The organism is Rhodoferax sp. (assembly GCF_023700745.1).
Taxonomy (GTDB): domain Bacteria; phylum Pseudomonadota; class Gammaproteobacteria; order Burkholderiales; family Burkholderiaceae_C; genus Rhodoferax.
This window is the reverse complement of sequence record NZ_JAMPYG010000016.1, coordinates 1-82,702: the sequence shown is the minus strand read 5'-3', so window position 1 is coordinate 82,702 and position 82,702 is coordinate 1. Positions and strand designations below refer to the sequence as shown.

The following is an 82,702-nucleotide window of genomic DNA, read 5'->3' as shown; positions in this document are numbered from 1 at the left end:
TCAAGGATGTCCTGACGCGCCTGCCAACACAGCGGGCCAGTCAGATTCATGAGTTGTTGCCGCACCGCTGGCAACCACAAGTTCACGCTCTTTGATTCTCAGCCACAGTCGCTGCCCTGTGGTCAAGATGGGTTCGCTGCGCGCTTACGTTCAAGGTGCGGAATGTTTCATGCATAACGCATCTTTTGACACTGGGTTTATTGATTCTGAAATGAGCGCGGCAGGCAGAACTGAGCGCCTTCAAGATTTGGGGAGCATTGCCTGCACGGTCAGCATAGCCAAGTCTCGATTCCCTGGCGAGACCGCATCTCTTGATGCCCTGATTCTGAAATCAGGACTTTCAACAAAACGCAACAAGCATTCAGCATTGGAGGACGCTCAACTTCTAGCTGAGGTGTACCTCAAGTTGCTTACTAGCCCTCCATCAGAAGTTCATATTTCTATTTGTCAACCAGAGATTAAAAAACGAATGCAATTCACAACCACAAGTCAGAAAATTTCGCCAGAACAATTGGGTATGGAAAAGGTGATCGAGCTTACTGGCTCGCGGAAGGAGACGTTTTTTTACCGAGAAAAGCATAAACGCATCATCGACCATCGTGTCGTTAACGAGCGTAGGTGGAAAAAGGTTTGTGGACCCTTGTTGTACGCTGTGACAGATCACACTGACGAAGTTCGCTATATTGGGAAATGGGTAACAGCCAATGCTTTGTACAACCGCTGGGTTCGCCATGACACCATTCATCATGGCGAATGCACGCGCAACTTCTATCTGGCTGAGCTTGACGCTGGACGCGGGCCGTTGACAGTCTGGTCTATCTCGGTGGATGAACTCAAAAAGAAATTGCCTTCTACTGTGTCCGCCATGCATTCAAAAGATATTGCGGTGGGGTTAGAAGCACTCTGGATCAGTCGCTGGAAAACACAATTGAGGTGGAATACGAAATTGGAGCGACTAACTCCCGGATTTCTGGATGGGGAATACTGGCACGTATGAAAGTTACCCAGCCACACGAATTGACCACCAACTTGCTGCTGCATCTTCCTTGATCCGATATGGCGTTATGTCAAGCCTGATGTCGCAGCGGCATGCATGCGCCCACGTCACGCTCGACCGCTGCCATTCAACCTGGCGGGAGTCAATGTCAACAACAGTCACTTTGCGTGAATTCGTGATGCCAAGCTGTCTAACGGCACTCTGCCAAATCAGAGCCGTGCGCCGACGAAGAAAGGTGAAAATTTGCCCGCCGGTTAGCCGTCACTGGCGAGCGTCCGGACCTGGCCCAAAGTGACTGTCGAAATTGATCAACTGTATGGCAGCTATGGCCGAACAACTGACCAACCGCCTGAGCTTTTGCTTGAGCCCGCTTTGCGGGCATCGCCTCCTGCGATGCAAATCATAAAGCCTTTCTAAGTTTCGCTTCACCTGCCACTGAAACCGGACAACCAGAAATTGCTTACTTCAGGAGAAAAATTGGCTCGCACACCACACTCACGACAGGTGCCGTTATTAAGGCACAAGACCGATCGTCAGTTTTAAGAAACTTGCATATTTTGGTTCACTGTGCATGGCACAGCCGTGGCACACACAGGGCACAGAAACAAGGCCCATGCTTGCGGCGACCATTAGCTTTTCGTATGCTTGTGCCAAAAATTCCCAAGCGGAGAACCGTTTTTGGAAATTTTCGCTATTGCTTGTACGCGCCCAATTACGTGAAAAGCAAGGACTGGTGCGGCTGGCGGGGATCGAACCCACGACCCTCGGCTTCGGAGGCCGATACTCTATCCACTGAGCTACAGCCGCAACTCTAAAAAAGACCAATACTCACATTTTCGCCGCAAACCCGGATGACTATAGCCTTCGGAGGCCGATACTCTATCCACTGAGCTACAGCCGCATCCTGGAGTGGCGATTGTAGGGGGTTTAAACGCCCCAACCCTATAATCCAACGCTGCTTTCGTACCTAACATCCAACCAAGGCCATCATGAGCGACCGCCATCACACCGCAGACCACGACGCACACGCTGCACCCAGAGCCACTGGCATCAAGAAAATAACAACAATTCTCGTATTGGTAGGTCTTCCCATACTGGTCATTGGCTCTCTGGTGGCTTATTACAAGGCTCAAAACGGTGGCCAGGTGGCAGCCAGCATGTCTGAAGAAGCGGTGGCCAGGCGCATTCAAAAAGTGGGCATTCTGCAGTTGGGTGAGTCCAAGCGCGAGCCCAAAACCGGTGAAGAGGTGTACAACGTCCAATGCACCACCTGCCATGCGGCTGGACTGGTGGGTGCGCCCAAATTTGGCGATACCGCTGCCTGGGCACCGCGCATTGGCACTGGCTACAGCGCGTTGTTGAACTCTGCCCTGAAAGGCAAGGGCAACATGGCAGCCCAGGGCGGTGGTGCTTTTGCCGACTTTGAGGTAGGTCGGGCGGTGGCTTACATGGCCAATGCCGCCGGCGCCAAGTTCGAAGCGCCCGCAGCGCCCGAGGCCGCCGCTACGGCACCGGAAGCGGCAGCGTCTGTAGCCAAATAAACGCCGGCTCTACTTTTTTTGCCCGGCCTGCGGGCTTTTAACAAAGCCGAATTGACCGGGCAACTCGCTTTGCAATAGGGCTTGCGGCTGCCACAGGCCCTGTTCCACGGCTTCGGCAGCCAGGCCCATGTCCTGGGTATGGACCAGCCCCAGGCCGGCGGTTGATGCCAGGTACAAAAAACCCTGTTCATCGAGCCAGACGCCCCGTACCTCGGCGGCCCGCCTCAGGTGGTCCTTGACACCAAGGTCAGGCTGTACGCGCCAGATCAGCGGCGTCGCTTGCAGCTCCACATAAACGCGCTGCGGACCGTTCTGAAAAAACCATTGGCCTGACGCATCGGGCAGGTAGTTGCGGGCAATGAAATCAATCAGCTTCTCATGCGTCAGCAAGCTGCCTTTGCTGCCTGGCAGCCCGCTCTGAAATGACCCTGCGGCCTGGGCCCGGTCGTCGCGCAGGTACCAGTTGCCGCGCGCATCCAGCCCCAGCCAGCCATAACAGTTGGGTACGTTAGGCCATTTGGCCATGGCCTGTTTGACGATGTCGTCCATTTTTTCTCCAATCAAGTGTGCGCCATCAACCAGCCACCCACGGTCTGCGGCAGCGTTTGCAGATGGCCCGGCGGCGGTCCCGCCATAAATCCGGCATGGCCGCCCTGAGCGGGTTGCCAAAGGGTCACCATTGGGCCCACATCAGCTTGCCGGGGCAGACTGGTGGCGGGTACGAAAGGGTCGTTCAAGGCATTGACGACCAAGGCTGGCAGACGGATCTCGGCCAGGCGCGGCTTGGCCGAGGCGCGCTGCCAGTAGTCACGCGTGTTCTTGAAACCATGCAGTGGTGCGGTGAAAACGTTGTCAAAATCGTACAAGTCCTGTGCTCCGTGCAAGGCCTTCGCATCAAACAGGCCCGGGAACTGGGCCAGCTTTTGCAGTGCCTTGGGTTTCATGGTTTGCAGGAACATACGGGTATAGATCTGCCGGTTCATGCCCCGACCCATGGCCTGGCCGCTGGCCGCCAGGTCAACCGGTGCCGAGATGCTGGCCAGCGCCTGTAGCACCGTGGCCGCCGTACTACCCGCTTCCTGCGCCCAGCGCAACAAGGCATTACCGCCCAGGGATACGCCTACCGCGTAAAGCGGCCCGGCGTGGTAGGCGCGCAAAGCCGCCAGGATCCAGCCGATTTCTGCAAAATCTCCCGAGTGGTAGGCGCGCGGGGCGCGGTTGATCTCGCCACTACAGCCGCGAAAATGCGGCACCGCAAAGCGCCAGCCTTGCGCTCGTGCCCATTGACCCAGCGCCAGCGCGTAGTGGCTTTTTGAGGAACCCTCCAGCCCATGAAACAGCACCAGCAAGGGCACCGTGGCAGGTGCATCGAGCCAATCCACATCGACAAAATCGTCATCGGGGGTGGGCCAGCGCTCGCGCCGGTACAGCGTCATAGGCCAGCGGACGGAACAGCTTTGCAGGGCTGGCCAGATGGTTTGGGCATGGCCACCGGGCAGCCACCAGGGTGCTTGGTAGTTCAATGCAAGACCGGAGAAATCTCGGTGACATCATGCGGCTCGCGGGCATTGCCGGGACTGGCGTGGTGCGCCACCAGGCGCCAGCCTTGAGCCGTCTTGTGGTACACATTGGTGGCCATCACCACCGCATCCATCGGTCCCTCGGGGGTGAGCAGTTCAATGCGTTCGCGCACACTGTGCACGGCACTGCCCAGCGCTTCAATCTTGCGAACGCCCTCGGGATGCACACGGATGCTGCCGTTATTGAACATGGCCTCAAACGCCGAGCGGATCGCGCCCAGGCCAACCATGCGCGGGCCACCGGGATGCACGCACACCACCTCGTCTTCATCTGCCCAGCATGCCATCAAGCGCTCCAGGTCGGCGTTTTGCAGCGCCTCATAAAAGGCAGCCTCAACCTCATCAGAGGAGCCGCCCACGATGGCGGCAATTTTTTTGACTTTGGTCATGTTCACACTCTTTCAGTAGTGGGCCGATTTTGCCGTGCTTTCACAATACCACGGCGCACAAGCCCAAGATCGCCCACCGTGACAACTGCGAGAATCCCTGCTTCTGATGATTACGACGGACGACCCCTGTTTTTCATGCGCCTGCTTGCTTTTGCCCTCCTGATCACGCTGCCCTGGCTCAATCCATTTTCACCTGGCCCGGCTGCTGGCATGGTTCCGCTGCTATTTGCCTGGGGCTGCGTCGCCGGCTTGATGCTGCTGATCGCAAGCGCCGGCCAGCCAGCATCGCGCCAACACTGGGTGCGCGCCATGGCAGGGGCCTGGCTGATGGCGGCGAGCTTGAGTGCCTTGATCGGCTTGTTGCAATACTTTGGCGCCTCCGGCTGGCTTGGCATATGGGCCAACCACACCAACCTGGGCGAGGCCTTTGGCAACCTGCGCCAGCGTAACCAGTATGCCAGCCTGATGAACATCGGGCTGGCCGCCCTGTTGTGGTGGATCGCGCAGCCGTCGCCGCTGCGGCCCAGGTTACCGCCAAGCCAGATCGGCCTGGCACTGGCGCTGGCCGTGCTGCTGGGTGCCGGCAACGCCGCCTCGTCCTCGCGCACAGGTTTGTTGCAGTTGCTCATGGTGGTGGTTTTGAGCCTTTACTGGCAGCGTCGCGCACGACATCACCAGCCCGCGAATCAGGCTGCCTCGGCCTTGCCCTGGGTGTTGCTGGCTGCCGGGCTGAGCTACGCAGTAGCCACTTGGGCGCTGCCCTGGCTGGCGGGGCTGGACCCCATGAACAGCGGCGCCTGGGCCCGTTTGCGCGCGGGCGATTCCGTGTGCGGCAGCCGCCTCACCCTGTGGCGCAACGTGCTGTACCTGATTACCCAAAAGCCCTGGGGAGGCTGGGGCTGGGGTGAACTGGACTATGCCCACTTCATCACGCTCTATTCCGGCGCGCGCTTTTGCGACATTCTGGACAACGCCCACAACCTGCCCCTGCATCTGGCCGTGGAACTGGGCGTGCCGCTGGCTGTGGCGCTATGCGGCGGCGGGTTATGGCTGGTCTGGCGCGCCCGGCCCTGGGGCGAACTGGATACCGCACGCCACATGGCTTGGGCGATTCTGGCGGTGATCCTGCTGCACAGCCTGCTGGAATACCCGCTCTGGTACGGCCCGTTCCAGATGGCTGCCGGCCTGTGTGTGTGGCTGTTGCTGCCAGCAAACAGCAGAGGGACCAGGACACTGGTGCCTTACCTGCAAGCGGCCCTCGCGGGCATGCTGCTTACTTTCTGTGTCCTTGCCGGCTGGCAATACCATTTGGCGAGTCAAATCTATCTGAGCCCCAAACAGCGCGCCCCGGCATACCGCCATGACACGCTGGCCAAAACACGTCATGTCTGGTTGTTTCAGGACCATATCCGTTTCGCCGAGCTCACCACCACCGACCTGAGCGCTGCCAACGCGGCACAGATAAACCAGTTGGCCAAGGAAATACTGCATTTTTCTCCCGAGGCGCGCGTCGCCGAAATCGTGATCGACAGTGCCCGCCTGCTGGGTCGTGATGCAGAAGCCGACTTCTACCTGGCGCGCCTGCAGGCGGCCTTTGCGCAAGCCCATGCGGCGTGGCTCCAGACGCACGGCGTGCGTAAGCCGTGAGCGGCCTCGGCGGCGGGACCCATTGGCAAGAAGATATGTTTTGAATTTTGATCAGTAGCCGATCGTTATAGATGATTTGGTAATTCGCAAGTAGAAAATCAGTAGTTCCAGTTTTAATTGTTGACCCCCAGAATTCGCTTCATTGCATTTTGGCAATGAATTTTGAGGACTCCAGCATGACACAAAAAACTGTTTCCATTTCCCGCCGCACACGCCAATTCGCCGTGGCCGCCCTGCTGGCCGGCACCACTTGGGGCGCCAGCGCCCAGCAAGCGGTGACGCTGCTTAACGTGTCCTACGACCCAACGCGCGAGCTCTACACCGAGTTCAACGCCGCCTTCGTCAAACACTGGAAAACCAAGACCGGCCAGGACGTGACCATCAAACAGTCCCACGGTGGATCGGGCAAACAAGCCCGCAGCGTCATTGACGGGCTGGAGGCAGATGTGGTCACATTGGCACTGGCGGGTGACACCGACGCCCTCCACAAAAACGGCGGCTGGATTCCGGCTGACTGGCAAAAGCGCTTGCCGCACAATTCGTCGCCGTACGCCTCTACCATCGTCCTGGTGGTGCGCCAGGGCAACCCCAAAGGCATCAAGGACTGGGACGATCTGATCAAGCCCGGTATCAGCGTCATCACGCCCAACCCCAAGACCTCGGGAGGCGCGCGCTGGAACTACCTGGCGGCCTGGGAATTTGCCAAGCGCAAATTCGGCAGTGAAGCACACGCCAAGGACTTTGTCGGCAAACTGTATGCCAACGTGCCGGTGCTTGACAGCGGTGCGCGCGGCTCGTCCATCACCTTTGCCCAGCGCAATCAGGGCGATGTCTTCATCAGCTGGGAAAACGAAGCCCATCTGCTGGAGAAAGAGTTTGGCGGCAAGGTCGACATCATCTATCCGTCCCTGAGCATTCTGGCCGAGCCACCGGTCACCGTCGTGGATAAAAACGTCGACAAAAAAGGCACCCGCGCCGTGGCAACGGCCTATCTGGACTACCTGTACACCGACGAAGGCCAGAACATTGCCGGCAAAAACTTCTACCGCCCAATCGTCGAGAAGTTCCAGGCCAAATACGTCAAACAATTGCCCAAGATCAAACTGTTCACGATCGACGAAGCCTTTGGCGGCTGGGCCAAGGCGGCCAAAGACCATTTTGCAGATGGCGCTTACTTCGACCAGATTTACGCCAAGAAGTAAGCCAATGCCCTTGGCAGGACCCGTAGGCACTTCAACACAGAACAACTTCTATATATTCATACATGAATAATGAAATAGAAATAAAGTAGTTTGGGTTTTAATTAAGTTCTCCCACAATCTGCTCTCCTTCGACTTCATCACATCGCTGCAGCACCTCACCATGATCCCGATCATCATCATTCCCGGCTGGCGTGATTCGCCTCCTGGCCACTGGCAAAGCCTGTGGACCCATGAGCTGCCGGGCGCGGTGCGGGTGCAGCAGGATGACTGGGGCAGCCCGTCGCGCAAGGCTTGGGTGGCCTCCATCACGCACACCATCCTGGCACAAGCCCAACCGGTGGTGATCGCCGCGCACAGCCTGGGCTGCATTGCCACGGCCCATTTGCCGCCCGAGGCGATGGCGCGCATTGCCTCGGCGTTGCTGGTGGCGCCGGCAGATCCGGAACGCCGCAGTGTTCTGAATGACTTTGCCCCTGTGCCCTACCAAACCTTGCCATTCAAAAGCATCATTGTGGCCAGCAACAACGACCCCTTTTGCCCGGTGCGCACGGCGGGAGCCTACGCCCGGGCCTGGGGCAGCGAATTTGTGCGCTTGCAGAACGCCGGACACATCAACTTGGAGGCCGGTTTTGGACCCTGGCCACTGGGTCTGGCCCTGCTGCAGACCCTCGCGAACGAAGCGCGCTGTCGCAACCAGCCTGAGCTTGCCGCAGCCTGAAACCCCATTTAGCCACATTTCAAACCCCAACCCATTCAAGGACTTCTGATGAAATTCACACAAAAGATCAGCCTCGCCATCGCAGGTATCGCCCTGTCAACGACGCAACTGGCCTCCGCGCAAACCCTGCTCAATGCGTCCTACGACGTGGCGCGCGAGTTCTACAAAGACTTCAACGCCGCCTTTGTCGCCAACCACAAAAAAACCACAGGCAAGGAGCTCAAGATCGACCAGTCGCACGGTGGCTCCAGCGCCCAGGCACGCGCTGTCAACGACGGCCTGGATGCCGACGTGGTCACCATGAACACCACCACCGACATCGACTTTCTGGCCAATGCGGGCGTGGTCGCCAAAGACTGGACCAAGCGCTTCCCGCATAACGCTTCCCCGACCAGCTCGACCATGCTGTTCCTGGTGCGCAACGGCAACCCGAAAGGCATCAAGGACTGGAACGATCTGGTCAAACCCGACGTCAAGGTGATCGTGGTCAACCCCAAGACCGGTGGCAACGGCCGCATGGCCTACCTGGCCGCCTGGGGTTATGTGCGCAAGACCGGCGGCACCGACGCGCAGGCAGCCGAATTTGTCAGCAAGCTGTTCAAGAACGTGCCGGTGCTGGCCAAGGGCGGGCGCGACGCGACCACCATTTTTTTACAGCGCAACATTGGCGACGTGCTGATCACCTTTGAGTCCGAAGTGGTGTCGGTTGACCGTGAATTTGGCGTCGGCAAAGTGGATGCCATCCACCCGTCGATCAGCATCATTGCCGAGAACCCGGTCGCGATCGTCGAGCGCACCGTGGCCAAAAAAGGCACGGGCGAACTGGCCAAGGCCTACCTGAACTATCTGTACTCGGACGAAGCGCAGGAGATTGCCGCCAAACACGGCATTCGCCCCACCAACGCAAAGATCCTGGCCAAATACGCCAGCACCTTCAAGCCGCTGCAATTGTTCGCGGTGAGCGATTACTTTGGCTCCCTGACCGAAGCGCAAAAAGTGCACTTCAACGATGGCGGCCAGTTCGACAAGATTTACACCGTTAAATAAGGCTGCCACAGCACGCGTCAGGCCTTCTTTCAAATGAGCTCCCCTTCAATCGCACTTGACATCCAGCCCAAGCGCCCCACCCGGCGCGTCTTGCCAGGCTTTCACCTGACGCTGGGCTATACGCTGTTTTACCTCGGCCTGATCGTGCTGATTCCGCTGTCGGCCCTGCTGTTCAAGACCTTCACCCTGACCTGGGTCGAGTTCTGGTCGGCGGTGGCCAGCCCGCGCGTGCTGGCCTCGTACCGGCTGACCTTTGGAGCCTCGTTTCTGGCGGCCCTGTTCAACGTGTTCTTTGGTTTGCTGTTGGCCTGGGTGCTGGTGCGCTACGAATTCCCGGGCAAAAAAATCATCGACGCCCTGGTCGATTTGCCCTTTGCATTGCCCACCGCCGTGGCTGGCATCTCGCTCACCGCCTTACTGGCCGGTAACGGCTGGATTGGCCAGTACCTGGAGCCACTGGGTATCGAGCTGGCCTTCAACCGCAACGGCATCGTGATTGCACTGATCTTCATCAGCCTGCCGTTTGTGGTGCGCACCGTGCAGCCGGTGCTGGAAGATGCAGAGAAAGAACTCGAAGAAGCCGCCACCTGCTTGGGCGCCTCGCGCTGGCAAACTTTTCGCTACGTCATTTTTCCGAGCATCGCCCCGGCGCTGCTGACCGGCTTTGCCATGGCTTTTGCGCGCGCCGTGGGCGAATACGGCTCTGTCATTTTCATTGCCGGCAACATGCCCATGATTTCTGAAATCACACCGCTCATCATCATCGGCAAGCTCGAACAATACGACTACGCCGGTGCCACCGCCGTGGCCACCGTGATGTTGGGTATTTCGTTTGTGCTGCTGCTGATCATCAACGGTCTGCAAAGCTGGCAACGCCGCCGGGCCGGAGGCAAGTCATGAGCGCCCCCACGCTGCGCCACGCCCGGGCCGGCACCACCGAGCCCACCTGGGTGCGCTGGTCGCTGTTGACGCTGGCCCTCGGTCTGGTCGTGCTGTTCCTGCTCTTGCCGCTGGCCGCGGTATTTACCGAGGCCCTGCGCAAAGGCCTGCCCGCTGCGCTGGAGGCCTTGCACGAGCCCGATGCCTGGAGCGCCATTCGCCTGACGCTGCTCACCGCCGCGGTCGCGGTACCGCTGAACCTGGTGTTCGGCGTGGCCGCCGCCTGGGCCGTGGCCAAGTATGAATTCAAGGGCAAGGCGTTTCTGACCACGCTGATCGACCTGCCGTTCTCGGTGTCGCCGGTGGTGGCGGGTTTGATTTACGTGCTGATGTTTGGCGCCCAGGGCTGGATCGGGCCCTGGCTGGCCGAGCACGACATCAAGATCGTGTTTGCGGTGCCCGGCATCATTCTCGCCACGGTGTTTGTCACTTTTCCGTTCATTGCCCGTGAGCTGATTCCGCTGATGCAGGCCCAGGGCACCGACGAAGAGCAGGCTGCCATCGTGCTGGGCGCCACCGGCTGGCAGACCTTCTGGCACGTGACGCTGCCCAACATCAAGTGGGGACTGGTTTATGGCGTGATTTTGTGCAATGCGCGCGCCATGGGCGAATTTGGCGCAGTGTCGGTGGTGTCTGGCCACATCCGCGGCCAGACCAACACCCTGCCGCTGCACGTCGAGATTTTGTACAACGAATACCAGTCGGTGGCCGCCTTTGCCGTGGCCTCGCTGCTGGCCCTGCTGGCGCTGCTGACCCTGCTGATCAAGTCGGTGGTGGAATGGCAATTTGAGCGCGACCAAAAGGCCGCTGCTGCCTTGCCACCCGAACGCCCGATGGCCTGATACGACTACCTGGATGGCCACGCTTCGCTTTCCATGACAAACCTTGATGGAACAAACAAAATGAGCATAGAAATCCGCAACGTCAGCAAAGACTTTGGCTCCTTTCACGCCTTGCGTGACGTGTCACTGAACATCGATTCCGGTGAACTGGTGGCCCTGCTGGGGCCCTCGGGCTGCGGCAAGACCACCCTGCTACGCATCATCGCCGGATTGGAGACCGCCGACCGGGGGCACATTCTGTTCAACGGGCTTGATACCACCGACACCCATGTGCGGGAACGTAATGTCGGTTTTGTGTTTCAACATTACGCGCTGTTTCGCCACATGAGCGTGTTCGACAACGTGGCTTTTGGCCTGCGCATGAAACCCCGTGCCACGCGCCCGAGCGAGGCCGTGATCAAACAAAAAGTGCACGAGCTACTGGGTCTGGTGCAGCTCGATTGGTTGGCCGACCGCTACCCCTCGCAGCTTTCAGGCGGCCAACGCCAGCGTATCGCCCTGGCGCGTGCGCTGGCCGTGGAGCCACAGGTGCTGCTGCTCGACGAGCCGTTTGGCGCCTTGGATGCCAAGGTGCGCAAGGAACTGCGCCGCTGGTTGCGCCGCCTGCATGACGACCTGCATGTCACCAGCATTTTTGTCACCCACGACCAGGAGGAGGCGCTTGAAGTCTCTGACCGGGTGGTGCTGATGAACAACGGCGAAGTGGAGCAGATGGGCACACCGCAGGAGGTCTGGGACCACCCGGCGAGTCCTTTTGTTTATGGCTTTCTGGGTGACGTGAACCTGTTCCATGGCCGCGCCCACGAGGGCGAGATGCTGATCGGCGAGGACCACCATGGCTTGCGCCTGGCCACGCCGGAGCACAGCGAAGTGCAGGACAGCAAGGCCTTTGCCTATGTGCGCCCGCACGACCTTGATGTGCAACGTTACGTCGCCGGTGCCAGTGCCGCCGACCAGCCGCGCGGGATTGTCGCCAAACTCACCCGCGCCATGGTGATCGGGCCGATTGCGCGGCTGGAGTTGCTGCCTTTGGACAACACGGCCAGCGGCAGCAACGACATCATCGAAGCACAGATCCCGTCCCAGCATTACCGCGAGCTCGATTTCAAGGAAGGCGACACGCTGGTGCTCACGCCGCGCCGGGCCCGGGTGTTTGTGGCGCCCTGACAGCGGCTACCATCTGGCTTGTTCGCGCCACTATTTCATCAAGCCAAGGAGCTCCCTCATGTCCCAATCCTGGAAATTCGAAACCAAATCCGTCCATGCCGGTTACTCGCCCGATCCCACCACCAAGGCGGTGGCGGTACCCATTTATCAGACGGCGGCCTACGCCTTTGACAGCGCCCAGCATGGCGCCGACCTGTTTGACCTGAAGGTGCCGGGCAACATCTACACCCGCATCATGAACCCGACCAACGACGTGCTGGAGCAGCGCGTGGCCGCACTCGAAGGCGGCATTGCCGCGCTGGCGCTGGCCTCGGGCCAGGCCGCCGTGACCTATGCCATCCAGACCATTGCCGAGGCGGGTGACAACATCATCGCCAGCACCGCACTCTATGGCGGCACCTACAACCTGCTGGCACACACACTGCCGCTGTCGGGCATCAGCACCCGTTTTGCCGATCCGCGCGACCCGGCCAGCTTTGAGCCGCTGTTTGACGACAAGACCAAGGCGGTGTTCATCGAGTCCATCAGCAATCCGCAAGGCACTGTGACAGATATTGCCGCGCTGGCCGCCATCGCGCACCGCCACGGTGTGCCGCTGATTGTGGACAACACCGTGGCCACGCCCTACCTGCTGCGCCCGTTCGAGTACGGTGCCGACATCGTGGTGCATTCGCTGACCAAGTACATGGGCGGCCATGGCACCAGCATTGCCGGCGCGATTGTGGACTCGGGCAAGTTCCCCTGGGCCGAGCACAAGGCCAAATTCAAACGCCTCAACGAGCCCGACCAGAGCTACCACGGCGTGATTTACACCGAAGCCCTGGGGGCGGCGGCCTACATTGGCCGCGCCCGCGTGGTGCCGCTGCGCAATACCGGCGCGGCGCTGTCGCCGTTCAATGCGTTTTTGATTCTGCAAGGCATCGAAACCCTGAGCCTGCGCATGGACCGCATCAACGACAACACGCAGAAAATCGCGCAGTTCCTGCAAGCGCACCCGAAGGCGGCTTGGGTCAATTACGCCGGTTTGCCGAGCCACCCCGACCATGGTCTGGCGCAAAAATACCTCGGTGGCAAGGCCAGTGGCCTGCTCACGTTTGGCGTCAAGTCGGCGCCTGGCGAAGGCCGCAAGGCGGGTGCCGCCTTCCTTGATGCGCTGCAACTGTTCACCCGCCTGGTCAACATTGGCGACGCCAAGTCGCTGGCCACGCATCCGGCCTCCACCACCCACCGCCAGTTGTCACCGACGGAACTGGTGAAGGCCGGGGTGTCCGAGGACGCGGTGCGCTTGTCGATTGGCATCGAACACATTGACGATCTGCTGGCAGACCTGACGCAAGCCCTGGCGGCTGTCTAACACGCTGCCGCCAAGGGAGGCACCATGAATGACCGGATCAACCAGATATTGGCCCAAATGGCCGCGCTGGAGGCCGACCTGAAAGAGGCCGTTCATGCGCAGGAAAGCCGGATGTTTTTTCAGATCAAGGGCAAACGGGTCGAATTCGAGGGCTCAATCAAGGCGGCACACCGAAAGCTGAAAACCAGCTTTTTCCGCTGGCTGGTGACCAACCGTCCGCAGAACCTGATCACCGGCCCCATCATCTACAGCATGGTGGTGCCGCTCATGTTGCTCGACCTGTGCGTGAGCTTTTACCAGTGGAGCTGTTTCCCGATTTACGGCATCACCAAGGTGCGCCGCAGCGACTACCTGGTGTATGACCGTGCCCAGCTGCAGTACCTCAACTTCATCGAGAAATTCCACTGCTTTTACTGTGAGTACGGCAACGGGCTGATGGGCTACATGCGTGAAATTTTGGCGCGCACCGAAGCTTATTTTTGCCCCATCAAACATGCCCACAAGATCCTGGGCACCCATGGCCACTACAACCGGTTTCTGGACTACGGCGACGCCGCCGACTACGAGGCCCGGCTGGAAGAGTTTCGCCAGGCCCTGGGCAAGCTGAAATAAGCCGTCGCCGTCAACAACCAGGAGCCCGGTCGGCAGAGCGTTCTGCTGCGTGTCCCCCGCCCTGCGGGCTCCTCCTTTTACCTGCGCAGCACGCTCTGCCGCCCGGGCTCCTAGCGCATCTCAAAGGCTTCCTGGTGAAAGCGGGGGCGCCAACCCAGCGCCGCCAGGCCTTGGCGCAAGGCGTTGGCCAAGGCGGTAGGTCCGCAAAACCAGATCTCCGTATGGCTTGACACCCCCAATGCGCTGGCCGTCAATTTGGCACCCTGACGCGCGCCATGAACATGCAGCCGAACTGCTGGCAGCGCCGCACACAAAGCCCGCAGGCGCGGCACGAAGGCATCGTTGGCCTGGTCGCGGGTGCAGTAATGCAGCTCGGCCTCCGGGGCCTGGTCTGGCGTGGCCTGCATGGCCTCCAACCAGGCCAGGAAAGGTGTGACGCCAATGCCGCCGGCAATCCAGATCTGCCTGGCCCGGCGCTTGCGCCGACCCATGTCAAAGCGACCGTATGGCCCTTCCACACGCACGCTCTGGCCCGGCTGCAGGCGCTGCGCCAGACCGCGCGTGTAGTCGCCCAGCGCCTTGATCTGAAAGCGCACCAGGTGGTCGCCCTGATTGGCACTGGCAATGGTGAACGGATGCGCCCCCTCTGTGTCGTCAAAGCTGACAAAGGCAAACTGGCCCGGGCGGTGACCACGCCAGGCGGGCCCCAGGCGACAGACCACGGTGGTGACGTCGGGCGCCAGCTGTTCCACCGCCACGATCTCACCGCTGGTTTCGCGGGCCTTGCCGATCCGGCCCAGCAGGGTATGCACCGCCCCGTAAACGCCTGCGCTCAGCAGCACAAGCAGCAGGGCGCCAACCGGCTGGGCCCAATAGTTTGTGGGCGCAAGCAGTGCGGCATGAAAGGCCAGCATCAAATACAGCACCGGCATGGCACGGTGCAGAAAGCGCCAGGGCCGGTAGGGAAACCGCTTCCACAGGGTGATTAACAACATCGCCAGCAGCGCGTAAATGGCCCACTCGCCCATGTCTTCGGCCAGGTCACGCAACACATCGAGCAAGCCGCTGAACCCTTGTTCGGGGACGCGACCCTGACGGCCAATGGTGGCTTTCAGGATGTCGTCGGACATCTCGGTCAGCCAGTGCAGCGCAGCAAAGCCAACCGCCAGAATCCCGGCCCACTTGTGGCTGCGGTAAATACGGTCCATGCCGCCCAAAGGGGCTTCCAGCCACACCGGCCGTGTCGCCAAAAACATGGCCAGCGACAGCATCGCCACCGACAGCAGGCCGCTCAGGTAAAGCAGCTGCTGGCGCGCGTGCCACAGCGCATGGACATTCGGGTCCGCCGGGGTTTGGGCGATGTCCTGGCCCCAGGCCAGGGCAAGCAAAGCGATCAGGCTGGCGAATAAGGTTTTCATGGCGATTTCCTCAAAAACGGCAAAGATCAGTCCTCGTAATAGCCGCGCTCAGCCCCGGTATGGCAGGCTGCGCAATTGGCTTTGCTGCGCACCGCGCTCTGCTTCCACTCTGCTGGCGTCACTTCCCGGTGTTCCTTGACCCAGCGGGGCAATTCGGTGATGCGCAGCGGGGCCTGGCTTGGCGCGACGTCGCGCAGCAGCTTGTTGCCGTAGCGCGTGCCGTTCTGGTCGGCGGCGTGGGCCGTGAGGTAATCGGTGATTTTTTTGGCGGTCACAGGGTCCACGCTGGCGTCGTCACCAAAGTGATTTTTCAGGTCAGCCATCATGCGCGTCCAGGAGCGGGCCGGCAGCATGGACGGCGCAAACGCCAGATGGCAGCTGCCGCACTCTTCCTTGACCACGGCGTCGGTGACCGGCGCATAGAAGTGGCCGCCACCGGCCTGGGCACGGCCCAATACCAGGGCGGTAAAGCCAATCACTAGCAGGCCCAGGGCCAGCGGACGGTAGGGGATGTTCATAGGAAACTCCTTGAAAGCTAATGATGAAATTACTGACTGGCCATGAAGCTCAACCAGTCACCTTTTTCCCGGGCACTGCATTCACGGCCCATGACTTCGGTGCAGTTGCGCTTGAACCATTTCTCGACCTTGACGGGGTCGGTGTAACGTGTTGGTGAAGCCGACACCGCCACTGGCTCGATGCTCTTGCCGGTCAGGGTGCGCCCCGGTGCGCGGGGGTCGCGGCCATGGCAGCTGGTGCAGCTGGGGGTGTCGGGCTTGCCACCGGTAAAGGCCTGCAGGAAAAGGGCCTTGCCGCGCGCAGCAGTGAAGCCCGCAAACGTCGGGTCGGCCGCCTTGGCGGCGCTGGCATATTGCGCCATCAGCTCTTCACGGGGAGCGGCCGTGCTGGTACCGGCCAGGCTGAAGAACAGGGCCGCGGTCAGCAGCGTGATGGTGGGATGTGGGTGCATGTTCGCTTCCTTGTACGGTTGGGGTGGAGCGACTATGCACAGGGTCCACTGAACGCAAGGTGAATCCGTTGTTCATCCTGCGTTCAGCTTGGCAGGGTATAAAAGACCACTTCACCGTGTCCGGTCCACCCGCGCAAAACACCATGCCACACCAGCTTTCAGATCGTCTCCGCCGAACCCGGGCGCCACAACGGCGCGGGCTCTGGCTTGTGCTGTGCGCGGCGTCCATCCTCGGCGTCAGCGGCATGAGCCGGGCCGAAAGTGACCATGACCGGGCGCGTCAGGCGCTGGAAGCCGGCGAGGTGCTGCCGCTGGGCACCGTGCTGGAGCGCATTGGCCGCGACAACCCGGGCCAGGTACTTGATGTGGAACTGGAGCTTGACAAACACGGCGGCGTGGCGCGCTGGGTCTACGAGATCAAACTGCTGCGCACAGGCGGCGCACTGGTCAAGCTTGAAGTCGACGCACGCACTGGCAGCGTGATCAGCCGCAAAGTCAAGGACTGACATGATCGCAACACACAAGGGCCAAGCATGCGCATCCTGATCGTCGAAGACGAACCGACCTTGCTGGCGCAGCTGGCCGAAGCAACGCGCGCCGCGGGTTATGCGGTTGACTTGGCCGACAACGGGGTGGACGCCCACTTCATGGGCGACACCGAGCCCTACGACGCCGTGCTGCTGGACCTCGGCTTGCCCAAAATGGACGGCATTTCGGTGCTGCGCAAATGGCGTGCGGCGGGGCGTAACATGCCGGTGTTGATTTTGACCGCGCGCGATGGCTGGCATGAAAAAGTGGCTGGCATCGACGCCGGCGCCGACGACTACCTCAGCAAACCCTTTCACATGGAAGAGCTGCTGGCACGGCTGCGCGCGCTGATACGCCGGTCCGGTGGCCATGCCAGCGCCGAGCTGGTCTGTGGCCCGCTGAGCCTGGACACTCGCCACAGCCGCGTCATCTTGGCGGGCCAGGTGCTCGGCCTGACCAGCCACGAATACCGCGTGCTGGCCTACCTGATGCACCACCGCAATGAGGTGGTGTCGCGCAGCGTGCTGGTCGAGCATATTTATGCCCAAGATTTCGACCGTGACTCCAACACGGTCGAAGTCTTCATTGCCCGGCTGCGCAAGAAGCTCCCCGCCGGCATGATTGAAACCGTACGCGGCCTGGGCTACCGCCTGGGCGCACCGTCATGAACCTGTTGCAGCTGCGCCACTCGCTGCGTGTGCGACTGCTGGTGGGCACCCTGTGCTGGATTGCGGCCTCGATTCTGGTGGCCGGCTGGGGCCTGGGCGCCCTGTTTCGACAGCATGTCACGGCCCAGTTTCATGCCGAATTGGCCAGCCAGCTGGACCAGCTGAGCGCCCAGTTCACGCGCGATGAACAGGGCCGCCCGCAGCTCACCCAGCTGCCCGGTGACCCGCGCCTGACCCGGCCTTATTCGGGCTACTACTGGCAGATCGATCAGCTGGCCCGCGGCGCGCCCGCACAAGCAGGGGCCGTGGGCCAGCTGCGTTCGCGCTCGCTCTGGGACCATGTGCTGACCCTGCCCACAGACGTCCTGAGCGACGGCGCCACGCACCAACACCGGGTCATGGGGCCGCAAGGCCAGATGCTGGAGGTCGCCGAGCGCAGTTTGCGCATCGCGCAAGGCCCGGACGGTCCAGCCCGGACGTTTCGCCTGATCACCGCCGCCAACCAAGACTTGATGCTGGAACCCGTGGCGCGCTTCAACGGCATGTTGTGGCTGGCGCTTGGTGTGCTCGCCGCAGGCCTGATGCTGGCCGCCGTGGTGCAGGTGCGGGTTGGTCTGGCGCCCTTGCGCACGCTGCGAAGCGCGCTGGCAAAAGTGCGTCAGGCCGAGACGCAGCAACTCGAAGGGGCGTTTCCGGCAGAGATCATGCCGCTGATTGAGGACTTCAACAAGGTGCTGGCACAAAACGCCGAAGTGGTGGCCCGCGCGCGCACCCATGCCGGCAACCTGGCCCACGCGCTCAAGACCCCCTTGAGTGTGCTGGCCAATGCCGCCGATGCCGCACATCGGCAAGGTCCCGCCACGGCCACGCTGGCGCAATTGGTCACCGACCAGGTCGCCATCGCACGCCAGGAGGTGGACTACCACCTGACCCGTGCTCAAGTCGCTGCCAGCAGTCGCCTGCCCGGTGCCAGGACCGAATTGCAACCGGTGGTGGATGGCCTGATCCGGGCGATGCACCGCATTCATGCCGAGCGCCAGTTGACGCTCACAGCCGGCCCATTTGCGGCGGTGCTGGGCTTTCGCGGCGAAGCGCAGGATTTGCAGCAGATGCTCGGCAACCTGATTGACAACGCCTGCAAATGGGCCAGCCACCGCGTCGAGGTGCAGGCCCGGCGCCATGCCGGAACCTTGGTGATCACCGTCGACGACGATGGTCCGGGGCTGGCTGCCGACCAGCGCGACCGCGTGATGCAGCGCGGCGTGCGGACCGACGAGCAGGTGCCGGGATCGGGCCTGGGCCTGGCCATTGTGGACGATCTGGCCCGCCTGTATGGTGGCCAGGTGAGGCTGGCCGATTCGCCCCTGGGCGGGTTGCGGGCGGTACTGGAACTGCCCGCGCTGGCCTGATTCCTTGCGGGTCAGACCACTCGCAAACTACTTGAAACTTTGTGGATCAGACCACTCGCGCAACGACGTGCTCTGACCCCAACTGATTAGCGACCCCAACTGATTAGTTGGACGACCGGCGGTTCAGCAACGCATACAGCACAATCGCACCAAAGGTGGCGGTACCGATGCCACCCAGCGCGAAGTCGCCGAACTTGAGGGTGAAGTCGCCGGTACCCAGGATGAGGGTGATGGCGGCCACGATCAGGTTCTTGTTGTCAGAAAAGTCCACCTTGTTTTCGACCCAGATGCGCGCACCTGCCACCGCGATCAGGCCAAACACCACGATGCTGACGCCACCCATCACCGGCAGTGGAATGGTCTGAATCACAGCACCGAACTTGGGGCTAAAGCCCAGCACCACAGCCAGCAAGGCCGCCACCAGGAACATGGCGGTCGAATAAATCTTGGTGGCCGCCATGACGCCGATGTTCTCGGCGTAGGTGGTGACGCCGGTGCCGCCGGCACTGCCGCTGACCATGGTGGCGACGCCGTCGCCGATGAAGGCACGGCCCATGTAGACGTCGAGGTTTTTGCCGGTCATGGCCGTCACCGCCTTGATGTGGCCCAGGTTTTCAGCCACCAGGATGATGGCCACCGGCGCAATCATCAGCATCGCCTTGGAGTCAAACACCGGCGCGGTAAAGCCGGGCATGCCCAGCCAGGCGGCGTTGAACAGGCTGCTCAGGTCCATTGGCTTGCCCAGACCCAGACCGTTGGTCAGCACGGCATAAAGAAGACTGGCCACCAGCAGGCCGACCAGAATCAGCAGGCGCTGCACCATGCCGCGGGTAAACACTGCCACCAGCGCCACGCAAACAAAGGTAGCGGCCTGCATCCAGCTGTCAAAGTTGTTGGCCGCCATGTTCTTGATCGGCACACCGGCGAGGTTCAGGCCGATCACGGCCACCACCGAGCCGGTCACCACCGGCGGCATCAATTTCTCGATCCAGCCGGTGCCCGACATCTGCACCAGCAGGCCGATGACGGTGTACAGCGCACCGCAGGCGATGATGCCGCCCAGTGCCACGCCCATGTTGGCGTTGAGGCCCTGGCCCGCGTAACCCGTGGCGGCAATCACCACGCCAATGAAGGCAAAGCTCGAACCCAGGTAGCTGGGTACCTTGCCGCCGGTGATGACAAAAAAGATCAGCGTGCCGATGCCGCTCATCAGAATCGCCAGGTTGGGGTCAAACCCCATCAGGATCGGCGCCAGCACCGTGGCGCCAAACATGGCAATCACGTGCTGCATGCCCATCACGGTGGTTTGCGCCCAGGGCAGGCGCTCGTCGGGGGCGATCACGCCGCCTTGTCGCAGGATGTCAGGGCTCTTTTCGGTCCAGTCAAATAAGCGCATGGAGTTCCTTGGTTGTTGCGGTCAAAGTGAGCGCCAATGGCCATTTGGCGTGGCCACGCGGTCAGGGCTGAATTGTGTCACGCCCGCCAGCCGCTGCTGCGTCTGAATCCGGCCGCAGCGCGTGCCGAACCCCGGTCTGGGTGTATAACCTAGGCCCTTCTCAAACATCACCATCGGCGCCCTGGGGCGCCACACAAGGAATTTCAGTCATGGGCGCGCAGTGGAAAGCAAAAGGCAAGGAATTGGCGGCAAACGCCAAAGGTCGCATTTTTGGAAAATTGTCCAAAGACATCATGCTGGCGGCCCGCAGCGGCGCCGACCCCGCCGCCAACTCCCGGCTGCGGCTGCTGGTGGAGCAGGCGCGCAAGGTCTCCATGCCCAAGGACACGCTGGACCGCGCCATCAAAAAAGGGGCAGGGCTGACCGGCGAGGTGGTAAATTTTGAACGTGTAATTTACGAGGGTTTCGCGCCCCACCAGGTGGCCGTCATGGTCGAATGCCTGACCGATAACCTCAACCGCACGGCACCCGAGATGCGCGTGCTGTTTCGCAAAGGGCAGTTGGGTACGTCGGGCTCGGTGGCCTGGGACTTTGACCATGTGGGCATGATCGAGGCCGAGCCCAGCAGCCCGGACGCCGATGCCGAACTGGCCGCCATCGAGGCCGGCGCCCAGGACTTCGAGCCGGGCGAGGAAGACGGCAACACGCTGTTCCTGACCGACCCCACCGACCTCGACCTGGTGAGCCGGGCCTTACAAGCGCAGGGCTTCAACGTGCTGTCGGCCAAACTGGGCTACAAGCCCAGGAACCCGGTTGACCCGGCGAGCCTGAGCCCGGAACAACTGGCGGAAGTGGAAGCCTTCCTGGCCGCCATTGATGACAATGACGACGTGCAGAACGTCTACGTGAGCCTTACTTGAAGCCGACCCGGTCCAGCATTTGCTGCACCTTGATCTGGTTCATGCCGACCGCACTGATCGGCACCAGTTCACGCTTGAAACTGCCGCCCGACATGGCTTGCAGAGCCGGGTTGTCAAACTGCACCCCCTTAGCCACCGGCCACTCGTTGTTGCCGTCGGCAAAATGCTTTTGCGCTGACGGGCTCACCAGGTATTCCAGGAATTTGACGGCGTTGTCCTGGTTTTTGGCGTGGCGCGCCACGGCACCCCCGGCGATGTTGACGTGGGTGCCCCAGCTGGTCTGGTTCGGGAACACCACCTTGACTTTGCTGGCAACCGCCTGGTCTTCGGGTTTGGTGGAGCGCATCAGGCGCGCCAGGTAATAGGTGTTGGTCACGGCCACGCCGCATTCACCCGAGGCAACGCCCTTGATCTGGTCGGTGTCACCGCCTTTGGGCGAACGCGCCATGTTGTCAACCAAGCCCTTGAGCCAGACTTCGGTCTTGGCCGGACCGAGGTGTTCGGTCATGGCGCCAAACAGGCTCAGGTTGTAGGGGTGCGAGCCCGAGCGGATGCACAGCTTGCCCTTGAGCTTGGGGTCGGCGAGTTTTTCGTAGCTGTCAACGTCCGCGGCCCTGACCGTGGCCGGGTCGTAGACCACCACACGTGCGCGGGTCGACAGGCCAAACCAGGGCGTACCACCGTTGTCGGCCACCTTGGCGCGCAAATTGGCAGGGATGGCGTCTTCGAGCACCTTGGACTTGACCGGCTGGAACAAGCCATCAATTTCGGCGCGCCACAAACGCGAAGCGTCGACCAGCAAGATCACATCCGCCGGGGACGCGCTGCCCTCGGCCTTGAGACGCGCCAGAATGCCGGCATCGTCGGCGTCAACACGGTTGATCTTGATGCCCGTGGCTTGCGTGAACTGGCTGTACAGCGCCTCATCAGTGGGGTAGTGGCGTGCCGAATACAAATTCAGAACAGGGTCCGCCGCCTGGGCCACGCCCATGCTCAAACCCAGAATTGCCAGAGAAAATTTGCCAAAAGCTCGAACCATGGAAAAACTCCGCGAGTGAAAGAATGACACAAGTATATATCAAATACGAATCATTCTCATTATTAATGATCGCGGTGGTTTATTTTTTGAATGGGCACTGGTTTTTGATGCAGCGTGCATAAAGACTCAGTGAATGGTCTTCAATCTCATAGCCCTGGGCCTTGGCAATTTTTTTCTGACGCGCTTCAATCTCGGCGTCATAAAACTCCTCGACCCGGCCACAGTCCATGCAGACAATGTGGTCGTGGTGGTGGCCCTCGTTCAATTCAAAAACAGCTTTGCCGTTTTCAAAGTTGCTGCGGCTCAGAATACCCGCCTGTTCAAACTGCGTCAGCACGCGGTAGACCGTGGCGAGTCCAATGTTGGTGTGGTCGGCCAGCAGAATTTTGTACACGTCTTCAGCGCTCATATGCCGCTGCTGGGCGTTTTGAAACAGCGCCAGGATGGCTTGGCGTGGCCCGGTTACTTTAAGGCCCGTGTCTTTGAGCATGTGCGTTTTTTCGTTCATGGGAATGGTCTGTTTGGTTTGGTTGGTGGGTGAACGATCATCTTCGCTCGGCTCGGCCAGGTCAACTTATACCAAAATCCGGCAGGCTCGGCAGCATTGCGGTCGAAACTGGTCCTGCCAATCCGAGTGCGGCCCTGCACACGCCAAAGGGCGCAGTCGTACGGCAAGCTACGGCATTCAGCGATTTCTTTTGCGTTAAAAAATGTCGTCGCACGCCATCGTCGGGATTCGTCAAGACGGCTGGATCAGACTGGCATTTTTCCTGCTTTGCTGGCGACCAGTTGGGTCACGGCGCCTTGGCCGGTATGCAGACTTCCTTCTTCAACCCAACGTGCGCCTGACCATGCATGAATTAGGCGGCAGTCGGAGAAATCAAGGGCCACCTCGTCCAGCACCGGCAACAGAGCGGCATCCCGCGGTCCACCAGTTGCCAGCTGTAATTGGCCCGGGCCATAGGCTTCCCACAGGAACACCCCAGCGGGCTTGAGCGCCTGCACGGCGCGGCGATGCAGACCGCTGCGGGCGCGCGCCGGCAGGTGCAAAAAGATGGACACAATCGCATCCCATCGGTCCTGACCCAGATCGAGCTGGGTCACGTCCGCCACCATCGCACAGAGCGCCACGCCATGATGGGCGGCCAGACGACGCGCCTTGTCCACGCCCTGCGGCGACACATCGACCGAGGTCACATCAAAGCCCTGGCTTGCAAGCCAGACACCGTTGCGCCCTTCACCATCAGCCAGACACAGCACACGGCCACCAGCGGGCAGATGCTGCACCTGATCCATCAAAAAACTGTTGGGCTCAATGCCGTAAACAAAGCCGGGCGCTGCATAACGCTGGTCCCAGAACGCCCTGAGCTGTTCAAGTGCCGCACTCATGGCTGTTCTCCTGGCGCAGGCGGCCTGCTACGGGCCAGGGTGTGCTGCGCGAGCCGAACCACCGGCGCATCGACCATTCGGCCATCGAGACGGAACACGCCCTCACCTGCCGCGGCAAAAGCCGCCATCACGCGTTGCGCCCACGCCAGTTCGGCGGCGTCCGGTGCAAAGGCGGCATTCACCAGCCCCACCTGCGCCGGGTGAATACAGAGCTTGCCGCCAAAACCACCGCGGCGGCTGCGCGCCACATCGGCCTGCAACTGAGCGCTGTCCTGCGTGCCGGGCGTGACGCCGTCCACGGGCGCCGACAGCGCCGCGCGGCGCGAGGCCAGCAACAATGCCAGGCGCACCGGCATCAACTCGGCTTCGTCGGCATCACAGGCCAGGCCAGCATCGGCCTGGAAATCCAGGTTGCCGAAAGTCAGGCGCTGCACCTGCGGTCCCTTCGCCAGCGCGTTGACGCCATCGAGCCCAAGGACCGACTCAACCTGCGGCAGCAGGCCGCAGTCCGGCCCCACTGCCTCTGCAACGCGCTGAAGATCGGAAATAGTTTCGGCTTTCGGCACCATCACACCGGCCAGACCCTGCGACCCGAACAACTGGAGCAGCTTGAGGTCTTCTTCAAACCAGGGCGTACCGCTGGCATTGATGCGCACCAACAAACGCCCGCGCTCAGACCCGGCAAAACGATCGAATGCATCGGCCAGCTGATCACGTGCCGCCGCCTTATCGTCCGCCGCAACAGCGTCCTCCAGATCAATGATGACGGCATCCGCCCCCGCCGCCAGGGCCTTGGCAAACCGGTCGGGCCGGTTGGCTGGCACGAACAGGAACGAGCGCGCCAGCGCCAGCACAGACTGCGCGCTCATACCGGCGGCTCCAGCAAGTCGCCCACGCGCGGCCATTGCGCCACAGCCCACAATGCGTCCACAGCCGTCTGCATCTCGTCAGCGCTGGCAGCGCCGCTGAAAGCGGCCAGGCGCAAGGCTTTGGCGGTGATCTCATCGCGGCTCAGCGTGTTGCCAGGGTCACCCTTGGGCTCATCCACCCGACCCGTCAAAACACGCCCATCGCGGGTGTGTACCGTCACCTTGCCGATCCAGCGCCGGGGGTAGGCGCCGTCCACTTCGGCGTCGAGCGCCATCGTCACGCGGTCACGCAGGGCCTGGGTCAGGTCGTCGCTGAAATGCTGCTCAAACTCCACCAGTCCGGCATGACCAAAGCGCGCCACCAGGGCCAGCACCGTGCCCATGGAGAATTTGCTCTGGTGCACGGTGCTTGGGTTGACCACCGGTCCCAACACGTCGATCGCCCCCTGGTGCACATGCGTGACCACACGCACCAGATCATCGGGCGCCAAGCCGTGCCGCTGCATCACCTGCAGCAAGGCATCGGCCGCCGGGTGGGTGTGACGGCAGGAGGCGTGGTACTTGAACGAGGTCTCGGCCGTGGCCCATCGGCTGCCGAGCTCGTGGGTGAGCCGCGCCGGATCGGCGTCGCTCGACATGCCAGCCGCCATGCCCTGTGGGCCCTCGAAAATCTGCGCCGCACCGGTAAAACCGTCCTGCGCCAGATACGCTGCCATCAGGCCGGCGGCGGCCGCATGCGCGGTGTGCAGTTGCTTGCTGTCGGCCGCGGTGCGCAAAAATTCCCACAAGCCGGCTGACTGGGTACCGGCAGAACCAAAAGCGTGCTGCATTTGCGTCGCATCCAGTCCGAGCAGATTGCCGACCGCGGCGGCTGATGCCAGCGTGCCGGCGGTGCCGGTGGTGTGAAACACCTTGTAGTGTGAGCGGCCGAGAAACTCGCCGACCCGGATGCCAACCTCGTAACCGGCTACCGCCGCCGTCAGCAACTGCTGGCCACTGGCGCCGATGGCTTGCGCCACTGCCAGCGCGGCCGGAAACACCACCGTGGCCGGATGGAACACCGAGCCGTTGTGGACGTCGTCCTGTTCCGCCACATGCGAGGCGGCGGCATTGGCCATGGCCGCCAGATACGGGCTGCTGCGGCCGCGCCTGACGATCACCTCGCTCGGACCGGCGGCGGAAGTGTCGCAGCCGGGAATGTTTTGGGGCCCCATGCTGAGTGCAAAGCGCGTGATGCTGTCCACCGGCCGCGCGCCGTGGCCAGCCACAGCCGAGCCGAACCAGTCGACCAGGAGGTCCTCGGTCTTGCGCACCACGGCGACAGGAATGGCGGCAAAGCGCAGGTTGGCAGCAAAGGCGGCGAGTTGGGCGGTAGGGGAATTCATGGCGGTCTTCTTGTTCAAAAGCGGTCAAATCGCGCCGCAGGTGCGCAGGGCGGCGATGGCAGCCTCGTCCTGGCCCAACTCGCGCAGAATGGCCTCGGTGTGCTGACCCACGGCCGGGATCGGGTCCATACGAGGGTCAAAGGCGTTGCTGCGCCCCGGCGGCAGCAGTGCAGGAATGTCGCCGGCCGGTGTCTGCACAAGCTGCCAGCGCTGGCGCGCCTGGAGTTGCGGGTGCGCCCACAAACTGGCCATGTCGTTCATGCGGGCGTTGGCAATTTGCGCTTGGTCCAGCCGCGCCAGCACCTGCTCAGTGCTGAGTTTGGCAAAGACGGCCAAAATCAGGCCCCTGAGCGCCTCGCGGTGCGCATTGCGGCTGGCGTTGCTGTCAAAGCGTGGGTCGCTGGCCAGCGCAGCGTCCTGCAACACCAACTCGCAAAACAGCTTCCATTCGCGCTCGTTCTGCAGCCCCAGCATCACAGTGCCGCCGTCACCGGCCTGGAACGGACCATAGGGATAGATGCTGGCGTGCGCGGCACCGGTGCGCGGTGGCGGTGGCGCGCCGTCAAAGGCGTAATACAGCGGGTAGCCCATCCACTCGGCCAGCGATTCGAGCATCGACACGTCGATGTGTGAGCCGACTCCGGTCTTGTCGCGCAACAACAGCGCCGACAGCACGCCGGTGTAGGCGTACATGCCGGCGGCAATGTCGGCCACCGAATTGCCGGCCTTGCTGGGCGCATCGGGCGTGCCGGTCACCGAAAGAAAACCCGCCTCGCTCTGGATCAGCAGGTCATAGGCCTTTTTGTCGCGGTAGGGGCCGTCCTCGCCATAACCGGAGATGTCGCAAACAATCAGCTTCGGGTGGGCAAGCTTCAGCGCATCGAAGGCCAGGCCCATGCGCGCGGCTGCGCCGGGGGCCAGGTTTTGCACCAGCACGTCGGCCCGACCCAACAGTTGCATCAGCGCCGCCAACGCGCCCGGCTGCTTGAGGTCAAGCGTCAGACTTTCCTTGGAGCGGTTGGTCCAGACAAAGTGCGAGGCCTGGCCTTTGACGCGGGTGTCGTAGGCGCGGGCGAAATCCCCGCTGCCGGGTCGCTCGACCTTGATCACGCGGGCGCCGAGGTCGGCCAACTGGCGGGTGCAGAACGGTGCGGCGATGGCATGTTCCAGGGAGACGACGGTGATGCCGTCAAGCGGTCGTGTCATAGGGGCCTTTGGCAAGGTTTCAGAAGGAGCGCGGCAGGCCCAGGATGTGCTCGGCCACGTAGGAATAAATCAGGTTGGTCGAGATCGGCGCCACCTGGTACAAGCGCGTCTCGCGGAACTTGCGCTCGACGTCGTATTCGTTGGCAAAACCGAAGCCGCCATGAAACTGGATGCAGGCGTTGGCCGCTTCCCAGCTGGCCTTGGCCGCCAGGTACTTGGCCATGTTGGCCTGGGCGCCGCAGGGCTGGCCGGCGTCGAACAGTTCACAGGCCTTGTAGCGCATCAGGTTGGCGGCTTCGACTTCCATGTAGGCGTCGGCAATCGGAAACTGCACACCCTGGTTTTGCCCGATCGGGCGGCCGAACACCACGCGTTCGTTCACGTACTTGGTGACCCGGTCGAGGAACCAGTAGCCGTCGCCGATGCATTCGGCGGCGATCAGCGTGCGCTCGGCGTTGAGGCCGTCCAGGATGTACTTGAAGCCCTGGCCTTCCTGGCCGATCAGATTTTCTGCCGGGATTTCGAGGTTCTCGAAAAACAGCTCGTTGGTCTCGTGGTTGACCATATTGGGGATCGGGCGCACCGTCATCCCGGACTTTTCGGCTTGGCGCAGATCGACCATGAAGATCGACATGCCCTCGGACTTCTTCCTGACATCGGCCAGCGGCGTGGTGCGCGCCAGCAGGATCATCCAGTCGGAATGCTGCACCCGCGAGATCCAGACTTTCTGCCCGTTGACCACATAGCGGTCACCCTTTTTGACCGCCGTGGTTTTGATCTTGGTGGTGTCGGTGCCGGTGCTGGGCTCGGTCACGCCCATGGACTGCAGGCGCCATTGGCCACTGGCAATTTTGGGCAGATACAGCTCTTTCTGCGCCTTGGATCCATGGCGCAACAGGGTGCCCATGTTGTACATCTGACCGTGGCAGGCACCCGAATTGCCACCGCTGCGGTTGATCTCCTCCATGATCACTGAGGCTTCGGCGAGGCCCAGGCCGGAGCCGCCATACTCTGCCGGGATCAGCGCAGCCAGCCAGCCGGCCTGGGTCAGGGCATCAACAAATGTCTCCGGGTAGCCGCGCTTTTCGTCAATCTTGCGATGGTATTCGTCAGGAAATTCGGCGCACAGGGCACGCACGGCGTCGCGGATGTCCTGGTACTTATCGGGGGCGGTCTTGATCATGGCGTCTCTTGTTGGTTGTCGGTAAAAGTCGGTCAGGCGAGCTCAGTGCTGCCCTGCATGGTCAGCCAGCCCTCGTGGTCTTGCGCCCAGAGCCGGATGGTTTTGCCGTCGCCGGACGGCTCACCGTTAAGCCGAAACGGGTGCAGGTCAAACGTCGGGCGTACCGCCTTGAAATTGAATGACTTGATGAAGGCCCCAGGCGCGTGCCGGCGCACCAGATCAACCAACAGCGTGGCAATCAGCGGGCCGTGCACGATCAGGCCGGGATAGCCCTCGACTTCGGTCACGTATTGGCGGTCATAGTGGATACGGTGGCCGTTGAAGGTGAGCGCCGAGTAGCGGAACAGCAGCACGGCATCGGGCACGATCTCGCGCTGCCAGGGCGCGTCTGTTTCAGCGACGATGGGCGGCGGTACCGGGTCACCGGCCTGCGCTGCGGCGCGGTAGACGATGTCGTGCTCTTCGGTCAGGGCCAGGCCCTGCGCGTTATGGACCTCATGCTGCACCAGCACAAACAGCAGGTCGCCGCTGCGACCGGCCTTGTGCGTGACCGATGCGATACGCGAGATGCGCTTGACCGCATCGCCCACCACCAGCGGGTTCTCAGGTCGCCATTGCAGGCGGCCTCCGGCCCACATGCGCCGTGGCAGCGGCACCGGCGGCAGGAAGCCGCCGCGCCGGGCATGGCCATCGGGGCCAATCTCACTTTGCCGGTGCTGTGGCAAAAAATACAGCCAGTGCCACAACGGTGCCAACACCGTGCCAAGTGCGGGCTGGGCGTCGTCCCGGTCCAGCGTGGCGCTGAGCGCACGCACCGGCGTCGCCGTGATGTCATCGCTCAGGGTTTCAGTTTTCCCAACCCAGCGTTGCAGATGGGTCAGCGTGGCGGCGTCGAGGGTGCGGATGTCTTGGGTCATGGTGAAAGGCGGGCGTTTATCGGCTTCAGTGGGGGTATGGTCGCTCTTGCGATGGGCCAGCGCAATCACTGATTTCAGAACTGGCGCTTCGGATTTTTCGAAGGCTTTAGCCTGATCAGCGTTCGCTGCAACACCATTTCCGGCTACGGTTTCGCCAAAGGGTGAGTTACAAAAATACCAACACATCCCGACGCAGACAGGCCCTAAACTGTGCCGACTTGGCCATAGGAGAACGCTGTGAAGATTCGTGCCGCCGTGCTGGAAACCATTGGGGCGTCCGCGCCCTACGCCCAAAGTCTGCCACTCAGGATTCGCGATGTCGAACTCGACCCGCCAGGCCACGGCGAGGTGCTGGTCCGCATCCGCGCCGCCGGCTTGTGCCACTCCGACCTGTCGGTCATCTCGGGCGACCGGCCGCGACCCGTACCGATGGTGCTGGGCCATGAATCAGCCGGCGAAGTGGTCGAATGCGGCCCCGGCGTCACTGACTTGAAAGTCGGTGACCGGGTGGTGCTGGTGTTCATGCCCAGTTGCGGCTGCTGCATGCCGTGCATGGAAGGCCGGCCCGCCTTGTGTGAGCCAGGGGCAGCCAGCAACGGTGCCGGCACGCTGCTGTCGGGCGCACGCCGCCTGCACCTGGACGGACAGCCGGTCAACCACCATGTGGGCGTTTCCTGCTTTGCCGATTACGCCGTGGTCTCGCGCCGCTCCTGCGTCAAGCTCGACGCCGAACTCAGCTTTGCCGAAGCCTCGCTGTTTGGCTGCGCCGTGCTGACCGGCGTGGGCGCCGTCATCAACACCGCCCGCCTGCAGGCCGGCACCAGCGCTGCTGTGCTGGGTCTGGGCGGCGTGGGTTTTAGCGCGCTACTGGCGGCCGTGGCCAGCGGTGCACGCCAGGTGGTGGCGCTGGACCTGAACGAAGCCAAGCTGGCGCTGGCGCGTGAACTCGGCGCTACCGCCACCATCAACGCCGCCGACCCCGATGTCGCCGAGCAAGTTCGCGAATTAACCAAAGGCGGGGTTGACTGCGCGTTTGAAATGGCGGGCGCGATACCCGCCATGGAACTGGCCTGGCGCATCACCCGACGCGGCGGCAGCACCATCAGCGCGGGCCTGCCGCACCCCGACAAGCGCTTTGCGCTGCCCCCGGTGCAACTGGTCGCGGAAGAGCGCACGCTGCGCGGCAGCTACATCGGCTCGGCCGTGCCCGCCCGCGACATCCCGCGCTACATTGACCTGTACCAACGCGGCAAACTGCCGGTGGACCGCCTGATGGGTGAGCATCTGGCGCTGGAAGACATCAACCGCGGCTTTGACCGCATGGCCAGCGGCGTGGCCATGCGGGATGTGGTGATGCTATAGCCAGACCAACGCAAAAACAATGGCCAAAGCCGGTTTTGAATGACGCTTGCAGACGGCGGATTCAACCGTTCGATGCAACACCCCAACCACGGCGTAGGCGGCAGGAGTGTTGCAAATGAAACACCGACCACGGGTTGATTACCCAGATCGCCAAGAAAAGCTGGTGCGATCACCCTGCCCGAAGATCCATTTGACCTCTTTCTGCCTTTTGAAGTTCTTCGATCAACCAGTCCTCAAGTGCGATAGTCTCGGGCCTGGTGCTCTGATGCGCAGCGATCCAAAGTGAAACCTTGTTGGGTCCTGACACAAACCCAAACGGCGCGACAAGCGTGCCAGCGTTGAGGTCGTCTCGTACCAGCATTCTTGGAACATTCGCCACCCCGAGGCCACATTTTGCAGCCTGAATCATGAGATAGAAATGATCGAAGGAATCGGCAATTTTTATACGGTTGTTGGCGTGGCCGCATGTGCGGAACCATTCTGCCCAGGCCAAGGGCCTGGTCCTGGTCGCAAGTAAACGTGTTCGGCTTAAATCTTCGACCGATTGAATGCGCGCCGAATGCATGTATTCCGCTGTACAAACCGGCCCAATCCACTCTTCAACGACATCTATCTTCAACGCCTCCTTAGGAAGCTCTTTGGTCGAGAGGCGAATCGCCACGCTGATGTTTTCACGCGCGAAATCCTCCAGACTTGAACTCATATTGACGCGCAGATCCACCATCGGATGTGCTTGCCGAAACCGTGAAATTCGCGGGATCAACCAGTACATCATGATCGACTCCGAACATGAAAGCGTGATGGGGCCAGATATCAATTGTTCGATGCTTGTCTGTATTAGATTGAAGGCCGAAGACAAGCCTTCGGCAAGTCGGGCGCCCTGCGGCGTTGTATGGGTGGAATGCGCATTGCGATGAAGCAACTGGAGGCCGAGTAGCTCTTCAAGCGACCGCACATGCCGACTGACAGCCCCGTGAGTGACTGAAAGTTCATTGGCCGCTTCACTAAAACTGCGAAGCCGGGCCGTTGCCTCGAAGGCCCGCAGCGCGTTGAGTGAGGGTTTCGGTATTTTCATGATGCGTGAGTTGGTTCAACATGCACGCACAGTCTAAGCCGTCCCGGGAGCCGAGGGTTTTCCCTAGCGTATTGTGAGTTTTTTGCACAAATCACAGAATTCATATCGATTGATAAGTTGGGTTCTGAGCCATATTATTCGACACAAGTGAACGAAAGATCGAGAAAATAATTTTTTCTTATCAAACACTTGAGTTAACTAATATCACACAACATTTTCAAAAATGCAGAACAAAAAGGCCGACCGCCCCGAATTCACGGCACGTTACTTTATTGAAAGCTCCGTGCCGGTAGAGAAGGCGGCCGAAATTATTGCCGGCGAGCAATCGAGTGGAACCTTCATGTCCTTGCCTGGTGAAACCGATGCGCTCAAAGATCGATCGCGCGCTCGCGTAACGCGCATTGACACGCTGCCACCGGTGTTGGAGCCGTCACTGCGCAGCGCGTTTGTCGAGCGGCGCGGGCCAGCCGGGGTGTTTCATCGCGCTGAAATTGAAATCGCATTCCCAATCGCGAACGTAGGTCCCAACATGCCTGCCCTGTTGGCCACAGTGGCTGGCAATCTCTTTGAATTGGGTGAAATGACAGGTTTGAAGCTGCTCGATCTGGACATGCCATCGACCTACGCCCATCAGTTTCCCGGACCAAAGTTCGGGATTGAAGGCACACGTCAAAAAGCGGGTATCCAAGGCCGCCCATTAATTGGCACCATCATCAAGCCGAGCATCGGCCTCTCAGCCGCAGAAACCGCCGAGATGGTCGATGCCTTGTGCGCGGCAGACATCGATTTCATTAAAGATGACGAACTGCTGGCCGACCCGACGTATGCTCCTTTTAACGAGCGACTCCAGGCTGTCATGCCTGTATTGAAGCGGCACGCCGACCGACTCGGGCGGATGCCAATGTACGCCTTTAATATCTCGGGCAGCATCGACGAAATGCTGCGTCGGCACGATGCCGTGCTTGCCGCAGGCGGTACCTGCGTCATGGTCAGCGCGAATTGGGTTGGCTTCGCTGGTGTGGAACATCTGCGTCAATACACCGAGCTCCCAATTCACGGCCACAGAAACGGCTGGGGCGCGTTCTCGCGTCATCCGCAACTTGGGTTTTCATTTGCCGCTTATCAGAAACTTTGGCGGCTGGCTGGTGTCGATCATCTTCACGTCAACGGCATCCGTAGCAAATTCAGCGAATCAGACGATTCTGTCATCGCGTCTGCAAGGTCATGCCTGGCGCCATTTGCCGGTGTCACGCCCCTGATGCCGGTGTTTTCGTCGGGTCAGTGGGCCTCTCAGGCCCCTGATCTTTATGCCAAGCTCAAATCGACTGACCTGATGCACCTGGCCGGTGGCGGTATCTTGGGCCACCCGGATGGCATTGCGGCAGGTGTACAGAGCATGCGCGAAGGCTGGGAAGCCGCGGTTTCAGGCGTCAGCCTTGACGCCTACGCCAAGACGCACCCAGCCCTCCAAAAAGCCCTCATCAAGTTCAGTCACACCTGATCATGACGGAAATCTGTATGCGCGAATCCCCTCGCCTCGCTTTTTATGGCGATGACTTCACAGGCTCCACGGATGCGTTGGAAGTTCTTGCTTTTGCTGGCCTTCGCTGCGCGCTATTTCTTAACGCCCCGACACCCGAAACAATACAGGAATTCACGGGTTTTGATGCCATTGGCATCGCTGGCGATAGCCGGGGCATGTCGCCTTCAGAAATGGATGAAACACTTCCATCGATCTTCAAGTCACTTTCGGACCTCAAGGTTCCCATCGTGCACTACAAGGTCTGTTCCACGTTTGACAGCTCGCCGTCCATAGGCAGTATTGGGCGGGTCATGGAAATTGCTCGCCCGATTTTCGGTGCGGCGTTTATTCCAATCGTCGCGGGAACACCTGCACTTGCCAGGTACTGCCTGTTCGGAAACCTGTTCGCAAGATCGGGAACTGACGGGGTAACGTATCGCATTGACAAGCACCCCATCATGAGCGTGCATCCCGTCACACCAATTGACGAAAGCGACCTGACACAATTTATTGGTCGTCAAACCAGCCTGACCATCGATAAGTTTGCAGTGACGAACTTCGCAAGAAATCGAGCCGGAATGGATGAGCAATTGGAAACATTGCGCAGCGCGCAGCCCGACGCAGTGCTCTTTGACGGACTGACTGACGAGCACATGACAGAAGTCGGCAGACTGCTTGACGCTCATGCGCGCCGATTGGGAACAGCTTTCGTGGTCGGCTCCTCCGGCGTTGAGTACGCACTCACGCAGTGGTGGCGTGAAAGCAGTCGAAATACACTGCCAACACCAAAATACGAATCCTTTGCCGGTGTTGACTGTGTTCTCGCCATCTCGGGCAGTGCATCCTCGCTCAGTGCGCTTCAAATTGATGAGGCTATTGCTGCCGGCTTCGTCGACATGCCGATTGATGCCTGCGCACTCGTTGATGAATTTCGCTGGGAGTCGACAGCAGCCAAGTTGGTTTCGGATGCTCTTGAACAACTCCAGCAAGGCAGAAGCCTCATGTTACATACCGCGCGTGGATCACAGGACCCGCGCATTGAAGCCATGATCAGCTCACTGATGTCACTGGGCAAGTCAAGAGAAGACGCAAAACACGGTGGCGGTCGCTTGCTGGGCATGAGACTTGGCCTGATCGTCAAGGCGATCCTGCTGGCCACGCCTGTACGACGACTGTTGTTGTCCGGGGGTGACACGTCGAGCCAGATTACCCGCGTACTGGCACCTGAGGCCCTTGAGATCGAAGCCAGACTTGCACCTGGCGCCCCCCTGTGTCGGGTCATCTCGAAACAAGCTCATCTCAGCACTTTGCAAATTGCTTTAAAAGGTGGACAAATGGGCGACAAGTCTTATTTTGTAAAAGCACTGCGCGGCAATACATAGCACATATGGCTAATCATTAAATTTTGCAAAAATAAAATGCATGGGGCACGTAACTAGCAACCCATCAAGACAAATTTATAAACTTTGATTAAGTGTTTAGTTTAAGAAACGTCGTTTAATTTATACAGGAGAAATATGTAATGAAAGCAGCACTCGTGACAGATCTGGAAAAAGTTTCAATTCAGGAAGTAGATAAACCAAAAATAAAAGATGACGAAGTATTGATTAAAGTAAAGACCGTGGGTGTTTGCGGTTCTGATCTTCATTTGTTCAGAGGAACACATGCATTTCGTAAACCACCGGCCATTCTGGGGCATGAGGTTGCTGGAAATGTTGTTGAAATTGGTAAAAATGTTAAAACCGTAAAAATAGGAGATCGTGTTACGGTTGAACCACAATATGGTTGTGGCGTATGTGAATATTGCCAACAAGGTCTTGTAAATTTATGTAGCACCAAGATTGTTCCTGGAACTGCAAAGTGGATTGGCGTTTTTGTAGAGTATTTCAATGCGCCTGAGATCACCGTTCATAAATTGAATGATGAGGTGAGCTACAAAATGGGCACGATGATTGAGCCTCTTGCAGTAGCTGTAAGAGCACTCAGAAAATCCACGGTCAAGGAGAAGGATTGCCTGGTGATCCTGGGTTCTGGAACCATTGGACTTCTCACCTTGGTAGTTGCCAAACAAATGGGTTACAAACAAGTTGTTTGCACCGATACAGCTGAGTTTAACCGTGACATGGCACTCAAACATGGTGCCACGCTGGCCATCAATCCACTTGAATCAGATATCGTGGATGTCGTAAAAAAACTAACCCATGGCAGGGGAGCTGATCTGGCTCTCATTGCAGCGGGGGCCAACAATATTGTTGATCAAGCTACTGCATGTGTCAGAAAACGTGGGGAAGTTGGCATCATTGCCATGATTACCGAAAAAATCCCATTCTATTCGTACCAGATTGTTATCAATGAGCTCACCATGTATGGTGCCATGACCTACGAAACGAAAGACTTCAAGGAAGCTGCAGACATGATTAACAACGGTCTCGATCTAAGTGACTTTATCACTCAAACCATGGATCTTGAACATACGCAGGAAGGCCTTGACGTATTAAGTCAGAAAAAAGAACACGTTGTCAAAGTCATGATTGAGCTTTGATTCAATTGAATCATAAAGGAAACGTGTAGCGCAGCAGGGATTAATAATAAGAAGATATTATCAATCATTTGATAATTTTTGGTGATTTATATTGAATAACTAATCTTACTGGAGAAAATATGAAAAAGTTTGCTTTGTCTTTAATCGTTGGCATGGCAGTCGCCTGTACTGCATTTGCGGCAGATCCCGTTAAAAAACCCATTGTCATGAAACTGGGTCACGTACAAAATGAATCAGATTTATGGCAACTAGGCGCACTTAAGTTTGCTGAACTGGTTGATGCAAAAACCAAGGGGGAAGTACAAGTCAAGGTATTTCCCAACTCAACGATTGGCAACGATCGGGACATGGCTGAAGGCATGCAAATCGGCTCTGTCGATTTTGCTTTGATCGCAGGTGTTCTTGGAAATTTCGAGCCTTCAATTCAAATCATGGAATTGCCGTATCTGTTCAAAGACGAGACACATTTGCGCAAGGTTATGTATGGTCCGATCGGCGATCAACTTCTTGACAAGTTGTTGAAGAGTTCCGATATACGGGGACTGGCTTTCTGGGAGCGTGGTCCCCGGCAATTGACGACCAACAAACCAATCAACTCTTTGAGCGACATCAAAGGGCTCAAGATTCGGGTTCCTGAAATTCCACCTATCATTGCTGCCTGGAAAGCCATGGGAACCAATCCTACCCCCATGGCATGGGGTGAAGTGTATACAGGATTGCAACAAAACGTGATTGAGGCCCAAGAGAATCCAGTTCCGTTTATTCATGCTGGCAAAATATATGAAGTCCAAAAATATATTGCCATGACGAATCATAAATATGAGTATGTTCTCATTGCCATGAGTAATAAAGCGTGGTTAAAACTTAATTCTGAACAGCAGAAAGCAATTAAGGAAGCTGCTGATGAAGCCACAAAATATGAAAACAAACTTGTTTTCGAAAAATCCGATAACTTGCTCAAAGACTTGCAGGCAAAAGGCATGAAAGTGACCAAGCCGGATACCACAGAATGGGCCAAACAAGCTCGTACTGTGCACAAGCAGTTTGCAGAGAAATATGGAATCGATCTTTACAACAAGATTATTGAAGCTGGCAAGTAATGTAATTAGTAAAAAATATTGACGCCATCTTGAACACCATAGATGGTGTCAATTGTTTTTATTTGTCAAGGGGTAAAAATTGGAAAAAAGGTTTTTCTATATTTTAAGAACACTATGTTTCTTGCTGATGTTGGCTATGGTCACCATTATTTTCTCTCAAGTCATTGCAAGATACGCATTCTCTAATTCACTCTCGTGGTCCGAAGAAGCTGGGCGTTACATATTTGTCTGGATGACATTTTTAGGTGCAGCCATGGCGGTTCGAAACAGACAGCACGTTAGCTTAGATTTGATTTTAAAAAGTCTCCCGAATTTCATACAGAAAATTTTAATTTCAGTGAGTTATCTATCAATGATGATTTTCACTGCCGTCTTAATTTTTGGTGGTTTTAAATTTGTAGCACGTGGTTCTCATCAGGCCAGCTCGGCGTTGGAAATACCAATGCATTATGTTTACATCGTTTTACCTCTTGGTGGAATACTGATTTTTTCTTACCTAATAAAGAATTTCTATGAGGACGTCTTAGCCAGACGCTGATGCCATGACTTTAGTTTTGTTCAGTGTATTTGTCGTTCTTGTATTGATTGGAGTTCCTATCTCTTTTGTTTTAGGTATTTCCTCTTTGGCTGCGATGTTTTTTGTAGCCGATTATCCAATGCAGGTTGTTATTCAGAGAATGTTTGCAGGTGTGGATTCTTTTCCACTGATGGCGATACCCTTCTTCATGCTTGCAGGCTCAGTTATGGAAAAAGGGGGCATCACCAGTAGAATCATCAATTTTGCCCTATCACTCGTTGGTGGGCTCCGTGGTAGCTTGGCCCATGTGGTGTCTATATCTGGTGTCGTTATGGGTGGCATATCGGGATCCGGAGTTGCAGATACAGCAGCTATTGGTACCCTTATGGTTCCGGAAATGAAAAAACGCGGCTATGAACTTCCATTTTCAGCCGCATTGGTAGCCGCATCAGGAAGCATTGGTCTTATTATTCCACCTAGTATTGCAATGATACTTTATGGTGTATCTTCTGGTACATCTATAGGCGATTTGTTCATGGCTGGTTTTCTACCAGGTATATTGATTGCTGCCGGTTTCATGTTGGTATCCCATTTTCATGCAAAAAAAAGAAACTATCCGGCTGAACCAACGATGTCAAGAGCCCAAAAACTGGCATGCGTCAAAGAATCAGTATGGGCATTACTGCTTCCGATCATCATTATTGTTGGCATTCGCATGGGCGTTTTTACCCCGACTGAAGGAGGCGTTGTTGCGGCTGTATATGCAATTATTATCGGGAAATTTGTTTACAAAGAATTATCATGGAGCGATTTTCCAGAGATATTCAGTAGCTCAGTAAGTAATACAGCCGTCATCAGCTTTTTGATTGCTACGGCTTCCTTGTTCGGCTGGATATTGGCGAGTGAACAAATTCCACAACAAATCAGTGAAACAATCTTGAGTATTTCCAGCAATAAATATGCGATATTGCTCATGATCAATCTCCTTTTGCTGATTGTTGGCGTATTCATGGATCTTGGTCCCGCAATCATTATTCTGGTTCCCGTCCTTGTTCCAGTTGCGGTATCTTTAGACGTTAATTTAACTCAGTTCGGCCTCATGATGGTGATGAATCTGACGATCGGTTTATTGACACCACCAGTGGGGACTGCTCTTTATGTAGCCAGTAACATATCAAAAGTGCCTTTGTCCCGCTTGAGTTTTGCTGCGCTACCTTTCGTTGGCGTCATGTTATTCGTCCTGATGTTGGTCACTTTTATTCCGGGCTTGACGACTTGGGTTATCAAATAGAGTTACTCTTGTTTGTCTACCAACTTGATTTATATCAGTTTACCAATGTGTCATCTAAATTATTGGACGTCAGAAAATGACTCGTATCTGCTTTGTCCGCCATGGTGAGACGGACTGGAATGTTGAACTGCGATTGCAAGGCCAAATGGACTTGGCGCTTAACGCGAATGGTGAAGCACAAGCGACTGCTGTAGGACGCCGTTTTGCTGGTCTTGCTGCGGTCGCCTTGTACAGCAGCGACTTGCTGCGTGCACGTCAAACTGCGCAACCGATTTCTGAGATCCTGCATTTGCCTATGACACTTTTGCAAGCTTTGCGAGAACGACATTTCGGCCGTTGCGAAGGAATGACCCTTGAGGAGATTGCTCATCAGTATGAAAAAGACGCTCATGCAATTGCAATACACGATCCAGATTACGCATCTCCGGGCGGTGGGGAAAGCCGTCGAGAACACCAGGCCCGCGTACTGGACTGCATTGACCACTTGGTGCAAAAACACAAAGGGCAAACCGTCGTGGTTGTAACCCATGGAGGCGCACTTGACATCATTTACCGTAGAGCGCGCGGTCTGCCGCTCCAAGCGCCACGCGACTATCCGATTCCGAATGCCGGAATCAACTGGATAGCGATCAATAAGGGGCAGTGGACGATTGAAACCTGGGGTGATGATTCACATCTAAGATAGTTCAACATTGGTTATTTATTTTAAATAATTTATGATCACATGATTAAAAAATATCTTGATGTTGAACTCCGCTCTCATTTATCGAATTCAATTTGAGATTTTGAGATTTTGAGATTTTGAGATTTTGAGATTTTGAGAAATATTTAAATGCTCTCTGTTATTGACATGTACTGACTGGTACGACTATTTTTTGGAATCCCTTAATGACAACAAAAATCGCGTTTATCCATACTGTTGGATTTCTCTCTGATACATTTCGACAGCTCATGGGTACTGAGATGCCAGATGTCGAGTGCTTTCACGTCCTGAACGAGAGCCTGCTCAAAGATCTGTTGCGCGGAGGGCCGCAGGAGCCGGTATACCGGCGCGTTGTCGAACAAATACTGGTGACGTCAGACGCGCAACCTGATCTGATCGTTGTGACCTGTTCCTCGACCTCGCCAGCAGTCGACATAGCGCGTCGTCTGGTCCGTCAACCTGTGCTCAAAATCGATGACCCCATGGCAGCTCAAGCGGTGCGCGAAGGTGGGCGGATTGGCTTGCTGTGCACCGCAACCAGTACAGTTGGCCCTAGCACGGCACTGCTGCAGTCGCACGCCGCAGAGCAGGGTATGGCGGTCAGCATTCACCCCATGGTCAATTCCGAAGCGTACGCTGCGCTGATGGCAGGAGATCGTACGCGCCATGACCAATTGGTGCGGCTGTCCGCGGCAAATTTGGCACCCTCCGTCGACGTGATCGTGTTAGCACAGGCATCATTGGCGCATTTGCGGGATCTGCTCCAGGAAGAGTTGCCTTGCCCCGTACTGGCCAGTCCACCCCTGCTAATGCGCGATCTTGCACAACGTGTGGCGGCCCGACAGCGGGTGCAGTCATGAAACTCCGCAGCATTGCCGATGACTTTAGCGCGACCGATCAGGCCAAGTGACTGGCCTTGCCAATCGGGGTTTGTTTCCGCGCTCAGACCGTGCGCGCGCCGTCCACCGGAAACTCGACACCGCTGATGAATTCGGCGTCATCACTGCCCAGAAAGACCGCTGCGCGCGCAATGTCCTTGGGCTCCGACAGTCGTCCCAGCGGAATGGTGGCGATGAACTTCTTGCGGTTCTCCGGGGTATCGGCCATGCCCATGAAGGACTCGAGCAAGCCGGTGGCGCCCATCACCGGGCAGATGGCGTTGACGCGGATCTTGTCCGGTCCGAGTTCCACGGCCATCGATTTGGACAGCAGGTTGACCGCACCCTTGGAGCTGTTGTACCAGGTCAGTCCCGGGCGCGGGCGGATGCCGGCGGTGGAACCGATGTTCAGAATGACACCCCCGCCCTGTTGGCGCATCAGCGGCACCACCGCGTGCGTCATGTGAAAGATCGACTTGACGTTGATGTTGTAGACGCGGTCAAAGGTGGCCTCATCCACGTCCAGCAGCGGCTGGTTCTTGTGCGTCCAGCCGGCGTTGTTGACCACAATGTCAACCCGGCCAAATTGTGCCACCGTGGCGACAACCAGCGCGTCAATGTCGGCCCGTTTCGTCACGTCGCAGCTCACCGCGATGGCGTTGGCGCCCAAGGCATCGACCACGCTCTGCGCGCCGGCGGCGTTGATGTCGGCCACCGCCACTTTGGCGCCCTCGGCCACATACTGGCGTGCAATCTCTGCGCCGAAGCCGCTGGCGGCACCGGTCACGATGGCCACTTTGTCTTTCAGTCTCATGTTCATGGGGGTCTCTCTTTCATTCACCGTTATTGGCCGTGGTACTGCACCACGGTCTTGACATTGCAGAACTCTTCCAGCGCCAGGAAGCCTTTTTCACGGCCATGGCCGCTGCGTTTGACACCGCCAAACGGCAGTTCGACGCCGCCGCCGGCGCCATAACAGTTGAGGTAAACCTGACCGCACTGCATGCGTTTGGCCATGCGGATCTGGCGGCCGCCGTCGCGGGTCCAGATGCCGGCCAGCAAACCAAAATCCGTGGCATTGGCCAGCGCCACTGCGTCTTCCTCGTCCTCGAACGGAATCGCCGCCAGCACCGGGCCAAACACTTCTTCGCAGGCCAACCGGTGGTCGCGCGGCACCGGGCCAAACAGGGTTGGCGCCACGTAGAAACCACCGGCCGGTACGCCCTCGGCCACCGCGCCTTGCGCCAGCACCGGGATGCCGCTGTCGATGGCCTGGCGGATGAAGCCTTCCACCCGCCGTTTCTGGTCGGCATTGATCAGCGGGCCACAGTCGCGGTCCATCGCCGGCGTGCCGGCCGAGGCCTGGGCGAAGCGCGCGGCCACCATGCCGACGAAGCGGTCGTACACCGAGCGCTGCACCAGCAGTCGGCTGCCGGCAGAGCAGGTCTGGCCACCGTTTTGCGTGATCGCCTTCAGCACGAAGGTGGCGGCCCGCTCCAGGTCGGCGTCCTCGAAGACGATCTGCGGCGACTTGCCGCCCAGCTCCAGCACACACTTGAGGGTGCGCTCGGCAGCGGCTTTCTGCACCATGGTGCCCACTTCTGGCGAACCGGTGAAGGTCACAAAATCGATGTCGTGGTGGGCGGTCAGGGCGGCGCCGGCTTCTTCGCCCAGGCCGGTCACCACGTTGAGGGCGCCGTCCGGCAGACCGGCCTCGCGTGCCAGCTCACAAAACGCCAGCGGCGACAGGCAGGCATCTTCCGACGGTTTCAGCACCACCGCATTGCCCATCGCCAGCGAGGGCACGACCGAGCGGCCGAACATCTGCGCCGGGTAGTTCCACGGCAGGATGTGCGCGGTCACGCCGTAAGGCTCGCGCAACACCACCACGTGGTAGTCGGCCATGTAGGGAATCTGCTGGCCATGTACCTTGTCAGCAGCACCGCCATAGAACTCGCAATAACGCGCTGCCACCACGATGTCGTTGCGCGCCTGCGAATACGGCTTGCCGGTATCGCGCGCTTCCTGCAGCGCCAACGCTTCGACGCGCTCCAGCATGAGCTGCGACATCTTCATCAAAATTCGCCCGCGCTCGGTCGCCGTCAGCCGGCTCCAGGGGCCTGACAGGGCCGCGCGTGCCGCCGCCACAGCAAGGTCGACATCGGCGGCATTGCCGCGGGCCAGTTGGTCAAAGACTTCACCGGTACTGGGGTCAATCACGGGCAGGGTCTGCCCGCTGCTGGCGGCCACCCATTGGCCGTTGATGAAATGCTGAGCCATAAAAAATTCCTCAGGTTAAACAAAAATACAGGCAGCGCTCAGTGCACCGCGGCTGCAGCGGCTTCATCCGTCTGCAACTCGCCACGTTCGAGTACCAGGGTCTGGGTCGGGATGTCTTTGAGCAGGCTGCGGTTGGACTCGGTGATCACCACACACAACTCGGGTCGCGCCTGATGCAGACGCTCCAGTGACGCCCCGTACTGCTGCGCCAACACCGGTGCCAGGCCCTGGAACGGCTCGTCCAGCAAGACCAGTCGCTCGCCGGCCATGACGGCACGTCCCAGCGCCACCATCTTGCCCTGGCCACCCGACAGGGCGGCACCGGAGCGCGCCAGCATGAGCTCCAGCTCGGGCACGATGGTCAGGGTTTCGTCCAGCCGCTCATCAACAGCGCGCCGCGGCATGCCGATCACCTCGCAAGGAAAACGCAGGTTCTCCTCGACGCTGAAAGTGGGAAACAGGACCCGGTCTTCGGGGGCATAACCGATGCCCAGCCGGGCCCGGTGACGCGCCGGCGCATGGGCCAGGTCGGTGCCGTCAAGCAACACACGCCCGCCATGACCGGGCAAAAAACCCATGATCAGACGCAGCAAAGTGGTCTTGCCGGCGCCGTTGCGCCCCACCACGGCGACGATGGAGCCACGCGTGAGTTGCACCGTGATGCTGCGCAGCACCGAAATACCGGCAATGGAGGCGGAGATATTTTCAAGGCTCAACATGTCATTCACCAATCACGTTCTTGATCACGACTGGATCACGCAGTACCTCGTCAGGGGGACCATCGGCGGCAATGCGCCCGGCAATCCAGGCACACAGACGGGTGGCATAACGGCGCACGATGTCGATGTCGTGCTCGACAAAAATGCTCGTCACCTGGCGCTCGTCGAGCGCGCGCATCAGCACCGCCATCAGGCCATGTTTCTCGTCGGTGGACACGCCGCTGGTGGGCTCGTCCATGATCAACAGCTTGGGCCGGAGCACCAGCGCCATCGCCACATCGAGCAGCTTGCGCTGGCCCTCGGGCAGGGAGCCTGCCAAATCGTGCGCGCGTGCTGTCAGCTGGAGCAGCTCCAGGGTCTCGTCGATCTCATGTGCATCAATTGCATCCCCCAGCGGCAGCAGGAAACCGCGACGCTGTTTGACCGCGGAGGCCGCCAGCATCAGGCATTCGCGCACAGTGTGCTCGGTGAACACCTGCGGCAACTGAAACGAGCGTCCGATGCCGCGCCGGGTAATGGCGCGCGGACTCTGGCCGGTGATGTCAACGCCGTCAAACCGCACTTGCCCGGCACTGGGCGACAAGTAGCCGGTGCAGATGTTGATGAAGGTGGTTTTGCCGGCGCCGTTCTGCCCCACCACTGCCAGACGCTCGCCTTGATGCAAATCGAAGTCAATGACGTCAGCCGCCACGACACCGCCAAACGACAGCGACAGGCCGCGCGTTGACAACAGTCCATAGTCGCTCATGCACTTCTCCCGGAGCGCAGTCGCCGCTCGATCATGCCAAACACACCATGGGGTGCCAGGAACACCATCACCAGCAGCACCAGCCCCATGACCAATTGCCAGGCACCGGTCAACAGGGCGGCAGCGTACAGTTTCATGAACTCAAACACAAAGGCGCCAATGAAGGCCCCCAGCGCGTGGCCGGAGCCACCCAGAATGGCGATGAAAACCAGTTCGCCCGAGCGCACCCAGTAACCCATCTCCGGCGTCACCAGCCCTTGCGCCAGTGCAAACAGACTGCCGCCCAGGCCGCACAGCGTGGCAGCCAGCACATAGCCGCCCCAGAACACACGCCGCGCCGAGATGCCAAGGTATTCCAGCCGGGTCTCGTTGGTCTTGATGGCGGCCAGCGCCTGCCCCGAGACGCTGGCAAAGTAACGCTGAACCAGCCAGCCAGCCACGATCGCCATGAGCAGCGCCAACACCAGCAAGGCGGTCTCAAAGCCTTCACGTTCCAGGTGAACAAAACCCAGTGTCGGCCGGTCAAAGCGCAAACCGTCGGTGCCGCCGGTGACAGCGCCAAACTTGCCCAGCACGGAAAACAGCACCATCGACAGCGCCAGATTGAGCATGCCAAAGAAAATACCACGGTAGCGCACGATGAACAGCCCGATGACCGCACCGGCCAGCGCCGCCAATACAGCGCTCAGGCCAATCAGCAACAAGGCATCGAGGTGCCAGGCGCGTGCCATGAAGGCCGCCCCGTAGCCGGCCAGACAGGCGAACATGGCGTTGCCAAACGACACCTGCCCGGCGCGGATCAGCACAATCACACCGGCCACGGCCAGCCCATTGGCCAGCGCCAGCAACAGCGGCGTCTTGAGCCACGGAAAAACCAGGCCCAGCGCCAGTACCGCCAGCGCCAGCACCCCAACCAGTAATCGCAATCGCATCAAATCCTCCGGGCCGCAGCGGTCGAAAACAGGCCTTCAGGCCGGATCAGCAGCACCCCCACCATGATCAGGTAGGGCACCAGCACTTCGAGTTCGGGCAGCAGGTAAATGGCAAAGGAGCGCGCCAGCCCGATCATCAACGCCGCCAGCGCGGCGCCGCCAATCTGGCCCAAGCCGCCGGTCGCCACCACGGCAAACGACAGCACCATCATTTCAGCGCCGATGCCGGGCGTGAAGGACGTGGTGGGCGACGCCAGCGCACCGCCAAGCGCGCCGAGCGCACAACCCACCGAGATCGTCAACCAGGTGACGCGCCCGGTGTTGACCCCCATGGCAGTCGCCACCTCCCGGTGATGGGTGACGGCAGTCACCTGGCGACCCAGCGCGGTGCGACCCAGAAACCAGCGCAAGCCAAAAAATGCCAGCACGGCCATCGACGGCAACACCAGCAACTGGTAGCGGGTGTAGGTGACCCCTGCCACACTGAGCGTGCCCAATTGCGACACAACATCCGAAACAAAAACGGGTTGCACACCCCAGATCATGCGTTGCAAGTCTTCGAGCACCATGAAAGCAGCAAAGGTCACCAGCAACTGCAAGATCGGATCTTTGTCGAGAATACGACGCAGCAGGGCAAACTCCAGCACCGTGCCCAGCAAGCCGCCCAGCAGCACGGCGGCGACCACCAGCGCGGGCAGGGCCAGCAGCGGTGACAACTCGAAGCGGGTGATCAGCAGCCCGAGCGTGGCGGCGAAATAGCCACCCCAGGCATAGAGGCTGCCATGCGCAATATTGAGGATGCGCATGACACCAAAGATCAGCGTCAGCCCCAGCGCCACCAGAAACAACAGCGCCGCGTAGGAGACGCCATCCATCAGGGCGAGCGCAAATAGACTTGCATTCATGGGCAAAACCGGATGGAAAAATCAGCTTATTTGAAATCGTATGTCTTCAGGCGGTCGCTCTGCAGCACGTCCACCTTGAGCGTCTTGATCCAGGGCAGCGACTTCTGGCCCACCGGCGCCGTCACCAGATCGGCCGGTACCAGCATCATTTTGTCCATCACGGCAAAGGGGTACTGCGGGACATGCTTGGTGATGCCGAGCAACTGGTCTTCCAGCGCCTGGCCATCCTGGCGCATGCTGACCTTGCGACCGTAGGCCGTGAACGTCATCTTGCGCATGGCGTCAGCGACCTGCTCGGTGCTGGGCCACTTGCCGCCGTTGGCCTTGATGGCATCCTCATAGCCGGTTTTCAGACCGACCAGGGCTTGCGCCATGTGATAGGTCGGGTAAATCGGATACGCATTGGTTTTGGCCCGAAACTTGGCCACAAATTCCTTGTGAGCGGGGTCATCCCGGGTTTCCGGATGGAGGAAATAATGGTCGCCACGGCCACCCACGATCACCCCCGCCGGCAAGGCCGTACCGAGCCGCTCCAATGAACTTTCAGCCAGCGGCAGCACCATGGTCGCCCCTTGGGTGAATAAACCGCGCTGCGAGGCCTGGCGCACAAAGGTATCAAGGTCGCCACCCCAGGAGGTGTTGAGAATGACATCCGGGCGCAAGGCCTGCAGTCGGCTGATTTCGGTGGAGAAGTCAGAGGAACCGAATTTGGGGAACATTTCTGCCACCACCTTCACGTCCGGCTTCAGCGTTTTGAGCGTGTTGAGGAAAATCTCCCACGAATCGCGACCCCAGGCGTAGTCCTGGTTGACCACCGCAACCGTTGAAAAATTGGGTCGGGTTTTCAGCAAGTACAGCACCGTAGCCACCATTTCGGTGGTGGCATTGGCCTGCGTACGCACCACGTATTTATAGGGTTTTTCTTCCAGCACCTTTTCCGTGCCACAGTCCCACATCACGTTGAGCACTTTCAGGTCTTCTGCCACCGGTGCCACGATGTTGCAGTTGCCGCTGGAAATGGCCGACAGCATGGTACGAACGCCCTGCTCCTGCACCAACCGGCGGTATTCGCTGAGCAGCTTGTCGCCGCCAATGCCCTCGTCGATATAGGTCGCCACCACCTTGGCCCCGCCAATGCCGCCCTTGGCGTTCATGTCGGCAATCAACAAGTCGGCCGCTGCCTTGCCCGGCACGCCAAAAACCGAAGCCGGGCCGGATGTAAACGTTGAAATGCCGATTTTCAATTCTGCCGGCTTGTCCTGGGCCGATGCCAGACCGGCGCTCAACGCAAGCGCAATCATGGCCGTCAATGTCGTCAGTCGCTTCATGCTGTCTCCTGTTGGTTTAAGTAGGAGGCAATCGTCGCTTTTCGGGCTTGCGGGCACAATCACTCATTTTTAAACCAGCACTTCGGAAATTCCGAAGATTACAGGGTTTACGCTAGTATTCGATTTGACATGCACTTTGATCTGAAAGACCTGAAACTATTTGTCTGTGCCGCCGACGAAGGCAGTTTGACACGTGCTGCCGAGCGCCAGCATTTGTCGCTGGCAGCGGCCAGCACGCGCATCAAATCACTCGAAGCCCAGTCCGGGCAAACGCTGCTCTACCGGGAGGCGCGCGGCGTGCGCCTGACGCCGCCCGGTGAAGCGTTTCTGCACCATGCACGCGGCGTGCTGCGGCAAGTCGACCAGTTGCGCATCGACCTGCAGGAATACAGTGGCGGCCTGCGCGGCCACGTGCGGGTGTACGCCAATACCACGGCTGTGACAGATTTTCTGCCTGAAATCCTGCCCGGCTTCCTGTCAAACAACCCGCGCGTCAACGTCGACCTTCAGGAAAAACCAAACGCTGAAATCGCCCGCGGCGTACTTGATGGACGCGCCGACATTGGCATCGTGGCCGGCGCGGTCGACATGCTCAATCTGCAGGCAATCCACTTCAGCACCGACCGGCTGGTGCTGGTCACGCCGCGCAGCCACCCATTTGCCGGGCGCAAGTCGATCGCCTTTGCCGACACGCTGGACGAGGATGCCATCGGCATGAATCAGCAAAGCACCCTGCAAACTTTCCTGGCGCAGGTGACGGACAAGCTCGGCAAACCTTTAAAACTGCGCATCCAGCTCTCCAGTTTCGACGCCATGTGCCGCATGATCGGCGCCGGGGTGGGCGTGGGCATCGTGCCAGAAAGCGCCGCACGCCGCAACCAGAAGGCCATGGGTCTGGCGTTGATCGAGTTGACCGATGCCTGGTGCGTCCGCGAGCGTTACATCCTGGTGCGCGACCAGAACAAATTGCCGCCTTACGCCCAGTCCCTGATCGATACACTTTGTGCACATTACAGCCAAAGTGCCCCCAAGGTTTAAGAATTAGCCATTCCCATGAAACTGAAAATGTCCGAAAACTCGCTGTTTGCGATTTTGCTGCGCTCACCGTGGTGGATCAGCATGGCCATTGTGGTGGTGATCACGCTGTTGTCCTTCGCCCTGCTGCCCAAACCCTATGTCGCCTTTGGCGTGATGGGCGGCCTGCCGTTTCTGGTGATCGGCATCCTGGCAGCGCGCAAACAATGGCATACCCCCAGCCCGGCCCGCGTGACCGAGGCGCTGACGCGGGCAGGTGCCATGTCGTGGCGGGATTTTTCTGCCCTGATCGAGCAGGCTTTTCTCAAACAGGGCTACGCCGTCACCCGGCTCAACAACCCGGCGGCCGACTTCCAGCTGGTCAAGGGTGGCCGCGCCACGCTGGTGAGTTGCAAGCGCTGGAAAGCTGCCACCCATGGCATCGAGGCGCTGCGCGATCTGGTTGCAGCCAAAGAAGCACAGGAAGCGCAACAGTGCAGTTACCTCAGCCTGGGTCCCGTCAGCGACACCGCCCGCCGCTTTGCCAAGGCACAAGGTGTGGCGCTCGTTTTTGGCGTCGACCTGGCGCGCCTGCTGCTGCAAAAATAAGGGTGCGGGCCTGATCGTCGTGAGCTTGGCAGCTTATCGGCTTTCCCTGTTCACCAGCCAGATGCCCGAGCACACGAGCCCGAGGGCGAACACGTTCTTCCATTCAAGGATGCTCTCGCCCAGAAAGATGGCGGAAAGAACGGCGCCAAAAATCGGGATCAGGAAATTGAAGATGGTCACCATCCCGACGCGGTTGTATTTGAGCAGGATAGTCCATAAGGTAAAGGCCACGGAAGACAGCACGGCCAGGTAAACCAGCAAGGCGGTAGCTGCCGGCGTGAAACCGCTCAGCGTGCCGCCGGTCAGGTACCCGCCCAGCGTCAGTGCCAGGCCACCGATGGTCAGCTGGTAACCGGTCAACACCACCGAATCCATCGATTGCGAGACTTTCTTGCCGTAAATCGACGCCGCCGAGAGAATGAAGGCCGCAATCACCACAAAACCGTCCCCCAGCAGGCTGAAATCAAAATCCAGCAGATCCTTGTTGAAGTTGACCACCATCACGCCCACAAAGCCGACCAGGCAGCCGACTGCCTTGTTCAGACTCAAGCGGTCATTGTGGTAGATGAAATGGGCCAGCAGGACGCTGAAAAACGTACCCGTCGCGTTCATGATCGAGCCCTTGACCCCGGTGGTATAGGCCAGACCGACATAGAAAAAGATGTACTGGAGCGAGGTTTGCGTCAGCCCCAGCGTGGTGATCTGGCGCAGTTTTTTGCCGTCCAGATTGAAGATCGGCCGATGCGTCAACCTCGCCATGAGCAACAGCAATAAACCGGCGATCACAAACCGGTAGCCGGCAAAAACCATTTTGGACGGCACGTCGTCTGCGCCAATGGCAAACAGCGCATAGCCATTCTTGATGGCCGGGTAGGCACTGCCCCAAAGCAGGCAGCACAGGCAGGCCAGCAGGAAAACCACCTTGCGGCTGGAGAAAAAAGGATGTGTGTTCAAGCGTGGGTCCGGATCATGTAAGGTGAGAGGGCGCAACCGGCTGGCTGGCCTGAATCCGCGCCACCGCCGCGCGCAATTCCGGATCGGCCAGTGCCACGGCCGCAGCATCTGCTGCTGCGCTGCGCACCAGACGCTCCAAGGTTTGCGGCTGCGGCGTGAGCGGGCCAAAAAAGCGCGGCGCGTTATCGACGGCAATCAACAGCGTGGGAAAGTCATCCACATCGAGTGGATGCAACAGGTCAGCCTCGTCCTCCACATCCAGCCAGATAAACTGGGCCTGCGCAAAATCCGCCTGAATGGCCGCTTGCACCTGCGCAAAGCTGCTACGGTAGTCGCGGCAGACACCGCACCATTCAGCGCACAGGCAAACCACCAGCAAGCGCGGCGCGGCATTCCTGCCCTCGGTCAAAGCAGCCTCAATCACCAAAGCAGATCCCCAAGTCACGTCCGGTTTGCAAGGTGTCGCAGTCCAGCGGCACGTCCTTCATGCGACCGGCCACCTCTTCGAGCGCCACGTAATCGACACCGTGAAAACCTAGCGCCACCATGATGCCGCTCTGGCCTTCGTCCAGCGCCCGTACCGCCGCCGCGCCAAAACGCAAGGCCGACAGACGGTCAAACGAGGTCGGGCTGCCGCCGCGCAACAAATGGCCCAGCACCACCACACGGGCATCTTTGCCAGTGCGCTCGGCCAGCGCATGGGCAACGCGCTCGCCCATGCCGCCCAGACGCTCGGCATGGCCCATTTCTGCCGGCGCCTGCAACTCGCGATGGCCGTCTTGGGGCTGGGCGCCTTCGGCCACCACCACGATGGAATACAAACGCCCTTCGCTGTCACGGGCACGCAGTTTGGCCGCGATTTTGTCGAGGTCAAAAGGAATTTCAGGAATCAGAATGGCGTGCGCATTGCCGGCAATGCCGGTGTGCAGGGCAATCCAGCCGGCATAACGCCCCATCACCTCGACCACCATCACGCGCTGGTGGCTTTCGGCGGTGCTGTGCAACCGGTCCAGGCACTCGGTGGCAAAGCCCACGGCGGTATCAAAACCAAAGGTCGTGAATGTCTTATCGAGGTCGTTGTCGATGGTTTTGGGCACACCTACCACGCGCAGGCCTTTTTGGTGGAGCGCGTTGGCGATGGTGAGTGAGCCATCGCCGCCAATGGACACCAGCGCATCGATCTCGTGGGTGGCAAAGTAGGTCAGGATTTCATTGGAACGGTCAATCTCGCGCACGCTGCCATCAGGCATATTGACCGGAAAATGCAGCGGATTGCCTTTGTTGGTGGTGCCCAGAATGGTGCCGCCAAGGTGACCAATACCGCGCACCCGGTCGCGCGTGAGCCGCGCCACGCCGCCTTCCGAGTAGCGTTCGGGAAAAAGGATGCCGTTAAAGCCATCACGAATCCCGTAACAATCCCAGCCCCGGTTGGCGGCGGCAATCACCACCGACTGGATCACCGCATTGAGCCCGGGCGCGTCGCCGCCACCGGTATTGACCGCAATGCGTTTGATGGGTTTTGTCATGCCGATATCCTTGCCAAGATGAGCGCCTGCCGGCGTGTCCATGGATTGTGCCGCATCACGGCGCAAGGTCCATGGCACCGATGGCGATCGGCAGGTGCATCGCGCCAGCCCGGCTAGGCGCAACAACACGACCAACGAAGCCGACCCTTTGGCTTTCTTTCAGTTCGGAGACAGAAATCTTGCTTCAAACTCCTCGCACGGCACCGCTTTGCAGAACAGGAAGCCCTGAATTTCGTCGCAACCCAGTAAAGTTAACAAGCGCGACTGCTCCTCGGTTTCAACCCCCTCGGCCACCACCTTGAGCTTGAATGCATGGGCCAGCTTGATGATGGTCGACACCAGCGCCAGCCCCTCGGGCCCGACGGTCATCTCGATGATGAACGAACGGTCAATCTTCAGCGTGGTGACCGGCAATTTGGCCAAGTAGCTGAGCGACGAGAAACCGGTGCCGAAATCGTCGATGGCGATGCTAATGCCCATGGCGCGAACCGCCTGCAGGATGGCGATATTGCGCTCGACATCTTCCATGACCAAACTTTCGGTGATCTCCAGTTCCAATCCCTCTGCCGCATGGGGATCAACGGTGATCTTCCGCTCGATCTCGGCAATAAATCCGGGATTGCGCAGTTGCAGCGGCGACACGTTCACCGCGATGCGCACCGCAGGCCATCCCGCGCTGCGCCAGCGCAAGGAATCCGCGATGGCTTGGCGCAACGCCCAGCGCCCCACTTCGTAGATCAATCCGGTTTCTTCCAGTATGGGGATGAACTGGCCCGGCGGCACCAGGCCGGTGCGGGGATCGTTCCAGCGAATCAGCGCCTCGGCGCTGCTGACCTTGCCGCTGGCAAGGTTCACTTTAGGCTGGTAATGCAACACGAATTCCCCGTTGTCGATGGCCTGGCGCAGCTGGTTTTCCAGCGCGAGCTTGCCGGCCACCGCTTCGGTCATTTTTTTCGTATGGAACAGGTACCGGCTGCCACTCTTCTTGGCCAACTTGAGCGCGGCTTCGGCGTTTCTGAACAACACGTCAACATCGGTGCCGTCGTCTGGATATATCGCGATGCCCACCTTGGCAGCGATGCGCAAGGCGTGCATGTCATTGAGCTGAAAAGTATGGAGCAGCAAGGCTTCGGACATCTTGTCGAACAGCTTGGACAGTTCACCGTCCTGACGGATTTCGGGCAGCACCACCGCAAAATGGTCTGTCTCCAGCCGCGCCACCAGATGCTCGCCGTCGAAATGGCGCGCAAGCCATTGCGCTACCTGCTTCAGCAATGCGTCCCCGGCTTGTCGGCCCAGGCTGTCATTGATGTTCTTGAAGCGCTCCAGGTCAATCATCAGCAAGGCAAGTTGATGGCCTGCGCGTTTCGCACGGCTCATGAACTGCGACACACGATCAAGAAACAGGGTGCGATTGGCCAAGCCGGTGAGTTCATCGTGGTAAGCGAGGAAATTCAGCCGTTCCTGTTTGTCGAGGTGATTGACTGCAAACGCGATGTCCCCGGCCAGCTCTGTCAACAGCCTGATCTCATCCGCATGAAAAAAATCGATCTGGGTTGAGTACAGCGCAAACGCCCCGACCGCCTCCTGCTCGATCATCAGCGGCAAAATCATCAACGAGCGGACCCCGGCATCGGTGTATTTTTTGCCCAACAAAACCCTGGGGTCGTTTTGCGAATCGTTGGACACGATGGCGCTTTTTTCCCTGATGGCTGTTGCGACCATGGTGTTGGAGACATCCATTCCCCGCGACAACAGCTCGTGAATATTGGCCTTGAGTTCCGCGTCTTTACCCTCCGACACCACCGAGATCACTTGCTTCATGGCCGGATCCAGGATCACCAGCAAGGCCATGCTGAAGCCGCCCGTCTCGACCGCAATACGGCAAGCACCCCGGAACAGCTCGTCACGGTCCTGTACGTGCACAATCAGCGTGCTGATGCCGCTCAGCATGGCATGCACGCGGTTGAGATAGCTGATCCTGGCTTGCGCCGTCTGGCGCTCGGTGATGTCCTGGCAGGTCCCGATGGCTTTTTCCGCCTGCCCCTGGTCGTCAAATAATACCTGCCAGTTTTCTTCCACAAACTTGATCCGGCCATCCGGCGTCAGCAAACGGTGTTCGATGCTGCAAGGTGAAGGGCTGCCAGGTGCGGGCTGCCCAAGCGAATTGGTGAATGCCTTCGCCACCGCCTCGCGATCCTCCGGATGCACCCGTTCCAGAAAGGCCTGATGGGTGGGCTTGAGCTGCCGGGGATCGGTTTCAAAGATGCGATGTGTTTCTGCCGACCAGACGACGGCACCGGTGGACGGGTAGGACTCCCAGCTGCCCACTTTGGCGATGCGCTGAGCCGCCAGCAAACGGGATCGTTCGATCTCCAGCAACCCAGCCAGAGCGCGCTGCTCTTGTTCGCTGGTTTCCAGCGCTACCTTCGCCCGCTTTCTTTCGGTGATGTCGCGAAAATACCAGATGCGTCCATAGTACTTGCCGTCGGCTCCGACAGCCGGGGAGGAATACCGTTCGATGACCCTGCCGTCTTTCAGCGGGACTTCCTCAAGGCTCCGTTCGTCGCGGTGTTCGAACAAATACTTGACCCGGGCCAGAAACGCCTCCGGATTCTCGGTCTGATCTAAAACCGACTTGAGCACGGGCGTGTCCTTACCGGCGCTCACCAGCTGCGGCGATAAGCGCCAGAGGTCGATGAATTGATGGTTGTAGGAAATGATCTGGTCGTTTTCGCCGATCACCAAAATGCCATCCAGCGAGGTTTCCTGCTGCGTCTGCAGGATCGTGTTCTTGAACTTGATTTCGCGCGCGGCATGCAGCCGTTCCTCGTCGCGCGCAAGATTGTCGAGCGCGAAGGAAATATTGCTGGCAGCTTCTTCCAGCAACGCGATTTCCTTGTCGCGGAAAAAACCAGACTCGCTCGCATAAACACTGATCGTTCCGCATACCACGCCCTTCAAGCGCATCGGGAAAACCGCCAAGGCACGGAAACCGCGCGGCATAAACTCGTCCCGCCATGGCAGCATGGATGGATCGTTGGCCATATCGTTGCTGATATAGGGCTGCTCGTTACGGAATGCCATGCCACCCGGGCCGCGGCCTTCCGGCCGGTCATCCACATATACTTTTACGCTACACCGATAACCACTTTCATCACCGCACTCGGCCACGGGTACCAGCAATTGTGTTTCCGGGTCATGCCAGCCGATCCAGGCCATGCGAAAGCCGCCATGTTCAACCAGAACACCGCAGATTTTCCGGAATAACACGTCGCGACTCCTGGTTGTTACGATCGCCTTATTGATCTGGCTCAATGCCGCGTAGAGGCTGGAAATTCGCTCGATCTCTCGCTCATGCTCCTTCAGCACAGTGAAGTCGCGCGCGATCTTCGATGCGCCGATGATTTTGCCTGTGGCATCACGAACCGGGGATATGGTGATCATGACGTCAACCAGGCGTCCATCCTTGGTTTTCCTCAGCGTTTCAAAGTGATCAACCTTTTCGCCACGCTTGATCTTCGCCAGGATCCAAGCCTCTTCATCCTGTCGATCGGCAGGGATCAGGCGCAAAACGGAAGTGCCAACCATCTCTTCGGCGCTGTAGCCAAAAATCATTTCCGCGCCGATATTCCAATTGACGACAGTGCTGTTCAGGTCCTTGCCGATGATGGCGTCTTGCGAGGATTCGACGATCGCCGCAAGCCAGGTTGAAACCGATTGGGCCTGTTTGCGATCGGAAATGTCGCGAACCATCGCGAGCAAATTGCCTTCGGGCAAGGTGGTCGCAAACACTTCTGCACCAAAAGTCGAACCATTCTTGCGCCGGAACTGCCATTCGCGGCAGTAATTGAATCCGGCTTTGATATCGTCCAGTGCCGGCCCGATATGCTGGATCTCGTCTTGCGCAACGATGTCCGAGGCGTGCAACCCGATCAGCTCGTCGCGAACATATCCCAGCATCCGGCACATGCTGGGGTTAGCGTCGATGTAATAACTGTTCGGGTCGGCAATCAGAATGCCATCAGGTGAATGTTCGAACAGCGTCCGGTAGCGATTCTCGGCCACCGGCAAACGCAGTGTTTCAACTGCCCCGATATTCGAGTTATCGCTGGGGTGATTTGTCTTCATGGTGCTCGGTTTTCACGACTTATAGCACCAATTGAAAAGCACGATAGTCCGTTGTGCTGTGTGTGTTCCCTGGCATTCGCGGCAAAAAATTCGGCAGAGATTTTTTCAAAACACCTCCTGCTCGTATGTAAACCGGGTTTGATGACGTCCCGGTTACCACCATCGGGGGCACGGTCAGCCAGGGCGTCAGGCTCACATGCAGACAGGCGGCGTGGCGCCCGAAGGTTCAGCCCAGCGGCTGCAAACGCCCGAGTTTGTGCGCCAGTTCAACGGCTGAATCCACTCCCATTTTTTCAAAAATGTTGGCCCGGTGAAACTCCACCGTGCGCGGCGTGATGCCCAGGTGGTCGGCAATGTTCTTGTTGTAATGGCCGCGAATGAGTTCGTCGAGCACTTCGCGCTCGCGCGGACTCAAGCTGGCCAGCGCCTGGCGCAAGCGCTGCGTCTCTGAATCATCGTGCTGCGCAGCATGGGCTGCCGCCAGCGCCTGCTGCACACGATCCACCAGTTCGTTGTCCTGGAACGGCTTTTCCAGAAAATCCCAAGCACCCTGTTTGACGGCCGCCACTGCCGTACCGACATCGCCATGACCGGTCAGAAAAAGCACCGGCCAGGGGCAACCCAAGGCTTTGAGCTGGTCGAAGGTCACGCTGCCCGACAGCGGCGCCATGCGCATGTCGAGCAACACCACCGCCTGCCCCCAGTCGCCCTGCAAGGCACGCGCGGCCTCCAGAAAGGCCAGGCCGCCATCCCAGGTGGCGCTTTGAAAACCGCGTGAATCAAACAGCCAGGCCAGGCCGTCACGGATGTCGGGGTCGTCGTCGACGATGTGCACGCGGGGACGGGTCATGGCAGCTCCTTCCTTGAACGGGGTTTGGCCAGCGGCAGCTTGACAGTAAAACGGGCGCCGCCCAGCAGCGGGTCGCGGCTGACCTCGATGCTGCCGTGGTGAGCCTCCACAATCGAGCGGCAAATGGCCAGCCCCATGCCCATGCCGCCCTCCTTGCGGCTGACAAAGGCATTGAAGATGGTGGCCTGGGCCTCTTCGCTGACCCCCGGGCCGGTGTCGGCCACGCTCAGCACGGCCATGCCCTGGTCCAGCCGCAACCCCACCCAGACTTGCGCACGCTGGCCGCCATGGGGTGCCCAGTCTTGCGCGTTGGCCACCAGATTGTTGACCAAATGTTCAAACAGCAGTTCGTCAGCATCCACCCAGACCGGGTGATCGGGCAGCGCCCAGGCAGGGACAATGGCGCTGTCATCGTCAAACAGCACCAGCACGCGCTGCAAAAATGCCACCATGTCCAGGCGCTGCGGCGACAGCTCGCGCTTGCGCGCAAACGCATTGACACGCTGGATGATGCCGCCGGCGCGCTCGGCCAGCCGGGCCATGCGCGCCACCACCGGCAACAATTCGGCCAGGTCGATGTTGCCGTCATTGAGCCGGTTGAGCAGGCCATTGGCAAAGCTGCTCAAGGCGCCCAGCGGCTGATTCAGCTCGTGCGCCAGGGTGGAGGCCACTTCACCCACCGCCACCAGACGGCCCGAGGCCTCCAGTTTTTCCTGCTGCTGCGCTGCCATGCGCTGGGCGCGTTTGCGCTCGCTGATGTCAAGCACCGAGCTCATCCAGCCAATTTGCTCACCGGCAGCGGTATTCAGCGGCGCTTCGTGGATCAGCACATCAATCAAGTGGCCGTCGGCGTGCTGAAACTGCACCTCGACCCCTTCACCGCTGGTGCCCTGCGCCAGGATGTCGTCGTGCACCCGCTGCAAGGCATCGATTTGCTCGGCAGGCCAGTACGGAAACGGAAAGGTGTGGCCAATCAGTTCGGCCGCGCTGTAGCCAACCAGGCGGCAAAAGGCATCGTTCACATACAAGATATTTCCGCCCAGATCCCAGGCGCGCAGACCAATGGTGACCGAGTTTTCCATGGCCGTGCGCAGCGCGACCTGGGCCTGCAACAATGACTGCACCTGCTGGCGCTTGATAATGTCACGGCGCAGGGCATACAGACTCACCAGCATGCCTGACAAAAACAACAAGGCGACCAAAAAGAAAATACGCGGCACCGTGGTGGGTTGTGCCTGGGTCAGCGCCACCTGCACAAACAAATCAGTGCCGGGCAGGTCAAGCCCCGCGCGGTAAGCGCTATCTTGATCTGCTTCTGTGCTGGATTCATCCGTCAGCAATTGCACACGGTGATCCTGTTTGAACCAGCCCGGCACCACCGCCGTCAGCGCGTGCTTCAAAGACACAGCCACCAAATAATTGCCGGCGAACTGGCCGCGGTCAAAAAAGGGCACAGCCAGCCAGACCACATCGGTCGCGCTGCCATCCGCATGCAGCATCAAGCCGGCGTAAGCCGCGCGGCGCAAGCCCTGGCTGGTGCTTTGCATCAATGCCAAAGCCACTGCGTTATCGGGGTGGGCATCCCAGTCCATGGGCCAGCGTTCAGGGCCCACGCGGGGGTCATTCAACTGACCTGCCCCAATCCAGCCACTGGACAAAATCACGCCGGGTTCACGCCACAACAAACCGGCCTTCAGGTCAAGCGCGCGACCTGCCGACGGGTCTCCCACCCCCGCGCTCATTTGCACGGCCTGGCGCGACAGCACCAGCAGGTCATCTTCCAGCCGCCGAAAATGAAATTGCACGCTTTGCTCCAGCCACTGGGCTTCGGCAGCACGGCGGCGGGTTGCTTCTTCAGCCTCAAAGTTGTTCAGGTAGAGCAGCAAGGTGGCCACCGAAGCCAGCAACAGGGCCAGCAAGCCCAGCAGCCACCAGAGCGCACGCCGGTTGCGACTGCCCGTGCGCGCGGCTGACTGTTGCAACAGGGCAAAGTCAAACGAGAGGTCGGCGGGGATGGCAGTGGATTGGGTCATGGATAACCAGGAGGTGCGTGAGGCGCATGATAGTCTTTGGTGTACCCTAACAGGCTTGTGTCACAACTCTCGTCAGGAGCTCGCCATGCGTATCCGCAGTTTACTTTTGCTTTTGCTCATCACGCTCATTGCCGCTTTTACAGCGCTCAACTGGCATGTTTTTCTGGCCGACACGCCTTTGTCCTTGGGCGTCACCACCTGGCAGGCACCGCTGGGGCTGATCATGCTGGGTTTGCTGATATTTGTGGTCGCGTATTGCCTGATCTACGTGCTCTACCTGCAGTCCAATGTGCTGATGGAATCGCGCCGCAACGCCAAAGAGTTGCAAACCCACCGCGAGCTTGCCGACAAGGCCGAGGCCTCACGCTTTACCGAACTGCGCAACTTTTTGGAGGCCGGCATGAAGCAGCGCGATGCACAGGATAAAGCGACACAGCAAGCGCTGATGGCCCGACTCGACACCATGGAAAACACTTTGCGCACCAGCGTGGAACAATCAGGCAACTCGCTCAGCGCCTACATCGGCGAACTGGAAGACCGCCTGACACCCGATAAAAACGAGCCCGCCGCAACACGATAAGACCGACGACACACAGCTCCAAACCTCCTTCATCTCGGTTGGTGCATATCAACCCGGCTTGATATGCTTGCCTGAATATCAACAGGCGTTAAAATACATTTGTGCAAAAGTAATTTACTTGCTTTTCTCAAGCACAAACATCCCGCCCCCATGGTTTGAAACATCACGGCATGACTGCCGCGGCAGCGGTGTTTGTATTGATTTTTCACCCGTTTTCAGGAGCCGTCATGAAAAAACTCCCCAACCTCTTCGCCCTCTTGCTGGGTACCGCTGCGGCGGTGACCCTCATCCCGGGCGCCCAAGCCCAATCGTGCGGCCGCGTCACCGTGGCCAACATGAACTGGCAGTCCGCCGAAGTGCTGGCGCACATTGACAAGCTCATCCTGAGCCGCGGCTACGGTTGCGATGTGGAACTGGTGCCCGGTGACACCATGCCCACCCTGACCGCCATGATGGAAAAGGGCCGACCCGATGTGGCGCCCGAGGCCTGGATCAATGCGGTGCGCCAGCCACTCGATGCGGCCGTGCAAGAAGGGCGTCTGCATTACGCGGCGCGCTCGCTGAAAGATGGCGGCGTGGAGGGCTGGTGGATTCCCAAACACGTGGCCGATGCCCACCCTGACATCAAGACCATTGATGACGCCCTGAAGCACCCCGAACTGTTCCCGGCGCCAGAAGCCAAAGACAAGGGCGGCGTGCACAACTGTCCGGCCGGCTGGAACTGCCAATTGACGACAGGTGCCGCTTTCAAGGCATGGGATGCCGCCAACAAGGGCTTTGTGCTGGTCAATACCGGCTCGGCTGCCGGACTGGACGGCTCGATTGCCAAAGCGAATGAGCGCAAACAGGGCTGGCTGGGCTACTACTGGGCGCCCACCTCAATCCTGGGCAAGTACGACATGGTCAAGCTTGACGCAGGCGTGTCGCATGACAAGGCCAGCTTTGAGGGCTGCAACACCAAAGTCGATTGCGACCAACCGGTCAAAACCGACTGGGCCAAAGCCGAGGTGTTCACGGTGCTCACCGACCGCTTCAAAAAAACCGGCAGTCCGGCCATCGGCTACCTGGAAACGCGCAGCTGGGGCAACGACACCGTCAACAAATTGCTGGCCTGGATGAGCGACAACCAGGCCAACGGGCAAGACGGTGCCAGATATTTCCTGAAAAACAACCCCGACATCTGGACGGCCTGGGTCACGCCTGAGGTTGCCGCAAAAGTCCAGACCGGTCTTTGAGCAGCATGACTTCGCTCGCTGAATTTCCCGCGATGGGTGCTGAGCAGCTCAGTACCTTGCGCCGCTTCATTGATGGCGGTTTCAAGACCTTTTCGCGCGAGTATGGCGAAATGCTGGAACGCCTGTTTGACCCGCTACGCGAGTTTCTCATCTTCTCGGAGCGCTTGCTGACCGAGTCACCGTGGACGCTGGTGCTGGGGGCCATTGCCCTGATTGCCTGGCTGGCCTCACGCTCGTGGAAAATCACACTGGGCACCGTGCTGACGCTGCTGGCCATTGGCTACTTTGGCATGTGGGTCAACACCATGAAGACGATCTCGATGATCTTTGTCTGCACGGTGGTTGCACTGGCGCTTGGACTGCCCATTGGCATCGCCATGAGCCGCTGGGACCGGCTGCAAAAAAGCGTCAACCCGGTGCTCGACGTGATGCAAACCATGCCCAGTTTCGTCTACCTGATTCCGGTGGTGATGCTGCTCGGCATTGGCCGCGTGGCCGGCATGATTGCAGTGGTGGTGTATGCCATTCCGCCGGTGATCCGTTTTACCAACCTGGGCATCCGGCTGGTGGACGTGGATTTGCTCGAAGCGGCGGATGCCTTTGGCGCCTCAATCTGGCAAAAAATGCTCAAGGTGCAATTGCCGCTGGCACTGCCGACCATCATGGCCGGCATCAACCAGACCATCATGCTGTCGCTGGCAATGGTGGTGATTGCATCGATGATCGGCGTGCAAGGCCTGGGCGAACCCGTGCTCAAGGCCATTGGCAACCAGTATTTCACCATGGGTATGCTCAACGGCCTGGCGATTGTCGGCATTGCGATCATTTTTGACCGGGTGTCGCAAACCTACGGCAAACGCCTGCAAAAACACCTGGAGGTAGTACATGGTTGATGACCTCATGGCAGCCACAGCCAGCCCCGACACGCCCAGCGCGACGGTGGGCATTTCCATCAAGCATCTGTACAAGATCTTTGGCCCCAACCCGGCGCAGCACCTGGCGGCCGTGCAACAGGGCATGAGCAAGCAGGAGTTGCGCGACGTGCACGGCCATGTGCTGGGCCTGCGCGACATCAACATCGACATGCCCGGTGGCGGCATCCAGGTGGTGATGGGCCTGTCGGGTTCGGGCAAAAGCACCCTGATCCGGCACATCAATCGTCTGATTGAGCCTACTTCAGGCGGGGTATGGGCGGGAGATCAGAATGTAATGGCCATGCGCCACGGCGAGTTGCTGCGCTTCAGGCGCGAACGCACCGCCATGGTGTTCCAGAAATTCGCCCTGTTTCCGCACCTGACGGTGCAGGAAAACACCGAATACGGCCTGCAAGTGCAGCACGTGAAACACAAGGTGCGTCGCGAGGCGGCCGCGCGCTGGATTGAGCGCGTGGGCCTCAAGGGTTATGAAGACAGCTACCCCAACCAGCTCTCGGGCGGCATGCAGCAGCGTGTTGGCCTGGCCCGCGCCCTGGCCAACGATGCGCCCATCTTGCTGATGGACGAGGCCTTTTCTGCGCTTGACCCGATGATCCGCAGCGACATGCAAACGGTGCTGCTGGACTTGCAACAAGAGCTCGGCAAGACCATTGTCTTCATCACCCACGATCTCGAAGAAGCGCTGCGCCTGGGTGACCGCATTGCCATCCTGCGCGACGGCGAAGTGATTCAGCAAGGCACCGGACAGCAGATCGTGCTCAAACCGGCAGACGACTACATCATCAGCTTCACCAAGGACGTGAACCGCGGCCGCGTCATTCGCTGTCGCACCCTGATGACGCCCGGCACGACCGTGGAAGGGCCAACGGTAGATGCCAGTCTGGTGATCGAGGAAGTCGCCCGCCGACTCAGCGCCGAGGGCAAGGAAGCGGCCAACGTGGCCAACAGCCGCGGCAAGCTGCTGGGCAGCATCAGCATGGGCGACATCATTTCCGGGATGGTTCCCCCCAAGGTTGAAGAAGTCACCTGAGCCGCCGCCATTTCACCCTTGTTTTCAAAGCTACACAGGTAAAGGAATCTCATGTTGAATTTGAAGAAATGGTCGCGTGGACTCATTGCGCTTACGCTTTTTTCATCAGCCGCAGCGCTGCAAGCCAGGGAGATGGTGAGCGTGGCCCGACCCGAGGTCAATATGCGCGCTGGCGCGGGCACGCGACACGCCACACGGTGGGAACTCACCCAAGGTTATCCGCTGGAAGTCACCGGCCGTCATGGCAACTGGCTCCAGGTGCGCGACTTCGAAAACGATGCCGGCTGGGTTTACCGTCCGCTGGTCAACAAAACGCCCCATGTCATTGTCAAGTCGCGTGTGGCCAACGTACGCAGTACGCCCGGTACCCGTAGCCGTATTCTCGGCAAGGCTGACTACGGCGAAGTGCTGCGCAAGCTGGAGCAGCGCAAAGGCTGGGTTCAGGTGCAGCGCGAAAGCGGACTCAAGGGATGGATCGCACGCCATCTGCTGTGGGGCTGGTAAGGCATGACCAGCCTCGATTGATATCACTTTGGAATTGAACGCCCATGTTCCAACAACTTATCTCCCACAACGCCCTGCAGGATTGGTCTTATGCGCTGCTGGCGGCGGCCGCCTTCATGCTGCTGCTGTTCATGCTGCGCAAGCTGGTGCTGCGCCACCTGCAACGGGTTGCCAGAAACACCGACACGGTCATTGACGATTTCTTGATTGAGGTGCTGTCAGCGACCCGCGTCTTGCTCGCCAGCGCCATGGGCTTGTACTTGGGCAGCCACTTCTTGACCCTGCCCGCGGCCATGGAGACGCTGGTTAACCGCGCCTTTGGTGCGGCAATCCTCATTCAAGCAGGCTTCTGGGCCACGCGTGGCCTGATTTTCTGGCTGCGGCACCATTTCTCGCAAGGCGAACAAGATGACGCGGGCGCGCGCGCCATGACCCTGTCGCTGCTGTCATTCCTCGGGCGCGTGGTGATCTGGGTGCTGGTTCTGCTGATGATCATGGACAATCTGGGCATCAATGTCACCGCGCTGGTGGCCAGCCTGGGCATTGGCGGCATTGCCATCGCTTTGGCGGTGCAGAACATCCTGGGCGACCTGTTTGCCTCGCTGTCGATTGCCATTGACAAGCCGTTTGTGATTGGCGACTTCATCATTCTGGGCGAAGAGATGGGCACCGTGGAGCATGTCGGACTGAAAACCACGCGCATCCGCAGCCTGGGTGGTGAACAAATTATTTTGTCCAACAACGACCTGTTGAAAAGCCGCATCCGCAACTACAAGCGCATGCAGGAGCGCCGTATCGTGTTTGCCGTCGGCGTCACCTACGGCACACCGGCCGACAAACTTGAAATGATCCCGAAGTTGATCGAGCAAGCCGTCAGGACCCAAACCCATACGCGCTTCGACCGATCCCACTTCAAGAGCCTGGGCGCGTTTTCACTTGATTTTGAAACAGTCTTTTATGTGCTGTTGCCCGATTACGGTGTGTACATGAACGTGCAACAAGCCATCAACCTGCAACTGGTACGCAGCTTTGCCGCGCACGGTATCGAATTTGCTTTTCCAACCCAAACCCTGCACTTGCACAGTACCCCGGTCGCCGCCGCATAATCCCGGCCATGCCCACCTTGTCTGCCGCTGTCAGTCGCCGAACCTGGCTTGCCGCCCTGGCCGGGACTGCGGTCTTGTCCAGGCGTGCCGGCGCCATCGGCACGCCTGAGATCACGCTGCGCTTCTCCCATGTGGTGGCCGAGGAAACCCCCAAGGGCCTGGCGGCCAACCGCTTCAAGGTGCTGGTCGAGCAGCGCAGTGGCTCTCGCATCGGCGTGCAGGTCTTTCCCAACGCGCAGTTGTACGGCGACCATGACGAAATGCAGGCGCTACAACTGGGCGCGGTGGATCTGGTGGCGCCCTCGCTGTCCAAGTTTGGTCGCATCGGGCTGCCCGAGTTCGAGTTGTTTGACCTGCCGTTTCTATTTGACGACCTGGCTGCTGTGCGGCGCGTTACCCTGGGGCCGTTGGGGAAGAAACTGCTGCAAGGTTTGCCGCGCCAGGGGCTGGTGGGCCTGGGATTTTTTGACAATGGCTTCAAGCAGATGAGCGCCAACCGGCCGCTGCGGGAACCCGGGGATTTTGTCGGCTTGCGGATGCGGGTGCAGGCCTCCAGGGTGATTGCGGCGCAAATGCGGGCCCTGGGCGCGCATCCGGTGACGCTGCCCTTCAGTGAAACGCGCCGTGCGCTCGCCGCCGGCGTGGTCGACGGCACCGAAAATCCGGTGTCCAACTTCTGGACCCAGGCCATGCACGAAGTGCAGAGCGACATGAGCCTGACCAACCACGGCTACCTGGGCTACGCGGTAGTCACCAACCAGCGTTTCTGGCAACACCTGCAGCCCGACGACCGCACCCTGATTAACCAGGCGTTGCAGGAGGCGCTGGCCTTTGCCAACCAGATTGCCGACACCCAGAATGACCAGGCACTGCAAGCCTTGCGCCAGGCAGGCAGCACGCACATCCACAGTCTGACACCGGGTCAACGCACGCGCCTGCGCCAGGCCGTGCAACCGGTACAGCAGCAACTCGCCAGCCGCATCGGGCCGCACTGGATGAAAGATCTGGAACAGGCCTTGCGCCAGGCCTGATTCGAGTTTGAGGGTAAACCCTAGCTGTTGAACGCCACAGTTGTTGGCTCATGCGCAGCCATCTAAAGTCCGCTCGTCGTTCAAGACTTTTAACTACTCGAGGAGACTCTCATGAAATTGAAACTGGTTGCAGCTGGCGTTTTGTTGGCTTTCGGTCTGGGTGCCCAGGCTGCCCCGCTCATCATCAAATACAGCCACGTGGTGGCAGATGTCACCCCCAAGGGCCAGGCCGCCCTGAAGTTCAAGGAACTGGCTGAAAAGAAACTGCCGGGCAAGGTTGAGATCCAGGTGTTCCCCAACAGCCAGTTGTTTGGTGACGGCAAAGAGATGGAAGCCCTGCTGCTGGGCGACGTGCAGATTCTGGCACCTTCACTGTCCAAGTTCGGCAAGTACACCAAACAGATCGAGATTTTCGATTTGCCTTTCCTGTTCACCGACATCCAGGCCGTGGACCGCTTCCAGGCCAGCAAAGAAGGTCTGGGCCTGCTGAATTCCATGGAAAAAAAGGGGATCAAGGGCTTTGGCTTTTTGCACAACGGCATGAAACAACTCTCGGCCAACAAACCTTTGGGCATGCCGTCTGATGCCAAAGGCCTGAAGTTCCGTATCCAGGCGTCTGACGTGCTGGAAGCACAGTTCCACGCTGTGGGTGGCAATCCGCAAAAGCTGGCGTTCGCCGAGGTTTACCAGGCACTGCAAACCGGCGTGGTTGACGGCACCGAGAACCCCTGGTCCAACATCTACAGCAAGAAATTCCACGAAGTGCAAAAGTACATCATGGACAGCAACCACGGCGTGCTCGATTACATGGTGATTGGCAATGCCAAATGGTGGGCTGGCCTGCCACCCGACATCCAGAAAGGCCTGACCGAGGCCATGACCGAATCCATCAAATTCGGCAACAAGGTGGCATTTGAAGAAGACTTGGCTTTCCGTCAAAAAGTCATTGCAGACAACAAGGCCAAGGTCCTGCCCATGAGCAAGGAGCACCTGACGGCCTGGCGCACGGCCATGCAGCCGGTGTGGAAGAAATTTGAAGACAGCATCGGCAAAGACCTGATCAATGCCGCGCTCAAAGCCAACAAATAAACCACAGTCTTGACTTGATGCCAACACCCCGGCTAGCCCGGGGTTTTTTTGGGGTATGAAATGAAAATTCTGGATCACCTGGAAGAGTGGATCATTGGGCTGATGCTGGCCGCCATGACCGCTCTGACCTTTTTGCAAGTCGTGATGCGCTATGTGTTCAACAGCGGCTTTTCGTGGGCGCTGGAGCTCACCACCGTGTTTTTTGCCTTCATGATCTTTGTCGGCATTTCCTATGGCGTGCGTGTCGGTTCGCACATCGGTGTGGACGCGCTGGTCAAGATGATGCCGCACAACACGCGACGCAATGTGTCGATTCTGGCGGTGTTGCTGAGCCTGTTGTACGTGGGCTTTGTACTGACCGGCTCCACCATCTACGTTCTGAAAATGAAAGACGTCGGCATTGAATTTGAAGACATGCCGATTGAACGCTGGATGGTACTCATCATCATGCCGATTGGTTTTTTGCTCACCGGCTGGCGTTTTGTACAGATCCTGATCGGCCTGATCACCGGCAAGACCGACAGCCTGAGGCTGGCTGACGAAGCCGCCGAAGCCATGCGACTCAAATCAGACGAGGCCCAATCATGAATACCCTTTTGCTTTTTGCCGCCCTGTTTTTCTGCATGGCCATCGGCATGCCGATCGCGGTAAGCCTGGGCCTGTCGAGCCTGCTGACCATCTTTTTCTTCTCGCAGGACTCCTTGGCCTCGATGTCGATCAAGATGTTTGAGACCAGCGAGCACTACACGTTGATGTCAATCCCGTTCTTTGTGCTGGCCGGGGCCTTGATGAGCACCGGCGGCGTGGCCAAGCGCATGGTGGTGTTTGCCATTGCGGCCGTGGGCCACTTGCGCGGCGGACTGGCCATTGCGTCTATTCTGGCGTGTATGTTGTTTGCGGCCGTGTCGGGCTCCAGCCCGGCCACGGTGGTGGCGATTGGTTCGATCGTGATTGCCGGCATGGTGAAAAACGGCTATCCCAAAGAGTTTGCCGCGGGCGTCATCTGCAATGCGGGCACGCTGGGTATCCTGATTCCGCCATCGATCGTGATGGTGGTTTATGCCGCCGTGACCGAGGTGTCGGTGGGGCGCATGTTCATGGCAGGCGTGGTGCCGGGTCTGCTGCTGGGCCTGATGCTGATGGTCGCGGTATGGTGGCGCGCGGGCAAACTGGCCGTCAAACCACCGCCCAAGGCCAGCGTGCCTGAAGTGTTGCGCGCCTTCAAAGACTCGATGTGGGGGCTGGCGCTGCTGGTCATCATCATGGGCGGTATTTATGGCGGCATCTTCACCCCCACCGAGGCAGCTGCTGTGTCTGCCGTCTATGCGTTGGTGGTGGCGGTATTCATTTACCGTGATTTGTCTGTGAAGCAAGTGCCTCACGTGTTTCTGGAAGCCGGGCGCACCACCGTGATGCTGATGTTCATTGTGGCCAACGCGCTGCTGTTTGCCCACGTGCTCACCACCGAGCGCATTCCGCAAACCATTGCCGAGCAAATTGTGGGCATGGGCATGACACCGTGGATGTTCTTGCTGGTGGTCAACATCATTTTGCTGATTGCCGGCAACTTCATGGAACCCACCGGGATCATCCTGATTCTGGCACCGATCTTCTTCCCGATCTCGCAGCAACTGGGCATCGACCCAATCCACCTGGGTGTCATCATGGTGGTGAACATGGAGATTGGCATGGTGACGCCGCCGGTGGGGCTGAACCTGTTTGTGACGAGTGGCGTGACAGGCATGAACCTGGTGCAGGTCACCAAGGCGGCATTGCCGTGGCTGTCGGTGTTGCTGGTGTTTTTAGTGATCATCACCTATATCCCGCAAATCACGCTGTTCCTGCCCGACATGATTTTTGGTAAATAAGCCAGCAAGCGCCAAAGGCTGATTTTTAATCAGGTCAGCCTCTGGCTTTTACAGGAATTGCACAAGGCCACGCAAATCGACGGCATGATGTAACCCGCGCGACTGTCGCTACTACCGCTTGTTGCGATCACTGCGCATGCCCATCATCGCTATGCGCCAAGGGCCAGATAAGAAGTCATCGGCTGGTCATGGCACGCCGTGAACCCATAGTGTTCGTCAAAACTCTTGGCGGCCGGTGTTTTCGCGTCGACCACCAACGCATAGGCGGCAACGAGTTTGAGCGCTTCCAAGCAACGCTCTATCGTACAACTGATTCTGCGCGCAGGCTAATTTGCTTGAACTCACGCAGAATTCGTGCATACCTCCGCTCCCGCCATTAAGCACGGACAACCGCCTCGCGATGCAAGACTTTCATCTGATGGCGTCCGTCTTCAGTTGGATATTTACGAACTTGGGTGGATTTACCGCCAGTTTTTCAACAATCCCCATGAAAAAGCCCGTGGCGTACAGGAGGCGCCACGGGCTTTGCAAGGGCCGGAAAAAACGCTCAGTCGGCGATGGTCAGCACATTGCCGGCAAAGGTGATCTGGTCAGCAGCGGCCGGCGTCGTCTGGATCGGCGGCACGTTGGCAGCTGTGATCGGGTTGGCCACGGTGCCCGTCAGGCCGCGCGGCACGGTGCGCACCACCTGGCTGGCCGGCAGCGCGGCGCCGCTTTTCAGATTGGCATACATCATGTCCATCGCCTGGATGAAGTAGCGGTGCAGCGGCACCAGGCGTTCCGGATAACCCGGGATGGCCAAGAAGGCGTCGAAATGCTGGGCATTGGTCACCTCGATGTACGACAGCTTGCTGCTGGTGCCTTCAACGATCTTGTTCATGCCGTAGTAAGGCCGGCCGGTGAAGGCCACCGGCAGCAGCGTGTCGGCCCGGCCCTGCACGATCAGCGCCGGCTTGCCGCGCAGGTTGGCGCTGCGCACCACTTCCTTGATGCCCTGCTGCACGCGCAGCGCATTGGCGCTGGTGCCGGTAAACAGCTCGCGCATGCACAGCGCACCGGCGATGTTGTAGTCCTGCACATTGCCGGCCGACAGCGAGGCGGCGTCGACCAACGGCCCACCCACGCTGAGGTTGTTGACGATGTTGATGCCGATAGTCGGCGGCACGCCGTTGGAAGCGCCGAACGAGGTCGCCAGCGCGGCCGGAGCCAGCGCCACCGGTGCATTCGGCGTGGCCGATGCGGCGGCGCCGGTGGCGGCAAAGCTGTAGCCGCACAGGTTGTCCTTGACGCTGAAGCGGCCGTAGGTGTTGGCATAGGTCAGCCCGACCGACAGCGTGGCAAACGAGTAGTGCGACGCCTGCAGCACATTGCTTTCAGGCTGCCAGCCGGCCGCGATCAGCGCGGCCATGGCGCTGGCGGCCTGTTCAGCGGTTGTGGCGCCGGTGACCAGGCCGTTGGCCTGCAGCGCGGCGCAGCGGTTGGCGGCAATCGCCAGGTCGACGGTGCTGAACGCATTGGTGGCGGGCGACACCAGCGCCGCGCAAGGCTGCAGCAAATTGGCCAGCGTGAAATAGTCGTACAGCGGCTTGCCGGTACCGACCAGCGTGGTGCTGCCGCGCTTGACGCTCAGCCGGGTGTCGGGCGCGAGCTGGACTTCGGGTTCGGCCACGGCCACGCCGCTGATCAGGCCCTGCGTGTCCTGCTCGGCTGCCGCCAGCGCCGCGCCGGCGCCGTTGGACACGCTGGAGGCGATCACGATGGTGTTGGATGGCGTGAGCTTTTTCAGGCGTGTCACGCCATCCCTGGCCAGGTCGCCGTATTTTTCATTGAGTACGAAATAGGCGAACTCGACCGACTGCAGCGTCCACTTGCCCCAGTCCTTTTCAGGGTTCTGCTGCGAATGCGCGTGCTTGACGGCAAAGCGGTTGGGCGTGGCGGTGTTGAAGGCCGCGAGTTCGGCGGCGCTCAGATCGGCGGTGAAGATCGAGTTCTTGCCAGCCGTAGCGGCGTCCGTGCGCACGCCGTTCTGCCCATTGACGGTATTGTTCTGCAGGTCGTGGATGCCGGTGCCGGTGCCCTTGTCGGTGTAGGCGACGGCGCAACCGTTTTTCAGGCCCCACTCGCCGGACGAACCGATGGCGCCATAAACGCCGCGCGAGCCGCTGGACGTGCCAGTGACGATGCAGGCATTGGCCGGGTTGAAGGTGGCGGGTACCTGCACCATCATGGTGACGTTCTGCTTGCCGCTACCGTCATCCGAATAGGCGATGTATTCGGTGCCGGCGATCTTTCCTTCGCTGGTGGTAATGACGCCCTTGGCATCGACGTTCGGCCCGTACAGCGTGCCGTAGCCGCCGGCCGCGCTGATGTCGAGGATGGCGCGGTAGTTGTTGAAGATGGCGAGCTTGCGCAGTTCGGCCGCCGTGGGCTTCAGCGGATCGACCACAGCCGGTGCGACGCCGCCCAGCCCGGTCTTGCCCAGGCCGGCTGTCAGCAGGTCGTCGCTGCTGCCGTCATAGCTGGCGCTGGCGACGGCGCCCAGATAGCTTGGCTTGGTATTGATGCTCTCAACCGGGTCGCTGTTTCCGCCGCAGGCGCTTAACGCCAGTACGGCAGCGGCCAGTGTGGTCAGTTTCAAAGGGGTGTTCTTGCGTGGAATGCTCATGTCTCGCCTTTTTGTGTAGATTTGTTTGTCATCGAGTTTTCACGCACACCTGCTCCAAGCAATTTGACGCTTGGCGCCAGCTTTTCCCTCAGGGATGCGCGCCCTCAGCAGCCCGAGGCCACTCGGAGTCACGTGCTGAAGTGAGCTGGATGATGGTCTGTAATGTCTGGCGTTTCAACTCCGTATGACTACTTACCGGGGTAAGCGATCTTGACGGCTCCGTACAAAGCGGATATCAATTCCAACCGCATGAGGCCCGGTATGGCACTGAAAGTGCGTCGTCAAGCGTCGTACTTTCCCTGATGTGGCGATCTAAATTCCCAAGGTTTGCGCCCCCTGGCCCAACCGACATGAAAAGCCTGGAAATGGAACAAAACTCCTTTTAGACACTTCACAAGGCGTCACTTAGCAAATCGCGCCTTTCTTTTTGTCCGCTTCGTTAACTGCCATCTGCCACATAGGGGTTGCTGCGCCGCTCACGCCCGAACGTGCTCTCGGGGCCGTGACCGGGGATGAACACGGTGTCATCACCCATCGGCCACAAGCGATTCCTGATGCTGGCAATCAAGGTGTCGTGGTCGCCCTGCGGAAAATCGGTGCGGCCGATGGAGCCGGCAAACAACACATCACCGACAAAGGCCCGCTTGGCCTGTGCCGAATAAAACACCACATGGCCTGGCGTGTGACCCGGGCAGTGGCGTACCGCCAGCGTGCACTCACCAAGGGTCACGCTGTCACCATCGTGCAGCCAGCGCGTCGGCTTGAAGGATTTGGCCGGTGGAAAGCCAAACATTTTGCTTTGCCCGGGCAAGCCGTCAATCCAGAACTGATCGGCTTCATGCGGCCCGATGATGGGCAAGCCCAGTCGCTCGGCCAGTTCGCCGGCAGCCCCGGCGTGGTCGATGTGGGCATGGGTGAGCCAGATTTGCTCAAGCTGCAAACCCAGGCGTTCAACCTCTTCCAGCAGCAGGTCGAGGTCACCACCGGGATCAATGACGGCGGCTTTGAGTGTCTGGTCACACCAGACCAGGGAGCAATTTTGCGCAAAGGCGGTCACGGGGACGGTGAGGTAGCGAAACATGGTGGTGAAAGAATTTGCTGATGACAAGGTTTCGGAACCCAATTAAAAAAACAAGCCGGCCTGCACATTTACCCCCGCTGCTCTCGTGCCGTTAGCCATGTTCCCAAGGCACCACTGGCTGAGACGAGGGCAATCCCGGCCAAGGCCCAGGCGTCGGGCATGTGCGAAAAAATCAACCAGCCACCCAGTGTTGAAAAGCCAATCTGCAGGTACAGGTAAGGCGTCAAAACGGCAATTGGCGCGCGGGCATAGGCCAATATCAGAAGAAAGTGGCCCAGCGTGCCAAAGGCACCGATCAAAAGCAACAGCGCCCACACCGACCAGGGTATGGCTTGCCAGATCAAGGGCAATGCCAGCGAGGCAAGCACCAAACCGACCAGACCGGTATAAAAATGCATGGTCCCGGAATTGTCGGTCCTGGCAAGCCGACTCGTCAGCACCTGAAAAGCCGTGTTCGCCAGCACCAGCACACACGGCAGCAGCATGGCCCAGTGAAAGGATTCGCCGCCAGGCCGTATCACAGCCAACGATCCGGCAAAACCACCAACCACACACAACCATCGCAGTGCGGACACCCTGTCGTGCAGCTTCCAGGCCGAAATGGCCGTGATGATCAGAGGCGAAATCATGACAATGGCAGTGAACTCGCCCACCGGCATAAAACGCAGGCTCAAGAAGGCAATGACGCTGCAAGTGAGCAACAAAAAACCGCGCAGGAACTGCAAACCGGGCCGTCTGGTTTTCAGGAACGCGCTGCCACGCATCGGCCACAAGGCCATCCCGGTCACGACCGTCTGGAAAAGAAAGCGCACCCATATGGCCATCGCGACGGGGACGGCAGCGGCCAATTTCGTGATCGTATCAAGCGCTGAGAAACACAGTACCGCCACCACGATGAAGAAAATGCCCTGCAACGGATGTTGCGCCGGCAGGGACGCGGCACCCCTCACCATTGGTCACTCAAGGTGCGACACAAGTCATCGGGTTGTTCTTCCAGCATTTGCGCGGCACAGTGGGTCATGTGCCAAATCTTAGCAGCCATCGGCCCAGGTTACCCCGGTTCAACGCTGACCACCCGGTGCGCCACCAGATCAAGCGCGGGTTTGGTGTTGCCCTGCTTGTCGGTCCAGACCTTGGGGTTCAGATGGCCGGCGGCGGCCACCGAATCGCCGTCACGCAGCGCCAGCAGGACGGTGCAGGGCGCGTCATCAAAGGCAATCAGATTGACCATTAGATGCTCGCCCTCGCTGCTCTGCGCGCGCACCCGCGCCACCACGTAAGTGCTGTCGCCCTTGCCCTGGCGCCGCTCCGGGTCGCCGATCAACCTGCCGGCAATCAATCCATCAATCATTTTTTTACTCCTGCGCCACTCAATACGGCGCCTGCATGGTAGCCGCATGCGCAGGGTCGAATTCGGCGCTGGCTATAGTTCATGCCTGTTTTGTTTTTTGGAGTGGTGTATGCGCGTGTGGCAACAGCCCGTTTCTGCGGCAGAACTGACCCGTATCAGCCTGGACACGGCGGTCAGTCATCTGGGGATTGAGTTTCTGGAAGTCGGCGATGATTTCATCCGCGCCCGCGTGCCGGTGGATGCGCGCACCCGGCAACCCTTTGGCCTGCTGCACGGCGGCGTTAGCGTGGTGCTGGCCGAAACCCTGGGTTCGGTGGCCGCCAACTATGCCTGTCCTGCGGGTTACCGGGCCGTGGGGCTCGACATCAACGCCAACCACCTGCGCAGCGCCACCAGTGGCTGGGTCACCGGCACCACCCGCGCCGTGCACATTGGCCGAACCACCCAGGTCTGGCAGATTGACATGGTCAATGACGCCGGTGAACTCACCTGCGTGTCGCGCATCACCATGGCGGTGCTGGCACCGCGCTGAAGCATCACGCCAACGCAGCCGCCGCAATCACCTGGGCTACCGCAGCGGTGAGCTTCTTGGCATAGGGCACATGCAGGAATTCATTGGGGCCGTGGGCGTTGCTTTTGGGGCCGAGCACGCCGCACACCATCATTTGCGCCTTCGGGAAACCGGTGGACAGCATGTTCATCAGCGGAATGGTGCCACCCTGACCAATATAGCCGCAAGGGGCGCCAAAGTAGTCTTGTGACGCGGCATGGAGCGCCTGCTCGAACCAGGGCGCGGTGCCGGGCGCGTTCCAGCCGGTCGCGCCAGCGCCACCTTCAAATGTCACCTTGGCCTGGTAGGGGGCGTTGTCTTCAAGCAGGGTTTTGAGCTCGGCCACGGCACGGGCCGCGTCAACCAGGGGCGGCAGGCGCAGGCTGAGTTTGAACGCGGTGTAAGGGCGCAGCACATTGCCGGCGTTTTTGAGTTCGGGCAGGCCGTCGGCACCGGTCACGCTCAAGGTCGGCGTCCAGGTACGCGCCAGCAGGGCTTGCAGCGGGTCGCTGGTGGTGGGCAGCATGGTCTGGCTGCTGCCGCCACAGTCGGCATGCGCCCAGGGGAAGCGCTTGAACAGTTCTTCGCCCAGAATGGCGGCGGTGGCCCTGGCCTGGGCCAGGCGGTCGGCGGGTACCTCGCAATGGAAGCTGGCGGGCAGCAGGCGGCCGCTGGCGCTGTCTTCCAGCCGGTCCAGCAGATGGCGCAGGATGCGAAAGCTGGACGGCACCAACCCGCTGGCGTCACCCGAATGCACGCCTTCGGTGAGCACCTCCACCTTGAGCACGCCGGTGACGTTGCCGCGCAGGCTGTTGGTCATCCACAGCTGGTCGTAGTTGCCAGCCCCCGAGTCGAGGCAAATCACCAGACCGACATCACCCAGGCGCTGGCGCAAGGTGTCGATGTAGGGCAGCAGGTCATAAGAGCCACTTTCTTCGCAGGTTTCCACCAGTCCCACGATGCGCGGGTGCGCGGCCTGCTGGGTTTTGAGCGCCTGGATGGCGGTGATGGCGGCGTAAATGGCGTAACCGTCGTCGGCGCCGCCACGGCCATAGAGTTTGCCGTCCTCAAACTTGGGCGCCCACGGCCCCAGGTCTGAGCGCCAGCCGGTGAATTCGGGCTGCTTGTCCAGGTGGCCGTACATCAGCACGGTCTGGCTCGACACTGGCTGGCCGCCATTGCCGGTGGAAGCGGGCACTTCAAAAAACAGCACCGGCGTGCGACCCGGCAGGCGGATGATCTCCAGCGTCAGGCCCGCCACCTTTTGCGCCTGCACCCACTCAAAGGCGTTTTGCACCACTTTCTCGATCAGGCCATGCTGCGCCCAGTCGGCGTCAAACATGGGTGATTTGGCGGGAATGGCGATGTAATTGGTGAGCTGCTTGACCAGGTCGGCGTCCCAGGCCTGGCTGACCTGCGTCAGGGCCTGGGCGGAGTTCAGGAGCGAAGCGGAAATAGGTGCGTTCATTGGAGAATCCTTGCGTTCTGTGTGAAACGAAGGTCAGATCATGCCACGACTGGGCGGAGAGCTGATTGGCACCGGCCTCCAAACTGCCCGCAGTTGTGATCCCCCATGGCAGCGAAAGCATCGACGGGCGGGATGCTTTTTTTGTCACCCTTGAAATTTCCATGTTTCGCGGCACTGGCTTCTTTTTACTCCTTATGTTGGCAACATTCCCAAGTGGTAAGGACGACTATGGCACACCTGACTGGCCGCCGGATAAGCGGCCAGACTTTTGGCGTTGCGCTGATTTGTGCACCAACTTCCCGCACTTTGCGCAGGAATTTTGTACCCAGAGCTGGATTAGAAATAATCCAGCAGCGACGGCGTGTGAACCCTCGGCACGTAACCGCCAATCCATTCCAGCGGCCACAGAATCATCTCGGGTATCAAGGTCATCATGAAAAGCAGAATGCATTGGGCAATGAAGTACGGCATCGTCGGCCTGAGAATATCCTCCATTCTTATCTTGCCCGCAGCGCAGGCCACATTGAGCACCGGCCCGACAGGCGGGGTCAGCAGACCGAGCACATTGACAAGTGTAAAGATGATCCCGAAATAGACCGGATCGATCCCCCCGGCCTTGAGCAAGGGCAGGAAAATTGGGGTCAAGATGAGGATCGTCGGCACCACGTCCATCGCCATCCCGACCACCAGCACCACGGCCATCAGCATCACGTTCATCAGCAACGGCCGGTCGACCAGCCCGTCCAGAGCAGAAGTGATCAGTTGCGGCATGCGGGCGATGGTCATGATGTACGCAGCAACTTGGGCTGCCGCGGCGAGAAACATGACCACCGCCGAAGTCTTGGCTGCCGTGGTCAGGGCGCGAAACATATCTTTGCGGGTCAGTTCGCGGTACACAAAAACGCCTACGAATATGGCGTACACCACGGCAACGACACCTGCCTCTGTCGCCGTAAAAACGCCACCCCGCAGTCCCACGATGATGATCACCGGCAACAGCAGGGCCCACAGACCACTCATGAAAATCTTCAGTTTTTCTTTGCCTGTGAGATTCAGCGGGATGGCTGGGGGTGCATCCTTGCGCGAAACGAAAAACCAGACCACGCTCATGACGACGGTCAAATAAAGGGCGGGTGCAACGCCCCCAAGAAACAGGGACTTGATCGACACCCCGGCTGCGACGCCATAGACGATCATCGGCACCGAAGGCGGCATGATGGGTGCGACCATATTGCCGGCGGCCACCAGTCCCGCTGCTTTGGCGCGGTTGTAGCCGGAATTGGCCATCATTGGGATCAGGATCGCGCCCAGTGCCGCGGTGCTGGCCACGGCCGAGCCGACCAGACTGGCGAAAATCAAACAGGCGAGGATCGTCACATAACCGAGACCGCCTCGAACGCCACCCACAAAGATATTGCAGAAATAGATGATGCGTTTGGTCAGTCCGCCCCGATTCATCAACTCGCCGGCAATGATGAAAAATGGCAAGGCCATCATGCTTACGCTGTCCACGCCTCGCATCAGCTGGGTTGCCACAATCTGGGGGTTTGTGGCGGTTCCACCCATGTGGAGCGCGGTCGCCACAGAACCAAAGAGCAGGGAAAACGCAATCGGCAGTCCCAGCATCATGGAACCGCACAGATACACCATAAATAGAATGATCAGGGTCATGTTCGTCTCTTACTGAATATTGCCAGTTTGTTCCGAATCGGCCTCATGACGAACCGATATCAGCTCGCTCACGGATAACTTGAGTACGACAAGACGGTAGATGTTCGCCAATGAAAGGAGGATGATCGCAACACCAGTGACGAGGCCGACGCCAAAAATCAGAAAAACCGGGAACTGGGTAGCAACCCAACGGTCACCGAGGTTCTGAATGACGAGCTGCCAACTGCCCATACTCAAAACGACCATGACCCAGATGATGCCCGCCTGAACCAGAAGAAAAACGGCCTTCTGGGCAGCCGGCTGGATGCGGGTCAGAATGCTGTCGATGATCAGATGCTGGTTGTCCCGCATGGCCCCGATGGCGCCAAGATAGACCAGATAGATGAAGCAGAGGCGCGATATTTCTTCGGACCAGGCGAACCCCGTGGAAAAACCATAACGCAGAACCACGTTAACGAAAACCAGGGCAATCATGATCGCCAGAAAAAAAGCGATCAAAACCTCTATCCCCCGGAATAGTGTGTTGAATTTATTCATCCTAACCTTCGCAAAGCCCGGAAAAAATCCCCCGTGATGGCTGTTTCACGGGGGATTTCAAATGTTGCCAATCAGCTGTCCAATCTATTTACTTGATGGCACGAATCTTGTCGGTCAGCGGCTTGGCCCAGGCCTGTTCCGCATACATTTTGTCGGTCAGGGGCTTGATCATGTCGACAATCTTCTGCTGATCGGCAGGCGTCGGCGTGGTTACGGTCATGCCTTTGCCTTTAAGGAACTGGCGATCCTTGTCAACGCTGGCGATGTAGTCATCCCAGGCTTTTACTGACGCCGCCTTGGCCGCATCCCGGATCACTTTCTGGTGTTCGGCGCTGAGCTTGTCGAAGAACGGCGCATTCACCATGATTTCCAGCGTGGCGATGATGTGATTGGTTTCATAGAGGTATTTCTGAACCTCGTTGAGGGCCTGGCTGATCACCGTGACCATGCCGTTGTCCTGGCCGTCCACAACGCCGGTCTCCAGGGCACTGAACAACTCGCCAAGCGGAATGACCTGCGCGCTGGCGCCGAGGTTTTGCGCGATGCCCATATGGATAGGATTGCCAGGCATACGGAATTTCTGACCCTTGAAATCGGCGACCGAGGTCAGCTTTTTGTTACTGGTGAAGGTGCGAGCGCTGTTCGGCCCCCAACTCAGCATGTGCACGGAGGGGAACTTTTTATGAAATGCCGCATTGATTTCATCCGCGATGGGGCTCGTCCAAACCTTTTTCGCATGGGCGAGATCCCGGTACAGGAACGGCCAGTCGGAGATCATCATGGTGGGAAATTCCTGGTTCATCGGGGTGCCAACGATGGCCACCTCGATCGTCCCATTGCGCACGCCGCCCCACAAGTCACCTTCGTTGCCGAGCGTGCCGGAGTGATAAACGTCCACCTTGATCAAACCCTTGGTGCCCTTCTCGACCTGCGGCTTGAACACCGTGTCGATCGCTGCCGCCATCGGATGGGTGTTGTTCCAGTTATCGCCGACCTTGATCGTGATTGGATCGGCGGCGAATACGCTACTTGCCGCAACAAGCGTCAGACACGCCGCAAGAATCTTGCCGAGTTTCATTTTTGATTCCTAAATAAGGGTTTTAAGGCAACGGTTTTCTTGGCCGTTGAACACACCAAGGGCATTGCCCTTGTTCGTTTTGGCGCCAACTAAATTTACTACCATGGCACCATGTCGACAAATTGAGTATATGACCTCAATTGAGGTCAAAATATTCGGGTAAACACCTATTTAACGATTTAACTTAAGCTTACTACCATGGTGTAACATGGCATTTTTTAAGAACTGGCTGCTTTCATGTCTATCCAAGTCTCTGGTCGAGCTACCCGAAACAGTACCGTCATCATTGATGACGCGCTGGCATTGGCGCTTGGTGGATTCAAGCTTGACCCTGGAAAGTCCTACACAGCCCAGGTTCATGATGTGCTGCAAACGGCCATCGTGCGCGGCAAGCTTCTTCCCAAAACGGCACTGTCTGAAGCGACGATCGCGTCATTGATCGAGGTCAGCCGCACGCCTGTGCGCGAGGCCTTGGCACAGTTGGCCGATGAACAACTGGTTTTGATTTACCGGCAGGTGGGCACCTTCGTGGCGCCGGTACGCCTGTCTTTGCTCGAAGAAGGTCGCTTTGTGCGCAGCACGCTGGAATGCGCCAACCATGTGCAGTTGGCACAAAACATCACCTCCGAACAACTGACCGAGTTTGGTCAGATCATTCAGCGCCAGCGTGATGCCGTATCAAATGGCCAGCTGGAGCAGTATTCGGAGCTCGATGAGTTGATGCACAAGCGATTGTTCGAGTTTGCAGGCCGCGAACATGTCTGGCCCATGCTGGAGCCGTTCAAACGACAGTTTGACCGGGTGCGTTGGCTGCTGCTGGGCGTGTCGGGTCATGCCGAGCGGTCACTGCAAGAACATGAGCAAATGTTGGCGCAAATGGCGGCACGCGACGTGGCGGGTCTGGGCGCCACCGTGGCGGCACACATCAACCACATTACCCAGCACCTGGCGGCCTTGCGTGAGCAGGCGCCTGCAGCCTACTTTGTCGACTAATCAGAATTCAGGAGATACCGTTTGAAGATCGAGCGCATACAGACCATCGTGACCTGCCCGGGGCGTAATTTTGTCACCGTCAAGATCGTCACCGACGAAGGGGTTTGGGGGCTCGGAGATGCGACTCTCAACGGGCGCGAACTGGCAGTCCGGTCGTATCTGGAGGATCACGTCTTTCCCTGCCTCATTGGCCGTGATCCGCGCAACATCGAGGATATCTGGCAATACCTTTACCGCGGTGCCTACTGGCGTCGCGGACCGGTGACGATGACCGCGATTGCCGCCATCGACATGGCGCTATGGGACATCAAAGGCAAACTCGCGGGCATGCCCGTCTACCAACTGCTGGGCGGCAAGAGCCGCAACGGTGTCATGGTCTACGGCCACGCCAACGGGCGCGACCATGAGGAAGCCGTTGATGCGGTACACAAACACATCGAAGAGGGCTTCAAGGCCATTCGCGTGCAGTCCGGTGTGCCCGGGCTGGCCAAGACCTATGGCGTAGGCAAGAGCAAAGGCTTTTATGAGCCAGCCGAAAAGGGGCTGCCTCCTGAGGAACCGTGGGATACATCTCTGTATTTGCGCCATACGCCCGAGCTGTTTCGCAAGGTGCGTGAGGCTGTCGGTTTTGATCCCCATCTGTTGCACGACGCACACCATCGCCTGACACCCATTGAGGCGGGCCGGCTTGGCAAGGATCTGGAGCCCTACCGCATGTTCTGGGTTGAAGATGCCACCCCCGCAGAAAACCAGGAGGCGTTTCGCCTCATTCGCCAGCACACCACCACCCCGCTGGCAGTAGGTGAAATCTTCAACTCCATCTGGGATTGCAAGGACTTGATCAGTGAACAACTGGTCGATTACATCCGCTCAACCATCGTGCATGCCGGCGGCATCACCCATGTGCGGCGCATTGCCGACTTTGCCGCCTTGTACCAGGTGCGCACCGGCTTCCATGGTGCCACCGATCTGTCGCCGGTGTGTATGGCCGCTGCGGTCAATTTTGGTCTGTGGGTGCCCAACTTTGGCATACAGGAGTTGATGCCGCACACGCCGCTCACCGAAGAGGTGTTCCCGCATAACTACCGTTACGAAGACGGCTACCTGGTAATGGACGACGTGCCGGGCCTGGGCGTCGATATCGACGAGGAACTGGCCGCGAAATACCCCTACGAACGTGCCTACTTGCCCGTCGCGCGCTTGCAGGACGGATCCATGTGGAATTGGTGACATCCTCGTCAGTTGGGGTCAGAGCACGTCGTTGCGCGAGTGGTCTGACCCGCAAAATTTTTTCAATGCCCGCCAACCCACCGGCATTGCCGTCGATGACAAGGTTTGGGCCAGGATCCAGTCAACTTTGAATCAAAGGAATTGATATGCAAACACGCGCTTGTGTTCTCTACGCTCAGGAAGATGTCCGAATTGAAACTTATGAAATCGGCGAGGTAGGCCCGCAACAGGTTTTGGTGCGTATCGGCGCCGGGGGCATTTGCGGCTCTGACATCCACTATTACTGGGAGGGTGGCATCGGCACCATCCGCGTCACCGAGCCCATCACCATGGGCCACGAAGTGGCCGGTGTTGTCGAGGCGATTGGCGCCAACGTCACCCGGGTGCGTCCCGGTGACCGTATTGCGGTCTGCCCGAGTCGACCCTGCGGCAAGTGCAAATTCTGCCTGGACGGTGAGCAGCAGCACTGCCTGGAGATGCAATTTTTTGGTAGCGCCATGCGCAAGCCTCACACCCACGGTGGCTTTCGCGACCGCCTGATTGCCGAGGAATACCAATGCGAGCCCATGGGCAATAAGGTGTCGCTGGGCGAAGCCGCCTGCACCGAACCGCTGGCGGTGGGTGTGCATGCCGTCAATCAGGCCGGCAACCTGGTAGGCAAGCGGGTACTGGTAACAGGCGCCGGGCCGATTGGTGCCTTGCTGATTGGCGCGGTCCGCGTGGCAGGTGCCAGTGAGATTGTGGCCATGGACATCTCGGAAGCCCCGCTCAAGACCGCTCTGGCCATGGGTGCCCAGGTCGCCATCAATGCGGCACTGGAGCCCGATCGCCTCATGGCTGACTACTCGGCTGACAAGGGTTATTTCGACGTGGTGTTCGAGTGCACGGGTGTGGGTGCCGTCCTCAAGCAGGCTTTCCCGGTGATCCGTCCGCGTGGCACGATTGTTCAAGTGGGTGTGACCGGTAGCGCCGACATCCCGGTCAATGCACTGGTAGGCAAGGAAATCCGGCTGATTGGCACGCACCGCTTCCACCACGAGTACGCCGTGGCAGCCAGCCTCATCCGCGAGCAACGCATCGATGTCAAACCGGTCATCACCAAGACTTTGCCGATGGAACAGGTCGCCGAGGCCTTGACGATTGCCCGCGACCGGTCAACGCAAATGAAAGTGCAGTTGAGCTTTGCTGACTGACACGCCGGAACATATCGCTGAATTTGGATATGAGAACCCCGCCGCTCTCGATGTTGTGACGGTGGGCGAGGCCATGGCCTTGTTCATGGTATGACAGCCTGGCAAGCAGCTGCTGGAGTTCATGGATGTGCAAGGCATTGACCGCAGTCACGTCCGCATTGATCTTGAGCATCCCACAGGGCTCATGCTGAAGTCACTCGAATTGGACGGCAGCGACCCGCGCATCGAATACTTTCGCAGTCAATCAGGCGCCAGACGGGGAGCGGCAGGTGCTGGTGTATTGCCAGTCCGGGGTGCGCGCGGTGCACGCCTCGCATATCCCGACAAATTGCACATCGGCTTCCTGGTCACGAATCATGTGCGACGGCCCAACCCGTTGCCGACCTGTCCCTTATGCCCTGCAACGCTGTAACTCAGAGACAATCACCCACCAACTCCTCAGGAGAAGCATTTTGAGTCAGAACCTCGACACCCTCAACCGTCACTTCGGCCTGTCTGGCGCGCTGCATTTTGTCAATGGCAGCGGCGACTTGCCCATCGTCGAAATTCAGACGCCCCTGGCCAGCGCGCGCGTGGCGCTGCAGGGTGCGCATCTGCTGGCGTGGCAACCGGCGGGGGCTGCGCCGGTCATCTGGTTGTCGCAAGCCGCAGTCTTTGCGCCGGGTCAGCCGATTCGCGGCGGTGTGCCGGTGTGCTGGCCCTGGTTTGGCGCGCGTGAGGGTCTGCCAATGCATGGCTTTGTGCGCACCCGCATGTGGCAGGTGCGTGCAACCGCACTGGATGCGGACCAGCAAGTCGTGCTGCGCCTCGGCCTGCAGGACGACGCCGACACCCGCGCGCTGTGGGACCATGCCTTTGACCTGGAGCTGGAACTGACCGTCGGCACCACCCTGACCCTCAAGCTCACCAGCCGCAACACTGGCGACCAGCCCTTTACCCTGACCGATGCGCTGCACACTTATTTTTGCGTGTCAGACATCCATCAGACCACGGTACAGGGGCTCGACGGCTGTGACTACCTCGACAAGGTGCAAAACTTTGCCCGGGCCAGGCAGTCAGGTCCGGTCGAATTTACCGGCGAAACCGACCGCATTTACGTCAACACCACGGCCGATTGCGTCATTGACGACCGGGTGCAACAGCGTGCCATTCGGGT

General features: G+C 59.2%; 79 protein-coding genes and 1 tRNA gene. 41 read left to right on the top strand and 39 right to left on the bottom strand.

Going from position 1 to position 82,702, the window contains the following annotated elements:
• Positions 1–127 precede the first annotated feature (127 nt).
• Positions 128–997 (top strand): exonuclease domain-containing protein, encoded by an 870-nt coding sequence (locus NDJ10_RS12550; protein ID WP_363318714.1) that lies wholly within the window; start codon positions 128–130, stop codon positions 995–997.
• 731 nt (positions 998–1,728) lie between these two features.
• Here the strand turns inward: NDJ10_RS12550 and NDJ10_RS12545 are convergent.
• A tRNA-Arg gene (locus NDJ10_RS12545) sits at positions 1,729–1,804 on the bottom strand.
• A gap of 182 nt (positions 1,805–1,986) precedes the next feature.
• Here NDJ10_RS12545 and NDJ10_RS12540 point away from each other — a divergent pair.
• Positions 1,987–2,538, top strand: a complete 552-nt coding sequence (locus NDJ10_RS12540) for a c-type cytochrome (RefSeq protein WP_296162735.1) — start codon at positions 1,987–1,989, stop codon at positions 2,536–2,538.
• Between the two features lie 9 nt (positions 2,539–2,547).
• Here NDJ10_RS12540 and NDJ10_RS12535 read toward each other — a convergent pair whose 3' ends face one another.
• The 3 genes from NDJ10_RS12535 to NDJ10_RS12525 are packed head-to-tail and all read right to left on the bottom strand — an operon-like array spanning position 2,548 to position 4,507.
• Positions 2,548–3,087 (bottom strand): DUF2946 family protein, encoded by a 540-nt coding sequence (locus tag NDJ10_RS12535; RefSeq protein WP_296162733.1) that lies wholly within the window; start codon positions 3,085–3,087, stop codon positions 2,548–2,550.
• Positions 3,088–3,098: 11 nt separating this feature from the next.
• Positions 3,099–4,061 carry an alpha/beta fold hydrolase gene (locus NDJ10_RS12530; protein WP_296162731.1) on the bottom strand — a complete coding sequence of 321 codons (963 nt, stop codon included), beginning with the start codon at positions 4,059–4,061 and terminating at the stop codon, positions 3,099–3,101.
• Positions 4,058–4,507, bottom strand: a complete 450-nt coding sequence (locus NDJ10_RS12525) for a nuclear transport factor 2 family protein (RefSeq protein ID WP_296162727.1) — start codon at positions 4,505–4,507, stop codon at positions 4,058–4,060. The genes NDJ10_RS12530 and NDJ10_RS12525 overlap by 4 nt, the downstream gene beginning before the upstream one ends.
• A 135-nt stretch (positions 4,508–4,642) precedes the next feature.
• Here NDJ10_RS12525 and NDJ10_RS12520 point away from each other — a divergent pair, with 135 nt between their 5' ends.
• The 9 genes from NDJ10_RS12520 to NDJ10_RS12480 all read left to right on the top strand — a co-directional run bounded on the left by NDJ10_RS12520 (position 4,643) and on the right by NDJ10_RS12480 (position 14,035).
• Entirely contained in the window at positions 4,643–6,154 is a 1,512-nt protein-coding gene (locus tag NDJ10_RS12520; RefSeq protein WP_296162725.1) for a Wzy polymerase domain-containing protein, read from the top strand.
• Positions 6,155–6,330: 176 nt separating this feature from the next.
• Positions 6,331–7,356 carry a sulfate ABC transporter substrate-binding protein gene (locus NDJ10_RS12515; RefSeq protein ID WP_296162723.1) on the top strand — a complete coding sequence of 342 codons (1,026 nt, stop codon included), beginning with the start codon at positions 6,331–6,333 and terminating at the stop codon, positions 7,354–7,356.
• Between the two features lie 160 nt (positions 7,357–7,516).
• Positions 7,517–8,074 carry an alpha/beta hydrolase gene (locus NDJ10_RS12510; RefSeq protein WP_296162721.1) on the top strand — a complete coding sequence of 186 codons (558 nt, stop codon included), beginning with the start codon at positions 7,517–7,519 and terminating at the stop codon, positions 8,072–8,074.
• Positions 8,075–8,122: 48 nt separating this feature from the next.
• Positions 8,123–9,121 carry a sulfate ABC transporter substrate-binding protein gene (locus NDJ10_RS12505; protein WP_296162720.1) on the top strand — a complete coding sequence of 333 codons (999 nt, stop codon included), beginning with the start codon at positions 8,123–8,125 and terminating at the stop codon, positions 9,119–9,121.
• Positions 9,122–9,154: 33 nt separating this feature from the next.
• Positions 9,155–10,021 (top strand): sulfate ABC transporter permease subunit CysT, encoded by an 867-nt coding sequence (gene cysT, locus NDJ10_RS12500; RefSeq protein ID WP_296162719.1) that lies wholly within the window; start codon positions 9,155–9,157, stop codon positions 10,019–10,021.
• The gene (gene cysW / locus NDJ10_RS12495; RefSeq protein ID WP_296162716.1) at positions 10,018–10,902 is read left to right on the top strand and encodes a sulfate ABC transporter permease subunit CysW; all 885 of its coding nucleotides are present in this window, start codon (positions 10,018–10,020) and stop codon (positions 10,900–10,902) included. Before cysT ends, cysW begins: the two co-directional genes overlap by 4 nt.
• Positions 10,903–10,962: 60 nt before the next feature.
• Complete coding sequence (locus NDJ10_RS12490; protein WP_296162715.1) at positions 10,963–12,069, top strand: sulfate ABC transporter ATP-binding protein; 1,107 nt, start codon at positions 10,963–10,965, stop codon at positions 12,067–12,069.
• 58 nt (positions 12,070–12,127) lie between these two features.
• On the top strand, positions 12,128–13,423 hold the full coding sequence (locus NDJ10_RS12485; protein ID WP_296162712.1) for an aminotransferase class V-fold PLP-dependent enzyme: 1,296 nt from the start codon (positions 12,128–12,130) through the stop codon (positions 13,421–13,423).
• 24 nt (positions 13,424–13,447) lie between these two features.
• Positions 13,448–14,035: a hypothetical protein gene (locus tag NDJ10_RS12480; protein WP_296162710.1), complete on the top strand. Its 588-nt coding sequence runs from the start codon at positions 13,448–13,450 to the stop codon at positions 14,033–14,035.
• A gap of 110 nt (positions 14,036–14,145) precedes the next feature.
• On the opposite strand, the gene NDJ10_RS12475 is transcribed toward NDJ10_RS12480, so the two are convergent.
• The 3 genes from NDJ10_RS12475 to NDJ10_RS12465 are packed head-to-tail and all read right to left on the bottom strand — an operon-like array spanning position 14,146 to position 16,423.
• Complete coding sequence (locus NDJ10_RS12475; protein WP_296162707.1) at positions 14,146–15,453, bottom strand: ferric reductase-like transmembrane domain-containing protein; 1,308 nt, start codon at positions 15,451–15,453, stop codon at positions 14,146–14,148.
• Between the two features lie 26 nt (positions 15,454–15,479).
• A complete protein-coding gene (locus NDJ10_RS12470) occupies positions 15,480–15,971 on the bottom strand; it encodes a diheme cytochrome c (RefSeq protein WP_296162705.1) in 492 nt (163 codons plus the stop codon).
• A gap of 29 nt (positions 15,972–16,000) precedes the next feature.
• Positions 16,001–16,423: a DUF1924 domain-containing protein gene (locus NDJ10_RS12465; protein ID WP_296162702.1), complete on the bottom strand. Its 423-nt coding sequence runs from the start codon at positions 16,421–16,423 to the stop codon at positions 16,001–16,003.
• A 143-nt stretch (positions 16,424–16,566) separates the two neighbouring features.
• On the opposite strand from NDJ10_RS12465, the gene NDJ10_RS12460 reads away from it, so the two are divergent.
• Genes NDJ10_RS12460 through NDJ10_RS12450 form a run of 3 tightly spaced genes read left to right on the top strand, consistent with a single transcriptional unit; the run spans position 16,567 to position 19,028 of the window.
• The gene (locus NDJ10_RS12460; RefSeq protein ID WP_296162700.1) at positions 16,567–16,929 is read left to right on the top strand and encodes a PepSY domain-containing protein; all 363 of its coding nucleotides are present in this window, start codon (positions 16,567–16,569) and stop codon (positions 16,927–16,929) included.
• A gap of 27 nt (positions 16,930–16,956) precedes the next feature.
• Positions 16,957–17,619 (top strand): response regulator transcription factor, encoded by a 663-nt coding sequence (locus NDJ10_RS12455; protein WP_296162699.1) that lies wholly within the window; start codon positions 16,957–16,959, stop codon positions 17,617–17,619.
• Entirely contained in the window at positions 17,616–19,028 is a 1,413-nt protein-coding gene (locus tag NDJ10_RS12450) for an ATP-binding protein (RefSeq protein ID WP_296162697.1), read from the top strand. The genes NDJ10_RS12455 and NDJ10_RS12450 overlap by 4 nt, the downstream gene beginning before the upstream one ends.
• A gap of 103 nt (positions 19,029–19,131) precedes the next feature.
• Here the strand turns inward: NDJ10_RS12450 and NDJ10_RS12445 are convergent, their stop codons facing one another.
• Entirely contained in the window at positions 19,132–20,424 is a 1,293-nt protein-coding gene (locus tag NDJ10_RS12445) for a solute carrier family 23 protein (RefSeq protein ID WP_296162695.1), read from the bottom strand.
• Between the two features lie 209 nt (positions 20,425–20,633).
• Here NDJ10_RS12445 and NDJ10_RS12440 point away from each other — a divergent pair, with 209 nt between their 5' ends.
• Complete coding sequence (locus NDJ10_RS12440; RefSeq protein ID WP_296162692.1) at positions 20,634–21,344, top strand: YebC/PmpR family DNA-binding transcriptional regulator; 711 nt, start codon at positions 20,634–20,636, stop codon at positions 21,342–21,344.
• Here NDJ10_RS12440 and NDJ10_RS12435 read toward each other — a convergent pair.
• The 8 genes from NDJ10_RS12435 to NDJ10_RS12400 all read right to left on the bottom strand — a co-directional run bounded on the left by NDJ10_RS12435 (position 21,337) and on the right by NDJ10_RS12400 (position 29,332).
• Complete coding sequence (locus tag NDJ10_RS12435; protein WP_296162741.1) at positions 21,337–22,335, bottom strand: extracellular solute-binding protein; 999 nt, start codon at positions 22,333–22,335, stop codon at positions 21,337–21,339. The genes NDJ10_RS12440 and NDJ10_RS12435 overlap by 8 nt on opposite strands.
• A gap of 127 nt (positions 22,336–22,462) precedes the next feature.
• A complete protein-coding gene (gene fur / locus NDJ10_RS12430; protein WP_296162690.1) occupies positions 22,463–22,891 on the bottom strand; it encodes a ferric iron uptake transcriptional regulator in 429 nt (142 codons plus the stop codon).
• Between the two features lie 245 nt (positions 22,892–23,136).
• Positions 23,137–23,772, bottom strand: coding sequence for a class I SAM-dependent methyltransferase (locus NDJ10_RS12425; protein ID WP_296162688.1), 636 nt, complete (start codon positions 23,770–23,772; stop codon positions 23,137–23,139).
• Positions 23,769–24,641, bottom strand: coding sequence for a CoA ester lyase (locus NDJ10_RS12420; RefSeq protein ID WP_296162686.1), 873 nt, complete (start codon positions 24,639–24,641; stop codon positions 23,769–23,771). The genes NDJ10_RS12425 and NDJ10_RS12420 overlap by 4 nt, the downstream gene beginning before the upstream one ends.
• Positions 24,638–26,026: an MmgE/PrpD family protein gene (locus NDJ10_RS12415; RefSeq protein ID WP_296162685.1), complete on the bottom strand. Its 1,389-nt coding sequence runs from the start codon at positions 26,024–26,026 to the stop codon at positions 24,638–24,640. Before NDJ10_RS12415 ends, NDJ10_RS12420 begins: the two co-directional genes overlap by 4 nt.
• A 24-nt stretch (positions 26,027–26,050) precedes the next feature.
• Complete coding sequence (locus NDJ10_RS12410; RefSeq protein ID WP_296162682.1) at positions 26,051–27,232, bottom strand: CaiB/BaiF CoA-transferase family protein; 1,182 nt, start codon at positions 27,230–27,232, stop codon at positions 26,051–26,053.
• A gap of 19 nt (positions 27,233–27,251) precedes the next feature.
• The gene (locus NDJ10_RS12405) at positions 27,252–28,415 is read right to left on the bottom strand and encodes an acyl-CoA dehydrogenase family protein (RefSeq protein WP_296162677.1); all 1,164 of its coding nucleotides are present in this window, start codon (positions 28,413–28,415) and stop codon (positions 27,252–27,254) included.
• A 32-nt stretch (positions 28,416–28,447) separates the two neighbouring features.
• A complete protein-coding gene (locus NDJ10_RS12400; protein WP_296162675.1) occupies positions 28,448–29,332 on the bottom strand; it encodes a MaoC family dehydratase N-terminal domain-containing protein in 885 nt (294 codons plus the stop codon).
• Positions 29,333–29,569: 237 nt separating this feature from the next.
• Between NDJ10_RS12400 and NDJ10_RS12395 the strand changes: the two genes are divergently transcribed.
• Positions 29,570–30,694 (top strand): zinc-dependent alcohol dehydrogenase family protein, encoded by a 1,125-nt coding sequence (locus NDJ10_RS12395; protein WP_296162673.1) that lies wholly within the window; start codon positions 29,570–29,572, stop codon positions 30,692–30,694.
• Between the two features lie 169 nt (positions 30,695–30,863).
• Here NDJ10_RS12395 and NDJ10_RS12390 read toward each other — a convergent pair whose 3' ends face one another.
• On the bottom strand, positions 30,864–31,769 hold the full coding sequence (locus NDJ10_RS12390; protein WP_296162672.1) for a LysR substrate-binding domain-containing protein: 906 nt from the start codon (positions 31,767–31,769) through the stop codon (positions 30,864–30,866).
• Positions 31,770–31,992: 223 nt separating this feature from the next.
• On the opposite strand from NDJ10_RS12390, the gene NDJ10_RS12385 reads away from it, so the two are divergent.
• The 8 genes from NDJ10_RS12385 (at position 31,993) to NDJ10_RS12350 (ending at position 40,304) form a co-directional block, all read left to right on the top strand.
• Entirely contained in the window at positions 31,993–33,270 is a 1,278-nt protein-coding gene (locus tag NDJ10_RS12385) for a ribulose-bisphosphate carboxylase large subunit family protein (protein ID WP_296162669.1), read from the top strand.
• Between the two features lie 17 nt (positions 33,271–33,287).
• Positions 33,288–34,673, top strand: a complete 1,386-nt coding sequence (locus tag NDJ10_RS12380; RefSeq protein WP_296162667.1) for a four-carbon acid sugar kinase family protein — start codon at positions 33,288–33,290, stop codon at positions 34,671–34,673.
• Between the two features lie 140 nt (positions 34,674–34,813).
• Complete coding sequence (locus NDJ10_RS12375; RefSeq protein ID WP_296162664.1) at positions 34,814–35,833, top strand: alcohol dehydrogenase catalytic domain-containing protein; 1,020 nt, start codon at positions 34,814–34,816, stop codon at positions 35,831–35,833.
• Positions 35,834–35,952: 119 nt separating this feature from the next.
• Complete coding sequence (locus NDJ10_RS12370; RefSeq protein WP_296162662.1) at positions 35,953–36,933, top strand: TRAP transporter substrate-binding protein; 981 nt, start codon at positions 35,953–35,955, stop codon at positions 36,931–36,933.
• Positions 36,934–37,060: 127 nt separating this feature from the next.
• Entirely contained in the window at positions 37,061–37,471 is a 411-nt protein-coding gene (locus NDJ10_RS12365) for a TRAP transporter small permease (RefSeq protein ID WP_296162659.1), read from the top strand.
• A gap of 4 nt (positions 37,472–37,475) precedes the next feature.
• Complete coding sequence (locus tag NDJ10_RS12360; RefSeq protein ID WP_296162657.1) at positions 37,476–38,741, top strand: TRAP transporter large permease subunit; 1,266 nt, start codon at positions 37,476–37,478, stop codon at positions 38,739–38,741.
• 76 nt (positions 38,742–38,817) lie between these two features.
• Positions 38,818–39,426, top strand: a complete 609-nt coding sequence (locus NDJ10_RS12355) for a histidine phosphatase family protein (RefSeq protein WP_296162654.1) — start codon at positions 38,818–38,820, stop codon at positions 39,424–39,426.
• 203 nt (positions 39,427–39,629) lie between these two features.
• Positions 39,630–40,304, top strand: coding sequence for an aspartate/glutamate racemase family protein (locus tag NDJ10_RS12350; RefSeq protein ID WP_296162652.1), 675 nt, complete (start codon positions 39,630–39,632; stop codon positions 40,302–40,304).
• Positions 40,305–40,386: 82 nt separating this feature from the next.
• Here the strand turns inward: NDJ10_RS12350 and NDJ10_RS12345 are convergent, their stop codons facing one another.
• The 7 genes from NDJ10_RS12345 to NDJ10_RS12315 are packed head-to-tail and all read right to left on the bottom strand — an operon-like array spanning position 40,387 to position 47,234.
• A complete protein-coding gene (locus NDJ10_RS12345) occupies positions 40,387–41,136 on the bottom strand; it encodes an SDR family oxidoreductase (protein WP_296162739.1) in 750 nt (249 codons plus the stop codon).
• 29 nt (positions 41,137–41,165) lie between these two features.
• Entirely contained in the window at positions 41,166–42,602 is a 1,437-nt protein-coding gene (locus NDJ10_RS12340; protein ID WP_296162650.1) for an aldehyde dehydrogenase family protein, read from the bottom strand.
• A 38-nt stretch (positions 42,603–42,640) separates the two neighbouring features.
• Positions 42,641–43,321: an ATP-binding cassette domain-containing protein gene (locus NDJ10_RS12335; protein WP_296162648.1), complete on the bottom strand. Its 681-nt coding sequence runs from the start codon at positions 43,319–43,321 to the stop codon at positions 42,641–42,643.
• 1 nt (position 43,322) lies between these two features.
• Positions 43,323–44,069, bottom strand: a complete 747-nt coding sequence (locus NDJ10_RS12330) for an ABC transporter ATP-binding protein (protein WP_296162644.1) — start codon at positions 44,067–44,069, stop codon at positions 43,323–43,325.
• Complete coding sequence (locus NDJ10_RS12325; RefSeq protein WP_296162642.1) at positions 44,066–45,001, bottom strand: branched-chain amino acid ABC transporter permease; 936 nt, start codon at positions 44,999–45,001, stop codon at positions 44,066–44,068. The genes NDJ10_RS12330 and NDJ10_RS12325 overlap by 4 nt, the downstream gene beginning before the upstream one ends.
• Positions 45,001–45,906 carry a branched-chain amino acid ABC transporter permease gene (locus NDJ10_RS12320; protein WP_296162639.1) on the bottom strand — a complete coding sequence of 302 codons (906 nt, stop codon included), beginning with the start codon at positions 45,904–45,906 and terminating at the stop codon, positions 45,001–45,003. The genes NDJ10_RS12325 and NDJ10_RS12320 overlap by 1 nt, the downstream gene beginning before the upstream one ends.
• Before the next feature lie 26 nt (positions 45,907–45,932).
• Positions 45,933–47,234, bottom strand: coding sequence for an ABC transporter substrate-binding protein (locus NDJ10_RS12315; protein WP_296162637.1), 1,302 nt, complete (start codon positions 47,232–47,234; stop codon positions 45,933–45,935).
• Between the two features lie 129 nt (positions 47,235–47,363).
• Here NDJ10_RS12315 and NDJ10_RS12310 point away from each other — a divergent pair, with 129 nt between their 5' ends.
• Positions 47,364–48,272 carry a LysR family transcriptional regulator gene (locus NDJ10_RS12310; protein ID WP_296162635.1) on the top strand — a complete coding sequence of 303 codons (909 nt, stop codon included), beginning with the start codon at positions 47,364–47,366 and terminating at the stop codon, positions 48,270–48,272.
• A gap of 15 nt (positions 48,273–48,287) precedes the next feature.
• On the top strand, positions 48,288–48,857 hold the full coding sequence (locus NDJ10_RS12305) for a restriction endonuclease (protein ID WP_296162633.1): 570 nt from the start codon (positions 48,288–48,290) through the stop codon (positions 48,855–48,857).
• A 33-nt stretch (positions 48,858–48,890) separates the two neighbouring features.
• Here the strand turns inward: NDJ10_RS12305 and NDJ10_RS12300 are convergent, their stop codons facing one another.
• The 6 genes from NDJ10_RS12300 to NDJ10_RS12275 all read right to left on the bottom strand — a co-directional run bounded on the left by NDJ10_RS12300 (position 48,891) and on the right by NDJ10_RS12275 (position 58,351).
• On the bottom strand, positions 48,891–49,811 hold the full coding sequence (locus NDJ10_RS12300) for a DMT family transporter (protein WP_296162630.1): 921 nt from the start codon (positions 49,809–49,811) through the stop codon (positions 48,891–48,893).
• A 13-nt stretch (positions 49,812–49,824) separates the two neighbouring features.
• Positions 49,825–50,256 carry a thioredoxin family protein gene (locus NDJ10_RS12295; protein WP_296162628.1) on the bottom strand — a complete coding sequence of 144 codons (432 nt, stop codon included), beginning with the start codon at positions 50,254–50,256 and terminating at the stop codon, positions 49,825–49,827.
• On the bottom strand, positions 50,228–51,337 hold the full coding sequence (locus tag NDJ10_RS12290) for an ATP-dependent 6-phosphofructokinase (RefSeq protein WP_296162627.1): 1,110 nt from the start codon (positions 51,335–51,337) through the stop codon (positions 50,228–50,230). Before NDJ10_RS12290 ends, NDJ10_RS12295 begins: the two co-directional genes overlap by 29 nt.
• A 159-nt stretch (positions 51,338–51,496) precedes the next feature.
• Positions 51,497–55,468, bottom strand: coding sequence for an EAL domain-containing protein (locus tag NDJ10_RS12285; protein ID WP_296162625.1), 3,972 nt, complete (start codon positions 55,466–55,468; stop codon positions 51,497–51,499).
• Positions 55,469–55,694: 226 nt separating this feature from the next.
• Entirely contained in the window at positions 55,695–56,318 is a 624-nt protein-coding gene (locus NDJ10_RS12280) for a response regulator (protein WP_296162621.1), read from the bottom strand.
• Positions 56,315–58,351 carry a PAS domain S-box protein gene (locus NDJ10_RS12275; RefSeq protein WP_296162619.1) on the bottom strand — a complete coding sequence of 679 codons (2,037 nt, stop codon included), beginning with the start codon at positions 58,349–58,351 and terminating at the stop codon, positions 56,315–56,317. The genes NDJ10_RS12280 and NDJ10_RS12275 overlap by 4 nt, the downstream gene beginning before the upstream one ends.
• An 85-nt stretch (positions 58,352–58,436) precedes the next feature.
• Between NDJ10_RS12275 and NDJ10_RS12270 the strand changes: the two genes are divergently transcribed.
• The 10 genes from NDJ10_RS12270 (at position 58,437) to NDJ10_RS12225 (ending at position 67,729) form a co-directional block, all read left to right on the top strand.
• On the top strand, positions 58,437–58,931 hold the full coding sequence (locus NDJ10_RS12270) for a LapA family protein (RefSeq protein WP_296162617.1): 495 nt from the start codon (positions 58,437–58,439) through the stop codon (positions 58,929–58,931).
• Positions 58,932–59,158: 227 nt separating this feature from the next.
• Positions 59,159–60,166 (top strand): ABC transporter substrate-binding protein, encoded by a 1,008-nt coding sequence (locus tag NDJ10_RS12265; protein ID WP_296162615.1) that lies wholly within the window; start codon positions 59,159–59,161, stop codon positions 60,164–60,166.
• A gap of 5 nt (positions 60,167–60,171) precedes the next feature.
• Positions 60,172–61,059: a proline/glycine betaine ABC transporter permease gene (locus NDJ10_RS12260; protein WP_296162612.1), complete on the top strand. Its 888-nt coding sequence runs from the start codon at positions 60,172–60,174 to the stop codon at positions 61,057–61,059.
• Positions 61,052–62,131: an ATP-binding cassette domain-containing protein gene (locus NDJ10_RS12255; RefSeq protein WP_296162610.1), complete on the top strand. Its 1,080-nt coding sequence runs from the start codon at positions 61,052–61,054 to the stop codon at positions 62,129–62,131. The genes NDJ10_RS12260 and NDJ10_RS12255 overlap by 8 nt, the downstream gene beginning before the upstream one ends.
• 51 nt (positions 62,132–62,182) lie before the next feature.
• Positions 62,183–62,635 (top strand): SH3 domain-containing protein, encoded by a 453-nt coding sequence (locus NDJ10_RS12250; RefSeq protein ID WP_296162607.1) that lies wholly within the window; start codon positions 62,183–62,185, stop codon positions 62,633–62,635.
• A gap of 44 nt (positions 62,636–62,679) precedes the next feature.
• Positions 62,680–63,741 (top strand): mechanosensitive ion channel family protein, encoded by a 1,062-nt coding sequence (locus tag NDJ10_RS12245; RefSeq protein WP_296162605.1) that lies wholly within the window; start codon positions 62,680–62,682, stop codon positions 63,739–63,741.
• Positions 63,742–63,749: 8 nt separating this feature from the next.
• Positions 63,750–64,772, top strand: a complete 1,023-nt coding sequence (locus NDJ10_RS12240) for a TRAP transporter substrate-binding protein (RefSeq protein WP_296162602.1) — start codon at positions 63,750–63,752, stop codon at positions 64,770–64,772.
• A gap of 111 nt (positions 64,773–64,883) precedes the next feature.
• A complete protein-coding gene (locus NDJ10_RS12235; RefSeq protein ID WP_296162600.1) occupies positions 64,884–65,861 on the top strand; it encodes a TRAP transporter substrate-binding protein in 978 nt (325 codons plus the stop codon).
• Positions 65,862–65,921: 60 nt separating this feature from the next.
• On the top strand, positions 65,922–66,449 hold the full coding sequence (locus NDJ10_RS12230) for a TRAP transporter small permease (protein WP_296162598.1): 528 nt from the start codon (positions 65,922–65,924) through the stop codon (positions 66,447–66,449).
• Entirely contained in the window at positions 66,446–67,729 is a 1,284-nt protein-coding gene (locus NDJ10_RS12225; protein ID WP_296162596.1) for a TRAP transporter large permease subunit, read from the top strand. The genes NDJ10_RS12230 and NDJ10_RS12225 overlap by 4 nt, the downstream gene beginning before the upstream one ends.
• Positions 67,730–67,878: 149 nt before the next feature.
• On the opposite strand, the gene NDJ10_RS12220 is transcribed toward NDJ10_RS12225, so the two are convergent.
• The 5 genes from NDJ10_RS12220 to NDJ10_RS12200 all read right to left on the bottom strand — a co-directional run bounded on the left by NDJ10_RS12220 (position 67,879) and on the right by NDJ10_RS12200 (position 72,826).
• Positions 67,879–68,019, bottom strand: a complete 141-nt coding sequence (locus NDJ10_RS12220; RefSeq protein WP_296162595.1) for a hypothetical protein — start codon at positions 68,017–68,019, stop codon at positions 67,879–67,881.
• A gap of 257 nt (positions 68,020–68,276) precedes the next feature.
• Entirely contained in the window at positions 68,277–70,394 is a 2,118-nt protein-coding gene (locus NDJ10_RS12215) for a D-(-)-3-hydroxybutyrate oligomer hydrolase (protein ID WP_296162593.1), read from the bottom strand.
• A 439-nt stretch (positions 70,395–70,833) separates the two neighbouring features.
• Positions 70,834–71,475 (bottom strand): MBL fold metallo-hydrolase, encoded by a 642-nt coding sequence (locus NDJ10_RS12210; protein ID WP_296162591.1) that lies wholly within the window; start codon positions 71,473–71,475, stop codon positions 70,834–70,836.
• Positions 71,476–71,543: 68 nt separating this feature from the next.
• A complete protein-coding gene (locus tag NDJ10_RS12205) occupies positions 71,544–72,428 on the bottom strand; it encodes a DMT family transporter (protein WP_296162588.1) in 885 nt (294 codons plus the stop codon).
• A gap of 98 nt (positions 72,429–72,526) precedes the next feature.
• A complete protein-coding gene (locus NDJ10_RS12200; RefSeq protein ID WP_296162586.1) occupies positions 72,527–72,826 on the bottom strand; it encodes a single-stranded DNA-binding protein in 300 nt (99 codons plus the stop codon).
• A gap of 109 nt (positions 72,827–72,935) precedes the next feature.
• Between NDJ10_RS12200 and NDJ10_RS12195 the strand changes: the two genes are divergently transcribed.
• The gene (locus NDJ10_RS12195; protein WP_296162583.1) at positions 72,936–73,358 is read left to right on the top strand and encodes a hotdog fold thioesterase; all 423 of its coding nucleotides are present in this window, start codon (positions 72,936–72,938) and stop codon (positions 73,356–73,358) included.
• 4 nt (positions 73,359–73,362) lie between these two features.
• On the opposite strand, the gene NDJ10_RS12190 is transcribed toward NDJ10_RS12195, so the two are convergent.
• The 4 genes from NDJ10_RS12190 to NDJ10_RS12175 all read right to left on the bottom strand — a co-directional run bounded on the left by NDJ10_RS12190 (position 73,363) and on the right by NDJ10_RS12175 (position 78,130).
• Positions 73,363–74,844 (bottom strand): M20 family metallopeptidase, encoded by a 1,482-nt coding sequence (locus tag NDJ10_RS12190; RefSeq protein WP_296162580.1) that lies wholly within the window; start codon positions 74,842–74,844, stop codon positions 73,363–73,365.
• Between the two features lie 336 nt (positions 74,845–75,180).
• Entirely contained in the window at positions 75,181–76,515 is a 1,335-nt protein-coding gene (locus NDJ10_RS12185) for a TRAP transporter large permease (RefSeq protein ID WP_296162578.1), read from the bottom strand.
• A gap of 9 nt (positions 76,516–76,524) precedes the next feature.
• Complete coding sequence (locus NDJ10_RS12180) at positions 76,525–77,052, bottom strand: TRAP transporter small permease (RefSeq protein WP_296162575.1); 528 nt, start codon at positions 77,050–77,052, stop codon at positions 76,525–76,527.
• 88 nt (positions 77,053–77,140) lie between these two features.
• Positions 77,141–78,130 (bottom strand): TRAP transporter substrate-binding protein, encoded by a 990-nt coding sequence (locus NDJ10_RS12175; RefSeq protein WP_296162573.1) that lies wholly within the window; start codon positions 78,128–78,130, stop codon positions 77,141–77,143.
• 237 nt (positions 78,131–78,367) lie between these two features.
• Here NDJ10_RS12175 and NDJ10_RS12170 point away from each other — a divergent pair, with 237 nt between their 5' ends.
• The 4 genes from NDJ10_RS12170 to NDJ10_RS12155 form a co-directional block, all read left to right on the top strand.
• Positions 78,368–79,123 (top strand): GntR family transcriptional regulator, encoded by a 756-nt coding sequence (locus NDJ10_RS12170; RefSeq protein ID WP_296162571.1) that lies wholly within the window; start codon positions 78,368–78,370, stop codon positions 79,121–79,123.
• 21 nt (positions 79,124–79,144) lie between these two features.
• Positions 79,145–80,353: a D-mannonate dehydratase ManD gene (gene manD, locus NDJ10_RS12165; RefSeq protein WP_296162568.1), complete on the top strand. Its 1,209-nt coding sequence runs from the start codon at positions 79,145–79,147 to the stop codon at positions 80,351–80,353.
• Positions 80,354–80,499: 146 nt separating this feature from the next.
• On the top strand, positions 80,500–81,546 hold the full coding sequence (locus tag NDJ10_RS12160; RefSeq protein ID WP_296162566.1) for an L-idonate 5-dehydrogenase: 1,047 nt from the start codon (positions 80,500–80,502) through the stop codon (positions 81,544–81,546).
• Between the two features lie 452 nt (positions 81,547–81,998).
• A partial coding sequence (locus tag NDJ10_RS12155) for a D-hexose-6-phosphate mutarotase (protein ID WP_296162564.1) occupies positions 81,999–82,702 on the top strand: 704 nt, incomplete at its 3' end.

Bases quoted from the DNA above. Each gene is read 5' to 3' on its own strand.
- NDJ10_RS12405 (WP_296162677.1), bottom strand. From the start codon at position 28,415: ATGATCAAGACCGCCCCCGATAAGTACCAGGACATCCGCGACGCCGTG.
- NDJ10_RS12475 (WP_296162707.1), bottom strand. From the start codon at position 15,453: ATGAAAACCTTATTCGCCAGCCTGATCGCTTTGCTTGCCCTGGCCTGG.
- NDJ10_RS12360 (WP_296162657.1), top strand. From the start codon at position 37,476: ATGACTTTAGTTTTGTTCAGTGTATTTGTCGTTCTTGTATTGATTGGA.
- NDJ10_RS12435 (WP_296162741.1), bottom strand. From the start codon at position 22,335: ATGGGCGTGGCCCAGGCGGCGGACCCTGTTCTGAATTTGTATTCGGCA.
- NDJ10_RS12240 (WP_296162602.1), top strand. From the start codon at position 63,750: ATGCCCACCTTGTCTGCCGCTGTCAGTCGCCGAACCTGGCTTGCCGCC.
- NDJ10_RS12335 (WP_296162648.1), bottom strand. From the start codon at position 43,321: ATGTTGAGCCTTGAAAATATCTCCGCCTCCATTGCCGGTATTTCGGTG.
- NDJ10_RS12415 (WP_296162685.1), bottom strand. From the start codon at position 26,026: ATGAATTCCCCTACCGCCCAACTCGCCGCCTTTGCTGCCAACCTGCGC.
- NDJ10_RS12525 (WP_296162727.1), bottom strand. From the start codon at position 4,507: ATGACCAAAGTCAAAAAAATTGCCGCCATCGTGGGCGGCTCCTCTGAT.
- NDJ10_RS12225 (WP_296162596.1), top strand. From the start codon at position 66,446: ATGAATACCCTTTTGCTTTTTGCCGCCCTGTTTTTCTGCATGGCCATC.
- NDJ10_RS12275 (WP_296162619.1), bottom strand. From the start codon at position 58,351: ATGACCCAATCCACTGCCATCCCCGCCGACCTCTCGTTTGACTTTGCC.
- NDJ10_RS12540 (WP_296162735.1), top strand. From the start codon at position 1,987: ATGAGCGACCGCCATCACACCGCAGACCACGACGCACACGCTGCACCC.
- NDJ10_RS12310 (WP_296162635.1), top strand. From the start codon at position 47,364: ATGCACTTTGATCTGAAAGACCTGAAACTATTTGTCTGTGCCGCCGAC.
- NDJ10_RS12515 (WP_296162723.1), top strand. From the start codon at position 6,331: ATGACACAAAAAACTGTTTCCATTTCCCGCCGCACACGCCAATTCGCC.
- NDJ10_RS12285 (WP_296162625.1), bottom strand. From the start codon at position 55,468: ATGAAGACAAATCACCCCAGCGATAACTCGAATATCGGGGCAGTTGAA.
- NDJ10_RS12200 (WP_296162586.1), bottom strand. From the start codon at position 72,826: ATGATTGATGGATTGATTGCCGGCAGGTTGATCGGCGACCCGGAGCGG.
- NDJ10_RS12210 (WP_296162591.1), bottom strand. From the start codon at position 71,475: ATGTTTCGCTACCTCACCGTCCCCGTGACCGCCTTTGCGCAAAATTGC.
- NDJ10_RS12265 (WP_296162615.1), top strand. From the start codon at position 59,159: ATGAAAAAACTCCCCAACCTCTTCGCCCTCTTGCTGGGTACCGCTGCG.
- cysT (WP_296162719.1), top strand. From the start codon at position 9,155: ATGAGCTCCCCTTCAATCGCACTTGACATCCAGCCCAAGCGCCCCACC.
- NDJ10_RS12465 (WP_296162702.1), bottom strand. From the start codon at position 16,423: ATGCACCCACATCCCACCATCACGCTGCTGACCGCGGCCCTGTTCTTC.
- NDJ10_RS12490 (WP_296162715.1), top strand. From the start codon at position 10,963: ATGAGCATAGAAATCCGCAACGTCAGCAAAGACTTTGGCTCCTTTCAC.
- NDJ10_RS12280 (WP_296162621.1), bottom strand. From the start codon at position 56,318: ATGACCCGTCCCCGCGTGCACATCGTCGACGACGACCCCGACATCCGT.
- NDJ10_RS12290 (WP_296162627.1), bottom strand. From the start codon at position 51,337: ATGACAAAACCCATCAAACGCATTGCGGTCAATACCGGTGGCGGCGAC.
- NDJ10_RS12160 (WP_296162566.1), top strand. From the start codon at position 80,500: ATGCAAACACGCGCTTGTGTTCTCTACGCTCAGGAAGATGTCCGAATT.
- NDJ10_RS12170 (WP_296162571.1), top strand. From the start codon at position 78,368: ATGTCTATCCAAGTCTCTGGTCGAGCTACCCGAAACAGTACCGTCATC.
- NDJ10_RS12410 (WP_296162682.1), bottom strand. From the start codon at position 27,232: ATGACACGACCGCTTGACGGCATCACCGTCGTCTCCCTGGAACATGCC.
- fur (WP_296162690.1), bottom strand. From the start codon at position 22,891: ATGAACGAAAAAACGCACATGCTCAAAGACACGGGCCTTAAAGTAACC.
- NDJ10_RS12195 (WP_296162583.1), top strand. From the start codon at position 72,936: ATGCGCGTGTGGCAACAGCCCGTTTCTGCGGCAGAACTGACCCGTATC.
- NDJ10_RS12365 (WP_296162659.1), top strand. From the start codon at position 37,061: ATGTTGGCTATGGTCACCATTATTTTCTCTCAAGTCATTGCAAGATAC.
- NDJ10_RS12345 (WP_296162739.1), bottom strand. From the start codon at position 41,136: ATGAGACTGAAAGACAAAGTGGCCATCGTGACCGGTGCCGCCAGCGGC.
- NDJ10_RS12175 (WP_296162573.1), bottom strand. From the start codon at position 78,130: ATGAAACTCGGCAAGATTCTTGCGGCGTGTCTGACGCTTGTTGCGGCA.
- NDJ10_RS12510 (WP_296162721.1), top strand. From the start codon at position 7,517: ATGATCCCGATCATCATCATTCCCGGCTGGCGTGATTCGCCTCCTGGC.
- NDJ10_RS12305 (WP_296162633.1), top strand. From the start codon at position 48,288: ATGAAACTGAAAATGTCCGAAAACTCGCTGTTTGCGATTTTGCTGCGC.
- NDJ10_RS12485 (WP_296162712.1), top strand. From the start codon at position 12,128: ATGTCCCAATCCTGGAAATTCGAAACCAAATCCGTCCATGCCGGTTAC.
- NDJ10_RS12255 (WP_296162610.1), top strand. From the start codon at position 61,052: ATGGTTGATGACCTCATGGCAGCCACAGCCAGCCCCGACACGCCCAGC.
- NDJ10_RS12470 (WP_296162705.1), bottom strand. From the start codon at position 15,971: ATGAACATCCCCTACCGTCCGCTGGCCCTGGGCCTGCTAGTGATTGGC.
- NDJ10_RS12375 (WP_296162664.1), top strand. From the start codon at position 34,814: ATGAAAGCAGCACTCGTGACAGATCTGGAAAAAGTTTCAATTCAGGAA.
- NDJ10_RS12380 (WP_296162667.1), top strand. From the start codon at position 33,288: ATGCGCGAATCCCCTCGCCTCGCTTTTTATGGCGATGACTTCACAGGC.
- NDJ10_RS12400 (WP_296162675.1), bottom strand. From the start codon at position 29,332: ATGACCCAAGACATCCGCACCCTCGACGCCGCCACGCTGACCCATCTG.
- NDJ10_RS12260 (WP_296162612.1), top strand. From the start codon at position 60,172: ATGACTTCGCTCGCTGAATTTCCCGCGATGGGTGCTGAGCAGCTCAGT.
- NDJ10_RS12445 (WP_296162695.1), bottom strand. From the start codon at position 20,424: ATGCGCTTATTTGACTGGACCGAAAAGAGCCCTGACATCCTGCGACAA.
- NDJ10_RS12460 (WP_296162700.1), top strand. From the start codon at position 16,567: ATGCCACACCAGCTTTCAGATCGTCTCCGCCGAACCCGGGCGCCACAA.
- NDJ10_RS12180 (WP_296162575.1), bottom strand. From the start codon at position 77,052: ATGAATAAATTCAACACACTATTCCGGGGGATAGAGGTTTTGATCGCT.
- NDJ10_RS12420 (WP_296162686.1), bottom strand. From the start codon at position 24,641: ATGAGCGCGCAGTCTGTGCTGGCGCTGGCGCGCTCGTTCCTGTTCGTG.
- NDJ10_RS12325 (WP_296162642.1), bottom strand. From the start codon at position 45,001: ATGCGATTGCGATTACTGGTTGGGGTGCTGGCGCTGGCGGTACTGGCG.
- NDJ10_RS12425 (WP_296162688.1), bottom strand. From the start codon at position 23,772: ATGAGTGCGGCACTTGAACAGCTCAGGGCGTTCTGGGACCAGCGTTAT.
- NDJ10_RS12215 (WP_296162593.1), bottom strand. From the start codon at position 70,394: ATGAGCATTCCACGCAAGAACACCCCTTTGAAACTGACCACACTGGCC.
- NDJ10_RS12320 (WP_296162639.1), bottom strand. From the start codon at position 45,906: ATGAATGCAAGTCTATTTGCGCTCGCCCTGATGGATGGCGTCTCCTAC.
- NDJ10_RS12190 (WP_296162580.1), bottom strand. From the start codon at position 74,844: ATGAACGCACCTATTTCCGCTTCGCTCCTGAACTCCGCCCAGGCCCTG.
- NDJ10_RS12340 (WP_296162650.1), bottom strand. From the start codon at position 42,602: ATGGCTCAGCATTTCATCAACGGCCAATGGGTGGCCGCCAGCAGCGGG.
- NDJ10_RS12355 (WP_296162654.1), top strand. From the start codon at position 38,818: ATGACTCGTATCTGCTTTGTCCGCCATGGTGAGACGGACTGGAATGTT.
- NDJ10_RS12480 (WP_296162710.1), top strand. From the start codon at position 13,448: ATGAATGACCGGATCAACCAGATATTGGCCCAAATGGCCGCGCTGGAG.
- NDJ10_RS12230 (WP_296162598.1), top strand. From the start codon at position 65,922: ATGAAAATTCTGGATCACCTGGAAGAGTGGATCATTGGGCTGATGCTG.
- NDJ10_RS12520 (WP_296162725.1), top strand. From the start codon at position 4,643: ATGCGCCTGCTTGCTTTTGCCCTCCTGATCACGCTGCCCTGGCTCAAT.
- NDJ10_RS12385 (WP_296162669.1), top strand. From the start codon at position 31,993: ATGCAGAACAAAAAGGCCGACCGCCCCGAATTCACGGCACGTTACTTT.
- cysW (WP_296162716.1), top strand. From the start codon at position 10,018: ATGAGCGCCCCCACGCTGCGCCACGCCCGGGCCGGCACCACCGAGCCC.
- NDJ10_RS12370 (WP_296162662.1), top strand. From the start codon at position 35,953: ATGAAAAAGTTTGCTTTGTCTTTAATCGTTGGCATGGCAGTCGCCTGT.
- NDJ10_RS12535 (WP_296162733.1), bottom strand. From the start codon at position 3,087: ATGGACGACATCGTCAAACAGGCCATGGCCAAATGGCCTAACGTACCC.
- NDJ10_RS12455 (WP_296162699.1), top strand. From the start codon at position 16,957: ATGCGCATCCTGATCGTCGAAGACGAACCGACCTTGCTGGCGCAGCTG.
- NDJ10_RS12315 (WP_296162637.1), bottom strand. From the start codon at position 47,234: ATGAAGCGACTGACGACATTGACGGCCATGATTGCGCTTGCGTTGAGC.
- NDJ10_RS12550 (WP_363318714.1), top strand. From the start codon at position 128: ATGGGTTCGCTGCGCGCTTACGTTCAAGGTGCGGAATGTTTCATGCAT.
- NDJ10_RS12330 (WP_296162644.1), bottom strand. From the start codon at position 44,069: ATGAGCGACTATGGACTGTTGTCAACGCGCGGCCTGTCGCTGTCGTTT.
- NDJ10_RS12505 (WP_296162720.1), top strand. From the start codon at position 8,123: ATGAAATTCACACAAAAGATCAGCCTCGCCATCGCAGGTATCGCCCTG.
- NDJ10_RS12390 (WP_296162672.1), bottom strand. From the start codon at position 31,769: ATGAAAATACCGAAACCCTCACTCAACGCGCTGCGGGCCTTCGAGGCA.
- NDJ10_RS12350 (WP_296162652.1), top strand. From the start codon at position 39,630: ATGACAACAAAAATCGCGTTTATCCATACTGTTGGATTTCTCTCTGAT.
- NDJ10_RS12450 (WP_296162697.1), top strand. From the start codon at position 17,616: ATGAACCTGTTGCAGCTGCGCCACTCGCTGCGTGTGCGACTGCTGGTG.
- NDJ10_RS12270 (WP_296162617.1), top strand. From the start codon at position 58,437: ATGCGTATCCGCAGTTTACTTTTGCTTTTGCTCATCACGCTCATTGCC.
- NDJ10_RS12440 (WP_296162692.1), top strand. From the start codon at position 20,634: ATGGGCGCGCAGTGGAAAGCAAAAGGCAAGGAATTGGCGGCAAACGCC.
- NDJ10_RS12185 (WP_296162578.1), bottom strand. From the start codon at position 76,515: ATGACCCTGATCATTCTATTTATGGTGTATCTGTGCGGTTCCATGATG.
- NDJ10_RS12235 (WP_296162600.1), top strand. From the start codon at position 64,884: ATGAAATTGAAACTGGTTGCAGCTGGCGTTTTGTTGGCTTTCGGTCTG.
- NDJ10_RS12245 (WP_296162605.1), top strand. From the start codon at position 62,680: ATGTTCCAACAACTTATCTCCCACAACGCCCTGCAGGATTGGTCTTAT.
- NDJ10_RS12250 (WP_296162607.1), top strand. From the start codon at position 62,183: ATGTTGAATTTGAAGAAATGGTCGCGTGGACTCATTGCGCTTACGCTT.
- NDJ10_RS12205 (WP_296162588.1), bottom strand. From the start codon at position 72,428: ATGGTGAGGGGTGCCGCGTCCCTGCCGGCGCAACATCCGTTGCAGGGC.